Below are 115,343 nucleotides of genomic sequence, written 5' to 3'. Positions count from 1 at the left end.
GTTAATCAGATGGCGTCTAACTTAACCGGTCAGGTGCGTAATATTGCCGAGGTAACTACTGCAGTAGCAAAAGGCGATTTATCACGCCAGATTACGGTAGATACAAAAGGGGAAATCCTGGAGCTTAAAAATACAATTAACACGATGGTGGGGCAGCTGAACTCCTTTGCCTCTGAGGTAACCCGTGTGGCACGTGAGGTAGGAACCGAAGGTAAATTAGGAGGACAGGCACAGGTAGAAGGTGTTGGTGGAACCTGGAAAGATTTAACAGATTCGGTAAATCAGATGGCAGGTAACCTTACTGCTCAGGTACGTAATATTGCTGAGGTAACTACTGCTGTAGCAAAAGGTGATTTATCACGTCAGATTACGGTAGATACCAAAGGAGAAATCTTAGAGCTTAAAAATACCATTAATACGATGGTGGATCAGCTTCGTGACTTTGCTTCTGAGGTTACCAGGGTATCCAGAGAGGTAGGAACCGAAGGAAAACTGGGAGGACAGGCAAATGTACCGGGGGTTGCCGGAACCTGGAAGGATTTGACCGATTCGGTAAACCAGATGGCGGGTAACCTTACCGCTCAGGTACGTAATATTGCCGATGTGGCGATTGCCGTGGCAAACGGGGATATGTCCCGAAAAATTACGGTTGACGTACGTGGAGAGATTCTTCAATTGAAAGAAACTCTAAACACGATGGTGGACCAGTTAAGGGAGTTTGCCTCTGAGGTAACGCGTGTGGCGCGTGAGGTGGGAACAGAAGGGAAACTGGGAGGACAGGCAAATGTACCGGGGGTTGCAGGAACGTGGAAAGATTTGACTGATTCGGTGAATCAGATGGCAGGTAACTTAACGACTCAGGTGCGTAATATTGCGGAGGTAACAATCGCCGTTGCAAATGGGGATATGTCCAAAAAAATTACTGCAGACGTGCGTGGAGAGATTCTTCAATTGAAAGAAACTGTAAATACGATGGTGGATCAGCTTCGTGCTTTCGCATCGGAGGTAACCCGCGTGGCGCGTGAGGTAGGAACTGAGGGGAAACTGGGAGGACAGGCTTTTGTACCAGGAGTTGCCGGGACGTGGAAAGATTTAACGGACTCAGTGAATCAGATGGCATCGAACTTAACCGGTCAGGTGCGAAATATTGCCGATGTAACCAAGGCCGTAGCAAATGGTGACCTTTCGAAACAAATTACCGTTGACGTAAAAGGGGAAATCCTGGACCTGAAAAATACCTTTAATACAATGGTGGAACAGTTGAATTCATTCTCTTCTGAGGTAACGCGTGTGGCGCGTGAGGTAGGAACCGAAGGAAAACTGGGTGGGCAATCAGAAGTAAAAGGTGTTGCAGGAACGTGGAAAGATTTAACAGATTCGGTTAACGTAATGGCATCGAATCTAACAGGTCAGGTTCGTGGAATTGCAAAGGTTGTAACCTCAGTTGCAAAAGGAAACTTAAAACAAAAATTATCGATTGATGCCAAAGGAGAGGTGGCACAATTAACGGACACCATCAACGAAATGATTGATACGCTGGCAACATTTTCTGATCAGGTAACAACCGTAGCGCGTGAGGTAGGAGCAGAAGGAAAATTAGGAGGTCAGGCAAATGTACCTGGAGCTTCCGGAACATGGAAAAATTTAACAGAAAACGTAAATCAGCTGGCGGCAAACTTAACAACCCAAGTGCGTGCGATTTCGGAGGTAGCATCGGCGGTAACGCAAGGGGATTTAACCCGAACGATTGGTGTTGAAGCCAAAGGCGAGGTGGAGGCTTTGAAAGATACCATTAACCAGATGATTTCGAATCTTAAAGCAACCACTTTAAGAAATCAGGAACAGGACTGGCTGAAATCGAACTTAGCCAAGTTTACCCAAATGCTTCAGGGGCAAAAAGAATTGCATTCGGTTACCAAGAAAATCTTATCAGAGCTTGCAACCGTAGTAACCGCACAGCACGGACTCTTCTATATTTTGCAGGAAGATGAAAATTTTGAAGATTCGAAATTGAACCTGATTGCTTCTTATGCTTACATCAAAAGAAAAAAATCTCCTACCCAGTATGCAATGGGTGAAGGGCTTATAGGTCAGGTCGCAGTTGAAAAAGAACGAATCATTTTGAGTAATGTTCCTAAGGATTATATCAAAATTAATTCAGGTCTAGGAGATGCAAAACCCAAAGATGTTATTATTTTGCCGGTATTATTTGAAGGACAATTAAAAGCCGTTATCGAACTGGCTTCGTTGGACACATTTAGCGAAACACACTTAGATTTCCTTGAAGGATTGACAGAGAGTATAGGCATTGTACTGAATACGATCGAATCCAATTCCAGAACAGAGGAATTGCTTGTTCAGTCACAATCATTGGCAAATGAGCTTAAAAGTCAGCAGGAAGTACTGAAAAACACCAACGAAGAGCTGGAAGAAAAAGCCATTTTGTTAGCGAATCAAAAAGAAGAAGTGGAGCTTAAAAACCAGGAAGTTGAGGTTGCCAGAAAGGCTTTGGAAGAAAAAGCCGATCAGCTGACTTTAACCTCTAAATATAAATCGGAATTCTTAGCAAACATGTCACATGAGTTAAGAACACCGCTGAACAGTTTACAGATTTTGGCCAATGAATTAATTGCGAATCGTGACGGTAATTTATCCGAAAAACAAATTCAGTTTGCTAAAACAATTAATTCATGCGGGGATGACCTTATTCAGCTAATTAACGACATTCTGGATCTTTCCAAAATCGAATCCGGATATATTTCTGTCGATTACAACCCGATCAGTTTTGAAGACATCAGCCGATTTGTTGCTTCTACTTTCAACCCGATTTCAGAAGCCAAACATCTTCGATTTGACATTATTATGGATGAAGACCTTCCTGAAGTGATGGAAACCGATTCGCAGCGTTTAAATCAGATTTTAAAGAATTTACTTTCAAATTCATTTAAATTTACTGAAAAAGGAGAAGTAAAGCTTAAAATTTATAAAGCAAACAATAATTGGAAAACTAATAATCTAAGCCTTGAAAATGCAGAATCTGTAGTGGCTTTTGAGATTTCTGATACCGGAATTGGTATTTCAAAAGAAAAACAAAATATCATTTTTGAAGCTTTTCAGCAAGCTGAGGGCTCTACAAGCCGTAAATATGGAGGAACAGGTTTAGGATTGTCGATTAGCCGTGGACTTTCAGATTTATTGGGTGGTAGTATCGAATTGGAAAGTGAAATTAATGTAGGAAGTAAATTTACCTTATTTCTCCCTCTGAAATATGTACATATTGCCGAAGTACAAGATATTGATGTGAATGAAGATAATGATTCAAAAGGAAAAATTAAATCCTTACCATCAGAGAAATTCAACAGGTCTGATATCGAGTTGTTCTTTGTAGATGAAGTAGGAGATGACAGAACGGATATTAAACCCGACGATAAAGTACTGTTGATAGCAGAAGATAATCTGATTTTTGCCAGGATTATGCTGGAACAAGCACATATTAACGGAATTAAGGCTATTGTTACTACAAAAGGAAATGATGTAATTGATTTTATAAATCAGTTTAATCCTCATGCCATCACTATGGACCTTAATATGCCCGATACCAGCGGATGGAAGATTCTGGACCGATTAAAAACAGACTTTAATCTGCGTCACATTCCTGTTTACATTATATCTGGTGAAGATGAGAGAAATAAAGGCCTTAAGCGTGGTGCCAGAAATTTTTTCGTAAAACCGGTTAAGAATGATTCATTGAATTATTTATTTAATGATATTCATGATTTTAAAAATAAAAAGATAAAGAACCTCTTGGTGGTTGATGATAATCAGGCAGAATTAGACAGGATTCTCAAAGCAGTTGACGGGAATGACATTACAATTTTTAGCGCAAAAACTGCCAAAGAAGCAGTGAAACTTATACAGGAAAAGTCATTTGACTGTATTATTCTGGATTTAGTGCTTCCTGATGCAGATGGTCTGGATATTATTACCGATCTTGAGAACAATATTGCAGGACAGGAAACGGCTATTATTATACATTCAGCAGGAGATGTGACTAAGAAACAAAAGGCAAAACTCAACAGATTTGCACATAGTATAATTACAAAAAGTGCAAACTCTTTGGAAGAATTAGTAGATCAGACGGCCTTATTTATGCATCGTGTTCATAAAGAACTCCCTGAGGTTATGCGAGAAACCATAGAGTCGTTTTATTTGAAAGAAGATGTCCTGCCAGGCAAAAAAGTATTGCTGGTTGATGATGATGTTCGTAACCTGTTTGCACTCACTACTGCATTGGAACGTTATGGATTAAACGTTATCAGTGCAGAAAGCGGTCAGGAGGCTATTGATTTGCTTAATGAAGATAAAAACATTGATATTGTTTTGATGGATATTATGATGCCTGAAATGGATGGTTATGAAACAATGAAACGCATTCGAAAAGACGCAAAACATAAAGACCTCACTATTATCGCAGTAACGGCAAAAGCGATGAAAGGAGACAGACAACGCTGTATAGAATCAGGAGCTTCAGATTATATGACCAAGCCTGTAAATGTGGAACAGCTATCTACGCTGATGCGTGTATGGCTTAAATAATTCAAATTGTATTCAATAAAAAACAGAATGGGAGACAACAACGCAATAAAAATTTTAATTGTGGATGACAAAAAGGAAAACCTGCTTTCTTTACAAGTCATCTTAGCTGATCGTGGTTATCAGTTTGTTGAAGCAACATCAGGAAAAGATGCCCTTCGGATTCTGTTGAAAGATCAGGATTTCGCCATTATACTTATGGATGTGCAGATGCCTTTGATGGATGGTTTTGAAACAGCTGAATTAATACGGCAGAGTGACAAGCTCATGCATGTACCAATTATTTTTCTGACCGCCAATATGAATACGAACGAGTATATTTTTAAAGGCTATCAGTCTGGTGCGGTTGATTATATGATTAAGCCACTGGCCCCTGAAATTTTGCAGGCTAAAGTGATGGTTTTTACCGAACTATTTCGAAAAAATCAGGAGCTAAAAAAGAAGGAAGAAGAGACTCATGCTCTTAACGAAATTATTTTAAAGGCCAATGCCCAACTTGCTTCGCAATATGAAGCGATAGAAAAGCATGCAGAGGAACTTAAAAAGAAAAACATGGAGCTTGATGCCTTTACATACATATCAAGTCATGATCTTCAGGAACCACTTAGAAAAATCCAGACTTTTGCAAATCTGATTTTGTCAAACGAATACCCTAATTTATCAGAAGACGGCAAAGCCAAGTTTAACAGGATTCTTTATGCATGTAACAGAATGCGTGAACTTATAAATAGCCTTCTTGCTTTTTCACGAGCCACTCTTGATGACAGAAAGTTTGAAGAAGTAGATCTGGATGTCGTTATTAATGATGTAAAGGCAGCATTACATGAAAATCTTCAGGAAAAAAATGCAGTAATCGTGACTGATTTTAATGAAACTATAAAGGTTATTCCGTTTCAGTTTGTTCAGTTAATGGAAAACCTTGTTCATAATGCAATTAAGTTTGCACAGGCTGAAGTCCCCTTACAAATTACCATAAAAAGCTGTTTTGTAGATGGCTCTGAATTAGATTTTGATTCATCTGCTGAACTTAAGTATTGTCATATCAGTTTTGCAGATAACGGAATAGGATTTGAGCAGGAGCATAACGAAAAAATATTTGGTGTTTTTCAAAAATTGCATAGCCGCGATTTGTATGAGGGAACCGGTATTGGACTGGCCATTGTTAAGAAAATAATTGAAAACCATGGTGGTTTTATAAATGCCACTGGAGAACCCATGAAGGGAGCTACATTCAATATATATATACCTTCTTAATGCATTTCCAAAATGTATCTAAAATAAAACCATTAGTTTTTTTGCTAATGGTTTTTTATAAGTCTAATATTGGAAATTTCGAGGATGGTTAACAGGATCTGTTTCTTCAAGATCCTGATCTATATCATATTCAAGATCGAGAAGGTCTTTATTAGTATTTTCTGTTGTAAAATCATTTATATCCCTGTCATTTTCATCATAATCTTCTTCCAGATCATCGTCTATGTCATTTGAGGCAATATCATCTGATTCATTTTCATAAAAATTATTTACCCCTTCATCTTCATTATTGACAATATCATCATCCTGATTTAGAATTTCTTCATCATCATCATTTCCTTTTTCGTATTCATCTGCATAACTTTGATTAACTAAGTCCTGGTTCGTTATATCCGAAACAGGTTTCATATCATCTTCCGGATGATGAAAATTACGAACATCCCGACCGTAATTCTCTTTGTTTTGTGTTGTCATATTAAAAGATTTAAATTATTATGGCCTTTAAAAGTGTAAAATCAAAAGTACTATCAAAAAAAAATTAAAGGTTATAGAATTTTAATTGTTAATTATATAATTTTTAGTGTTTTAAGTGAATTTCGGCTTCTGATTCAATCTGCTGAGAATGATAATTATATAAGTCGGAATGGGTATTTTGTAAGTTTTATTGTCAGTATTTTAAAATATTTGCTGAGTAACTTTATTTTTTTGAATACCTGCCAATAAAGTTTATAACCATCTATCAAATAAATGACTTATGAATAAAAAAGGACCCATAGTAATTATTGAAAACAAACAGGGAGATCGTAAGTTATTTATAGAAGTCTTTTCTGAATTGAATTATCCAAATCAGATAATCTATTTTAACAACCCGGAAACTGCCTGTAATCATTTATTGCGACATAAAATCAAGCCGTTTCTTTTCTTTTCGGATATTGTTTTGTTGAATGTTATGAATCATAAAGTGGTTGAAAATAACCATGATAATGTAGGGACATTGTTTAATTGTCCTTATCTGTTTTTTACAACATCATTTAATCAGACTTACGTAATTGATCCTTACTCAATACCTATTCAGAGTTATTTTACAAGGCCTTATGATTACCTTGAATTCAAAAAAATGATAAAGACAATAATTGACTACTGGTTAAAATCAAAGTCAGTCATTCAGCATTCTAAAAAAACGACAAAGACCAAATCGTAATTTTACTAAAAAGAAGGGCACCAAAATGGTGCCTTTTGTTATTCAGGTAAGTAAATATGCACAGCAGTTCCCTGATCTACTTTACTAAATACTTTTATAAAACCTTCGTGGTTGGCAACAATTTTCTTTACAAGCGTTAATCCTAAACCACTTCCATGATATTGATCATTGTTGTGTAATCTATAGAAAGGGTCAAATATTTTAGTTGCATATTCCTGATTAAATCCAATACCATTGTCACTTACCGTAATTTTTACATAATTGCTGTCTTTCTTTGCGTCAATTTCAAGTATTTCCTCAGTCAAAGGCTGCGTTGTTTCAATTTTAATTTCCGGTATAATATTTTCTTTGGTGTACTTGATAGCATTAAGAATTAAATTTGTAAAAAGCTGTTGTATCTGATGGGATATAATATTTAATTGTGGAAGAGGTGAAATAGTAATTATGGCTTCCTTTTCTACAATAGAATCTCTGATATCTGCAATTGTTTTTTTCAAAACAATATTTAGATCTGTTTTTTTATATTCTTTCTTTACAAAGGTAATTTTTGAATAATTAATTAGGTCGGCAATTAACTGACTCATGTTGGTAACTGAGAACAGTACTCTTTCGAGATTATGTTTTGCAGTTTCGCTCAAACCTTCTTCATTTTCAAAAATTCTTTTGCAGAACATATGAATCTTTCGGAGTGGTTCTTGTAAATCATGACTTGCTGCAGAAGTAAAAGCTTCAAGCTGCTCGTTATGTTTTTGTAATTCAATATTTTTATTTGTCAGTAATTCATTTGTGGCTACTAAATCTGTAATATCTTCCAGTGCCAGAAGAATTAAGCCTTCAGGAGTTGAGTCAGCTATAAGGCTTGCATTTACTATAATGGTTTTTTTATTGTTATCCGGGCAGGTAAGATCTAATTTTAAGTTGTCTATAGAGAATTCAGCATTAATTTTAATCAATTGTTCCTTAAATTCAGGAATATCCCATTGGCAATTTCCAATTTCAAAAAGACTGTGACCCTCAGTAATTTTATCCCTTGTATTAAAGTAATCGTAAAATGCAGGATTAGCACTTTTAATAATAAAGTCTTTACTTATAACTAATAGCGGCTCACGAATGGTATTAACAATTAATTCGGAATAATTGCGCATGGATATAAGCTGTTTCTGACGATCTATGAGTTCGTCATTAAGGCACACTAATTCTTCATTGTTTGACTGAAGTTCTTCAGTTGTCGTTTCAAGTTCTTCATTCATCGCCTGCAGTTCTTCACCACTGCTCAGTAATTCTTCATGGCTTGTTTGTAATTCTTCAAAAGCAGTTTGTTGCTCTTCTGTAATTCTTTTTATGTTTTCCCTTAACTGTGTCAGTTCCTTCTCGAGTTCATTAATACGTTTTTGCGCAGATTTATCATGCAGTTTTTTATCTGAATCAGGGAGTGGCATCTTATAAAAAAGAACCATAAGGTGTTCATCGTCATTTGGAAGTAAAAATATTTCGAAAGAAATCTGGTAGGGATGTCCGTTAACCTTAATATCGTCTTTCCTGACGTTTTCTTTTTCTTCTTTTATTTTTGAAATAGCATTCTGTAATTCGAATGAAATACCTTCACGTGCCATTTTTAAAATATTAAAATTTGGTTTTCCTGGTGAAGGCGATAAAAATGGACTCGTGTCACCATGAAAATGTACAATGTCAAGGTTTTTATTGATAATGACACTGGCCGGCGTATATTTCGTTAGTAAGATTTCTGAAGTAATTTTTCTGAAATCATCTTCCGGGGATGCTTTCATTTCAGATGTATGCGGTTTTACCTGCAAATTACCAGGAACCGGTTTAAATAACTGCGTCGTATATCTTCCAGGTACAAACTTACGCGCATATATTCTTTCATGTTTTTTTATGCTCTCAAATAAATCCGGAGAGTGGGTTACTGATTCTGATTTTCCCAGAAATAGCATACCTTTTTCTTTTAAGGAATAATGAAAAGTACCTAAAACTTTATTTTGCAGGTAAGGATCAAAATAGATAAGGGTATTGCGGCAGGTAATTAAATCGATTCTTGCAAATGCAGGATCTTTCACAAAATTATGAACAGCAAAAATACACATGTCGCGAATGACTTTATTAATATGGTAATTGCCCTCGCTTTTAGTAAAATAGTTTTGAAGCCTTTCTTCTGAAACGGTCTGAACATCCTGGTAAGAGTATATGCCGGATCTTGCTTTTGTAATACATTTTTCTGATATGTCAGAAGCAAAAATCTGTACCTTAATATCGTTGATGTTGTTTTTTAAAAAATATTCATGAATAAAAATGGCTAGAGAGTACGCTTCTTCTCCTGTAGAGCAACCTGCTACCCAGATTCGTAAGTTGTTATTTGTGATGTTTTTGATTAATGATGGAAAAACGGTTCTGGAAAGATTTTCAAAAGCATCCTCATCTCTGAAAAAATAGGTTACATGAATTAAGAAATCATTAAATAAGAGATCCTGCTCATTTTTACTGTTTCTTAAAAAATTATAGTAATCTTCAATGGTGTTTTTTTCAGCCAGAACCATCCTCCGCGCTATACGGCGTCTTATCGTAGGATGTTTATAATGCCTAAAATCATTACCTGTCCTTGAAAAAATAAGGTTGATGATTTGTAAGATGGTTTCCTCGTCATTTCCCGGGATATGTTCTTCTTCTGTATAACCATAATTTGAAATATAACTGTTTTGTATTTCCATCAATTGTGACGGAATTTTTTCAGGAGCCAGAATATAATCGGCGGCATCAGTATCTATAGGGCTCTGAGGCATTCCTTTGTAAGCTGCCGTTTCAGGATCCTGGACTATTGTAGCACCTCCTAGTTCTTTAATTTTTTTGAATCCTGCGGTACCGTCAAAACCAGTTCCCGAAAGTATAACTCCAATGGCAAAAGTCCTGTATACATCAGCAAGTGATTCAAAAAAAACGTCGATGGTATTATTTCGTCTTTCGTTTCGGGTTCTCTGCTTAAGTCTTAATGCCCCTTCTTCTACTATAAGAAGGTTATTCTCAGGAATAACGTAGATATTATTCGGTAAAAGAGTTATATCGCTAATTATTTCATGTACAGGTATAGGTGAGTATTCTGATAGAATTTCTGTAAGACTGCTGGGATAATCTGGTGATAAGTGCTGAACAATAACATAAGCCATTCCTGAATCTGGCGATATTGCTGAAACTATTTTTTTAAAGGCATCCAATCCTCCTGCAGATGCACCAATACCAACAATTGGAAATTTTTTGGCTGTATATCGGATTTCATCAGTTTCGGTTACTTTCATGGGAAATTTTTTCAACAAAGATAACCAGTGTTTTACTATAAAACTAAAGCTTTTACAGTCAAGTGGGAATTATGTAAGATTTAAGCTTAAAAAATATAAAATTATGATGTAAGTCATAACAGTATGTTAAAATCATGATAGATTCAAACAATATTCTTCAAAATCGTTTTCATGGTTCCAAAATCGTTTGGTTTAATATAATAACCAGCTGCACCCAGATCCTGAAATTTATTTTGAAAATCCGATGGAATTGAGGTAGAAAGTATTATCACGGGTATATCCTTTGTTAGTTCTTTTTTATTCATTTCAACTAACAACTCCATGCCATTCATAACAGGCATATTAATGTCAAGAAAAATAACATCTGGATGTATTTCATTACAGACAAGTTTCTGTAAGGCCTGAACAGGATTATGAATTGCAGTGTAGGAGGCAGTAGCTGATACTTCTTCCAGCGCTTCCAGAAAGAAATCACAGTCATCATAATCATCATCAATCTGCAAAATATTTTTATATCTCATAATTGTTTTGATTGAATTATTTCAAATAATTAATTTAAAATTATTTTTAAAAGTAGATTCAACCGTTAAATTATATAGAAGAGTAGAATTTTTTCATAATAAGAAATTACAGTTTATAAATCTTTAAATAGTTGGAATTACATTAATCGATCAGGATTTTAATCGAATCTTTCTGATGTAAGAGTGCTTCCTTTTGATCTCTTGTATAGTCTTCATCATCACAATGAGGAGAGCAATTACTACTTATAAGGGAGATAAATACAACGATTAAAATAATGGTTAAGTACGATTTTTTCATAAGGTTTTAATTTGACAAGTCAATTAATTCCTATAAAAGTATTCTGCATAATATTTTTAAATTTATATAATTCCGTTATAATGTTATATAATACCCATATATGCAGATGCCTTCACTTTTATTTTCTGGAAAATAACCCTGTAAATGCAAATGATTTACAGGGCGTTTGATAATAAAAGTATTAATGCTAATTTGATTCTAAATAAGTTTTAAAATTTAAAAGATCATCTTTTACCATTTTTTCAAAATAGGGATTAAGAAGTTTTGCGGCGCCTTCGCCTGCAATTCCAAGTGGAGCATGATAAGAGATGGTCACGATTATTTCTGTGCCTTCACCACTAGGTCTGAAAACAACCTTACCTGCGTTCTTAATAGAAGAATCAGGCAGCGAATTCCAGCTTATAAGCCTTTCTTTCTCGTCTTTAACAATTTCAGCTATCCATGATAATTTTCCAATTCCTGCCGGACCTTTAGCTGTCCATTTAGAAGTGGTATAGCTTAATGGTTTAACTGAATCAAGATGATTCATAAACTTAGGTAAGTTTTCAAAATCACGCCAAAAAGCATAAACTTCACTTATGGGCTTATTGATTATACTGTTAATTCTGATATTAACATTTGAAGCTTTATCGTTTTTTAAATGATCAACGGCATCATATATTGGGCAGTAACCCGACAATCCCCTTAACAGCATGGTGCTTCCTGTTCCAATTTGGACTGCACTTTTCTTTTCCTGAGTTAAGCCTTTGTACAATAAGTATGTTCCGCTGGTAATCATTGCAATTCTTTCCAAAGCTGACACATTGGTTTTAAGCTTTGATTTTCTTTGCACCTGTGTAGGTGTAAATGTGGTAGTTTCCATAATTTTATCTTTTTTGTTTTACTTATCTATTTGACTATTTGTAGTTTAATATTAAAAATAAGAAGTATATGAAATTTTGATTTATACTATTTTGCAGATTAATTACAAAATTTACCCTGTTGCCGTATATTCATAATAGCTTCGGCTTTGAGAGACAAAATAAATACAAATGAAAAAACCGCTCTGGAGAGAACGGTTTGGCTTTATTTTAATTGGTTAAAGATCTCTGTCCCGATATAGGTTCCTTTTATTTTTTACACTATCATCTTCATCCAAATCATCATCGTCATCGTCTAAATTATCATTTTCCAGATCATCTTCATCCAGATCGTCTGTTTCATCGTTATCATCAAACAGATCCTCCTCTTCTTCTAATTCGTCTGCATCTGTAAAATTTTCGTCTTCCAGTTCATCAGGATCTATATCGTCCGGATCTCTGTAATCTTCGTCGGGATCTTGTTGATTATAAATATTTTGTTCTTCGTTATTTGTAATCGAATTATCTAATACATTTGATACGGAGTCGTCATCTTTGTATTGTGTCTTGTCTTGAAAATACAGGTCACTTTGATCGTAATTTTCTCTTTCATCTCTACTCATGATAATTAATTTTGAGGTTATAGTACTAAAGTACAGTTACTGGAAATCAAAAGATTACATCACAAGGGTGCTGTGATTACATAATTTACAGAATATTATCTTATTTTAATCGATTGGGAAAGTAAGTGGATAAGCGGCCATAATCAAATAAGAAATTATAATGATGCTCATAACAAAAATAAAGACAGTTAGCATGGTCAATAACATGGTAGAATATAAATATTCACCTTTTTGAAGTAGTGAATGCGTTTGTTTGTATTTCCAATAGGATAACAAAATGGTAATTGCTCCCGTAAATACTAAAGCAATTCCAAGAAATATTGTAAATCCGTTTTTCGGAATTGTTGAATCCTTAAAAAACGAAGCTGGTAATTGATTTACAAACAACGAAAATTTTACAATCACGAAACCAAATACCATAATTCCGATACCCGTGCGGATCCATGACAAAAAAGTTCTCTCATTTGACATATGTTCATTAATCATTTTTTTATTTTGTTTGTCCACAGCACAGATTTAGCTTAGTTATTTTCTTTTATCTCATTTCCTTCAACCCAGTTTAACGCTTCATTAAAAGATGCTTTTTTATAACCGCGGAATTCTCCGGGTGCGATATAGCTAAATTTATTAGTAAATGAAATGGCATTTTCAGAATCGGTTACAATTGCTGCCCTGTTCCATTTTCCCAGGTTTTTAAGACCAATTATAGCGTCTTCCATCCACGCGGCGGTAGTAAAATTTTTAATTTCAGTATCTATTAGAAACAAAAAATTGATTTGATCAATTTGCCTTACCAGTTTTTCAACAGCCGGTTCAATGACAGTTTTGTAATCATTTTTAGTTACTTCGCCTGTAGCTCTGAAAGCGACGATATTATCTGGAGCATCTAATATTTGTATCATTTTAGTTCTAAATTTCAAAATTACGGATTGAGTTTTTTAATTGTAAAATGTTGCATGCCAGGTTTATAGATAAAAAAATATTTCATTATAAAATTATACGACACTTTAAAAATTGATAAAATTAATTTGAGATTGATATATGTTGAAGCTACTCAAATAAGACTAATCTGGTCATGGAATAAAATGTTGTAATCTTATTTAGTGAAAGCTTACAGCATTTTATTAATTTTTACAGACTTGATATGCTGTCAATAATAAGTTTTGCAGTCTTATCAATTGCTTTCAATACAATTTCTTCAGGATTACCCTCAAAAACTTCGCGATGATTTATCTTTTCAGAGGGAGTTATAATATAAAAGAAAATGGTCCCTACTGGCTTTTCTTCTGTTTCACTGCCACCCGGACTAGTTAATCCGGTGATAGCAACTGTTATTTTCGAATTGAATATTTTGGATGCTTGCTGTGCTAATGCCTGGGTGACTTCTGCTGACTCCGGAGTGTATTTTTCAATAATCGTATGGGGAACATTCAGGATTTGTTCTTTAACAAATATATCGTAACACACAAGACCGCCCCTCAAAATTTCTCCTGAATGTGTAGTCATCGCAAATTCTGCGCTCATTCTGCCGGCAGTAGCACTTTCTGCAAAAGCAATATTCCATCCTTTTGATGCTATTGCTTTACTGCACTTCATAACAATATCTGATGGCATATTATTGTTTTTGATTCATAAAATATTTAAACTGTGTTAAGAAGCATTTTTTACCTGTATTCCGTGTTGATAATGGCATTCAAGTATGGATTTCATTTGCTCTGGATTGTGTACGGCATTCACAAATTCATTCCAGGTCTTTTCAGGAATTAATTCTGTCAATGATTGCTTAACTTCTAAAACCTTAGGGGCATTTTCTTTGATCAGGTTATCCCATTCTTCATAGAAATTTAAAATGTCATCCGGATAAACTGTTTTTCTTACAGTTCCCTCATCAATAACATGGAAAGGTTTTTCTACATTCAGATAGCCGTAGTCGTCTGTGAGTTCTTCGCCCGGATAAATATCTCTGACGGCTATTTCAAAATCATACGGTGTACTGAAACAGCTGGGTTTAAAACTATGATTTACAAATTTTCCATTATCCCAACAAAGTACCATGTCACCATTTTTATTTGTAAAAGAATAGATATCCAGACATTTTTTTATGAAAGGATTAAGTTTTATTATTTGATCGCGGGTAAATATCTGGTCCAAATCATCCTGAACCCAGGTGATAGTTCCTTTCGGAATTAATTTTGTAGCCACAACTCCATATCCTTTTTCTTCGCTTATAAAACGTATTTCGGTATCCGGATGTATCATAATCACACTAATTTTAGGCATTCACATTCATATACTTCTCTTCTGAGTCCGCTGCTGGAAAAACGATGATTTCTTTTATTGAAAACAAGTTTGATCTCCATTTTTTCACAATATTCACGACCTGTGAAGTTTTTGTCCCGGTATTCATCACCCAAAATGCGGACATCAATTGGCAAGGCCTGAAGTATGTCCTGAAGGTCCTGTTCAGTAGTATACGGAATTATTTCATCAACAAATTTGCAGCCTTTTAGCTGTATGTATCGCTCGACAACAGATTGTGTAGGCTTATTTTTTTCAGGTCTGTCAATCGTTGGATCGGTTTGTAATCCTACAATTAAATAATCACAGTGTTCTTTAGCTTCTTCAAGCATTCTCACGTGTCCTGCATGTAATAAATCAAATGCACTAAATGTAATTCCGGTTTTTGTTTTCGTTAATTTCATTTTACTTTTTTTAGCACGTTTATTTAAATTTTAGTAAAAAAATAGTTTTTATTTTTAGTAAAAAAAATGATTTTTTATGGAGTTTTCGTTTGTTGACCTACTGTCAATTTCCACAAAAATAAAAGTAAACAGCTATTATTTCTTACAAATCAATTTGTAAGATTTATATAATTTACATGTTTATGGACTAAAAAAAAGTAGAAATTATGTATTGAAATTATTCTGCAGCCTTTTTTAATGATTCTGCCATTGCTTCTGCATCTTTGACATAATTATCTTTATAATATTTAAGAAGTTGTGCTTTTGTTTTTTTAGAATCCTTAGAATGACCTTCCCATATAACGCCAAGCGATGTGTAAGGCGGTACTGTTATTCCAATGGTACAGAAAAAGTTAGCGATATTTCCTGTAATATGCTCAACACCATCTGAATCGCCGGTTACAATTACACCGCCAATTTTGCCGTCTAAAGGAGAATCTTGTCCAGCTAAAATCATATCGTAAACTTCGTCAAGTCGTTCTATACATCTTTGAAGCTCAGAAGAATGATTATTCCACCAGATTGGCGTTGCAAATAATACAATTTCAGCTTCAAGGATTTTATTGTATATATCAGGCCAGTCATCCTTTGTTTCCATATGGATAAAAGTTCCGGGAACAATACTATGATTGGCAAGTTTTATAACTTCGTAATCAATGTTTTGTTTGGCCATATATCCCCCTAAAAATTCAACCAGAGTTTCGGTATTAGAGCGCCCTTTATTTTTTAAGGTAGCCAAAAGTATAATCGCTTTCATCTGTATTTATTTGATATGAATTTTAGACAAATCAGTTTCTGCAGGGCCATTCATTACTGTTCCTTGTGTGTCAAATCTTGAACCGTGACAAGGACAGTCAAACGATTTTTCATCATTATTCCATTGGACAATGCACCCGAGATGCGGACAAACCGCTGAAAAGGTTTTTAAGGAATTATCATAATCACGATATACTGCAATTTTTTTTAATCCCGAAGAAATTATGGCGCCTTCTCCGGCTGGTAAATCTGCTGTGTTTTGTAAATCAGGGCCACTTATCCAATCCAGATATTGTGAAGCCATATTGCCTGCTTCTTTAATAAAATCACCTGTAGTTTTTAACGTAATTCTTGAAGGATCATATAAATCTTGCCATTTATTTTTAACCCCCATAATGCTGTCACAAATAATCATGGCGCCAATTGTGGTATGCGTCATGCCGTTTCCGGAATCACCGGTAATGATATAAATATTTTCGTCGCCGGGGTTTTTTCCCATAAAGCCTAAAGAATCTACAGGCTCCATTACTTGTCCTGACCATCTGTATGTAATATCATTTTCTAACATGGGAAAATAATTTCTGGTCCACGCTTCAAGTCTGTCATAGCGTGCTGATTCAGGAATGCCTTCTTCATCTGCCTGGCCTGTTTTATGATCTTCTCCTCCAGATATCAGTAAGTCGTAACTATCATCAAAACTTTCCAGACGTACATAGTGATAAGGCTGTGAAACCCATTTTGATTTCTGATCTCCAGTATCCCACCAAAGTGAGTAAGGAAGCATTCCTTTAGGAATTTTACCGGCAATTACATACGTTCTGTATGCATGCTGTTTCGTATGCATGGTCACGATATCATTAATCGGAGTGTTTGTTGCAACCACTATATGATCTGCAGAAAAAGTGAAGCCATTTACTTTCGCACCTTTTTTAGTAATCTCTTCTGCATGAGCTTCGGTATAAATGATTCCGCCAAGAGAAACAACAGCATCAGCCAGCCCTTTCAAATATTGTAATATATGAAACTGTGCCTGGTTGCTAAAAGCTACGCAAGATTGATCTTCACAATTTGCCAATGCCGGAATTCCTTTTAATAAAGTGGTTTGCAATCCAGCCCTTTGTGTAGCCTGAAATTCTTTCTCTAAGTTTTCTTCTTTATCAGTTGGATGAAGGAACAAATAACCATTCACTCTTTTAAAAGAACAATCTATATTTAAATCGGTAACGATTTTTTCGATTTCATCTATGGCAGCAGCGTGACTTTCTGCAGCCAGTTTTGCTGCTTCTTTTCCAAAGGTGTTTTCGAGAAAATAATAACGGTCGTCTAGGGAACAGGTTAAATGTGCTGTTGTACGTCCTGTTTCACCACTGCCAATAAAACCGTCTTCAACGATTACAGCTTTTTTACCTGCTCTAAGCAACTTATATGCTGTGGTCAGTCCGGCAATTCCGCCTCCAATAATAAGTACATCGGTATGAATGTCCTGATTTGGCTTATTGCCGGAAATAATTGGAGCAGAATCAATCCAAAATGAAACATTTTCACCTGAAGTTATACTGGAGTTTTTTAATGTATTATCTGAATCCATAAGGTAATTTTTAAGATTAAAAAAATCAAATAATAGCCCTTTCTTGTAAACTATTTAAGAGAATATATCAAAACTAGTGTCTAAGAATATCGGATGCTTACAATTTTATTTTTAAATTTTATAGGATTGCCAGTTGTATATTTATGTAAGAGTTAAGATAAATAATGTAAATGTAAAGGCTTTAATAATAGTTACTTAGGAGTCTTAATTTTAAAAATCATAATATGAAAGCAGCAGTCATACATGGACCAGGATCTATTAAATACGATACAGTAGATGATCCTAAACTAAAAGAAAAAGACGATATTATTTTAAAAGTAACTTCAACTGCGATCTGCGGATCTGATTTACATATCTATTCAGGAGGTTTTCCCCAGCCAAGACCAATGGTACTTGGACATGAATTCATGGGGATAGTTGAAGAAACAGGATCTTCAGTAACCCATCTTAAGAGAGGTGACAGGGTAGTAGTTCCTTTTCCCATTGCGTGCGGAAATTGTTTCTTTTGCGATCATGACGTACCAGGAAATTGCGAACATAGCAACCCTGAAAATTATGGTCCTGAAGGAGGAATATTAACAGAAAAGGGTGGGGCCCTTTTTGGCTATACGGATTTATACGGCGGATACGACGGAGGTCAGGCACAATATGTTCGTGTACCTTATGCTAATTATGGACCAAGAATGGTTCCCGATAATTTAACGGACGAAGAGGTTCTTTTTCTGACAGATATTTTTCCAACCGGATATACAGGAGTTGATTGGGGAGAGGTAAAAGGAGGTGAAACTGTGGCCATCTTTGGATCTGGTCCTGTGGGGCTAATGGCGGCCAAAAGTGCCTGGCTGCGTGGAGCTGCACAAGTAATTATTGTAGATACGTTGCAATACAGACTTGATAAAGCTAAAACAACAACTGGTGCAGCAACCATACTTTGGGAAGATGGCGCCAAAGATGTAGTAGAGCAGATCCGGGCGCTTACTCAGGGACGCGGAGCAGATGTCTGTATTGACGCAGTAGGTTTTGAACCGGACCGAAGTTTTGTGGATCGTGTTAAAGCCACAGTTAATTTCGAAAAAGGATCAACTAAAGTTTTAGAAGCCTGTATGAGCGCCGTAAGAAGAAGCGGTATTGTTTCAGTCCTCGGCGTTTATGGTGTTAATTATGATAATTTCCCGATCGGGCAGTTTTTTGATAAAGGAATCGTCCTTAAAGGAGGGCAGGCACCGGCACATAAGCATATCGATAAACTTTTGGAATATGTAGTGCAGGGAAAAGTAAAATTGGATGATATCATTACACACAGATTGCCTTTATCTGAGATTTCGCACGCCTATGATATTTTTAAAAAGAGAGAAGACGGCTGTGTAAAGGTTGTATTAGATCCATGGCAATAATTATTAAAAATGACAAAATCCTAATTCTAGGATTGTTTAGAATTAGGATTTTATCTTATATAAATATTCAGTTATTTAATATTAAACCCGCTTTCCTTTAGCGCTTCGGTAACTTTAATAATCATTTCTGAAAGATGCTCACTGATAGATAAATCTGTTTTTACCCAATATCTGACATTAATCTGAATTGTATTTCCCGTAACACCAGATACTACTGCCGAGTTAAAATAATCCTTATCAACAATTTCGCTGTCTTTTTTTAATATTTCAGTAATCAAATCCAGTGCTTTTCTGTAATCAGAGCCATATTCAAGTCCAATAGTAAAATCCTGCAGCAAGTAGCCGTCACTATTAAAATTGATAAGTGTATTTTTTATTAAAAGTGCATTTGGGATGTAAATGTTTTTACTGGCGCTCCTTATTTGAGTGTCGCGTAAATTAAGGGCTTCGACTTTGCCTTTTACCCCATTGGTTTCAATAATATCTCCTACAGAAAATGGTCTTTTGAATGCCAGCAGAATGCCGGCCAAAAAATTCTCGCCAATATCCCTCAATGCAAATCCGATTATAAAGGCAGATATACCTGCTCCCGCAAGAATGCTTTGTGCTACACCTGTAAGTCCGATAACACGAAACATAAACAGAAACCCAATAATAATAAGAATGGCCTTTAGAAGGTTTGCAATAAAAGTAGCCAGTAACGGATCATGCATTCTGGTTTTTAAACGTCTGTCTGCAAATCCTTTTACACGCAAGGCTATAAACCATGAAATTAAGACCACAGCAACAGCCAGTAATAATTTAGGGGTAAGGTCAACAATACTGTTATAATATCCTTCGAGATGGTTTATGATATCACTGAAAAATTCTTCCATAAAAGTATTTATTATTAAATGTTTTTTTTGTTGATATTTAAAAGTAATAACTCATCAATGAAATAATTTACACGATAATCTTATTTATTTATATAATTGATCAATGTATAATTATCTATGATTTATCAAAAGTATGTGCTGTGTCAGCCAAAATTTTCCACATTTCAACTTTTTGGCTAAAAGATGTGCCGGCATTCAAACCGCTTGTTGAAGGAAGAATATGATAAGAGATACCTTGTTGAGGAACTGAATGTTTATGATAAAATTTAGCGGCTGATTTACTCTCAAAAAAAACATGTTGAATGTTTGGATATTCTTTGTGGAAGCTTACAAAATCATTTATTGCTTCATTGGTTATTTTAGAATCACTGCTTCCTTCCCTGATACAGGACGCCAGTACATTCCAAAGAGCAATTTTATATTTTTTCAGAAACGTTTTACGATCGTCGTATGAAGCACTGTAGTTCTCGTTAAAAATAGTAAATATGATTTTCCAGAAATGATTTCCTTTATTTCCATAATATTGTTGTTTAGCAATAGACTGATCGCCTGGCATTGTTCCGAGGATTAATATCCTGCTGGAATTATCTGCCAGCGGATGTAAAGCCGTTTTGTACATAAATATCAAATTAAATTATAATGTAGCGAAAAATTAACGCATAAAAAAACCACCTAATTACTTAGATGGTTTTGTTTGGAATTAAATATCTTACAATGCGCTATTTTGCATTTTGTTTATTCTTTCTATTTTTTCAGGAGAATCAAATACTTTTTCGAAAAGCTTACCTTTTTCTTTGGCAAATTTCTCTACGGCTTCTAACTCCTGTATAGTCATTTTAGGACGACCTGCCCAGAAGTTAGTAGATTTTTCTATTTGTTTTTCTACTAAATCTCTTAATTGTTTTGCTCCCATAACGTTACAAATATACTATTTTTTTATTATTTCAATAATCATAGATCTTTTTTTAACTTAAACAAAACAAATTGATAGTCAGAGGTTTTGGCTGCGTTATATTTTTCAATGCTTTTTATTTCAATACTATTACTGAGGGATGTCAGGTCTTTCTCCCTAATAGTTCTTTGGCGTTCTTTTCCTTTTCGGGTAATGGTTTGTTTTTTTTCTAAGAGCTTAATCTGTTCTTCTGTTTTGCCTCCTGAGATTTCCAGATATTGTCTTAAAATAATGATATTCGAAGAAATTTTTTGTTTATACAAGCGGTGTTTATGAAGGGTATTTCCAAAAAACAAAATAGTGTGATCCGGATTAGAAATGAAAAAATGAAGAATACACATAAACACAGTGGCTAAAACTTCATCGTAATCATTATTGTTAATTTCGGCAAGGTCATTAACGGTTATGATACTTTCATGATTTTCCAGATTTCCAAAGCCTACGCTGTACCAATTTAGTTTTTTATTTATAGGCGAAATGGAAACAATTTTGGTTATTTCCTGTATGCCTACACTAATGAACCGAAACTGGTAAACTTCATTAGTAATGCCTTCAAAATTATAATTATACGCTTTATCTAAAAAATCCAACTTAATTTATTTCAATTTATAAGTAAATATAAATATCCATTTTGGTTTATTATCCTAAAATAAGAATTTTATTGTTATTTATGTAGTTTTACGCTGTTCTAATGGATATTGAAGACGTTTTAATAAAAGGAAAAAAACGACAACCAAAAACAAGATAGGATTCAATGTTTTTCCAAAAACAGTTCAGTGAATTGAATTTCTCTAATTAAGATTATCGTTTTCTTTTGTATACGTTTGAATTGAATTTTTAGTTTGATACAAGTTTAAAAATTTGAATAAAAGTACAAAAAAATATCTAATTGTAAGATTTTTATTTTTAAATTATACTAAATATTATGTTTTATACAAAAAAAAGCTATAGTTTATTAGGACTTTCAATTGTAAGTTGTATTTTGAAATGTCTGAAAATTTAATTTTCGTATAAATTTTCAGAATAAATTTCTGTTCTTTGTACTGCTCTAAGCTATCCGGAAAATTAAAGGAAGCTTTACATATTTCAATACAATATTATTTTAGACATTGAGTTAGTTTATTATCATGTTTGCATTATGGACAATAGAAAGTTTATATTAAGTTTAAAAAAAGGCAATGAAGCTGCTTTTAAACAGGCTTATTTAAATTACTACGACAAACTAATAAACATTGCGAAACGATTTAATTTTACTGTTCTTACTTCGCAGGATTTTGTTCAGGAGACATTTTTAAGATTGTATGATAAAAGAACATTACTTAATGAGGATGTATTATTTGATAAACAATTGTTTACAATATGCAAGAATATCATAATTAATCATGTTAACCGCGAAAATAAAATTATCGAACTCAACCCTTCACAATTTCATAATGAACAAGACGATGCTGAGACAGGAATTTTTGAAGAAAGGCAGGAAAAACTGCAGACTTTCATAAATCAGCTTCCTGAGCAGCAACAAAAAATATTTACTTTACATAAACTGGAAAACCTTAGTTATAAGGAGATTGCAGCAATTACAGACCTTTCTGAAAAAACGATTGCCAATCATATTTACCTCGCCAATAAATTTATTCGAAAAAAAGTCGAAAACGATTAGGAACTTTTTCATTCTCGTTTGTTATATATAAAAACGAGAACGAAAATGCATATCGAAGCGTATAAAACGAATGTCAGAACAAAGAAAGATGCAAGCCTGCTTGTAGCACTTTTACAGTTCATTATTTCTGATTGTATTATCAATTTTGATTTCAAAAACCGAGAAAGAATTCTTAGGATTGAAACCAACAGGGACATTCAGGAAATGGTGTACGGTGTTTTTACCAAACAAGGATTTTATTGTAAAAAACTTAACCTATAAAGGTCATGGATAAAGAAAAACTCGACAAGGAATTTGAAAAATTATGGAGCGAAACTCCTCTTTCACATTCAGACAGCGAAAAAAAAGCTTCTTGGAAACAATTTCAATCTAAGACCTTTGGTGCAAAAAAGCCAAAGTTTAAAATTTGGCGTTACGCTGCAGCGGCAGCAGTTATCATTTTTCTCGGTATTGGTATGGGACTTTATTTCAATCGTGGCCCGTTAGAAGATGAGATTTATTTGGCTTCAAATGTAATAAAAAATACTACTTCAAAAGTAAAGATTGTTGTGCTTCCGGATAGTTCGAGGGTAGAACTAAGCCCAAATTCTAAAATTGTGTATGCTAATAATTTCGAAAGCAACAGAAAGATTATAATAGAAGGGGAGGCCTATTTTAAAGTTAAAAAAGATAAAATACATCCGTTTCAGGTTTTTTGCAATGAAACTACAACTACTGTATTGGGTACTTGTTTTACGGTACAGGGAAATGTACATAAAGGAGTAACCGTTGCTCTTTATGAAGGTAGTGTTCAGATGAATGTGAAAGATCAGGATCAAAAATGGATACTTAAACCGGGTGAAGAATTTATTTATGGAAACAATATTGCTAAAGTAACCGAATTTCAAAGGTTTATGGATTTTGAAAACGAAAAACTGAGCGCTGTTACCTATTATATTATGGAAAATTATGGTTACAAAATGACTATTCCTGAAGAATTCGACAATCAGAGAATTACAATACGAATCAATAAAAAAGAAAATTTGAAAACAATTGTGCAATTAATATCAGAAATGTATAACCTAAACTTTGAAATAAATGAAGATTTAAAACAGATTACTTTTCGATAGAAAAGAAAAAGGATGCACTAGCCGCGAAACTAAACATCCTCCTCATAGTCAGGGAAGTATAGAACTATCCCGTATAATAATAAATCAAAAATACAAAATTTCATGAAGCATATAATTTCAGCATGCTTTTTTTTATTCAGTTTGTGTATGTTCTCTCAAAACATATCAGTTACTGTAGATCAAAATATGACATTAAAAGAAGTGTTTAAGCAAATCGAGAATCAAACCGATTTTAAATTTGCTTTTACAGATCAGATTAATACTAATCAAAAATATTTTAATCAAAAAAGCACATATAAAAATATAGAAATAAAAGCCCTTATTAATGAACTGAATAAGAACGCTTCGATTCAGTTTTCTATCGTTGGGAATAATATTTTCGTAAAGCAAAAAACTTCAAAACCCTCTGCAGCCAAAAAAAAAAGCAAGTTAACCGGTCAGGTTCTTGATGAGAATAAAGAGCCTGTTATTGGCGCCAATATTTTTATTAAAGAACTGGAAACAGGCGTTACTACAGATGCAAACGGTATTTTCTCATTAGAATTAAATAAAGGTACTTATACAGTCATTGTTAGTTATGTAGGCTTTAAAAATGGAGAAAAACTAATAACTATTTCTGGTGATGAGAAAATAAACTTTGTTATGGATGCCGACAGCCAACAGCTGGAGCAGGTAATTGTTACCAACTCAAAAGCTGTTGATGTGAGAAATACGCAGATGAGTGTCAATAAGCTTACCATGGAGGAGATTAAAAGAATTCCGGCTGCTATGGGAGAGCCTGATCCCTTAAAATCAATATTGACATTACCGGGAGTTACAAATGCCGGGGAACTTTCTTCGGGTTTTAATGTTCGGGGAGGTGCCGCTGATCAGAATTTGATTCTTTTAGACGGGGCTCCTGTTTATGGTGACTCTCACATGTTTGGTTTTTTCTCTGTTTTTAATGCAGATGTGGTCAACGGGCTGGATTTGTACAAAGGAGGAATCCCTTCTAAATTTGGAGGAAGAGTTTCTTCTGTTCTTGATGTAAGTCAGTTAACAGGTGATTTTGAAAATTACAAAGTAAACGGTGGTGTAGGCTTAATATCAAGCCGTCTATTGGTTCAGGGACCTATAAAAAAAGAAAAAGGATCCTTTCTTTTGGCAGCAAGAAGCTCTTATGCACATTTATTTTTGAAACTGGCTGATAATAATAATTCGGCTATGTTTTATGATATCAATGCTAAACTAAATTATCGCTTGGGTACAAATAATACTCTTGCCTTTACAGGATATTTAGGAAATGATGTTTTTGATATCAATGATCGTTTTGCCAGTACTTACGGCAATATAATGGGGATTTTAAGCTGGAAGCATAATTTTTCGGATAACTTAAATACAAATTTATCTGTTTTCTATAGCGATTATAATTTTAATCTTGGAATTTCAACCGAAAATTTCGAATGGGACAATACCATAAAAAGTTATGGTTTTAAATATAACTGGAATCATACAGTTTCTGAAAAGCTAAAACTCAACTACGGAATTGATGGTCAGTATTATGATTTTAATCCGGGTACTGTACAGCCTACAAGTTCAGATTCAGAGTTCAATTACAAACAACTTGATAAAAAATATGCTTTTGAATCTTCTGTCTATCTTGATTTTGAACATCAAATTACAGAAAAACTCAATCTTCGCTACGGACTTCGTTATAGTATGTTTTACCGCTTAGGAGGTGAGGAAATAAGCACGTACGAAAATGGACAGGCAGTTGTATACAATCCGTTATATAATATTTATGAAGAAGGAACTCCAACTGGAACTATATCGTATGGAAGTGGAGAAACGATAAGTAAGTTTGATAATTTAGAACCACGTGCTGCCTTATCATACGCTTTTAATGATGATACTTCAGTAAAAGCAAGCTACAACAGAATGGCGCAATACATTCATATTTTATCCAATACTCAGTCGCCTTTACCAATGAATATCTGGACACCAAGCGGACCTTTTACCAAGCCACAGCTTCTGGATCAGTACGCTCTTGGGTATTTTAGGAATTTCAAGGATAAAGATTATTCTTTGGAAGGAGAATTATTTTATAAAAACATTCAGAATCGAATCGATTATATAGACGGAGCAGATATATTGGCAAATAACAATATAGAACAAGTTATCCTGAACGGTAAAGCACGATCATATGGTTTAGAATTATTATTTAGAAAAAATACTGGCAATTTTACCGGCTGGGTTTCTTACACGCTGTCAAGAGCTGAACAAAAAACTCCTGGAAGAACACCAGAAGAACCCGGAGTAGCAAACGGTGACTGGTATTTAACCGGATACGATAAGCTCCATAATTTGAATATTGTAGGGAGTTATCTCTATAATCCAAAATGGTCTTTTAATGCCAATTTTTCATTACAATCGGGTCAGCCGGTAACGTATGCAAATAGCTATTACGAATTAGGAGGAATTAATATTCCAAATTTTTCTTTGAGAAATGAAAACAGGCTGCCGCTTTACCATCACTTAGACCTGGCAGCAACTTACACGCCTAAACCGGATAGAAAGAAAGGCTGGCAGAGCTATTGGGTATTTAGCATTTATAATATCTACAACAGACAAAATGCCGCTTCTATGACGTTTGCAACAAATGAGGATACAGGAGCGAATGAGACCAGAAGACTATCTATTTTCGGAATAGTTCCTGGTGTTTCTTATAATTTTAAATTTTAATCAATATGCAAAGGCTAAAAAAATACAATTTTATAAATAAATTACTGATTTTATTAAGTTTGCTTTTTGTGCAGTTTTTTTCATCTTGTGAAGAAACGGTAAACCTTGATTTAGAAACAGGTGAAACAAGACTAGTTGTAGATGCAGAAATTATCTGGCAAAAAGGAACAACCGGTAATGAGCAAACCATAAAAATTAGTAAAACAGCACCTTATTACAACAATACTACGCCAAAAGTTTCGGGAGCTCAGGTAAGAATTGAAAACAGTGATGGTGATGTGTTTACATTTAATGAAACGTCACCGGGCTCTTACGTGTGTACAAATTTTGTTCCTGTCATTAATATGAATTATACACTTTATGTAACGGCTGAAGGGCAAAGTTTTACTGCGGTAGAAAAACTGACATCTGTAACACCAATTGAGAAAGTAGAACAAGCGATTGTTCCTGATTTTGGAGGAGAAGATGTAATCGAACTTACTTTTTATTATAAAGATCCTGCAAACGAGGTCAATTATTATTTGACAGATTATCAAAGTGATTTTCTTTTATTTCCGGAATATGAACTGACAGATGACGATTTGTTTAATGGAAACGAAGTAAGTACACGATTCTCAGACGAAGATAAAATGAAACCCGGAAAAACCGTTCATATTACGCATCGTGGTATTTCAAAAAATTTCTATAATTATATGAACTTAATTTTAGAAATATACGGCGGAAGTCCTTTTTCTGTTCCTCCCGGAAATATCAGAGGCAATATTGTAAATACAACTAACACAAGTGATTTTGCTTTTGGCTATTTCAGGCTTTGTGAAGCAGACAAAGTTGCTTATCTGGTAAAATAAAAAGATTATTTATTAGGTTGATTTGTAATACATCTGTCAAATGTTTTATTGGCAGATGTATGTTTTATAATGAGTTTCATCTTTTGGTTACATCATTTTTCCTTCTTTTACATATTCTTTTTTTATTCCCTGAAGAAGATGGTTCAGGTTAATATTCTCATTTTCTTCTTCCAGTGTTCTCAGGCAGGCATATTGAATAATGTTGACAATATTGGCACCGGTGATGTCATATTTTTTCGAAATTTCGTTAAGGTTCACATCTTCAGCAATTTTAATTCCTTTTGGCAGGTTATTTTTCCACAACTGTAAACGTTCACTATAGGAAGGTACTTCAAACTCAATGATGGATTGAAATCTTCGGGTAAAAGCGGTATCAATATTCGCTTTAAAATTAGAAGCAAGAATAACAAGTCCGGGATGGTTTTCGATACGCTGCAGTAAATAAGAAACTTCCTGATTGGCATATTTATCGTGTGCGTCCCTGACATTTGTTCTTTTTCCGAAAACAGCATCGGCTTCATCAAAAAAGAGAATCCAGTCTTTATCAGCTGCTTTGTCAAAAAGAGAAGAAAGGTTTTTTTCTGTTTCACCTATATATTTCGAAATTATCATAGACAAATCAATTCGGTAAACATCTCTTCGGGTATATTTCCCCAAAAGCGAAGCCGTTAGTGTTTTTCCCGTACCCGGCGCACCATAGAACATAACCCTGAAACCGGGTTTAATAGTAGCTTTCATATCCCATTCATGAAGTAAAATTTCATTGAATTTAAGCCAGGTTTCTATTTCTTTAATCTGATTTAGAGTGTTAGAATTGAGTACTAAATCATTCCAGTCTAGTTGTGTTTCGATCAATTGAGCAGGGAAAACACTGCTCAGCTGCGGTTTCAGGACTTTTCCGGTTAAGAATTTTTCGATGTATTCATCTTCTAAAACCAACTGACCACTTAGTTTGGGTTCTCCGGCAGGAACAATATCCAGTTTTAGGGTTCCTTTTCGATAAAGAAAGGAATGATTGTGTAAATAATTATAAAAAGCAATTCTGTCGTCAAGATCATTTCCGGCAATTAAAAACTGTGCTGTTTCACCCGTAGGTAAAATACCGCGATGGTTCTTCGTTTTGATTCCGCCAAACTCAGGCAGTTCACCGCCATTAGGTAAATATTCCGCAATAATTGAACTTAAAAAATCGGGCTTGACATGAGGAACAAGAGCCAATCCTAATAAAAGAATGTCGGTTTCTGTCAGGTTGTTTTCAATAATAAATTCACTGATAAACCCATTTGAATTGATTGGGATTCCAGCAGGTTTTTCCATTGCATCTTCGACCTGGAAAAGGAGATCAAGTTGAAATACGAATTGATTTTTTAGGTATGTGAATACATTTTCCATTTTTATTTTGATTGAGTTTAAACAGACGATTTTGAGTTATTCTATTTTTTCATTGGTACATTTTGGCATTTTTAATGAATTTGTCTAATTCTGGCCGATCTATAAAATCATAATCAAACAGGTCATTGTTAATAATTTCTCTGACTAGTTTATTGTTGTATGGTTTTATTTTAAATAAAGCGTTGAGAATAGAAGCATTAAAAGCAGGATCATTCTTTTTATAATTTTTTAAAACAGAATTAATAATTTCTTCAATCTGATCTTTAAATTTTGGTTCATTTAGTGCTATTTGCACTAATCCATTAATGATTATTACTTTATCGCCCCACTGATATTCTTTTTTCTTTATAAAAGCTGTTAAAGGCTTTATAATTTCGGCTCCTATTAATTTGATTACCAATGGTAATTCAATGCGATACCAAAATGCTTCCTGATTTTTTTCATTACTTAATGAATTCAAAAGCACCTTTACCGATTCTTTCGCCTGTAATTGTCCTAAAGCCCTCCAGGCATGCATAGCTCCAAACTGCTCAACAGAAGCGCCAGTGGTAATATGACTTAGGTTCGAAGAAGTAATATTATTTGTTAGAATTTTGGTATCTGTTTTTTTTAAATCTAGTTCTTTGATGTAATCCGGCCATTTTTTATCAAAAGATGTTATGCCAAATTCATTTAGTTTTTTTAATAGTATATCGGATCTTTTCATGATTGTTAAATTTTAGCTTGCATTTGGATCAACATAATAATTATTACCAACACGTGTTATTTTTTTAGAAGAGGTTAAATTGTCAAGTTTTATCCTTGTTCCTTCTTGACTTTTGGAGATATCACCTGCCAAAGTTGAGTAACTTGTATAGCTTGTCTGGTTATATGTTATACCATTTACTACAGTTGTGTTAGCATTTGTACTAGCTTTTAAACGTTCCATAATTAACTGGCCAATATCAGTTACTCTGCCAATATCCGGGAAAGTGGGGGCTTGTGCATTGGCACTTCCAAGCGAAGTTTTTGATCCATCATCATTTATTTTGTTAATTGGCCCTGTAATCGATTTAGCAACATAAAACCCAATTGCTTTCTTCACATCATCAGTTGTTGGGTTTGCATTGGCAGAAAGAGCATTAGCTGCAGTTTTATCATTTTCATGATATTGAACTGTCATATCGTATTCAAGTTTATCTGCTTTATTATCACTCGCAATTTTTTCAGGTGATTTCATTTGTTCATTTAAGGTTTTTAAACCAAAAACAATATTAGATGAATTCCATTTTCCAAATATATGATGAGCCACAATGTGTACACCCAAGGCAGTAGACTGAGGATGTTTGACACCTGTTTGTGCTACCCATTGATCAATCAGATTCTGCCCTACAATTATTGCCCTGCTCCCCGTTGCCTGACCCGGACCATCGGCTGGTTCTTTACTTGTTAACGGATTTGCAGTTACTCTAGAAGGTCTTCCGTCTCCATCTGGAGTTGCATTTATAATCGTTGGATCTACAGTTTTCTTAGGGACTTTTTTAACCGCTTTTTGGATATAAGTATAATCCCAGGTTTCTCCTCCATCAGCAACTGATGAAATATCGATTACCGATGAATGATCATTGTTTACTTTATTTTTTATTGTTTGTGCTTCTTCCTGTGTAATTGAACCTTCATCTTTTTCTTTTTCTGATTCAGAATCAATTTCTGCTAAGGCTCCTGCAATCGGACCGGCAGCCTCAGGTTCACCTCTTCCCATAAGCCTATCCAGCATGTTCATTCCCGTATCCACAGCTTTATTAACCAGCCATGTCAGTGCCTCATCAACCATTTGCTGTACAGAAATAATCATTTCGCCAATTCTTGTCCCAATTCCTGTTAATCCAACCTGATTCGCAAGAAATCCTATCACAACCGGCATGGCTTGTCCCATAGTTCTTTCCAGATAATCTGCAGCTGTAGCGACATTGCCTCTCGCTAAATCGGCTACACCATTAACAAACGAATTCACAACTTCGAGCATTTCCCGCAGATATTTGATAAAACTTTGTACTGCATTAAAGAAAGCTATTGCACCGTTTATTACTGCCATAATTCCGGTTGGGTCTAACATACTTAAAAGTCTGGCTGTTATTCGGTTGACAATACGCTCCATGACGAAGTTTTTGACAGCATCGAGAACGGTATTCCATAAATTACTGAGCTGTTCCTGGATTTTATCCCAAATAGCGGCCATACCTCGTTCCTGAACATCTTTGATGAATGTCCAGATACCTTCGAGTGTATTAATCATGCTACGGATTCTGGCCACTCTTGCCGGCCCGATGCGGGGATGTGCTGCCAGTTTTTCCCAGATTTTTTCCATCGAAATATTCAGTACTTCCAATACCCAGGTAATGACACCGCGCAGGGAGAAATCTGTAAGTACCGGAATGTTGGCATCTTTTAGCTCGCTCATCAGCCAGCCGGTTACACCATTGATTAAATGGGTTACAATATTGTCAAAGAACTGTATGAATCCTTGTTTTAGGGCTCTGAGAATATTTTTTAAGAAACCAATCGGGTCTTTCTTGATATCATCAATCGCTTCTAAAGCTCTTGTGATAATATTCCCAATAAGATCGAATGGGAAATTCATAATTTCCAGAATAGCAACGATGACAATTCGAATAATTTCTGCTACAAAAGCAATTAATCGTCCAATAGGTTCTCCGAATTTTTCAATGATTCTCATAAAAGCATCCAATGGATGTATAAGATCATCAATAGTCATAGAATCCCAAATATCAGTAAATAGCTGTATTATTGATTGTGGCGTCATGTTGAGAGTAGCAACTGCAGCTTCAATCTGACCGGCAATTCTTGCTATGGCGCCTGTTTCAACCATTTGGGCATATTGTTCTTCTCCGCCGTCCATGAGACTCATAAATCCTCGTATTAGATTTGGAATCGTACGGGGTACTACTTCCTGGGTAAATGGGTCTTTACCGATAATTACTTTTACCAATGAGTAACCTCTAACAGTTGCGGCTTGTTCAGAAAGCCATGCTAATAACGAGTCTTTAACAAGTTCCAATACTTTTAGTGCTACGCCGGAGGCGAAATCCCAAACCCTCTGCAGAAACCCTCCGGCCTGATCTGCAAGCCCAGAGAGATTATCGGCAATATTGGCCAGATTTGAAGGTTGAATAGCATCCCAGGCAGCAGTTATAAGTCCGCGAAGTTCACCTAATAATGAAGTAAAAGTTCCAACCTGAGTGTCAAGCCAGTCTGCGGTTTTTTGAAGCGTGCCTTTTTCACGCATTTGCTCAAGCTCTGTTTGCTTGTCTATGAGTATTAAGAAATCTTCTAATATTTCGACCGTTGTGGTATTGACTGCTTCATCTCGCAACGGATCGTATTTAATTATTTTTTTGATTAATGACCAGGCTTTATTTTCTGCAAGTATAGGCTCGGCAACACCAATAAGAGCTTCTTTTATCCATGTAATTACCTGATCTACTGTAGCACTTACAAAAGAGGTAATTCTGTTAACTAACTCCTCAAATTTTTCAGTAACCAAATCAATGATGTCTGTGTAAGGAAAAGATACTTTTTTCCAAACATCTTCTACCATATCGAGAATACTGTCGATTGTTAATCCTAGTTCGCCCAGTTTTCCTTCAACCCAGTCGAAAACCTGCTGTAGAATTCCATATTCCTGAAGCTTGTCGAAAATGGCTGTTCCAAACGGAATAAGTCCCATTAATCCTTCGACAAGATTAATTGGAGTTCGTTCTACATCAACCTGGCGTAATGGATCATAACCAATAATAACGGTAAAAAGTGTATAGCCGGGAATGTGGCGTGCCTGATCGATTATCCAGTTCGGAACTAAATCAAGGAACGAACCCTGAATCATTTCGGGAGCAGGGGATATTGGTTCCGGTTTTTTTCTAATGGCTGCTCCCTGCTGAACCGTATGAGTTAATTCGTGGGCAAGTAAATGTTTACCACTCTGCGAATTTGGATTGTATTTTCCTTCGTTAAAATAAATATTGTTTCCGGTTGCAAAAGCCTGGGCTCCCAATTGCTGGTTCATTTTAACAGCATTTGAGTCGTTATGTATGCGTACATTGCTGAAATCAGCTCCAATGCCAGATTCCATTTCAGCTTTTACTTTTCCGGATAAAGGACTGCCGCCGCCTTTACTGCTGTTTAAATTACTTTCTAGATTTGAAGTGTCAGCAGGTGCATCTGTAGCAGAACTCATCTGAAGTTCTTTTTCATCTTCTTTAGCCTGAATTTCCTCTTCTTCTTTGGCTTGAATTTCCTCTTCTTTTTTCTTTTGAATTAATGGTTTTGGAGGAAGGATTTTTTCTTTCGCTTTCGGAATGTCAGTTTTAGCAGTTTCGGTTTTATTTTGAATCGTTTCCGCTTTCTCTACAGCGTTTTTTTTCTGAATATCTTCTTCTTTTTTGGGTGGAACCAAAGATTTTGAAGTATTTGTTTTTTCTTTCGATTTAGAAGCTTCAATCTTTTTTTGCACTGATTCTTCTTTCTCTGTTTTTAACTGGACAACAGGAACTATTTTTTTGTTTTCAGGTTTTTTCTGAGTTTCTTTATCCGGATTGTTTTTTTTCTGGATTTCGTTATTCAGTTTGTTTTGAATTACAGGCGAAGGTTTGAAAAAAGTCCCGACAGTTGCTGCTTGTTTGTTATGGACTACTTTTAGTTTTGGCTGAACAACTGGAGAAATTCCTTCCGGTGCCGTTTTTTTCTGAATTTCGCCATTTTTGCTTTGCGCGTTTGTTTCTGCAATAGCTTTATTCTGGACAACAGTCGAAGGTGTAAAAAAAGGTTCAGGAGCTGTATTTTTTTTATTTGAAACAACTTTATCAGCAACGTGATCGGCTTCTGCTTCAAATTTATCATTTGATTTGCCAATATTGAGTTTTGCCTGTACACCAAAAAAGGAATCCTTTCCTTTGTCACGATGTGCCGAAGAATGAGAAGGATTTGCGTTTATTTTTGAAGAAAAGGCGGGCATTTTTGTTAAGTTGAAATTATATGGGTTTGCGGAATTACACTAATACCAATTCTTTTGAATTCCAGAACAGTTTCTATGTCTTGATTGGTTTCAGAATAAAAAACAAGCCATAGACCATTTTTAAATACAGTCACATTGGTCAGAGACAAAATATGTGGAGTAGTTTTACTTGGATAAACTAAAGCATAATTTTCTTTTGTAGTGTCTATTTTGGTTTTTATATTCTCAATAGATTTATTGGTTTCTTGGTCTATTTTCTGTTTAAATGCAAACAAATCCTTTTCATCAGAAAAAATAATTATCAGAATCTGATCTTTCAAAGAAGTTCTGTTTTTAGAATTGATGTATATTTTTTTTATATCAGGAAAGATAGATAAGACACCTTCAATCCTTATATAATTAGATATTGATGAATCAGCTTTTATTGATAAAGAATTTGATTTATTTTTATAAATAGTATCACATTCCAGAAAGAGAAGGCATATAAAACAGGCAATAAGATTGAATGATGACTTCATGATTTCGGATTTTAAAATCTACCACTTCTCATTTCATTTATGAACGGCTGTAGAGCTGCTGCAGAAGCACGACCGCCTAATCCATTTAGTGATTTGTAATAATCTTCACAAATTGATGCCTGTTGTTCTCTATTGAATTCATTAAAATGTGCATGTTTAAAGGTTCCATCTGTATTTATATAATTGTAACCTTCACCAAAGGCTTGTGCATGTATTGCCTGCGCCATATATACAGAACCAGCATTTTCATATTGTGCAACATGCGATAACTCATGAACCATTGTAGCAGTATCTTCTCCAGGTGCAGCATGAATTATATGAGCTGTTGTTACTGCTCTATAGCCTCCTCCGGAAAAATAACCTGAAATGTAAGCTACAAGAGAGCCTTCATCAACATAAACTAAATCATAAGGAATCATTCCTGCCGGATGAACTTGTAATGAAGCATTTATTTCGACATCGGTTAGTTTTCTCATTCTAAAAATTAAGCCCCATAAAAGCTGTAATATTTCAAAAAGTCCAACTAAATCTATGACATACAGTAAAAGTTTTCCAGCCCACGCCAGTCCGCCCAATACACCATCCCATATCCAGGAAGCAAAACCTTTAATTCCCTGCCACGCCCAAACAGCTAAACCAACGATACCATCCCAGCCCCATTGTGCAAAACCAGAAACACCTCGCCAGACCCAGTCTAGAGTTCCGGTTAGAGCATTCCAAAGCTTTGATAAACTTGGTGCAGAAATAAAATCTACGGCCCAGTCGTAACCTGCAACAACACCATCTAATATCCAGTTTGCAGCTCCGGATATTCCACTTCCGAGCCAGCCAAAAATGCCTTTCACCCCTGACCATAAATGACCTGCCGCTGCACTTAATCCGTCCCATGCCCAGCCTAATACTCCGGTTATTCCATCCCAGCCATGTACAATTATTCTCCACAATCTTGATGGAATATTGGTTATGAATGACCAGACATTATTGCCAAGAAGGCAAAGTTTTTCCCATAAAAAAGTGCCAATTTCTTTAATGATATCCCAAGCTTTACTACAAAACCATTTGATTCCATCCCAAACATAAGATGCAGCACCAGATAACCATTGAAGTGCGCCACTGCCTAACGACTTTATGCCATCCCAAGCTGCCGAAGCTGTATCTCCAAGAAAAGTAGTTGCGGCATCCCAGGCAGAACTTAAGCCACTTGCAACATTAGAAGCCGCATCAGAAACGGCTCCTGTAGCAGCATCCCATCCATCACTTACAGTATCAGTTACACTATCCCAGGCATCTCCAATCCAGCTTCTTTGTATGTGTGGCTGTTGTTTTTTAGGAACATTTGAATTTTGTTGTACGGTATGAGTAAGTTCATGTGCCAGTAAATGTTTTCCCTGAGTACTTTCGGTATCGTATTTGCCGGAGTTAAAATAAATATCGTTTCCATTTGTAAAAGCCTGAGCACTTAAATCCTGGCTCATTTGTACAGCATTGTTATCAGTATGTATACGAACGTTACTAAAATCGGTTCCAAAACCTGATTCCATTTCTTTTTTTATTCCTTTAGAAAGTGGAGAACCACCGCCTTTGCTGCTTTTTAAATTGCTTTCTACTCTGTTGTTGTTTACACTAGATTCATTATTATTTGCCTTTGCCTGAACTGTTTTTTTTTTATCATCTTCTTTGTCAGACTTTTTTTGAATTTTCTTTTTGTCGTCTTCTTTTTCTTTACCTTTTTTTTGTATTTTTTTATCCTCTTCTTTGTCAGCCTTTTTCTGTACTTTTTTATCGTCTTCTTTTTCTTTTCCTTTTTTCTGTACAGGCTTTTCTTGTTCTAAATCATGTTTCTGAACTTTTGATATGTTTTCAGAAGCAGAAATTTTTTGCACGCCAGTTTCTGCTTTGGACTGAAGTAATCCTCCTTTTTTGGACTTATTGACTACCTTATCTGCAACATTATCAGCTTCGACTTCATATTTATCTCCTACAGTTCCTGTTGTTAGTTTTTTCTGAATTTTTGGTCCAAAAAAAGGAGTAGAAGTGTGGTTATCTGGTTTTTTGTTTTCTAAAGTTCTCATGACTATACAATTTTACCATTGGGTATAGATTAATTTTTGAATCCACGGAATTTTAACGATGCTGATATTCCACGGAATTTTTTCTAATAAAAGATCCTGAGTTTTTCGTTCAATAAACAATTTTGGGTTCGGTTCGCTCCAATCTAATTTTCCTTCTCTCTGCAGAAATTCGCTTCTTAAAACAGCCGTAGAGGTATTTTTTAAAGCTGACCAGTGCTGTACAACAGATTCTAACATTTCTTCTATTTGCAGTTTGTGTTCATCATCAATTTTAATTTCTCTTGGTATAGATTGCTGCATCGGAATTCCACATAAAAACTTCTCAAAAAGCATCGAATGTTCATAGTCATTTTCTCTTTTAGTTGCAGCATAATGCAGAATATGGGCCGCTAGTTCTTTGTTTATAAGAGTATTATCATCAGTCATTAAATGACAGCTTTTCAGTAGTTCTTTTAAAAATGGATGCAGAATAATTAATCCAGCATTTTGTACATAACACGATTGTAAATCCTTGTATTGCTCTTTATGAAGCTCTTTTTCAATTATAAATTCTTCTTTTTCGAAATTATATTCAGAGTTTATAATGCTATTTTCTTTCTCAGCAATTAAATAACCTGCTTTTATTTTTAATAGTTCTTCATTAGTAAAATCTACCGGAACAAGCAATTTTATGTTCTCAATAAAACGGTTAAAAGAGATTTCTTTGGATAAAAAAAGAGCTTCTTCCTGATGATAAAATTTGATAAGATGAATTGGTTTTTTTTCAATCCAAAAATCAAAAATGGACTGCCAGAATAAAACTTTAAAACGGTGCGTTTTTTGATTGAGTAAGGGTAATAAACGGTTTGCTGAAATTGGTTTTTGCTGTGTTTCTGATTTAAATAAAGCGAAACTTAAAAGTACAATTTCCTGATTTGAAAACTGATTTATTATTCTCTTTTGAACTTTTTTCTGATGAATTAATTTTCGAAATGAAGCGCTAAAGGTTTTGTTTTGAAGACAATTGGAATTTAATTCTTTAAAAAATACAATTTCTTCTTCTTTTGAAATCCACCAGGGCATATTTCCGTTTTCTATAAAATAAAGCAGTGTTTTTATTTGTTTGTCTTTTGAAGAAATATTCTTCCATTCCACTTCATGTTTTTCTCCACTTTTTGAGGTTTTTTCTGCATTATTTATAATCTTCTGAATTTCTCTTTCGATTAGCTTTTTTATATCATTTTTCGTTTCAGAATTAGAAAAGAAACTATCTTTTTTTTCTGCATTTGAATCAATCGAAATTTCTAATTTTTCTATCTGAATTATTTGATTTTCAATGTTTTTAATACGATTAAAATGTTTTTCAAGTAAAGGGAATATTTCATTTTGCAGAAGCATGGCTAGGTTGTTCCTGATAGAATTAGCCATGACCATTGAGTTGGTGTCTATTTCTAAAAAAACTTTTTGAATGCTATGCGAATTTTGTGTCATTTTTTTTTGAATTTAAAAACTTTTTCTTACATTTGTATAAAGCCGTAAGGTTGTACTGGGAAAAAAGAGGCATCGTAATGCGATGTCAACACCCCATTAAAGCTTGAGAAGCGTACTGTGGTATTGCTCTCAAGCTTTTTTATTTAGGCTCATCCGGTTTTGTTGGATTTTTGTTTGTAATTGGTTTGATTACTTTTTTGTCAACAGGGACTCTGTTTTCTCTTTTTGATTGACGATCTCTTCCTATTTTTATGAAATATCCTTCTGTAGGCTTATAGAAATAAAACTCAGCTATTTTAGCATACGTAGCAAACAGGGTTTCAAATCTTGAAGGATTTACATCTCTTTTAGTATCAATGTGAATCATGAATTTGCTCAATTTACTTTCATTATGAATCTTTTTTCTTAAGTTCATAAACAATACCACGTCATCGTTTGTATTATCGATGTTCTCCAAATAATAATTTTGCATGGTGGTATTAACCCAGTTTCCGCTTGTCCAGTCTCCTCCTATATAAATATTCGTAATGCGGTTGTCTGTTTCTCTGATTTGACCGGCAATCTGTAGTAAATGTCCAGCGACATCCCTAGGATCTCCTTCAGTGTAATTATCATAAATCATCGGAATATTTTCAAAATCACTAAAAACTTTAGGGTATCTAGGATATTCCTGAGTAAGATTGTGTTTTTTTAATAAATTTCTCAGATCTCCCCATTTTTCCCAATCCTCTTTGAAACGACCAAAATTGTCATCGTCTTTATTGATTGGATCATAATTGGCATGTATTTTTTTATAAATATCTGCTTTGTGCGAATTAAAGATGGAACATGTAATTTTGTTTGATGAAAAAGCTTTGCCGTTTTTCACCACCCCATTTTCATTAAAGGTATAAATAGGAGTGCGTATAGAAAGTGTGATGTCCTGAACTTCAAATTCAAACATATCTTTTTCAAGTCGCATTATTCTTAGTTTTTTCTCTTCTTCGATAAAATCAAACAAAAGACCAGTAGGGAATCGGGTGTTAAGTGTTTCCATCACCACATGTAAACGACGAGCCAGAATCTGATCTAGCGGAATGCTTATTGTAACTTTATCAGTGATTAGGTTAACACCATTGATGGAGTATTTTTTTATACTTAACTTGTAATGCGTTGGCATATCAATTCGTTCACTTTGAGTACCTCTCAGACTTCTTGATAGGTTGTTAATATAGCGTAAAGAACTAATCCAGGGATAAGAACATCCTTTAATTGTGCAGCATCCTAATCCGTTGTCAGGGCTTATTTTTCCTTCAATTGAAAAATCGGTTATAAATGTTGTTCCGGATTTTAAAAGCAATATAGTTCCGCCTTTTTTTACACCAGCTTTATGTTCAAACGAATAATTGGTGTTGAACAGGATTTTTAAATCGGCAGCATTTTCGACGACATCCAGAATATAAAAGTCAAAATCAAGTCCGTATTCTATTTTTTTTGAATTCAGAAATGCTTCTACATTTTCGACAGTGTCATTCAGATAACCTTCAATTCGATAAAAATCGTGATCATCTGTACAGAATTCAAGCGGTGCTTTTATATAACTATTGTCGAGTAAATTGGCTGTATGATAACTAAAGTTGCTTTGATGATTGTAAATTTTGCTTTTTTCAAAATCCCAGGCATGTAATAAATTATCGTCGACATTATAATAATATGGGATGGATTTACAGCCTAATTTTCCGGATGATTTTGAGGGAGTAATTTTAATACGATTAGCGGCAGTTACCAGATAATTATCTAATATACTTTTGAGTCTTCTAACCAAAGAGTCAAAATTACTGAATGTTTTATTCTGGTCTAAAATAGATGCTTTGTAAAACTGATGTCTGTAATCTTTAAAACGATTATTATCTTCTACAAATCCTAATAACAAATGTTTCGGGAATGAGTTAATTGGAGGATTGCACTCGGATTTGAGCTGTGTATAAAGGTCTTTTAGTTCTTTATACGTTGCCACAACATCTTTTATCAAATCATATTGGTAATGAATATCTGCAGGGATATTGTTCTGGTCAATATTAAACAGCGTATTGATTCTGGCAGAAACACCTGCAAACTGTGTTTCATAACCAAAAGAAGAGAGAATAGTATTTAGATTGGCCAGTAATTCTGTTTTAAACGAACTATCATTGAAAATAGCAGCAAAAAGCTGTTTAATTTTATTGGTAGTTGAAGTATTATTGAATGTGGGGATTACTTTTCGGACACCCAATTCATCAAGCGAACTGTATTTTTGAAAAACATCATATTTATTGTAAAGAAAATCTCTTTCAGGAGAAGGAGTTTTGCCAATGATAATATTAGCAGTAGCCTGACTTACTACAAGCACTCTCAGGTTAAAAATTTCTTCACCTCCTTTGTTGGAACAATCTGTTTCGTCACATAAAGAAGCATCTTTGGTATAACTTTCAAGATATAATAAAACTACATGGTTTTTCAAATTAACAAAACTAGTCAATGGTAATTCGCCGTTTTCCGGATCAGTTCCGGGTGTTTTTTCAGGCAGTAATTCCCAGATTGGCAATATTGTATTACTGGCATTTTTAAAATGAGCATAATTGCCTTTATCTGTATCAAATATTTTATAGGATTTATAATCAATCTTTTGAAGGTTAATTGAGAACAATTTTTGTTTAATGGCGGTTGCCAGTGCCTGACCGGCATCATCAGGTTTTGTGTTTAATTTTATCAAATCACCGTCTGTTGTAATTCCGGTTCCCTGAGTTATAGTTACCATTGAGTAGCCAACATTTGTTGAAACCTGAAAGCCACAGGCAATTCCTGTACCGGCAAGAAAGACTCTGTTCAATCGATTTTGGTCATCAAAATAATCGATAGTTTCGTTAAGCTGATAGTGGGTTAAAACCTGATCTGCTACGTAACTATGATAATTTCCTGTAATGGTGGTAAGTTTTGCTGCCATGACCTTGTATTTTTATATTGTTCCTAAATTTGTTCTTCCTAATACTATTTTTCCTGAAATATCTTCTTCTTCATCCACACAATTGTACAATGTGCCGGTAGGATAAACAGAGTTTAATTTTGATAGTGACTTGATGAATTCTGGTAAAGCATCTTGTTTGTTTTGTGTTTTATCCAAAAGAAAATTTTTGAAATCCTCTTCAAAATCAAGTAAATCATTGTCTTTTGGCGTTATCTGATCTTTTCGATATCCAATCCAGCAGATTTTTCCCAAAATGTGTGACGGAATTTCCTGCCGAATAACATCTTCGGCAAAATTTCTAAAATCAACATCAGCGAAACGATACGTATATCCGGGTAAAACGACACTGATTTTAAAAGAATATGGATTGGGGATACAACAATCGCCTGAGCAGTCGTCTGCACATATTGGCATGTAATAATCGGCATTTATTATCTCATTAGGATTGGGAACAAGAAGGATGTGTTCTACCAGAAAAATACCTTCATCGCTAAATTCTTCTTTAAAGAAAATGAGTAAATCCAGCATTGCTGCTTTAACCTCTTCTAATGTGAGGTAGAGCTCGTATTGGCGTGCAATGATTCTGTCCGGATTGCTAAGGTCATCCACAAATTCGGGATTGATAATGTGAAACGAATATTTATGTGTATCCGATTCAATTACTTCAAAAGTGTTGATAACAGTGTCTTTAAAGACAATTCCGTTATCACGGTTTTTGAAAAGCGTTTCAAATGCCTGTTCAATTTGTTTTTCGCTTGTTTCGTAAATTTTCAGGATTGAAAAATACATTTCTTTGATTGCACTTAGTTGATTTTCATAATCTTCTGTTGCGGTTAAGATGATTTCATCGGCATTGTTTCTAATTCTCCATCTAAAAAGATTAGGAGACTCGCCCGGACTCGGATCATAAAGCTGTACAAACAAACCGGAGATATCCTTTCTTTTGATTCCTCTTTTGCCTGTTTGCTGGTTTTTATCACCTTTAATACCTAATAGACCAGCAATTCGGTTTTCTAATCCAGTGACATTAAAAGTGTTCCAGAGGTTAGATAAAGGCTGGTTGAAATAATTAAATCCGCTTGCTCTTTTGCTGCTTATAGTATCGTAATTGATTAAAAAAGCAGATTTATTTTTCAGTACTATTTCGTCAGAAGAAGCTCCATAAAGTGATTTCATTAAAAAGGCATACTCTGCAAACCGTTCTGCAAACCGTGCAATCAAATGATCTTTCATCTGATTTTGTCTTTTGATGGAATCATCTAAATGACCAAACAAAAACTCATCTAATTTTTTTTCACCTGACGATAAATAAGCTTCGTTTACTATTTCCTTAAAACCTGTCATATCTGTGATGGTCTGAGTGAAATAAGTGTTCGAAAGCTCACTATTGATGGAAAGTATTTCTTTGATATTACTGAGATGTTTGAAGTAGCTCGCCAGAATCTGATCAAAAAATAACAGATATCCTTTTAATTGTTTTGCTTTTACTTTTCGTTCAGCACTCGCCGATTCTGATAGTCCAATTTCGCCAATACCATAATTTTCAGGGAAATTATTGGTAATACTGCTGTAAAACTCCGTTGCCGTGATTTTGCCGGAAGGCACTTGCAGCTCCCTGTTTTTAGCTGCATTTAGCTGCGAATAAGCAAAGTCTTCCTGAATTTCTTCTAAATATTTTTTTGCTTTTATTTTGTTGACCGTAACCGGTAAAACACCTTTGCTGAAGTTTAGTGTGCTTTTATGGCAAAGACTTGGTTTTTTGTTGGCCGGAATGCAGATATTCCAAACACTTCCTTCTGTTTCTATAGCTTCGCAATTGTTTAAAGAAATGTCTTTTATTACGCTTACACCTTTTATGCTCATGATAATCTGCATGATGTCAGAAAGGCGGACTTCTGTTCTTAATGAAGAATTTTTTAATTCTGCAGTATCTATAAATCCTCTCTCCAGAAAAGGCCCTTCAAAAATTTGATCGCTTGAATAGCCTTTTTCGAACATTTCAGCTAATGAATAATACTTTATACCCGGCGAAAGGTATTTTTCAAGTTCAAAAGTGATTAAAGCATGAATGTATTCTTCGTTTGCTTCGGGTTCAAGTTCAATTAATGCACATACAGCAATAGGCTGAATTTCTACTTCGCTTACTTCTAAAACATCCTCGCAAAGGTTTCTGTTTGCATGAAATTTTTCGATTATTTTAGTTTTCAGTATATCTTTCTTAGCCACACTAATTTCCTTGAAATCAACTAATATGTTATAATATCCTCTAATTTCAGATTCTTTAATAAAAGTATCCGGAGTTCCGACAAAATCTTCTTTTTTGAGTGAAATTTTAGCGTCTTTGCAATTGACGAATAATTTTTTAGATGTTTTTTGAAGCCAGCAATTTTTGATGTCTGGATCAATATCAATTAAAATTTTTCGGTAATCAAGAGCTGTAACAGCCTGCATGGGTAAAATTTCAGAAGCTGTAAAAAACTGTTCCTGAATAGGGTTCGAGTTACTGCTCAATATATCTTCAACAGGCAGATTGATTCTCATACCCAGATCAGTAATGGCATAACAAAGTACTTCCAGAATCGTAATTCCGGGATCGTGTGTGTTGTAGTCAGTCCAAAATTGGCTTCCTAACGATTCGATGTACTCGATTCCTTTTTTTCGAAGGAAGTCAAAACTCATGTCATCATTAGAACTGACATTTTTTGGGATACTGATATGTTGGTTTACAGTTGACATTCTTCTTGAGGTTCTATAGTTTTAACAGTACATTCTTTGACGTTGGTGCTTATTAAATGACTTTTTGCTGAGACTAAAATTGATTTTGGATTGGATGGAAAGGCTGCTTTATCAGACAGAGCCCCGTCTTTTAATAACTTTACATCTTGCAGATAATCTACATAGCCTAATTTTTCTATGTAATTAATGAGTATGCTTAAATGAACAGAAACGCCAAATGAGATGGGGACATTTTTGTCCAGAGCCCATGGTGATAAAAACTTAATAATTGCAGCATTGAGTTCCTGCATGTAGAAATTTTCATCGAAACCCGGTTTGAATTTTACTTTTAAATCAACTGTAACTTCTTCATAATTCGGATTAATTACGTACGTATTGATGTGCATCGAGTTCAGTTGATCAATATGTTTTTTGACTTTGTTGAGTGTAGCAGTACTTACCCGGGGCTGAAAAATATCGAATACGTTTTTGTTTACCGTGTCCGGAATTACAACCAGGGTTACATTGCCCGGTGACTGATAGGAGTCATCGCAGGTATGGTTCAGGCATTTTACTTTGTACAATTCCGGAAAATTTTGCAGTACGATGTGCTCGTAATCCCACATTGTAATTGCCCGGTTTTTGTGTCGGAGCCGTTCACTGATTCTTTTATAATAATCTTCGTTTGATTCTTCAGGTTTATAATCAAAACTATTGTAAGGCTGTGTAACCGATTTTACGTTACTCTGTCTATGCAGCAGTTTTGAAATAGTTCCGGCTTCTAATCCGGTTTTTAAATGGGCTAAATCATTAGCATTATCCTGAAAAGTAGCCAAAACCGCCTGTGAATGAATGCCTTTTATTTTACAGACTACATTGTACTGTTTATGCATTTTGGCTTTAAGCCAGATATAGTTTTTAGGAAGTCTGGTATTGTTTTGAGTAGCTTCTTTTGGTAAACTGAATTTCAGGATTCCCGATTGTAATAAATTGTCGGTCTCATTCAGTAAAATATCAGAATGGTTGAGAATACGCCATTCATTATTGCCCAGTACTGACCACTCTATTTTCTGTTTTCCGGTAAAAGATGCGGCAGTTGGATTTTCGCTTCCTTCTAATACCTGAAAAAGTAATGTGATCTGCTGTAATTCCTGAACATTTTCCAGCCCGATAAACAATTCTCCGCCTTTGCAGTAAGTAGGAAACAAATAGGAGTTTTGATCATCTGTATAATCCAGAACAGATTTCAGATAACTGTGTTCTTCCGAATATCCAAAAGGATGAATATGGAATAATTTCGCCTCATTTTTAGTATAAATAGCTTCTAATGTTTCCGTTCCTGATGTAGAAAATTTAGTTGTTTCGGAAGCCGTATAATGTAGCACAAGACTTTCAGCCAGTGGTGTGTAAGGCTGATTTGGAATTACGACATTATTATCTTCGGTCGTAAGTGCCAAAGCATAAATTTTTGGATATAAACTATGTAGAAACGAGTTAGTCAATGTTAGTTTTAACTGACCGTTTTTCTCTGTGATGTAATTAGAATTGGTTACATTTAATGTCGTTTTAAACGGACTTGCTGAGGTAAATAAAGCGACGGCACTTCCATAATTCTGCCAGATATTATTAGATAAAATAGATGGCTGGTATTGAAAGTAGCTGTTTGTTGTTACGATTCCGCCAGTAGTTACAAAACCATTCGAAGCATTTAAAACGCTGGCTTTGAATTCATTTACGCTAATGGTATTTAATGCAGAAGTTTTGTACGCTTTGTAATGTTCTGTAAAATCAGCCGGAGTGTTTTTCCAGAGTACATCAACATTGACATTTTGCCAGTTTTTAGAAAAAGCTTCATTGTATTTAATGAGGAAATTAGAACCTGTAACAGGCTGGGGAGAAAAAGCGAAAAATGGTTTCGAATCGTTGATACTCCCATTGTCATTTTCTAAAACGGCATTCTTAATATTTTGGACATCAATATTGATGGTGATATTTTCTAATTTGTTTTGCGCTAATAATTTGTAAAAATCATATCCATTCTCCTTTGCAAGATCCAGGCTGAATTTTGCAACAGGAAGATTGGTAGCGAATTCTTCACCATATATTTTAGGATCATAACCTGTAACAGCCTCTGCATTTTCATCTAAAAGAAAAGCAATTTTCATCATTTTTCCACTTGCAGAAGTAGTGTAAGGACTTCCTGATTTTATGGGTAGTGATGATGAAATTTCAGGAACCTGAAACCATTTTTTGGCTGTGGTCAACTGAAGGCTTAAACATTCTGTAATAATAGCCGTTGTTATAGCCGGGATGTTATTCTGAAATGTAAAGCTTATCTGGACAGTACGTTTTCCTTCTGCCAGATACAGAATAGGAGAGGCAATAGCAAACCCCAAATTTGCCTTTGGCAGTTCAGGTAATACAGGAGTTTTTTCGACGTATCCAAAGGGCCACCATTGCGTATTGTTTTTATCAGGAAATGCTTCGCCCAAACCATCATAAGAATTAGCAATCGGGCTAGCTGTTATTTTTTTTGAATCGACGTCATTATAAATGTTTTTCAATGAAGAAATGATTGCTTTATTGGCTATTAATTCATTGTTAGAGTAATAGTTTATGCTTTTGCCCAGGACATCTTTGCCACCATCAAAACCGGTTCTTGTGTCAATTTTTTCCTGAATGGCGTTTTTAGCCAATTCAAAAATAAGATACACCTTATCCGGCGTTGCAGGTAGCTTGTCAATATTTAAAATTTCTTTGTAATAAAAGTCAAGATGGCGTTTTGTTAGGTCGTTGTATCTTTTTTTACTGTTTTCTAACAGCATCAGAAAAGTCAGGAACAAAGTTAAATGTGGCGTAATAGCAAACTCTTTTTTGTTTTCTTCAATTAAATCAGTCAGTTCTTTTTTTACCCGTTCGAGTTTCAATTGATTTTCTATAGATGGTTTTTCTCCATTCCATTTAAAAAAATCAAAAAAAGGCTTCCAGTTTCCTGAAGGGGTTTGTGGATTTGAGGTTTCAAAATAATTTACATACTCAGAGAAATTGTGGGCAAATAAAATCCAGTCTGTCAGTTCAAAATCATTAAGGCGAATGCTTTCAGGTTGTAACGCGTTGATATAGCGCTGCTTTTGGTCGCTGCCATTAGAAGTCAAAACACTCAATATAGTATTGCAATTACTCATCTTTTAACAATTTATAAATTGGTCCCTTCTTGTTGGTAAAATGGATAAACCATATTTATTCTCGAATTGGTAGCACGTACTTTAAAGTCAATGAGTACTAATAGTTCGCCACTCAAATCATCGCCTTTTGTGATGTCAATTTTTTCGACATCAATTCTGGGTTCGTGATACAAAATAGCGGTTCTGATCAGTTCAGAAACAAATGTTTTTAAAGTCCGGTTTAATGGATTAAATAACAATTCGTCCATATTACAGCCGTACTTGGGCTGCATAATGCGTTCGCCTATTTTAGTTGAAAGTAAGATTTCCAGACTGCTTTTAATGTCGTTTTCGTCCGTAAGCATTGTTACAGTTTTGGTACTTTCTTTAAATTCAGGAGGAAAACTCCATCCAATACCTAAAAAGTTTTGTTCTGTTTCCATAACTAACCAATTAAAACCGTTGCGAATCCTGCTACTATTGTACCGCCATGTGAGGTTGAATCTCCCATTCGTGCAGCTGGTTTACCACCGATTAAAACCGTTGCAGACCCTGCAATGATACTATCAGGCGGACCAGAACAGGTAGCCATATCACCTACACATGCTGCAGGCATTCCTCCAATTAAAACGGTTGGTGCTCCAGCAGGTAAAACAGGACCGCCCACATGTGGAACTGTCCCCGTAACCATTGGGCAAACATGCATATCTGAAACTCTGGCGGCTGGTGCTCCCATAACTTTAATTTATTTGTACAATACTTCCTTTTAAGACGGCAGTGGCTCCCGATGACATTTCTACGCCACCGCTTCCTTCTGCCTTGAATTGTGCGCTGGCATTTATGGAAACATTTGTTCCTTCGATTTTTACATCTCCCGTGGCTTTAAATTCAATATTTCCGGCACTTTCCATTTTAATTCCGTTACTGTCGATAGTGATTACATTTGAGTTTTCATCTTCAATTTTTATGATGCCCTGATCTTCATCGAGTGTCACTTTTTTTCCGGCAGGGGTTTCAATTGCGATAGACTTTTTTTCATCGTCAAACAAAACCTTCATTTCGCTTCGGGTTACAATTCCTTTTTGATGATTGTCATCAGAAGCTGTAATGGGAGCCGGTTTTCCGCTGCTGTGAAGCATTCCTAAAACAATGGCGTTGTTTGGATCTTCATTGATAAAACCGATGATGACTTCATCTTCAATTTCGGGTCTGAAAAAAACACCCCTTTTATCTCCTGCATCCGGCGAAGCTACCCGGCACCAAATGCCTTGTTCATCATTATTGATGATTGGAATTTTTACTAAAATGCGGTCTTCGCCGTTTGGATCTTCTTCGAGTTGAGTAACAATTCCAACATGCAGCCCTTTTATAACCGGAATAATTCCGGAGCCGGTTGGTGTATGAATGTCGAATGTTTCAGAAAACCATTCCGGATTTAGTCCAAATTGTGCATCAATTGTCCAGTTTCCTTCGGATAATTCGTGAAAAACACCTGTGATATAGGCATTTCCGTTAAATCGGTCTCCAACGCCTTGGAGTGTGATTATGGTATTGGGTTTTACAGCCGGAATACCCTGAAATTTCACTCTTCCGCGAATTTTAGACAATTGCTGAAACAGTAATTTAGAATCAGCCCAATCCTGAAGTTCTACTTCTGTAATGGTTCCGCCGTGACGTAATTCAAGATTTTCATGATCGATAATTTTAGACAAATCTGAAACAGAAAGATTCCCGTTCAGACTCACAGCCGGATCGCTGGCCTCAATTTCTACCAATTCCTGGTCGGTGTAATTCCAGCTGTACGAAGACACTTTAGCGAATTGATTGCGGGCATCAATCTCGGCATCAAAATCAAGCAAAGTAGAACCGAAAGTAACTGTTTCAACGGGGGATGAACTAACATTAGGTTTGCTGATTGTAATTTTTCCATTTTCAACAAAACAAAGTTTGCCATTAGCCTGTGCTCTTGAAACGATGAAATCCCAATCTGACGTATTGTATTGAACGAGTTCTTTGTGACTGAAATTAGTAGCTTCAACGTCTTTGTCTAATCCGTATGTGTCAATGATTTCTTCAAAAGCTTCACTGTCTTTTACATCATAAAAATACTTGCTCTTTCTCCCGATAGTAAGTTTTACCGCTTCATCCTTGCATTCTATGATCAATAAGGAAGCACTGCTTTTTATTTTAATAGAGTGTTTGATGATGATTCCATTATAAATAGTTTCTTCATCATTGTGATAACCGGCTGTTATTTCGATTTTTTTTCCAGGAATTAATAAATCTTCATTACTCAGTTTAAAATCCCTTTCTGAAGCTTCTCCGTCTACCAGAACAATTTGGGCTAGTGGAATCCTGTTGGCCTCATTTTGTACCACAATGCTTTTTACCTGATAGGTTTTCGATAGTTCTGTCCCATCAATTAAAATTTTATGCGTAACCAAATCGGCACTTTTACTGGTCTGTATGACTCCGCTATTGTTCATTTAGGATTGTTTTTGAAGAGGTGGAAAAAATATTCTCTGACCTGTTTTTAATTTTCTGAAGTTGATAATGTTATTAACCTTGGCTACTTCCAGATAATATTTCGAATCACCGTAGATATGAAAAGACATTAAAGGCAACGTATCGCCTTCTTTAACAGTTCTGTAATGTGTTAAGTCCGGTGATTTATTATTTTCTTTTGCAGCCCTTAAATTATCTTCTACAAATCCCTGAAATTTTGCTTTGGCTACAGCCCTGATTGGGGTTCCGTCTGGTTTAAATAGCTTGAACTCTACATTCATTTCTGTCAGGGAACCTTTAAAAAGCAGTGTTCCCCAGGAAATAATCAGATAATTAGGTTTATGTTCGTCACCATTGTAATCCAGAATGACCTTTTTGAATTTCTCAATGTCATCGATAATTCCATCGTCAGTACTTGCGTATCCGTTAATTACTCCCGATCTGTCAAAAATGAAATCCAGTTCCAGGTTTTCAGGTAATTTTTTATTAAACCTTGGAGAAACGGTACTTGTTCCCGAGGCCTGGGTTTCATCTGTTTCAATTTTATAGTGATAGGTGTATTTTTCAGGATTTATAAGCGTAGAAAATTCACCATCAGCAATCTTATTGTTGAATTCCGGGTCACTATACGCAGCGACTTTTAGTTTTTCTAATTCTCCTGGCATGACTTAGCGCTCTTTTTTACGTTCGATGATTTTCATTACCTGTTCTACACATTCCGCTACAGGATCTTCATCCTTGCTTTTTGCAGTACTTTTAGAAGCAGGCGGTTTTGATCCTTCGTTCACGTTTATTTTAATGTGAAGCTCTTTTATTTCTATAGGCATAACTAACTCTTAATTAGGGTGAAATAATTATAGGTGAGCTCAACGTTTTCAATAACGAGTTTACTTTCTTCGGCATTAAAATCTTCAACCGCCCATTTTACAGGGTAGGCATGAACTACATTCCAGGAAACCAAAGGCTGGTGTTTCTCATTTAGCAGTTTGACAGTCAGGTTTACAGGTTTAAAAGAAAAATTTTCAATAGCATTCCTGCACCAGTCAATCACAACAGAATCAATCAGTATTCCTCTCTTTAAAGTCAGGTTTGGATACTTTGTCTTTACCGGAAGTTTATGCTTGAATCTGTTTTCTCCACCTTCGGCAATTTCTTCAGTTTCGATATCAACAGACAAACCGGAAACCGACTGGAACTGATGATCTTTTTCTTTCGATCCAAGACCTTCAAATTCAACTAAAAAATGAAAACCGACAGGTGGATAATAGTTAGCCATAACTAGTCATTTTGAATAGATAAACCTTCGTGAACCAATTCCATAGATTCGATAGCAACTTCGTTTCCGTCAGCTTTTAAATCAGTTGACTGGATTTTAGTTGGCCAGGCGTTTTTTACTTTCCAGGTAATCACAGGCTCGTGCTCTTCGTTGAGTAATTTGATGGTAATGTCCCTTCTTTCTATGGTATTTAGTTTTACCGTATTCCACCAGTTGTAATATTCATTATCGCTTGCAAAAGTTCCTCTTTTAAGTGTAATGTTAGAGAATTTCTGCATGCCGGGCATTTTAATTTTGCTGTACTCAGGACTTGCTCCCTGACGATATTCTATAACTTCAGTTTCTACATCTAATCCGGAAACTTCTGTAAACCCTATTTTTGTTCCTTTCCAGTCAACTGAGAAATGAAACTTTGGTAGCGGATAACTCATGATCTATATTTTTTTATTGTTGATATTAATTAAGATTCCTGCATTTTGTGAGAGAAACGCAGAATGATAAATTCTGCCGGACGAACTACAGCCATTCCGATTTCGATGATCATTTTACCGTCTAAAATATCTGTAGCCGACATGGTTTGACCCAGTCCGATTCTAACATAAAATGCCTGTTCAGGTTTTGCTCCGGCTAATGCTCCGGCTCTCCATTGCAGAATCAGGAAATTTTCAATCATAGCTCTTACTCTTATCCAGGTATTAGCATCGTTAGTTTCAAATACAAACTGTTCTGTTGCTTTTTTGATGGATTCCTCAGCCATGTTAAAAAATCGGCGAACCGGTACATAACGCCATTCATTGTCATTGCCCGCCAAGGTTCTTGACCCCCAAATCAAGGTTCCTTTACCTACAAAACTTCTAATGGCGTTTATAGATCTACCGCCAACGGTGTCGATATTCAGGTTGTCCTGATCGCCGTTGGTTATTTTTAACGTTGGTTTTATTACATAATTTAATCCCACATTAGCCGGCGCTTTCCAAACTCCCCGGTTAGAATCAACACGGGCGTAAACTCCCGCTACCGAACTGCTTGGAGGAAGTGTAACAGGAAGTGCTGCAATCTCTGCTTTTATGGTATTATAAGATTTATTGTCGAAGCCTTCAATATCGCCAAGATAACGCCCATTCATGGCTCCGTTATTGGTGTCAGTGGCAGAAATGCTGGTAATCTCATTTTTAATGTCTTCAACAAGGTCTGCCAGATTATTTCCTGGAGTAGGCTGATTGAATACATCAAGAGTAATGGCTAAGTTGTCGCTTGGCAATTCAATGATAGAATTGGTTGGCTCAGTAGGAACAGTAAAAGTAAGTAGTTTAGCAATTTCGGCAACGACGCTGTTAACATGCGTACCCAGGGAAGCAGCATTTTTGGCTGCGCGAATTTTTGCCGTTAAATCTTCTAATTTTGCCTGTACGCTTTCAATTTTGTTAGGTCCTTCAAACAAACCTGTAAAAACATTAAGAGCATTTTGAAGAGGGACTTCTACTCCTGCATTCTCTTCCACTGAGGTAATGGCAGAATTAGCGGCATCTTTAACCTTCTCTTTGTCTTCTATTAAAAGTTTTAATTGATTTGTTAGTGTTTTTATGGTATCGGCAAAAGTATTTTTTAAAGCAATGTCAAAATTGGCGGGACCTGTGCCAAGATTAAAACCTGTTGGGTTTGGAGAATCAGTAAACAAAAGGACATTTGCAACACTTCCTGATAATGTGTCATTGACAGATCCTAAATCTCCGCTGTCGCTCACCGTAAGCAGGCCTGAGATTTTTGATCCGATAGTAACGAAAACAGACTGAACCTGACTCGAAGCTGCAACTAAGGCATCTGGTACATTGGTAAGATGACTGATTAAAATATCATCTTCATTGTATCTGTAATCGAGAATAGTTTCAAGATAAGGATAATATACAGCACCATATTTAAGATAATCTTTTTCCTGAGGAAACTTGCCTCTTAGCACTTGTGAATCTGAACCTGCGTCTGTAGCTGTATGTGTGTCAATTATAGTGAAGCGGTCCTGCATATCATGACATTGTGTTAAGGCATTCCCGTATAAGGCATAAAATTCATTTACGTTTAAAGCTTTTGCATCCGGAAAAAGCAACAGAGTTGGTTCGTCTTCACCTCTCAATATATCCAAACCGGGATTCAGATCAATTAAGCTAACAGTATTTGGAGTACCGTTCAGGGCTTCATAAAGATTTACTGAAACAATATAACAAGGGCCACCACCATTTGCAAAATACATCTGAAGAGAATAATACATTAGATATGGTTTTGGAGCACTTGGCTGATTTACCACAATATTTCTGTCGACTACATTATTGGTTACTACATCAGTAACATTTACAGAGATACTGTCTTCAGGATATGCCAGTCCAAAGTACTTTTCATAATCCAGTAAAGAGGTTATTCTTGTAGGAACCAGATGCAAATCGTTGTCAATCTTTTTAGTCGCTTTTTCAGTATATCCAATAAAAGCAGGAATCGCTGTTTCTACCTGGGCAACAGAAGGAGGAAACTTTACGATTTCCTCAATATATACTCCAGGCGTTTTGTAAGTTGTTGCCATAATTGATTGTTTTTTAATTATTTAAATAAATATTTCAGAATAGTAGTCACTGTTGATTTTTATAATGGATTTTATTGATGGATTTGGATACTGGGTGTCCTGTGGCTGCGATGGGGTAAAATCAGCAATCGGGTCAACCTCAACAAAACCGGAGCGGGTTAATGGTTTTACTGCATTGGTTTCAATCTCAGTTCCTGCTTTACGGTTGATATATTTCCAAAATGTTTTTCGATTGTCAAAATGAATTTTAAAATTCGGGCCTATTATTTTACCTGAATTATTCACAATATTTCCGGAACTATTATCGCCCTGAAGATTGAGTGAAATAAGCCCAAACACATCTTGTTTTTCTAACGGATGAAGTGCGGATAGGAAATTTGTAGTGGTTTCTTCGGATACTAAATAGTCATTTGAAATTAGTTTGTTGTCATTTATTTTTGAAAGATATTCAAATGAAACAGGCTCAGTTAAAGGTTTGACATTACTAAACAGGAATATTTGATTCTGAACAAAGTCCAGATTTGTATAATTCCCAAATTGATGATCATTGATTTTGATTAAAAATTTTAAATTCAAATCAGCAGGGATTCTTATAAATGGGTCGGTTTCGTCTGTTTCTTTAACTTTGATATACACCTTAAAACCTTTTTTGGTTTTCTTGAATAACATTTTATAGTTTTTTAGGGCCATATTGGTTTCTAAAGTGGGTATTATAGTTAAGAATGTATCGCTATTGAATTGCTGCAGCATTTTTTCTTTACCAGCGTTAGTCATACTTGTAAAAGTTTCCTCTCCATTATTCAAAAAATAATTATGAAGAAGGGTTACTTCAAATAGCAATCCATATGTAACAGAAAAACTCATAACTCTTCTTTCATTTTAGTTATACCTTTCACTTTACTGATGAGCTGTCCTTCGGATTGTGTAATGTTACGTTCGATTTGGATCATGCTTACTTTATATAATGCTGATGGGAATTGTCTGCCTCCTAATGTTCCCCAGATATAATTTAATTCTTCAAAAGTGGGGGTGTAGAGTTCAACTGTGAATCTAAAGTTGTCTACATTACTCATAGCAATATTGTTTCGGTTATAAATAGTATTGGCTTGCGTAAAAAGTTTTTTTCCCTGAAAAAATTCAATGATTTTTGAAATATCTTTAAGTGAGTTAACATATTTATCTCTATTGGCACTAAAAAGGATGTAAAGATTTAAATTGACAATGCTGTTTTTATAAATTGTTTTAGCATTTTCTATAGTGTGATTCGGGAAGTTTTTTAAAGTAGCTTCTTCATCCAAATTGATTAATGTAAGTGCTACACTATCTTTCAAAGCTGTAGCTATATCTTCATTTTGTGACTCTAAAAAAGCAATATTTTCCGCAACAACAGATTTGTCCAGCCCGATTTCATCGAGATAGCTGTTTACTTGTTCTGAAATTATCTGAATTACTTCAAAAATCATCTTAGATTGGGTTTTATATATGGTATATGCGAATTTTTGCTTTTATAAACCAGGATTTTATATGTAAATTGCTGTCATTTAGCTTGTAATTAATGACAGACATTCCCTAATCATTAAATTATTTTTATTCTCTATAGAAGCTAAATAATTTATGACATGAGTTTAAATATTTGCCAGATTACAGACTTTGACAATTAAATTGTAATGTAGTTGTGGGATTTAAATTGTAGTAGAAATTTTAGCTAAAGATATATAGTTGTAATAATTTTACTTACAAAATTTGCTAAAAATATGTTTCAAGTTATAAAATGAAACATACAAACTTAATATGATACAGTATATTTCAAATATTATATAGAAAATAAATAAGGAATCTGAGAAGCTTAATTTGCATAAAATTCAGCGGAGTATTCGGATTTTAATTATAAAATCATTCGAAACAAATGCTATAAAAATATCTTTCATTAAAATGATGTATCTCAATACCTGGGGAAAGATGATTGAATAAAAAAACTTCCAGGTCATTTGATCTTGGAAGTTTTTTTATTCTGAACATGAAATTATTTTATAAAACTAAAGAATCCTTCTTTCCATTTCGAATATGTTCACGATGAGATATTCCCCACTTAATCATTTCGGTAATTATGGGGCCAAAAGATTTGCAATAATCAGTTGATTCATAAAGTATCGGTACTTCCGCGTCGCGGTCTTCGGTTCTCTTAACCAGATTATTGAGTTCCATATCTTTTAATTCTTTCGAAAGCATACGTGATGTAATTCCTGGGATGCTTTTTTGAATTTCCTTAAACCGTAGATTTCCATTGCAAATCGAATTGATAATTGGCAATTTCCATTTTCCTCCTAAAACATACAAAGTGTCCTGAAGCGCCTGAACTTCCTCTTTCTGATTTCTCAACATTGGTATTAATTTTATACTAAGATATAAAACATTTTTTTTGAGGGATATCTAAATTAGACCAAAGATGCAGGTTTTGTTTTCATCTTATCGAACTAAAACAGGTATACTCAATGATACCTGTAAAAAAGCAATGTCTTTTCAGATTTAAATTTGTCACATTAGTTTAAAACATAAAAAAATGGACAATTTAAAAGATAAAGTTGCAGTAATTACAGGTGGAAATAGCGGAATTGGCTATGCCACTGCAAGACAATTAAAAGAGCAGGGGGCAAAAGTTATTATTACCGGAAGAAGAAAAGAAGCGATAGAAAAAGCGGCTTCAGAATTGGGTGTAACAGCTGTAGTAGCTGATCAGTCCAGAGTTTCTGATATTGAAAATCTGGCTTCAAAAGTAAAAGAAGATTTTAGAGAAGTTGATATTCTTTTTATCAATGCCGGAATCGCTGGTTTAGGTACCATTGAACAGGCTACTGAAACTTTATATGATTATATTATGAATGTCAATTTAAAAGGAGCTTATTTTACTTTAAGCCGTTTTATTCCAATTTTAAAAGACAGTGCCTCTGTAGTATTTCTTTCTTCTAACACTGCCAGTATGAGCGGAGCAGGATCCTCAATATATTCTTCCAGTAAAACGGCTCTTAATGCCGTTATGAAAATTGCAGCTTTGGAATTAGCTCCAAGAAAGATAAGAGTCAATTCGGTTAGTCCGGGGCCTACAGAAACAGAAGTAATGAAAAAAGTAGGTTTAGACGAAGCCACCGTAAAATCGATTATGGATGTGGTGGTCGATAAAATTCCGCTAAAAGAAATGGGAACTGCAGAAGACGTTGCCAAAATGGTATCTTATCTAAGCAGTGAAGCATCGAAATTTATCACCGGAGCCGATTTCATTATGGATGGAGGAATGGTTTTAGCTTAAAAATTTTTGTTTAAGGTTTCAGGTTGAAATAGTTTAACCGCAAAGCCGCTAAGATTGCCACAAAGGTCGTAAAGTTATCATTTCATAGCTTTGCGACCTTTGCCTTTTTATAAAGCGTTATTAGAAAATCCTTTGCGCACTTTGCGGTTGAATTCTTTTGGTTAAGTCGGAAAACATTTCACATTTCACACTGTCCATTTCACTTCTTACTTTGTCCGGTTGAGCTATTTTCTGATTTTAAAAGAAGGATTGCCAAACTACTTTTGACGAAGAAATTAATAAACAAACCAATTTAAATCAAAACAATATGGAAACTAAAAAACAGAAAACATGGGTTATTGTCGCTATTATCATTTTAGGAATCATCGCTTTTTTAATTCCGAATCAGATTGCAGCACAGACAGGCATAAAACGCACCGATTTGCAAAAACACGATCTGAGTGTTACGGGACGTGAAGCGGTTCAGGCACGAATTGATTTTGATGGACATTCGGCTTTTGGGAAACACTTTCATCCGGGTGAAGAGATTATTTATGTATTAGAAGGTTCACTGGAATATGAGGTAGAAGGTCAGGCTCCGGTTACGCTAAAAGCAGGAGAAGTTCTTTTTATTCCGGCCGGAGTGGTTCATTCGGCGAGAAACAATACAAACTTAAAAGCTTCTGAACTGGCGACTTATATTGTAGAGAAAGGCAAACCCATCTTAACGCTGAAAGAATAACGAATATTTCAGATTAATGTCTGTCCGTTTCAGCCTTTACTTCGTCCGTTTGACCTTTTTTCTGATTGTAAACAGTAGAATGTCAGCCTACTTTTGAAGAATAAATTAACTGATAATCAACTAAAAAAAAACAATATTTATGAAAACTTTATTCAACAATGCAAAAATAATTTTAATGGTTCTTTTTATAAATGCTGCCATTGCCCAAACTCCAAAACAAGAAGTCAACAGTTCACTGGGAACTTTAAAACAAATCAATGCAGGAGTATTAAATGTAGGATATACAGAAGCAGGACCTTCAAACGGAGCGCCGGTAATTTTGCTTCATGGCTGGCCTTATGACATTCACAGTTATAATGAAGTCGTTCCGATTTTAGTTTCAAAAGGTTATCATGTTTTTACACCTTATTTAAGAGGATTCGGAACTACAACTTTCCTTTCAAAAGATACTTTCAGAAATGGACAGCAGGCAGCTTTGGCAAGTGACGTTATCGCTTTTATGGATGCGCTTAAAATCGACAAAGCCGTAATTGGCGGTTTCGATTGGGGTGCGAGAACAGCTGTAGTAGTATCGGCACTTTGGCCCGAACGTGTAAAAGGTCTGGTTTCAGTAAGCGGTTATTTGGTAGTAAATCTGGAAGCTAACCTGAAACCATTGCCTCCAAAAGCAGAATTAGGATGGTGGTACCAATATTATTTCGCAACCGAAAGAGGAAAGTTAGGTTACACTCAAAATACGTATGAATTCAATAGACAAATCTGGCAAGTCGCTTCTCCGTTATGGAATTTTGACAAAGCTACTTACGATCAGACGGCTCAGTCATTTAACAATCCGGATCACGTAGCAATCGTAATTCATAACTACAGATGGCGTCAGTCGCTTGAAGCGGGAGAATCAAAATACGATAGTTTGGAGAAACGTCTGGCTTCAAGACAGGCAATTAAAGTTCCGACGATTACAATTGGAAGCGATTTTGACGGCGCTTTCGCGGATGGAAAAGCGTATGCCGATAAATTCACAGGAAAATACGAACACCGAATTCTAAAAGGCATCGGACACGATGTTCCTCAGGAAGACCCAAAGGCATTTGCTCAGGCGATAATCGATGTAGATGGTTTTAGTAAAAAGTAAAAAGTAAAAAGTAACAAGTGAAAGTGAAAAAGGAAATCAATGATAATTCAGCTTTATCATCTAACATCTAACAATTAATAAAATCATGGAAACAAAAATCTTATATACAGGAAAAACACACACTACAGGTGGCCGTAACGGTGCTTCTCAAAGTTCAGATGAACAATTGAATATTAAATTAAGTTCACCAGGAACTTCACGTCCGGGGACAAATCCGGAGCAGTTGTTTGCTGCAGGCTGGTCGGCTTGTTTTATTGGGGCTTTGGGAATAGCGGCTTCAGCTCAGGGAATTAAACTTCCTGTTGATACTTCCGTAGAGGCAGAGGTTGATTTATGTGTAACCGAAGGCGAATATTCTTTGCAGGCACGTTTAAACATCAGTCTTCCGGAATTGGACAATGCAACAGCAAAAGCTTTGGCTGTCCAGGCACATCAGACTTGTCCCTATTCTAAAGCTACAAGAGGAAATATTCACGTGGAGATTAATATTTTGTAAAAAGTAAAAAGTAAAAAGTAAAAAGTGAGATGTCTTAAAATAATTTTTCACATCTCACATTTCACATCTCACATTTCACGCATAATACAGATGAAAAATATACTAACTTTTATAATGCTGTTTCTCTTAACGGGAAATACCATTTACAGCCAAAATATTTCAGATAAAAAAGGTTTTGCACTTTTAGAATTATATACTTCTGAAGGCTGTTCAAGCTGTCCGCCCGCAGATGATCTTATGGGCAAAATTCAAAATGAATATAAAGACAGTAACGTTTATGTTTTGGCTTACCATGTTGATTATTGGGACAAACAAGGCTGGAAAGATATTTTTAGCAATGCTGATTTTACCAAAAGGCAATACGATTATGCTGAATTTATGAAGAAGTCTCCGATTTACACACCTCAGGTAATCATTAATGGAAAAGCAGATTACATAGGTTCTCAGGAAACCAGTGTTCGAAACGGAATTAAATCGGCAGTCTCAAAAACCGTTTTGGCTAATATAAATTTAGAAACAACTCAAAAGGATACGAATCTTTTGGTAAATTACACCGTAGAAGGAACTTCGAAAAACAGCCGTTTGTTTATTGCTGTTGTTCAGAAATCAGCCAAAAGCAACGTAAAAAGAGGAGAGAATGCACATCGTGTTTTGTCGCACTACCAAATTGTTCGTCAGCTACAGTCGGTTGATTTGAATAAAACGAAAAAAGGAACTGCATCGGTTCATCTGCCTAAAAATTTCAATAAACAGGATTTTGAAATTATTGGTTTTATACAGGATATGAATTCGGGTGCTATTTTAGGGGTGAAACGGGCTTAGGGTTTTTTGTTTCACGCAGATTTTGCAGATAAAGCAGATTATTAAAAATCAGCTATAATCTTTTCAAATCTGCGTGAAATATTTTTTTCAAAATAAACCTATCTTTGACAGGGCAGTATTTAAAAACAAATAAAATATGGAAAAAATAAAAGGCTTTCAGGTTTCCCGAAAGTTGATTTTGACAAGTTCTGTTGCACTTGCCGTTCTTGCTTCGATACCCAAATTATTTGATGCTGCTTCGACACCCGGAGATATTATAATCAACTCTTCGATTACGCTGTTGTTTTCTGTTTTTATTTGGTATTATAACATTTACAGTCTGCCTAAATTTTCTTCACAGCGCAATCATACAAGCCTTTTCAACTGGAAACTTTTATTTAGTGTGGTTTTAGGTATCGTTGTAATGGTTATTTTGGTAATTGGACATCAGGAACTTTTTCAAATCTCAAAAATGGATGCTCCAATCATGTTTGAATTGCGGGGCGTTTTGATCAATCTGATTGTGTATATGTTTTTGCATCTGCTTTTTCAGAACTACCAGACACAGCAAATGAGAGTAGAGTTGGAGCGGACACATACTATGAATCTGGGTGCTCAATACGAACTTTTGAAACAGCAGGTAAATCCGCATTTTTTGTTTAACAGTCTGAATACTTTAAAATCGATGGTTGATATTAACGATCCAATGAGTTCTGATTTTATATTGAAACTTTCTGATTTTTATCGCTTTACACTCGAAAGCAGGAAGCTGGATTTGATTCCGCTTCGCGAAGAACTTGAGATTTTGGATTCGTATGTGTATTTGCTGAAAGCCCGTTTTGAAGACGGATTTATTCTGAACAATAACACAGATTCAAAGCAATACGACTCGGCAATCCCGCCTTTTACTTTACAGTTATTGATAGAAAACTGCATCAAACACAATGTGGTTTCTCTCGACAAACCGTTACAGATTAACTTATATACCGAAGATGATTTCCTGGTAATCGAAAACCCAATTCAGTTAAAAAGAGGTGTATTATCTACCGGTGTCGGACTCGATAATATCAATCAGCGTTTTATGCATTTGGTTCATAAGGAAATCGAAATTGAAAAAACAGATACCATTTTTAAAGTAAAAATTCCCCTGATTTATGACTATCATAATAATTGAAGATGAAGTAAAAACGGCCAAAGCACTTGGTCAGCTAATTTTGAGTATCAGACCCGATGCTCAAATTTTGTCGTACATACAAAGCATAGACGGGGCGGTAAGTTATCTGCTGGAAAATGACCAGCCTGACCTTATTTTTATGGATATTCAGCTGGCAGATGGCTTGTGTTTTGAGATTTTTAAAAATGTAGAAGTGTTGTCTCCTGTAATATTTTGTACCGCTTTTGATGATTATGCTATTGAAGCTTTCAAGTCAAACGGAATCGATTATATATTGAAACCTTTCTCCAGGGAAAGTATCGCCGGAGCCATTAAAAAAGCCGCAGAATTAAAGAATTTTTTCCAAAGGAATAAAAAAGCAATGCCTGATTTTGATTATTTATTGACCCGAAATGGTGAAAATAAAGGCAAGAGCAGTTTTCTGGTTTTTAAAAACAATAAATATCAAACGGTTCTAACAGAGAATATTGCTTTGTTTTATATTAAAAATGAAACCCCGACGATTTTGTCTTTTGATAAAACAGAATATCAGATTACCCAATCTTTAGATGAAGTTCATAAACTTTTGTCGCCAACGCAATTCTTCCGAATTAACAGACAGTACTTGGTCAATTTTTCTGCAATACGAGAAGCAGAACATTATTTTTCCCGCAAATTAATCATCAAATTAACTATTCCAACAGAAGAAAAATTATTGGTTGGGAAGGAGAAAGCTACGGCATTTTTAAGCTGGCTTGAAAACAGGTAGTTTTCACTCTCAATTTGTAGTCTCAGTTTGTCATTTCGAGGAACGAGAAATCTCATCCCAATATTCTACAAAGATTGGTGATTTTGATTGTGGAGTTTCTTGTGCGATTTCTCCCTCCGGTCGAAATGACAAAAGTAAGTCAACATAAAAGAAAAAACTAAACTTTCGAAGGCGAAAATCCATACTGTTTTTTAAACGCAAATGAAAAATGCGAAAGATCTTCAAATCCCACTTCGAGGTAAACTTCTGAGGGTGTTTTTCCTTTTTCTTTTATAAGATAATACGCTTGCTGTAATCTTTTTTGTAGCAGCCATCTGCTTGGTGAACTATCAAAAATACGCTGAAAATCACGTTTAAAAGTCGCCAGACTTCTGCCTGTCAGGTATGCAAACCGGTCTAATTGCACATTAAAATGAAAATTCTTTTTCATAAAAGCTTCCAGATCTATTTTCCCGGGTGCTGTAAAATCAAACAAAATATCTTTGAGCTCCGGTTTGCATTGCAATAAAATAGTAATCGCTTCTCTTAATTTTAAAGCCTGTAGTTCCTGATTAATTAGCTGATCTTCATTTATGTACGGAATAAGGGAATCCATAAAACTTTTTAGCAGCGGAACTTCTTTTAGCTGTATTACAGCTTCTTCATCATGGTTTTTAATCAAATTTGTTTTTTGATTGTATTCTATTGAGAAATTCCGCAGTGTTTCCTGATCGAGGTATATTGAAATAGCCTGGAAGCCAATATCAGGATCCGGCTGCTTGATAAACTTAATCAATTGATTTTTTCTGATGAATCTGAAATCTCCGGGTTTGAAGACATATTTTTTGTTGCTGTTATGTAATGTCAGCGTACCTGAAATCTGATAACTCAAAACATGGTCCGCAGAAAATTGCTCGCCTTCCCGGTTTTGTGTGTGATAACAGGAATAGGCAATTGAAGTCGGTTTTTGATTCAGTTTTAAATTACTCATAGTTACAAATTTAGAAAAAAGGCCGTATTAAATTAGCTTAATACGACCTTAATAAAAGAACTGAAATTATTGTTTTTCAGAATTGTTGAACCATTTGTTGGTATCAAGAAAATTTCCCGAATCGTCGTGGTCTGTAGAGAGACTCACGTTCATCCATTGCTCCATTTCCAGTTGACGGGCTACATCAGCATTTTGCAATATTGCGATAGCCTCGCTGCCCAGTACAAGATGCATTGGAGGATTTGGATGAGAAGCTAAATCCACCATCACTTTAGCCGCTTTTTCAGGATCGCCAACAGGAAGAAAACTTCCTCCCTTAAAGAAATCGGTACGTTGTTTTACAACTTCATAACCTTCTATTTCTGCCGCATACGACATAGAATTACCAGCCCAGTCTGTACGGAAACCGCCAGGTTCAACACTGGTCACGAATATTCCCAATCCAGCTACTTCTTTTGCCAGAGCTTCTGTAAATCCGCTTAAGCCAAATTTTGCTGCCTGATACATGGTCAAACCCGCATTCCCAACGCGTCCGCCAACAGAACTAATTTGTAAAATTCGGCCGGAACCCTGTTTACGCATATAAGGCAATACGGCACGGGTAATTTCAATTGGCGCGTATAAATTAGTTTCTAACTGACTGCGAACCTGCTCAGGGGTATAAGCTTCGGCAGCGCCAATGATTCCGAATCCCGCATTGTTTACCAAAACGTCTATTCTTCCAAAATGTTCTGCCGCAGTTTTGACAGCACTATAAACTTGTTCGTAATTCGTAACATCTAATGCTAAAGGAAAAATTTGATCTTTAAAACGTTCAGTCAAATCATTTAACTGATTGATATCGCGGGCAGTTGCTACCACTTTATCGCCGTTTTCTAAAACTGCTTCAGTAAGATTACGACCTAATCCTCTGGAGCTTCCTGTAATAAACCATATTTTATTCATTGTACTTGTATTTAATTGTTCTTTACAAAATTACATTGCAAGGTTACTTTGTTATTTTGCTGAAAAGCTCAATTTTATTTGTTTAAAAGCTCATGTTTGTTTTGCCAAAAGCCAATAATTTTGATTTTAGAATAGCATAAATTACCCATTATGTGTAATTATTAAAAACGTCAGTTCGAGTGTTTTTTGTGCAGAGAAGCGGAATAAAAAATGTATCGAGAACCGTTTTTAATGAGGATTTTTCTGTTCTCGATACAATTTTTCTATCGAAAATTACTCGAACTGACGAAAAATCCTCATCAAAAACTAATTAACCTAACACATTATAAACAGAATCTCACAAAGTCGCGAAGTCGCAAAGAAATTAAACTTAGCGTCTCTGCGACTTTGAGAGATTAAAACGGAAGCTTAGTTTTCTCCTGAAAAACTCGGTGTATAAGTAACGCTATATAATTTTCTGAACATTAAATAAGTAACACTTACCATTGTAAAAGCAATAATAGTATCGGTAGTAGCAGAAAAGCCCAATACAGCCAGTTTTGAAAAGAAAGCAAAGATGATGTCGAAGAAAACGCCCGCAAATACCCATTCTTTCAATCGCAATAATTTATTCGGAATCAATAAGGTAATTACACCGGATACTTTCATTACACCCAGTATATAAATGAAATGCTCCGGATAGCCTAGCTCTTGTGTAATTTTCCAGACAAGTGGATTTGTTGTAAGTTCAAAAAAACCGCTGGCACCAAACCATAAAGAAGTTAAAATAACGCCTGTCCAATAAATAATTTTTGTTGTTTTTGTATTCATGATTTTAAATTTTAAGTTGTTAATACGGGACAAAATTGCATTAAAGGCGATCGGTTTCATATTGATATTTTGGTGAAACGGACAAATTGAAATGCCAAACAGACAATCGATAAGTTCATTTGATTTTATAACTTTACAAAAGACTTTTCAAAACCTAATTGTCCCATTTAAATGGAAGCCAAAATACTTTTACAAGAGCATATTGCGAAAACCGTTTCATTGACAGAAGAAGAATTCGATTATTTTTTTTCACACTTTAAACCAATGTCTTTTAAGAAAGGCCAGACTATTATTGGAGCGGGTGATAAGGTAGATTGCGAATACTTTGTGATTTCAGGCTGTTTGAAGGCTTTTTTTATTAATGATGAAATAAAAATGTATATCCTTCAATTTGCCATGCCAACCTGGTGGACTTCAGATTATACGGCTTTATACAATCAGACACCTGCAACAATCAATGTAGATTGTATTACAGATGCTGAAGTGCTTTGTCTAACCAGCACCGATCGCGAAAAACTCTGTGCCGAATTCCATCAGGTAGAACATTTCTTTCGCTGGAGAACCAACAAAGGCTACATTGCTTCTCAAAAAAGACTTTTATCCTTTATGAACAACAATGTCAAAACACGTTATGAAGAACTTTTGGCATTATATCCTCAATTATACAATCTTGTTCCGAAGCATTTAATTGCAGCTTATTTGGGTGTTTCCAGAGAAACGTTGAGCAGGCTTTACAATTCTTAGTTTTTTTGCCACAGATTGAAGGATTAAAATGATTTTTATAATATTTCACGCAGATTCTGCAGATTAAAGCAGATTTAATAAGATTTTTATTTTTTGTTTATCAATCTGAAATTGCACTAAAGATTCATAAACAATATTTTCAATCTTTGCCGAGCTACTAACGGAAATCACTCGTCCCTCCGGATGACAAAAATGAGAATAAAACTTTGCGTTTCTGTGACTTTGCGAGATTAAAAACAGACTTAATTTATTATCTGCGCACATCTGTTTAAATCTTTTTAAAATCTGCGTGAAACCTTCATAATCCATCTCAAAATCAGAATGTGATCTACATCACGTAATCAATTTTTATAGTCGGCGTTCCTTTGTATTGTACTTTTAAATACAATAAAAATGGAAACAACAAATTTTAGAATCGTAAGCTCAGACAGCAGCGTAGCATGGACCGGCAGAAAAGTGACCGGTGCACATAATGGTACAATTGGTATCAAAGAAGGTAATTTTATCCTGAATGAAGGAAAAGTAAAAGGCGGTACAATTGTTATTGATACAGCATCTATCAAAATTTTGGATATAACAGATCCTGACACAAACACACAATTCGCGGGTCATCTTGCTTCGGATGATTTTTTCTCCATCGAAAAATTCCCAACTGCAGCTTTTGATATTCTTTCTGTAAAAGAAGTATCAGACAGCATTTTTTATCTTGAAGGCAATCTTACCATAAAAGATATTACACATACTACAGGTTTTGAAGCAGCGTTGGAAAATCACGGAAATGCCATTTCACTTACCGGTAAACTGGTTATTGACCGTACGAAATACGATATCAGATTCCGCTCAGGAAACTTCTTTAAAGATTTAGGCGATACGTTAATTTACAATGACTTTGATCTCGATTTTAACATCACTGCCGAAGCATTTTCAGAACAATCTAAAAACTAAAGCCATGCCTTACGTAAAAATCGAATTGACCCGCGAAGGAGTAACCCGCGGGCAAAAACAGGAATTAATCAGTGGGATAACCAATTTGATTACAAATGTATTAAACAAAGACCCGCATTTAACCCATATCGTGATTCAGGAAATTGATTTAGACGATTGGGGCTACGCGGGGGAACAAGTATCCGTATTAAGAGAAAAAGGCATTACAGCCAATAAAAAATAAACATCATGAAAAAACAAACTATAATAGTAACCGGAGCAGCTTCGGGTATCGGAAAAGGAATTGCAAAATACTTTTTAGACAGAGGGGATAATGTGGTAATCAATTCGGTAACAAAAGCTTCATTAGAAAGTGCTTATAATGAATTTGGCGCAGGAGATAATTTAGCAATGTATGCGGGAGATATAAGTGATAAACAAACAGGTAAAGAATTAGTGAGAATTGCAATCGAAAAATTTGGTTCTGTAGATGTACTGGTTAACAATGCCGGAATCTTTGACAGCAAACCATTTCTGGAAGTTGATGAAGCTTATCTGGATAAATTTTTGACCACAAACCTAAAAGGAACTTACTTTACAACTCAGGCTGTTGTTCCTCAAATGCTGGAACAAAAAGGCGGTGTTGTCATTAATATCGGAACCCCTTTGGTAAACCACGGATTGGGCGGATGGCCGGCTTCGGCTCCTGTAGCGAGTAAAGGCGGAATTCATTCGCTGACGATTCAATTAGCAGCCGAATTCGGAAAACAAAATATTCGTTTTAACACTGTTGCTCCGGGAGTAATCAGGACTCCAATGCATGGCGATAAAGTTGATCAGAGTGCCGGTGTCCATTTACTGAACAGAGTAGGGGAAATTGATGACGTTGCCGAAATGGTTTATACAGTAGCAAAAAGCAATTTCATTACCGGTGCCATCATCAATGTTGATGGTGGAAAAGCTGCGGGGCACAATTTAAACTAAAATGAAAAAACTGTTTTATTAACCGCTTTTATGCTTTGGACATTTCAAGGCATAAAAGCTCAAAATACAATCAAAATGGATAACCAAACAGAAGTAGCTGCTATTACAGCGGCAATAGAAAACTATTATTTTAAAGGAATTTACGAAGGAGATGAAAAACTTTTAGGAAGTATTTTTCATCCCGGAACATTACTTTTTGGCGATGTAAAAGGGGAGCCTTATTTCAAAACTATAGATTTATATCTGGAAGGCGTGAAAAACAGACAGAGCCCAAAAGATTCAGGAAAGCCTTTTAAAGGAGAAATTTTGAATATAAAAGTAGTAAACTCAATTGCTGTAGCAGAATTAAATCTAAAAATGTACGATTTTAATTATCGGGATTTTTTATCTTTCCATAAGATTAACGGAAAATGGCTCATTGTCAATAAAATGCTAACGGATTTAAGTGAATAAATTTTAAACGCAAAGTCATGTGGTACAATACAAAAGCAACAGAACTACTTGGAATTCAATATCCAATACTTCAGGGACCATTCGGAGGTAATTTATCATCGGTAGCGTTAACAGCTGCCGTTTCAAATGCCGGAGGACTTGGCGGATACGGAGCTTATACGATGAGTCCGCAGGAAATTTTTGAAACCGACAAACAGATTAAACAGGCGACCAATAAACCTTACAACCTAAATTTATGGGTTTCTGATCATGATATTTCTGAATCGGGTTTAACAGACGAACAATTTAATAAAACCAAAGAATTATTTAAACCTTATTTTGATGAAGCAGGAATTCCGTTACCGGAAAAACCGGCTTCCTTTCAATCCCGATTTGAAAACCAGCTCGAAGTTATTTTGAAAGTAAGACCTAAAGTATTCAGTTTTATGTTTGGTGCACTGCAGGAAGATGTTTTAGAACAATGCCGAAAATTAGGAATTGTCACAGTTGGAGCAGCAACCACTTTAGACGAAGCTGTTTTTTTAGAAAATTCCGGTGTTGATATGATTATTGCTTCCGGTTTTGAAGCAGGGGGTCATCGTCCTTCTTTTTTGGCTTCTGCCGAATCATCGGTTACCGGAACTTTTGTTTTATTACAGTTGATCAGGGAAAAAGTAAAAATTCCGGTGATTGCAGCGGGCGGAATCGCAAATGGGAAAGGTGTTGCAGCGGCACTGGCTCTTGGCGCAAGTGCAGCTCAGATTGGCACAGCATTTTTAGCCGTAGACGAATCTAATGCATTGCCTGTCCACAAGCAGATGTTGTTCTCAGATGCTGCAAAATATACAACTTTGTCCCGTGCCTACACAGGAAGGCTTGGCCGGGGAATAACCAGCAGAATTGCCAAAGAACTCATAGGAAAAGAAGCAGGTATTTTGCCTTTCCCTTTACAGACTACTTTTATGTCTCCATTGCGAAAAGCAGCTTTAGACCAGCAAAAATGGGATATGATTTTATTTTGGGGAGGTCAGATTGCACCCATTTTAAAACATACAAAAGCCAGCGAATTGATGCAGGCATTAATTAGTGAAACAACTGCTTATTTTGAGGATTTGAAAATGAGGTAAATTCATTTTTTAAAACCGTAACATTATTCACTGTTAATATCGAATGAAAGTGTTTATTTTAGATTTTAGACAGTTGAATCAAAAATCGTCATTTATAGTGATATACGGAATGTAATCCTGAATTAACTTTACTTCAATTAAAAACACAAAAAGTTTTAAAAGAAAGGTGATAACAATTAAAGGCGAGATTTTCTTATTATTAGTTCTAAAAATGATGTTGATAGGTCATAATAAAATGTATTTTCTTAACATATGTCAATTTAAATCTGTTTCCCTTTGTTTTTCTTTGTTTTCGAAATGGCGTAATGATATTCTTGCGCTCAAATAGTATCAAATATTTTAAAGCCAATTAATTATGAAAATCCAAACAGCCAGGTTTTTTTTAGTGCTTCAGTTTATCAGTTTATTTCTCATAGCCTCATGTCAGGGAGATGACTCAAATGAAGTAACTCCTGATCCCGAATTAGAAAATGCCCAATTGAAAAGCTTTCCTTTATCTGAAACTTCCCATCTGAATATAAAAATAGTGCATCCTGAGATAGTGAATGGAGAGGAAAAAAAATATGGTGAAATTGAAATTACGATTCCGGCATCGCATCAGAGTCTGATGCTGAGTTTAAAACAATTCGATTTAGATAACAACAAATACAGCATTTCTCCGTCAATTGGCGACCAGCAGGATTTTTCAAAAGGAGCGGTTATCTACACGATATCATCCAATTTTCACGAAGATAAAAGTGTGCATTACAATGTAAAGGTTGTAATTGAAGCAGCCCCTGTAAACACGAATTCGAAAATTACGGGCTTTAGTTTTGAGAAAAGCAAAAATCCTTCTTTAGAATCTACTATAAATGCCGTAAAAATTGTAGAGTACGAAAACTATTCTGAAAATGCGATTTATATACTAGTGCCGGTAGGAACAGATTTTTCTAAATTAACACCAACCATCACTTTTGATGCTGCCAAATTGTACTACAGTTTAGGTCCTGAATTTAAGCCTTACACATCAAATACGATGGTTGTAGATTTTAAATACCCAAAACATTTCTATTTGCAGGCAGAAAATTCAAATGGCAATAAATCTAAAGTTTATAATGTGATAGTAGATGTTAAAGACCCAATCAAGTTTGAACAGCTTCCGGTTATCACGCAAAATGTAAAAGCAGGTGACGGCTCTACGACACAGTATTTTGCTGCAGTTGCCAAATGGACAAACCAGGGAAACCATCCAATCAAAGGAATGGCTGTCGAAAGTTATAAAAACAAAACGTTCCCGTTTGTTTATACCGGTGATGCGAACACTATTACTGCTATTCTTTCAAATCCTGTTGTGGGGATCGATGGCGTTCTTCCGGGAGAAAAGGGGGATGTAAATATAACGGTTAAAAGAATGTCTATTACAGGAAAATATACCACAACAGCTGAATTTGCACCTACTTTTAATTTTAACAATTATACAATACATAACTGGCCAGTTACAGACAGGGTAGAAGGAATTTTTAATACGGCAGAGCTAAAGGTCGAAAGTACGATCTCCGAATAGATAAGGAAGCAAAAATACTTTGATTTGTCCCCACTGCAAAGTGTTTTTAAAATGTGCATCGTTTCAGACTTTGCACATTTTTTTTATTCGCATAAATTCAGAGTGCTTTAAATTAAAACTTTGAATCATCAATTATAGAGTAGCAGATCCTAATAATTTAAAACCTTAGCCATGAAAAAAATGTATGTTATTTTATGCTGTTGTCATTGACGGTTTGCTGTTCTTTGGATTTAACGATCAATGTTAACGGTTCAGATGGAACTTCAAGTTTACCACAAAAAGGTAGTAAATCAACAATTAATGTTGTCCCAAAAGATATCGATTATTCAAAAAAATCACATCATAGGGACATGGACTGGGAAATTTCAGTTGCAGATTGATCTTGCCATACAATTTAAAATAAAAAAAGCTTCAGAGAAATCTGAAGCTTTTTTTCTAGTAAGTAGTCCGTGGGGGAATCGAACCCCCCTTACCAGGATGAAAACCTGGCGTCCTAACCGATAGACGAACGGACCTGCTTTGCTATTGCGGGTGCAAAAGTGCAACAAATTTTAAAATACACCAAATGTTTTTTTAAAGAAAGTGGCAAAATAATACTGTGAATATTCTGCTTAAAAATAATGAGTTGTAAAGAAGTCACTATTTTTTCGATGCATTTGTTTGATTGATAATGGGTTGTTTTATATCGAAAAATGAGTTGACGAAGTTTTTTATCAAATAATGCATTTCAATAAATTTTAAAATTATTTTAGAAATTATTGTTTTTGAAAGAATATGCTTAAATATTTTTCATTGCGTTTCGGACATAAAAACAACAAACACTACTTTTTTAAGTATCTTTTTTACCTTAGAAGCGGAAAAAAATTAATCATCACCTTTCTGAATTATATTCAGTTCCCTATTAAAAGAATTTCTATATTTTTTGATGTATTCAGAAGGTTTCATTCCAAATAATTTTACGAACTGCTGACGGAAATAGCGCTGATCTTCTATACCCACCTGAGGGCCAACCTGCGCAATATTGATATTTTCAGTAAGCATAATGACCGCGGCTCTTCTGATTCTGATAGATCGGATAAAACCATTTACAGTTTGTCCGGAAATTGCTTTAATCTTTTTGTAAAGACTCGAATGGCTCATACCCATTGCAGCAGAGAAACTCTTTAGGTTAAATTCGCTGTTTTCAAGATTGGCTTCGACGATTTCGATACATTTGTCCAGAAATTCCTTGTATTCAAGTGGAACCTTATTTACATTTTCACGAAGGGTTATACTGTCAAGGAAATACTTGCGCAATTGTCCTCTGTTTCTAAGGACAGCATCAACACGGGCCAAAAGTATATTACTGTCAAAAGGTTTGGTTACATAATCGTCAGCTCCTTCAGTGATGCTCTGCAAATGAATATCATTGCTGGTTGTAGCCGTAAGGAGTATCACCGGGATATGACTTGAATCATCATTTTGTTTGATTTCTTTGCATAAGTCCAAACCGTTCATGCCTTCCATAGAAATATCGCTCAGTACAATGTCAGGCATGTGTTTTTGGACCAGTTTCAGTCCTTCAATTCCATTTGCTGCCGAATAAACAATATAATTTTTGGAAAAAAGCTGTACAAGATAATAGTTCATTTCCGGATTGTCTTCCACAATTAACAATACTCTTTTTGTACTTATTAATTCTTCATTTATGTTTTCAGGCTTTGATGGCTGATCATTGTCATTATTTGCGTTTTCAGGCGGCATTCCTTCCAAAAGCTCACCTACAATAGGCGACATTTGCGGATGACTTTCGTTAATATTCATTGCTGTAAAATGGCTTTTTCCTTTTGGAAGTACAATAGTGAACGAAGTACCTTTTCCGACTTTACTTGTACACGTTATTTTGCCATAATGTTTATTCACAAAATACCTGGCAACATAAAGACCAATTCCAAACCCATTACTGCTTTTAGACTGAATCTGTTTGAATTTTTCAAAAATAGTGTCAATATCATTCTCATGAATTCCGCTGCCGGTATCCGATATAATAATAGAAACATCAGCCTCTTTTTCGACTAACTTAATACTTATAGTTCCTTTATTGGGTGTGAACTTGAAAGCATTAGAGATTAAATTAAATAGTGTGATTTCTATTTTTTCATAATCGCCATATATTTCAGTGGGTGTTTTTTCTTCAATAAACTGATAATTTAAGTTTTTAACTGCTGCCATTTGCGTAAAGCTGTCATAGATTTCACGGCAAAGACTATTTAAATTAATCTTGGAAATTTTGAGTTCATCAAGATCTGTTTCTGCTTTTCTGAACAGCAGTAACTGATCTGTGAGGCTCAATAACCTTTTAGCATTTTTATAGGCGAGATTCAGATCAAGATCATCTTCAGGAGTATTTTTTCTGTCAATGGTACTTTTTAGCGGATTTATGATTAAAGACAGCGGAGTGCGCAGTTCATGTGCCATATAGGTAAACATGGAAAACTGTTTTTCAGCATGCTCCTTATCTTTTTTGTGCTCCATACGGGTAAGTTTTATTTCATAGCGAAGTCTTTCCTTGTTTTTATGATAATCTACATAAGCATAAATTGCACCGATTACAGCAATCAGATAAAAGGTATATGCCCACCATGTTCTGTACCATGGCGGAAGGATTTTTACTGTCGCCAGAATTACTTCATTCGTCCAGTTTCCAAAAACATCGGTGGTTTTTACTTTAAAAGTATAAGTTCCTTCTGTTAGTCTGGAATAATTTGCCCTGTTATTTTTTGAGGTATAATTCCAGTCTTTATCCCATCCTTCGAGAAAATAAGCGGTATTGATCTTTTCGGAGTTGACATAATCCAGATAAACAAAATCAAAACTCAATGCCGATTTATCATAAGGAAGCTCGGCTTCGCTTATCATTTCAAGCTTTTTTTCTGTGATATAAGGACTATCCAGTTTTAACGGCTGATTGTTTACCAACAAATCATTTAATAAAAATTTGCCCGTATTTTTTTTGTCTTTGATATTGTCAGGATCAAAAACATTGAATCCGTTTATACCGCCAAAAACAAATTCTCCTGTTGATAGTTTGGTGCTGGAATTCCAACTAAACTGAGTGCCCTGAAGTCCATCAGATATCCCAAAATTTCTAAAAGTATTGTTTTTTGGATTCAGTCTTGAAATCCCGTGATAGGTACTCATCCATAAATTTCCTTTTTTGTCTTCTAAAAGACGAAGTATCGTATTGCTCGAAAGACCGTTTTGTATAGTGTATTTTTTTGAAATACCAGTTTTTCGGTTGTATAAAAGCAGACCGCCTTCTACAGTACCAATCCAAAGATTTTTGTTTTGATCTTCAGTGATGCATCTGACGTTATAATCAGAATGATGGCTTTTTACTATCTTTGTTTTTGGATCTATTTCAAAAAAAGAATTGAATGTTCCGCCCCAGATTTTTCCGTCTTTAGTTTCATGAAGGCAGGTAACATCGCGCAAAGCAGTACTGTAGCAGACAAATTTATTTTGTCTTCTGTCAAATTGATATAATGCTCCGTTATTCGTAACAGCAAGCCACAGCGTTTTTTTAGAATCTAAAAAGAGCAGCCAGGATTCCTGTTCAGCTTTTTTAGTGAATTGATTGTAAATTGAAAAATTCTGAATTGCCTTTGATTTTGGATCAATACGACAGACTCCGCCTTTCCACATAGCCACCCAGATAGCATTATCAGAATCCCTGACGATACTTGTAACAAAATTACTTTGAATTTTTCTGCCGGAAGCTGATGTTGTAGAATACACATCATAAGTATTTTGTTTTCTGTTCCAATATCGCATTCCGGCACCATCAGTACCAATCCAGATATTTTTCTTTTCATCTTCGCAGAAAGAAAGCATGAAGTTTGCGGCAGGATCTTCGTCTTCTTTATTAGTTTGTTGCGACTTGCTTTTAAAATGATTAAAGTCGAGCGGTTTTTTTCCCATCATGCTTACACCCCCACGCAGGGTTCCGAACCACATTTCTCCGTTTTTGCTTTCGAATATATCATAAAGTGACTTACTCTTAAGTAATGAAACAGGACCAGTTGCCTTATATAAAACAGGAGCAGACTGGTTTTTTGTAATAGTATAAAGACCCGTGCCGTCAGTGGCAATCCACAGACGATTCTCTTGTTGAAAAAAATCACGTACAGATGTTTTTTCCGGAAAATAATTTTTAGAATACGTATTCCGGCTCTCATTATATAAGTAAGCACCCTCATCAGAGCCTACCCAGAGTCCTTTATTGGTCAACTTTATACAATTTGCGACTGTGATTTTATTGTTGAGAAGTGTTATTTTATTTGATTCAACATCATATTTGCAAAGACCGGATCCAGTTACAAAAACATAAAATATATTCTTCTTTGTATCATAAGCTATGGATCTGGCTATATAGTTTAATTTTCCATTAAAAGGTATTGCCGTTCCAATTTTATCACCTTCTTTAAAAAGTATGATTGCCTGTTTTGTCGCAACGAGAATAATATTTTGAGAATGTACAGCAATTATTTCGTAAGCAGTAATTTTTAAGGGTTTGGCTTTTTTATCAATTCCAAAATACTTCAATGGAGTAAAACAGGAACGCTCAGCATTAAAAATAACAGGGCCTGCCGTTGTACCTATCCACAAATTATTTTTATTGTCGCCTTCAATACAGCTTATAGCATTTCCCTGAATAGAATTAGGGTCTGTATGGATATGGCGGTAGATCTTAAAGTCATTTCCGTCATATCTGTTAAGCCCGTCAAAAGTTCCAAACCACATATACCCATTTTGATCCTGATATATTGTTGCAACAGAATTATTAGAAAGGCCTGACGAAATATCTAGATGTTTTATTGGGTAATTCTGTCCAAATGTATTTAGAGAAAGTAAAATAACAAGAAGAAAAGACTTTAGCTTATTCATAGATTTTTTTAAAAGCTGTTCTTTCATATACGAAAAATAGAAGAAATGAGATCTGAATCTGGATCAATTTTTTTACATCAATATGGCGAAATCTGCCTATTTTGCGAAAGTAAAGAATTATTATATATTGATAAAAATCGTTGTGTTTTTTAGATTATTTACAAGTTGTGTTTTTATATGTTTTTGTATTGTAAAAGATTAAAAACCGAAGTCTTTTTAGTAAATGTTTAGAAATTATTGATTAAAAAGCGTAACCGCATTGATTATTAATATTTTGTTAAAATAATTGATAGTTCATTTTGTCATTTTTTTAGCACGAAAAACTAATAAGACATGTTTTTTGGGTCTATTCTATGGGTGTTTTTACGAAATTGTCCCCCTTTATAAACGAATTTTTCCCTGTCTTAAGAACTACCTGTGTCCTTAATTTGCAGGGTGAGTTGATAGGCTAAAATTGTTAAATAAATTATGTTTATTTTTCGTTAAAGCACACTAATCACAAACCCAACTCAAACAAAAACAAAATAAAAAAAGTATGAAAAAAATTTACAACAAATTTTTACTTTTATTATTACTTCTTCCTTTTTGTGTTTTCGCTCAGAGCACTGTAAAAGGAGTTGTTCTGGACAAAAGTACCGGACAACCAATACCAGGAGTAAATATAAAGGTATCACAAGGTAATTTAAGCATGAGTACGGATTTTGACGGTAAATTCCAGTTTAGCGGCTTGAAAGAACAAGCTCAAATTACTTTTTCATTTACAGGTTTCATAACTCAGGTTATTACTGTTGGAACCCAAAGAGACATTACTGTAACTCTTGAGGAAGATCCTAATTTACTTGAGGAAGTTGTGGTGCAAGTTGGATACGGTTCTGTAAAAAAGAAAGATGCAACAGGTTCTGTAGTATCACTTTCAACAAAAGATTTCAATAAAGGAAACAACATTACCACAGAAAACCTTCTTAACGGACGTGTAGCAGGTTTATCTATTAATTCTTCTGGTGCTCCGGGTTCCCTGTCAGAAATAAGAATCAGGGGAGGAAGTTCGCTTTTCGCCAGTAACAACCCATTAATCGTTGTTGACGGATTACCACTTGAGGGTTCAACAAATACAGGTTCTGCTTCATTTTTGGCATCTATAAATCCTGCTACTATTGAATCGATGACTGTCTTAAAAGATGCATCAGCCACAGCAATTTATGGATCACGAGCTTCTAATGGTGTTATCATTATTACAACAAAAAAAGGAAGCAATACCTTATCTGTTGATTATAATGCACAATATGCTGCCGGAAAACTTACTAATACAGTAGATGTTTTTAGTGCTGATGAATATCGCAGTCTTATTGCAGACAGAAGGCCTCAGGACTTAGGTAAATTAGGAAACGCAAATACAGACTGGCAAAAAGCCATCTACAGAAATACAGGATCTTTTGATCAGAGTTTAGCTGTTAGAGGAAGTTTATTCGATATTATTCCAACCAGCTTGACTATAGGAAACACCAATCAGGAAGGTTTACGTATAACCAATGAATTTAAAAGAAATACTGTCGGATTAGTAATGAATCCTTCATTTCTTGAAAATACCTTAAAAGTAAAGCTGTCTGCTAATTATGCTTACGAAAAAAACAGATTTACAGATGCTGTAGAAGGAACTGCTATTGGTTTTGACCCTACTCAGCCTATAAGAGTTGAAGGCGCACCATATGATGGTTTTTTTGAATATCTTAATGGTACTGTTGACGGTAACGGAAAACCCCGATTGGATCCAAATGCCGCCAGAAATCCGGTTTCTCAATTACTTAATACAAGGGATATTGCAACCAGTAACCGATTTTTTGGAAACATTGAAGTAGATTATAAACTTTACTTTTTCCCGGATGTAAGAGCAGTTGTAAATGTAGGTTTTGATGAATCTAATGGAGAAAGAAAAAGAAAGGTTAACCCAAATGCAGGTTCGGGCCCAAATATCGACAACATACCTTACGGTGCTAATGAATATACAGATGCTAAAAGACAAAATAAATTATTAGACACTTATTTAGTTTACAATAAAACTTTTGACTCATTAGTATTTGAATTAACAGGAGGTTATTCTTATCAAAGATTTGAAAGTTCAAGATTCGAGACCGGTAATATTTTAGACCCAAATCTACCGTCAACATTCCCTGAGACTACTTTGGATACTGAAACAGTCTTAATAGGATTTTTTGCCAGAACCAACTTAAACTTCAGAGATAAATACTTGTTGACTTTATCTTACAGAAGAGATGGTTCTTCAAGATTTGATAAAGAAAATCGTTGGGGTAATTTCCCTTCTGTAGCTTTTGCATGGAAACTTAAAGAAGATTTCTTTAAAGAAAGCAAAACTTTATCTGACTTAAAATTAAGATTGAGTTATGGTATTACAGGTCAGCAGGATATCCCTGAGCCAAACGGTTACCTTCAAAAATACGAAACAGGAACAGGAAACTCTCAATATTATCTGGGAACTGATCCGGTTACAATCGCACTGCCATACAAACGAACAAATGGTTTGAAATGGGAAGAAACAACTACATACAATGCCGGTATAGATTTTGGATTTTTAGAAAACCGCATTTCGGCAAGTTTAGATATGTATTACAAAGATTCTAAAGATTTATTAGCCAATGTAGCAATCTCAGACGGAAGTAATTTTTCTAACAGGGTATACCAGAATATAGGTAGCTTTACTACTAAAGGAGTGGAACTTACAGTAAATGCAACTGCCATTAAAACTGAAAATTTCTCATGGAATGTTAATTTTAATGCCTCTAAATTTGAAAGAAGAATTAATGAATTAGCTTTTGGTTCCGATATCTTTTTAGGAGACAATATCACAGGAAACGGAAGTACTGCTCAAATTTTCAGAGAGGGATACACTCCATATTCTTTCTACGTATACAAACAATTGTATGATACTGCAGGAAAACCAATCGATGGTGCTTTTGCTGATTTGAACGGTGATAATATCAAGAATGATGCTGATAAATACATTTTTAATAATCCGGATCCGGATGTTATTCTAGGATTTGCATCAAATATGAATTACAAAAAATTCGATTTCTCATTCAATTTAAGAGCAAGTATTGGTAACAATATATTTAATGGAATGGATGCTTCAAGAGCACAATATAACGGTTTGATAAGTAATGGAATTTTAAGTAATATTCCAACTCAGGTAAAAGAAACTAACTTTCAGACAACTTCTAATGTTGTAATGTCTGATATTTATGTGGAAAATGCTTCATATTTAAAAATGGACAATATTTCATTAGGATATACTTTTGATAAAGTCATAAATGAAAAAGTGTCTTTAAGATTATCAACTGGGGTTCAAAACGTTTTTGTAATTACAAAATACAGTGGTTTAGATCCTGAAATTACAAATAACGGTGTTGATAAAACTATTTATCCAAGACAACGCACTTTCTTGTTCGGGGCCAACCTTAAATTTTAATAAAATGAAAAAGTATATAATAACTATTATAGCATTAGCTACCGTTTTTCATTCTTGTACGGATGACATGAATGTTGTTTCTGAAGATGATGACGTACTTTCAGCTGATGTTTTATTTTCTACTCCGCAAGGGTATCAAAAAGCGTTAGTAGGGGTATATGGAAACCTTAGTCTTACAGGAACTCAGGGACCTGTTTTTTCTTCATTAGAAGGTTTAGCTGCCGGAACAAGCCAGTATGTAAGATGTTTACTGAACTTGCAGGAACTGACAACAGATGAAATGATATGGAGTTATGAAAATGACGAAGGAACTGCAGAATTACAAAGAAGTATATGGACAGCTGCAAATCCTGTTATTTTAGGAATGTATAGCCGAACAATGGCTTCTGTAGCTTATGCCAATGATTTTTTGCGTGAAAGTACACCTGAAAAATTAAGAGCAAGAAATATTACAGATGCCGCTGCTGTAGCGGAAATTGAACTTTACAGAAAAGAAGTTCGCGTTTTAAGAGCTTATGCATATTATAATATGATGGATCTCTTTGGAAAAGCGCCTATGTATACAGAAAATGATCCTTTAAATTTTGCAGGACCTGAGTATGACAGAAAACAATTGTTTGATTTTATCGAATCAGAATTAAAAACTGTTTTACCAGATTTAAAACCGGCAAGAACCAATGTATACGGTAGATTAGACCAGTCTATGGCACGTATGATCCTGGCAAAAATATATTTGAATGCTCAGGTATATACACAAACCAACCGATTTGATGATTGTATTACAATGTGTAACGAAATCATTGCAGGTGGATATACGCTTAAACCGAAATATCTGGAAAACTTTATGGCTGATAACCATACCTCTGAAGAAATGATTTTCACTATTCAGTCAGATGGAATTGCAACTCAAAACTGGGGAGGTACAACCTTTTTAATTAATGGTCAAATAGGACTATTAGAAAATAATGGAGGAGACTTTGGAACTAAGGGCTGGGGAGGTGCAATTCGTATCAGAAAACAATTTGTACAAAAATTTGACGGTGCAGAATTCAGCCAGGATGACAGAAATACTATCGGAACAGGTACTGAAAATCAAACAAGAACAATAGATATTGCGGATATTAGTGTGAATTCGCAAGGATATATTTTATCTAAATTCTCTAATAAAACTTCTGCTGGGGTTAATGGAAAACATGGTGAATTTTCGGATACTGATTTTCCATTATTCAGGTTAGCGGATGTTTACCTAATGTACGCAGAAGCTACCTTAAGAGGTGGAAATGGTACCATTGCCCAATCACTTGTTTATGTAAATAACCTGAGAGAAAGAGCCAATAATAACGCTACAACAGCAAACATTACGGCAAGCGAATTAAACCTGCAATTTATAATCGATGAAAGAGCACGCGAGCTGCACTGGGAAGGTCATAGAAGACAGGATTTAATCCGTTTTGGATTATATACGGGAGGAACTTACAACTGGGCATGGAAAGGAAATGCTGCAAGAGGAATTTCAATTGCTTCTTTCAGAAGACTATTTCCAGTTCCTCAGGCAACATTGGGAGCTAATAAAAACTTAACTCAAAATACAGGTTACTAAAAAATCCTTTTTTAAAAATATAAAAGATAAAAAAATGAAAAATATTTATAAAATTTTTATTGCTGTAGCGATACTTGCAGGATTATGGTCTTGTGAAAACGAAGAAAATTTAATGATTTTAAAACCTCAGGAAGCAGCTTTCTCAATCATTACACCAGAAGGTGGTTCTGAAATTATTCTTAATGAAGCTACTCCAGCCAATACTGCCCTTACTGTAACCTGGGAAAAAGTAAGTTACGGAACTCCAACTGTTGTAACTTACATTGTTCAACTTGCAGCACATGATACTGAATTTGCAGCACCTGTTGATGTTACATCTTCAACTTCGACTTATTCTACCATTGATGTTGCGGAACTTAATACAAGAGCTTTGGAACTTGGATTAGCGCCAAATGTTGAAAGCTCGATTGATGTAAGGATTAAAGCGACTGCAGGAGTAGCAAATGCTGAACCTAAATACTCAGATGTTATCACCATTTCAGTAACCCCATACGGAAGTTTAGAAATACCTGTTGAAACTTTGTATTTAGTAGGTGATGCCACTGCAGCAGGCTGGAATCTTAACAACGGTAATATGCCGCTTTTTACAGATCCTAATAATAATACAAAACATTATTATACTGGATATTTTAAAGCACATGCAGACGGGTTTAAATTACTAGGAAAAATTGATTCATGGTTGCCTGCCTATGGTCATGACGGAACCGCAGTGGTAAAAAGAACATCTTTTGAACAAAATGATCCAAGCAGTTTCCCAATTCCTACTGATGGTTATTATACTTTCGAAGTTAATACTCAGGATTTAACATATAAACTTGCTGACTACACTGGATCAACTGCAACTACCTATAGCGAAATTTTTTATTCAGGCAGCACTATTAGCGGAGATGACAATAATTGGAGCGAACATATCGCTTTGACAAAATCAACATTTAATCCTCACATCTGGAAAGCTTCAGGTCAAACCTTAAAAGAAGGAAATATGAAATTCCATACTGATGGATGGGCTAAAGAATGGGGAAATAATGGTGGAAACATATTTGTTAAAGCAGGAAAATATGATATTTGGTTTAACGATTTAGATGGGCGTTATACTTTCATCAAAGTACAATAAATCAATAAAATAAGTATAAGCCTCAAATTCCTATTATTTGAGGCTTATTATTCCTCTTTTTTAAAATTATATTTAAAAAAAAACAAAAAGTTATACGTACTGGGGTGCTATTTTAAAAAGTTAATTTTTAATAACTACTTTACATATGGCGATAAAAAACTTACATATATGAAAAAACATATAAAATTTCTTGGTTTGCTTGTAATAACAGCAATTCAATTTTCTTGCTCAGGCGACGATGACAAAGCTCCAGGTGTTGCTCAGCCACCTGCCGATGATACTTTTATCAGAGCTTCTGATATTTCTTATCTTCCTGAGATGGAGGCTGTTCAAACGAAGTTCTACAATAATGGCAAGGAAGAAGACATGCTTACAACACTTAAAAATGCTGGTTGTAATACAGTGCGAATCCGTTTATGGAAAAAACCTGTGAATGGCCGTTCTGGTCTTGCTGAAGTGAAAGCTCTGGCAGAAAGGTCAAGAAGAGCAGGTCTTAGAGTTTGGTTAACTGTACATTACTCTGATCACTGGGCAGATCCGGGTGTTCAGACAACTCCTGTAGAGTGGAAAGACTTATCTTTTGACGATTTAAAAACTGCCGTTACAACTTACACAGAAACAATCATTAAAGAAATCAATCCTGATATTATTCAGATCGGAAACGAAATCAACAGCGGATTGCTTTGGCCACAAGGACATTTAATAGACAATGAGCAACAATGCATTGCTTTATTGACAGCTGCAAGCCAGGCTGTTCGTGCAAAATCAGCAAATGCAAAAATCATGATTCATTATGCAGGTATAAATGGAGGTGGTACTGATTGGTTTTTCAACAAAATGAAAACTATCGATTATGACTATGTAGGATTATCATATTACCCTATGCATCACGGAAAAGATCTGACTGAAGTAGCCTCTACAATTGATGCCCTTGGAGAAAAATATGGTAAAAAAGTCGTGATTGCAGAAACATCTTATCCTTTTACATTCTTATATAATGATTTTACGAACAACATTATAGGTAATAATACACAAATAATACCTGAATATCCGGCAACTCCTGCAGGACAAAAGGCTTTTGTTCTTGCTGTAAGAGCTTCGGTTGAAGCGTCAGAACATGGACAAGGATTTGCTTACTGGGGTGGAGAATGGGTTGCTTTTAGAGGAAAACAATCTGCATATGGTTCTACTTATGAGAATCAGGCGTTGTATAGTTTTGATAATCAGGCTTTATCAGTAATGCAGGCTTTCGCCAGGTAATAAAGCATGAAAAAGCATTTTAAAATAGTACCTTTTTTGCTTGTCATAACACTTGTATTTACTTCATGTAAAACAAAAATGGCAAGTAAAGAAGGTTCTTTTTCTAAAGGAGCCGATGTGGGCTGGTTACCACAAATGGAAGCAACAGGCTATAAGTTTTATGATGCAGATGGTTCTGAAAAGGATTGTCTGCAATTATTAAAAGACAGAGGAATCAATTCCATTCGTTTGCGCGTTTGGGTAAATCCCAATACTGATAAAGCCAGCGGGCACTGTAGTCCCCAAGAAACAGTTGTCATGGCGGTTCGCGCGCAAAAGATTGGAATGCGTATTATGATCGATTTTCATTACAGCGATTCGTGGGCTGATCCCGGCAAGCAAAATAAACCTGCTGCATGGGCAAAACATTCTTTTCCGGAATTGTTGACCGATGTGTACAATCATACCTATGATGTGCTGAAACTGTTAAAAAAAGCAGGAGTAACTCCGGAGTGGGTTCAGGTTGGAAATGAAATTCCAAGCGGAATGCTTTGGCCGGAAGGACATACAGATAACTTCGCTCAACTGGCGCAATTGCTCAATAAAGGATATGAGGCTACAAAAGCAGTAGATTCAAAAATTAAAGTTATCGTGCATCTGGACGAAGGAAACAAAAACGAAAAATTCAGGTGGTTTTTTGACAAAGCAACAGAACTGAATGTAAAATACGATGTAATTGGTCTTTCATATTATCCGTTTTGGCTAAAAACCGATTATAAGGAAAACATCGCTGATTTGGAAAATAACCTAAAAGATATGGCTTCCCGTTACAATAAAGAAGTAATGGTGGTTGAAGTCGGTGGTGATTATACATTACAACAAAACACCAAAGAACTGCTTGAAGCCACAATAAAAGCCGTGAAAAATGTACCGGATAATAAAGGATTAGGCGTTATTTACTGGGAGCCTCAAGGTGCGAAAAGCTGGAGCCAATATCAGCTAAATGCATGGCAGGAGAACGGAAAACCGTCACCGGCTCTGGATGCTTTCAAAAATTAGAATTTTAAATAAAATTTACTATTAAGATCAAGTTGGTTAAGTTCAGCTTAATTTTCTTGACAATTCTTAACTTCATATCTTAATGGTGAAAAAAATAAACAGAAAATGAAATTAATTTTTAGATCAATCCTATTCTTATTTCTGCTGATTTTTTTGTCAGGAAAAATGATGTCACAGACTGTTGTTTTAAAAGATAACTGGCGTTTTTCTAAGGAAGTAAAAGAAGATGCTTTTGCTGTAGGTTTTGATGCTTCCAAGTGGGATAAAGTCAGTGTGCCTCATGATTGGGCAATTTACGGCCCTTTTGATAAAGAATGGGATAAGCAGGTTTCGGCAATTGAACAAAACGGAGAAAAAATCCCAACTGAAAAAACAGGCCGTACCGGTTCGCTTCCGCATATTGGAACAGGCTGGTATCGAAATACATTTACTATTCCGGAATTTAAAAAAGGAAAAAAAGCACTCCTTGTTTTTGAAGGCGCTATGAGTGAACCTCAGGTTTTTTTAAATGGAAAACAGATAGGAAAATGGGGATATGGCTACAGCTATTTTTCTATTGATATCACCAATGAACTTGTTGTTGGTAAAGAAAATTTATTGGCTGTAAAACTCACAAATATGCCATTTTCTTCAAGATGGTATCCGGGAGCCGGTCTTTACAGAAAAGTTAGTGTTGTTGTAAGTGAGGAAGAACGTTTTGCCCAATGGGGTACTTTTATTACCACTCCGGACATGAAAGACAACAATGCTGTTGTCGATATTAAAGCAGAGTTTCATGGTAGTAACGTATCAATGGAAACCCAAATAAAGGATGCCAACAATAAGGTAATAGCAACACAAAAAAATACTGAAACAAAGGATGGTAAATTCCATCAGACAATTTTAGTTGGCAAACCTAATTTGTGGAGTCCTGAAACGCCTTATTTGTACACAGCGGTAACCAAATTATATGCAGCAGACGGAACTTTAAAAGACGAGCAAAATATAAAATTTGGTATCCGATTTATTAAATATGAACCTCATGTAGGATTCAGTCTTAACGGAAAAATAACCAAATTCAAAGGAGTTTGTCTTCATCATGATTTAGGGCCTCTTGGTGCAGCTATAAACAAAGCGGCACTTAAAAGACAATTGACGATTCTAAAAGATTTAGGATGTAATGCGATTCGCAGTTCTCATAATATGCCTTCTTTTGAACAGCTTGAACTGGCTGACGAAATGGGTTTTATGTTTCTTGCAGAAAGTTTTGATGAATGGGCAAAGCCAAAAGTAGAAAACGGATATCATCGTTTTTTTAGTGAATATGCTGAAAAAGACATAGTAAATCTAGTAAGAGCCACGCGAAATCATCCTTGTATCGTAATGTGGAGTTCAGGAAATGAAGTTCCGGATCAATGGGGAGCTGAAGGCGTAAAACGTGCCAGATGGCTGCAGGATATTTTTCATCGTGAAGACCCAACAAGACCTGTGACTGTTGGTATGGATCAGGTAAAAGCAACTATGGAATCTGGTTTTGGGGCTTTGCTGGATATTCCGGGATTAAATTACAGGGTTCATCTTTATGAAGAAGCGTATAAAACATTTCCACAGGGATTTATATTAGGTTCTGAAACGGCTTCAACAGTAAGTTCAAGAGGTATTTATAAGTTCCCTGTTGTAAAGGAGAAGAATAAACAATACCCTGATTTTCAGAGTTCGTCCTATGATCTTGAAGCTTGTAGCTGGTCCAATGTTCCGGATGAAGATTTTGTATTACAGGATGATAAACCGTGGGTTATTGGAGAATTTGTGTGGACAGGTTTTGATTATTTAGGAGAACCGACGCCTTATGATGAAAAATGGCCGTCAAGAAGTTCTTATTTTGGAATTTCAGATTTAGCAGGACTTCCTAAAGATCGTTTTTATCTGTACAGAAGCAGATGGAATACGAAAGATAAAACCCTTCACATTTTGCCACACTGGAACTGGAAAGGAAGAGAAGGAGAGATCACGCCGGTTTTTGTTTACACGAGTTATGACAGCGCAGAGCTTTTTGTAAACGGAAAAAGCATGGGAGTGCAGAAAAAAAATAATTCAACTCCGCAAAACCGTTATCGATTAATGTGGAATGATGTGAAATATGAGCCAGGAACAGTAAAAGTGGTAGCTTTTGATTCCAATGGAAAAAAAGCTGCCGAAAGTGAGGTTAAAACAGCCGGTGATCCTTATAAAATTGTGCTCAATGCAGATCGTAAAACAATCAAGGCGGATGGAGAGGATATTTCTTTTGTAACTGTTTCGGTAGTAGATAAAAATGGAATTCCATGTCCTGTAGCAGATAATGAACTGCAGTTTAAAGTAACCGGAGCTGCAACCTACAGAGCTGCATGCAATGGTGATGCAACATCTTTAGAGATATTTCATCAGGATCATATGAAGCTTTTTAGCGGTAAATTGGTGGTTTTAGTTAAGACAATCGAAACAGCAGGTGCAATCCAGTTAGAAGTAACAGGTAAGGGGCTTCAGAAAGGGAAAATAAATTTGAAGTCAGAACGCTAATTAATTTTCTGCAAATATTTATTTTACAAAATGAATTAACTTTATTGAATCATACAACAAAGCCTGAGAATTATGTTCTCAGGCTTTTTTTTTTATTGTCTAAAGGAAAATACGTTGCCAGTAGATTCAAAGTAGTTTCATAAATTGTTTTACGTCTCACTTTTGCAAGTAACCAGCACAAGAAACTCATAATTAGAATATCTTTCGGACCGTTTTGTGCTGTCATTATAAAATCTTCTACTGCTTTTTCAAATTTTTGGGTCTGTATGATTTCAGGTTTGATAACATATTGTTCTGCAAACAAAAGATATTGAACCACACGTTCTTCATTTACCGTTAAAAGATATTTTTTATAACGTCTCTTAAAACTTTTTATACGGGATAAAGCCAGTTCTGTGTTGTCTTGTTGAGCGTGCAGAAGGATTTCAATGAGACACTTTTTTATTGTCCAGTCAATTCCCATCTTTTTTTCGTACCAGCTGTCTGTATGGTTTAATTTTGCCATTTCTTTTAGGGCATTACGTCCGGCATTCTGCTGTATATAAAAAACGGTAAGCATAATTCGAAGGTCGTTACTTTCGTTAGGATCTGCTTTTTTGTTTGAAGAAAGGGCTTTTTCTGCAATTTCTATTGCTTTTTGGGCATTACCAAGATAATTTTCATTAAAAGCTAATAATAAAAAATACCTGAGAGAGAATCGCTCATAATACTTTCCGGATTGTTTTTGTAATTCTGCAAACATCAAATTGAGATAACTCAAAGACTCGGTAAACTGACCATTCCTAAAATAGAAATTAGCTATAAAATATAAAATGTAGATATGATAGTACAAATTCCTGTCTGTCAGATCGGTTTTTTTGCTAATGAACCGATAGCTTTTAAGAACAAAAGGCTGTATAAGGGAGAAGTTGTTGTTTATGGAAGCATATTCGTTGGCGATAAATAATATTTGATACAGTGATTTAAAAGTCAGTCCCTGTTTCAAAGAGATTCCATGTGCTTCAATAGTATTTTTTATAAGGGATTGAAAATCGGTTATTCGGCCTTCATGATAAATAGCCGCAAGTTCCCGACGCAAAACAGCATAACCTAAATTGAGATGTTCTTCATGTTCTAACTGCTTTTTGTTTGTTTTAAATTTTTCTATTATTTTTTCGATTGGCTCTGACAGATTGAAATGTGCAAATTGTATCTGAGTCAGATAAATTTCATTAAGAAGACTAAAATGTTCTATATTCAAAGCAATATCTTCGGCCTTTGCCAGACATTTGAAAGCTGTTTTTATAAGTTTATGTTCAAAAAACAACCGGCTTACCACAATAAGGCGAAGTACAGCATTTTCTTGTGAAGTATCATTTTCAAAACTTCGGTTAGCTATGAAATCAATCATGTTGTCATAAAGCCTTTTTCTGAGAGCATGATAAGCATCGATACTTTTTTTATCTTTTAAATTCTTTTTGTTTGATTTTATATCATCAGTTTTTAAAGAATTAAATAATGCTACATTTCCTGTGTCTTTACGCTTATTCTTTTTTGAAAGATACTGTATAAATGCTATTTTTTCAGCTTCATTCATCGTATTTGCTACTTCCTGTAGTGCATTCATAAATATGTTTTTGCTGGGATAAAAGTAATAAAATGTATTTTTATATCATCAGTTTTTTTGATAAATTGATTTTCATAGTTCCTGTTTCATGCTGATATTTGCTTCATAATTATAAAAACATAAAAATTATGGAACCGCTAAAATCAAATGAATCAAACAACAATTCAGAATCAAAAAACGCAAAATTTACTAACGGGTATCCTGTAAAGCCAAGTGCAGCTTTTGTGGGAGCATCCTGGATGACGTTACTTATTGGTATCACTTCCTATTGTATAGGTCTTTATAATTCGGATATGGCTTACAACGAGAAAGGATATTATTTTACAATTCTTCTCTTCGGACTTTTCTCTGTAATATCAGTGCAGAAAAGCGTACGTGACAAACTGGAAGGAATACCCGTAACCGATTTGTATTATAGCCTCAGCTGGTTTAGTACCATTGCAGCTGTAGTATTGCTAATAATAGGTCTTTGGAATGCTGATTTACTACTAAGCGAAAAGGGATTTTTTGGAATGTCTTTTGTATTAGGAATGTTTTCTGCCCTTGCTGTGCAAAAAAACACCCGTGATCTTAAACAATTTGAATCGGCTACTATATAATTTTTAGCGGGGAGCCTCATTACTGTTACAGAAATGTACAGTTTTGGGGTTTTTCTAACTTTTAGTAAAACAAAAAAAGCTCCGGATTTCTCCAGAGCTTTGAAATTTCAAATTATTTATAAACTTCTTTTAATTCCTAATTCAAGCCCGCGTAATTCGGCTAAACCTCTTAAACGACCAATGCCTGAATATCCCGGATTTGTTTTTTTCTTCAGATCATCCAGCATCTGGTGGCCGTGATCAGGTCGCATGGGAATAACTCTGCCTGTTTGTTTTTCTATCTTTACGATAGATTTCACCACTTCGTACATATCCACATCTCCTTCTAAATGGTTAGCCTCATAGAAATTTCCTTCCTCATCGCGTTGTGTGCTTCTTAGGTGGATAAAATTCATTTTTTCACCATTGCGGTCAATCATTCCTGATAAATCATTTTTGGCAATTACACCATAAGATCCTGTACACATACAGAATCCATTTGAAGGAGAATCAATAGCATTTAGCAACTGCACTAAGTCAGCTTCTGTACTTACGACTCTTGGCAATCCTAAAATCGGATAAGGAGGATCGTCTGGGTGGATTGCCATTTTTACGCCCACACTTTCAGCTACCGGTACAATTTCACGAAGGAAATAATATAAATGTTCTTTTAGTTTATTGGCATCAATGCCATCATAATCTTCAAGTACTTTTAGGAAATCCTCTACGGTATAAGATTCTTCTGCACCTGGCAGTCCAGCAATGATGTTTTGCTGTAATTTTATTTTATCAGCATCAGTCAGTTTTTCAAAAGTTGCTTTTGCTTTTGCTTTTTGTGCATCTGTATACGTTTCTTCTGCTCCCGGGCGTTTTAGAATGAATAATTCAAAAGCAGCAAATTCATTGATATCAAAACGCAAAGCTTTAGAACCATCAGGCATTTCGTATGACAAATCGGTTCTGGACCAGTCTAAAACCGGCATGAAATTATAACAGACAATATGAACACCGCAGGCTGCCAGGTTTTTGATACTTTGTTTATAGTTTTCTATGTATTTCAAATAATCACCTGTTTGTTTTTTGATATCTTCATGCACCGGAATACTTTCTACAACTGAAAAAGTCAATCCGGCAGCCTCTACTTCATTTTTCCGTTTCATGATTTCATCAACTTCCCACACCTGTCCATTTTTGATGTGGTGTAAGGCAGTCACAATTCCGGTAGCTCCGGCTTGTCTGGCATCAGCTAATTTTACCGGGTCATTCGGCCCGTACCATCTCCATGTTTGTTCCATAATTATTCTTAATTGTTTTTAAATACTTTTCGCCGCAAAACCTCCATCAACTTTGATAATAGTCCCTGTAACGAATTTGGACATATCACTGCACAAGAAAAGCAATACCCCGTCTAAATCTTCAGGAGCACCAAAGCGTCCCATCGGAGTATGATTAATAATTGCGATTCCTCTTGGGGTTAATTCTCCTTCTGGAGTAAGTAGTAAAGCTCTATTTTGTTCCCCGATAAAAAATCCCGGCGCAATAGCATTTACCCGGATTCCTTCTCCGTATTTAGAAGCCAGTTCTACAGACATCCATTTTGTAAAATTATCAATTGCCGCTTTAGAAGCTGAATACCCAACGACTCTTGTTAAAGGGCGTTCTGCAGATGCCGAAGAAATATTGATAATAATACCGTTTTTTTGCTTTGCAAAGATTTCAGAGAATACTTGTGTAGGCAAAATAGTGCCGATGATATTGAGGTCAAGAACTTTTTGTAAATGATCTTTTTTTAAATCATAAATAGCTTCATCCGGTCCAATAGTAGCGCCAGGCATATTACCGCCGGCAGCATTAATAAGGATATCAAGACGGCCATATTTTTGACTAATAAGATCACGAACTGCTTCCATTTCTTCCTGGTTTAAAACATTACCTTTTACGGCAAATGCTTTTCCACCCTTACTTTTTATGCTGTCAACAGTAATTTGGGCTTTTTCAAGAGTACGTCCTAAAATTACTGTGGTCACCCCATTTTTGGCTAATACTTCTGCCATATTACTTCCTAATACACCAGCACCACCTGTAACAAGTGCTATTTTTCCTTCCAGATTAAATATTGAATTCATTTTATTATTTATTTAGGCTTTCTTGATTACTTTTTTGTTTGATTAGCAAATAGTTTGGAAGCACTTTTTTTGTTAAGTTTTATGTACGAATGCTTTTTTATTAACTCGTGTACGAACACGGTTGCTTGCAAATGTATAAAAAACTTATTTTAAAAAGCATCTTTGATAATTAAAATCAGTAAATTAGAAAATGAATAAAAATTTATAACAGCACTGTAAAATATTTACAGATCACTGTTCGGACTGGCATGAAGGAATCTATGAAAACGCAGAATTACCAGTATCTGACTATTAGTATAAATAAAGAATGTAAACTGAACACCGAAAAAGAAGAACAGAAATAACAATGCTGCATCATTCTGTAAATTGATGGCTATACTTTTAAATTACGTTAAAAAAAACTTATATTTAAATTCTACAAGACGCCACAGAACCTAAATTAGTTAATTATATAATATGATCAATTTCAAAAGAATATATGTATTAGTTCTATTTACTTTTATTTCATATGGATATCCGCAGCAGTTTGTTAAACCTGATAATTCCAAAATCAATTACACAGGCAGGGTAGATGTTAAAGCGGACTCTACTATGTTTTACTGGCCTGGGACTACAGCCGGGATAACCTTTAAAGGATCAGGGGTTTCAGTAAAAATCAAGTCTTTTAAAGAGAAAGCATTTTTTTACGCCATAATAGATAAAGATGATAAAAAGCCTTTTAAGTTTGAAACAGATAATACCCTTAGAACGATAAATATAGCAAAAGATCTTGGTCCGGGTACCCATACACTAGAAATATATAAATTATCAAATTCTACATCAGTTAATGTATTTTATGGATTTGAGCTTTATGGACAAACAAAATTATTGAAGAATGAAGACAATCGCACCAGAAGAATTGAATTCTACGGGAATTCAATTACAGCCGGACATGGAGTAGATGTCCAGGATGGAGGGAGAGATACTGGTGTTCCGGAAGATTTCAATAACTATTATACTTATGCTGCTATAACAGCAAGGCACTATAATGCTAAACCTTTTATTATTGCCCGTAGCGGCATTGGAATTACGGTAAGCTGGTTTCCTGAAATTATGCCTGAAACATACAATCGTACAGCACCGCTAGATTCTTTAAGTAAATGGGATTTTAAAAAGTATACACCGGATATTGTAGTAATTAACCTCTTTCAAAATGATTCCTGGATTGTAAACAGGCCAGAACATGAACAGTTTAAACGAAGATTTGGGACAGAGAAACCATCAGAAACCTTTATAATTCACGCGTATGCAAATTTCGTTCGTTCAATTAGAAGCAAATATCCATCCGCTAGTATAATTTGCGCTTTGGGTAATATGGATGCTACCAGATCTGGTTCAGAATGGCCGGGATATATTCAAAAAGCCGTTGATCAATTATACGATAAAAAAATATATACGTTAGTTTTTCCCTACAAAGAAAGAGGTAACCATCCCAATAGAAAAGAACAGGAAGCAATGTCAAAACAGCTGATTGAATTTATTGATCGTAATATAAAATGGTAAATATTGAACTAACACGTAAAAAAACAAATTAAACATATAAAAAAAGCTTCAGAGAAATCTGAAGCTTTTTCTTAGTAGCCCTGCCCGAACAAATGTCGAACTTTTTTGTAGAAGATTTGGAGCGATTAATATGGTGTTTAGCTTGAGTAATCTAATACTATGAGACATAAAACATTTGATTCTTTATACTCAAGATTTATTGTACCTGAACCGTTGCAGTTGTTTCGAATACTTCGCCAAATTTTTTGAAAGTTTCTCTCGCAGCATCTACTGCTTTTGCAATATCGGATTCTGTTTTTGGTAAAATATTTAATGCTGCAGTAAACGAAGCCCATTTTAATCCGGATTCGGAGCCATAGCCACTAAAAAATGAAAATCCCTTTTCGATACCTTTCTTTTGTAACATTTGTACAATGTATGGTCCGCCCATAATAGAACCTTCAAGCACATATAAAGCTCCCATTGCCTGTATAGCATCTTTTATTTCAGTTGCTGTGGCATTTGGTAATTTGTCGATGCTGCCACCCAGTTCTTCAATATCTGCTTTGATGTAGGATGAATTACGACGTTCATTATAGTCCGTCAATACAGTATTGATGTAAGGTGCTATTGCTTTTTCAACTGTATTAAAATAAGCATAAAAGCATTTTAGCAATTCTACATAATCTTCGTTATTACTGATATTCTTAATACGAAGTACTACTTTTTTCTCCGTTTCCTGATGGCCTTCTTTTGTGGCTTCTTTAATTTGTGTGCTTAACATATTGTTTTTATTTTAATTTGTTTTGTGGTCAGGTATAGATTAGATACGTATAAAAGATTCTTTCTATACTTTATTTTTTAATTTGAACTTAATAAAATCTTCAGCAAAGAAAACCTTAAAACCACTATTTTTTAGATAGTGGTTTTAAGTTGTATTTTATTCTGTTACAGTAAGCTCTGGAGACACCCTTGTTTCGGCTAAATTTTCATCTATAAAAAACAGCCTGTTATATATACCCGCTGGTGTACCAACCGGCACCTTAAAAGTAGCTGTATATGCCGTACGGGAAACAATTTTTATAGGACGACGTGTACCATTAGTACCTATTGAAATAAATAGATTTTTACCTGTATCCAGTTTTGTTCCACGAATACTAAACGTATCGCCTCCTTTTAGTGTAAATTTTGCAGGATGCCATCTTGAAATTTCTACAAGAGTAGGCGCAGTAACTGTAAAATTAAACAAATCTTTTTCCAGAGATTGCCTTAAAACATACTCTCCGTTTTTAACACGGACATCGTATTTTCCTACTGGCATATTAGTAGGCAGGTAAAAATAAATGCCATAACCATTAAAAGGATTAATTCCAGTACCTGTACCCAAATATACAATTTCACAATCGTATTCCTTGGTTTGATCTGATTCCGAAACCAGATAAACTCTGGTTTGCTCTAAATTAAACCATAAATGATCTGTTAAAGTTCCATAACCACCTGAAATGCTTGCCCATCCCCCTAAAGTACCTGTAGTAATTCCAAGTCTAAATGATTTAGGCTGAGGCTGACGGAAATCAACTTGTAGGGTATATTGTTTAGTAGTACCAGCTTCAGAAGTTACCGTATATTTTTCGCCCGTTTTAAATGGGATTTCAACAGTGGCTTTAGGGCTAACTACAGCTTTATCGGCTAATTCAATAGCAGGTGTAATGGTTTCAGGCATCTCATGATAACTTACCCAAAGTACTTTAATAGTATCATTTACTATGGCAGCCTGTATAGGTTCCTGATCCTCAAATGCCTGAATAGTAAAACTTTTGATAACAGCATCACCAGATACATAAGTGGTGTTGTATTCGGTATCGCAGGAAGTCATAAGGGCTAAAGCAGCTACGCAAGCGGTTATACAAGAAAAAAAGGTGTTTTTATATTGATTCTGTTTCATTTTATTTTAATTAAAGAGTTAAGTAATTACAACAGTTTGTAATGTACTTTGATATTGTAAACATTCATTATTAGTGTAATTCGTAATTGTTTTTTAACATATAAGTCATAGTTAGTAAGTCAAAAGTTGAAAGTCATAAAGTCAAAAGGAATACATACTTTATATTTAATATTTAATACTTTCGACCTTTAACTTTACGACTTCTCCCGATAGCTATCGGGGCTTCTTATTTATAACCGAAATAAATTATTTGTTCTAAAAAAAGGAGCAGTCTTTTTTTATTAATTTTGCAGGCTTAAACTAAAGCCTGTTATTTTTTTTAAACTATACGGGCGACGGTTTGTGAAACTTTTATTGCCCGAATTCCAGTTCGGGCATTTTTATATTACAATACTTTGGTATACGTATAACTTACAGTACCAAAAACAGAAGCACCATGTGTAGGTACTATACTTGTTATCTCTACTAAATAAGCATCAGTTATATCACCATTTGTTTTTGTTGGATCAGAATATGCTGTAGCTGCGGTATGAAAGTCATCTCTCCAGATCACTACTTTTTTAGTAATCGTGATAACGCGGGTAGTAGAATTATATGTATAAAAACCTACTGTACCAAAATCTAGTCCATAAGCAGGACCAACAGCACCTACTACATTTTGAGGTATAAAACTGCCACAAGAAGGATCTACACCAATAGTACCTGTATTTAAGTTTTTTACATCAATTCCGGCAGCAATAGTACTCCAGCCATTTGTTGTACATGTAGCATTAGGTGCTACAACACCTACATACCAGCCTGCAGTAGTAGGACGGATACCGCTACCATAGATACCTTCAAACTGTACACTTACTAAACCTATTGTTTTAGCAGTAGGTGTCCAGTCACAGTAGTTTCCGGTAAGTCCTCCTGTAATTCGGTTTACCACTACATTATCAGCTACCGGAGTACAATCAGCTGCTAATAGTTTTGCCGTTTTAGATTGATTGCTTACAGTTGATTCATTGGACAAGGCACTGCTCTGTACCTCCTCGTTTACGGAGTTGTTTTCACATGAAATAAAGAACATTGCGGCCATTAAAGACATTGATAAAATTATTTTTTTCATAATTTAAAATTTATAATTAAATACTATTTATAATGCCGCCCGATAGTTATTATTTTTATCTTTTAGTAAAAGGTTACAGGATAGGTCATTTTTTTTATAACACCATAACTTTCAATTTGTAACCAATATTTTTTTTGTTTATCGGCAACAAATGCATTATGAACCTCCAGATTAGGAATTACGGCTATAAACGTTAAATACATACTGGCACTTGATGTTTCATCCATAGTATAGTTTAATACTTTAGTGCCATTTTCATCCAAAAGGTATAACTTAGTTACAGCTCCGGATGGCAGTATATTGACACCTGTTACAAGTACAGATGATGTACCAATTTTTGAAGTTACGGTTGCAGTTGACAACTCATTTAAAACCATATCTGGGTATTGTATTACTACATTTAGTTTATACTTAGCTGTAGTACCATCTGTCGCTGTAACGGTATATTCAAAAGGTTTATCACTAAATACGGGAACCAGTTCATCAGCTTTAGGAGAAATAGTAGTTCCCTGAGGCAGTTCTATGGCAACTTCCATAAACTCCAGTTGGTAATAAGCTGGTAAATATGCTGTAATGGTTTTAGCTTCATCATTAACAGCACTGTAAATAGCATGTTTTTGTCCAGGATTGGTTATTTTATAACTCAGGATTTTGTTTTTAGTCTGGTCAGTTGTAATCTCTGTAACATCTTCTTCTTTAGTACAGCTCCAGAAGCATAAAACTCCAACTACTAAAAAAGCATTACGTATTAATTTATTTTTCATTTTACTATTTTTATTTAGTGATAAGATTGATGTATACTATTTATACTCTAAAAGAAAGTTATTAACCTTTTAAGATAAAAACCACCAATTTTAAAGGCTTTTAATTCAATTTATTTCTTGATTTCAAATTTTGTACTCCCTTTAGGAACTAGTACATATTCAAATGTAAAATACATTTTAGGTGCTGCTCTTGTAAAATCTTTTCGTTCGAAAATATTTTTATAAACCGATATCATTTTTATTTTGGCATAATCACCTTTGGCTGTTTTTACAATTATGGTACGGGCAGGAATCGTTTTACCAGATGTAAGAGTAAGCGGCTCTCCCAGAGCGTAGGCTATATGTCTGTTTTCATAAACACCGTCTCTTACCATATCGCCATCAAAATCATAAAAGTACCAGCCTATACCTGATCCAAAACTGCCGTTCTCATCAGCCCAGTATATTTCTTTATCAGTTTTAAATACGTTATCGGCAGGTATTTCAGTTACATCAGCAAAAGGTTTTTCAACAATATAAATACCACCAATTGCTGAAGTACCTGTGCCAAAATTCCCAGTATTAGCTCCATTGTTTCCTGACATAAAACTGCTGTATAATCCGCTAAAAGCTAAATCCCATCTGGTTGTTTTTCTATATTCACTTCCTACCTCTTTGTTATCAAGTAAACTGAAATACAAAGTCGTTTTATCTTCATATTCGTTGCCATCTGCAAGGGTGTACCCAAAGTTTTCCATTCTGAGTACTTTATAATAATTGGTTGTTGAGGATGGAGTGTCATCGTCTGGAACCGGCGTTGTATTTGCATCATCACCAGAACAGGATGCTAAAAACAAGATGCTGAAAAAAGACAGCAGCAATGCTTTTGGTATCGCATTCTTTTTAAAATTAATTTTCATATTCATTTATTTAGTATTTAAATTTTTGCTTCCGTCATTTTGGACATAATACCTTAAGGTAAAATAAGGAGCAGGCCAATTGAGATTAGTGACGGTTGGGGGATTGCCCTGATAGGCATTAATTAATTCCAGCTTTGCATATTTTCCGTCTGGGAGATGTATCAAATAAGTTCTGTTTTTAATAGCCATCATTAAATGGGTATCTAAACTGTAGAAAAACCATCCATCTGCACTATCGTTAAAAGCCCATCCAATTTTATTGATTTCACTGGCTGCAAAATCTTCGTCTGATGCAGCAGTATTAACCTCTGCATACGGTCTGTCGATTCTGACAACAGCACTCGAAGCAGTACCACCATAACCCGGATTAAACTGATAACTGCCTTTGTTCACATAAATTTCACTGTTATATGGTCCCGTAAAAGCAATGTCCCAGTCTTTAGTTTTTAAATATTGAGCAGAGTCAGCCGCATTGCGGATCCATATTTGCTTTTTATCACTAAATCGGAAAAGAAAAGTATCAAACCCTCTTTTAGTTTTTCCTTCTGCTTCTTCGCCCATGGAACCATTTGTATCGCCTGCCAAATCCCGAATTACGGTACTTTTACCATCTTCAAGCCCAGCCCAGGCATCGCCTTCTTCGTTATTACTGCAAGAAGTAATTGCCAGCGAAACCAGAAGTACAAATAGTGATTTATAATTATTTTTAATTGTTCTCATTTTTTCATTTACTCTTTTTGTTTATGGTAATTACACCCGGTTATTAATTATTTCTGTTGTTATTCTTTATAAAATCTGTATTTAAGTCCCAGTAACACAACTCGTCCTGGTTGACCCGGCATGAGTCTGTCCGTATAGTCCATAATGTTATCCGCCGTAAGCTGGATACTTAAGCGCTGTTTTATCAGTTTCTTTTCTATTCCTGCATTGACTAAAAAATGTCCATCAACAAAAATGTCATACTGATCCAGAAAACGGTTGTTATTATTATCAACAAAACCATATTTGCCTCGGTAGTTCACTCTAACATTTGCGGTAATATCCCAAGGAGTATAATTGTAGGCCAAACGAAGATTTGCCATGTGACGTGAACGATTTTCTATTCCGAAATAATCTGATAGTTTCGATTTTCTAAATAAACCTGTAGTATTGTCCCGAATAGAGGCATAGGCTCCGGTTCCATTACTGATGCTGTCCATTACAGCTCTGTCTTTGGCTACCAGATATTGATATCCTGCACTAATATCAAATCCCGAAAAGGGTGTTACAGATGCGGACATCTCTAATCCGGTATTGAAGGATTTTGGCAAATTCTGGTAAGTGTAAATATCCCTAACATTCGTTCCTGTAGCCACACGAATGCTATTAATTTGATTCGAAATATTGTGATAAAATCCATTGATATCAACCTTTATATTTTGTGTAGGCGAATAAGTAAAACCGCCATTAAATGAAAGTGATTTTTCTGCCTTTAGATTTTTGTCAAGCTGATTGACTAAATAATCTCTAACTTCACTAATCTGTCCGTTATTTTTCATTTCTTCCAGAGTCGCTCGCAAGACTTCTGTACCAATAACCAGGTAATTAGCAACCGGATTCATAAATATCTGATAGCGCTGGCGGTAATCAGGAGTTTTAAAACCGCTTCCCACGGCCAATTTTAAGGTTAGTTTTGGAATAATATGGTATTGCAATCCCAGACTCGGATTGAACTTTCCGCCGTAGCTGCTATGATGGTCGTATCGAATCCCGCCAACAGCTTCAAACTTATCGCTTATTTTCCAGTCGCCCTGCAAATAGCCAAAACTGCTCCACAATCCGCCCGGGACATTAAAATCCCGATTATCCATCTGTTCTACATTGCCGCCTAATCCTCCGGTAAATTTCAAATTAGCTGTAGCTGAATAAGAAAACTGCTGTTCAAATCGATGCAAAGTCTGGGCAAATTTTTCTGCACTGGCTTGCGAACTGCTTTCTTCCCAAAGAATACTCATATCTGATACATACCTAGTCAAATAATAACGGCTCATACTTCTAAGACCATTATTGAAATTATGATCATAAGTAACCGAAAGATTTATGTCTGTAATATCCTGACTGTCTCCTGCTGAATTTTGATTTTCGTTACTTCCAAAAATTTGTTTCATAAAAGACTGACGAAGTGCATACCTGCCTGAAGCTCCTAAAGTTCCATTTTCCGTAAGACGATATCTTACCCGGCCCTGTAAAGTATAATCGTCGTAGGGTGGGGCAGTAGTACCTCCGGATAAGAAATTAGGATCGGTATTGAAACCATCTGTTCGATAGTAATTTGCCGAAATATTTGCAGAACCGCGTTGATGATGAAAAGGAGTTTCTCCTTCTAATGTTGCATCAACTATATTTAATGAACCATAACGGAAAGAAGCTAATGCCTGTGGCTGAAATGCGCCGTGACGTGTAACAATATTAATCGCTCCGCCCAATGCTTCGCTTCCAAAAAGGCAGGAAGATGCCCCTTTGATAATTTCGATTCGTTCGATATTGCTAACACTAATGCGGGATAAATCAAAATTACCGCTGTTACGTCCCACCATAGGCTGACCATCGATAAGAATCATAACGTAATCGCTACCAAAACCCTGCATCTGAACTCCTACCGCTCTTGCACCGCCGCCAATATCATTCACTACAGCGATACCTGTTTGCTCTTTTAGAATTTCATCAAGTCTGCGACTACCCATTTGTGCAATAGTTTCTTTTGTAATAACTGTAACAGGCATGGCACTACGCTGAATATCAAGTAAATTATCTACTTTCGTTTCCTTACCATAAACAATTACCTGTTGCAATGCATTTTCTTCTTCTTCTAAAGTAATGTTGATTGTGTTGTTTTTAGCAGCTTCAATTAGAACAGTATTTTGGTATGTTTTGAATCCAATGTAAGAAACAGTAATGGAGTATTCTCCGGCAATAATATTCCTGAACAAAAAAACGCCTTTCTTGTCTGTATTTACCTGATGCATATCAGGTTGTAAAACAAGGTTTGCACCAATAACAGGCGAACCGTTTTTATCAAGTATTTTTCCTGAAAGACTACCTCTCATTTCGATTTGGGCGTGTGTTAGAATGGGAAATATTAATAATAAATACAAAAAGTAAATATGCTTTTTTGATGTAAATTTCAATTTTTAATCGTTTTGTTATTTTTATTGATTCTAAACAAGAATTGTTTTGCAATATTAGTCATAAGAGTCGGTTGGAGTCTTGTTCTATCCGTTTTTTCTTTTGTTCAATCTGTTTTAATTTTTGTTCAATCCGTTTTTTATTTAACCAAAACCAGAAAATTTCAGGTAATTAATATTGAGTAAATGTGTTGATTTGTTGTTGTAAATCAATTTATTATGATTGTTTTAATCATGTCGATTAAAGGATTTTAAATTTGTTTTATACTTTTTTTAACAAATGTTTTTATTTGTATTTAGATTAATTAAATAGTTCTTTTGCACTGAAAAGGATGAACGATTTGCCTTTTAATCAGTTAAAAAACTTATAGAATGGAGATGAAAATTAGCAGAAATCAGTTATTTATAAGCTTATTTCTTTTTTGCTCATTACTTGTTTACAGCCAGCCTAAACGCATTATTACATTAGGAGGTGCGATTACCGAGACGGTTGTTGATCTAGGCTTTGAAAAACAAATTGTTGCAGTGGATGTTACCAGTGAATATCCTAATGATATAAAAAAACTTCCTAAAGTGAGTAAGAGCCGTTCAGTATCAGCAGAAGGGTTAATGGCTTTTCGTCCGGATTTGATTATTGCTCCTCATGGCGATGTGCCTTATGGAGTTATTCAATCTTTAAAAGGAGCAGGAATTAAATTTGTAGCCATCAAACAGGAGTACTCTGTTAAAGGAGCATTACAGTTTATTCGTGAAGTAGGTGTAGCACTTGGAGTGAAAGAAAAAGGAAATAAACTCGCCTTGGAAACCGGACAACGAATCAATAAAGCATTGGAAACAGTAAAGTTGAGTAAAAAGAAACCTAAAGTACTTTTTATATATGCTAGAGGAACAGGAACGATGACGGTAGCCGGAAAAGGAAGTAATATGGATGCGATTATTGCACTGGCAGGAGGACGCAATGCCATACAGGAATTTAACCGATATAAAACCTACAGTACAGAAGCACTCGTAAATGCTAATCCTGATGTATTGTTTCTATTCGATTTTGGAATGGAAAGTCTTGGTGGAAGCAGTGGATTGCTTAAAATGCCGGGAGTGGGGTACACCAATGCCGGAAAAAATAAAAGAATAGCTGCTATGGACGGGCCTTTAATGATTAATTTTTCAACGAGGTTAGATCAGGCAATATTGGCATTGCATAAAGAATTTTTAAAAGTTAAATAAATAATGACAAATAAAAAAACACTATATACCTGCTTAACTCTGGGGCTTTTTGTTGTTGTAGTATTCTCATTAGGTTTAGGAGCAATGAAAATTCCCGTTTTAGATGTACTCACTATATTGGCAAATAAAATAGGTCTTATTGACTTTACAGTTAAAGATGATCTGGCAGAAAATGTGCTTCTACATGTACGTCTCCCTAGAATATTGTTGGGGGTATTGGTTGGTGCAGCTTTAGGAATATCAGGTGCAGCGGTACAAGGGATATTTCGCAATCCATTAGCCGAACCGGGATTAATCGGAATTTCAGCAGGAGCATCTTTATTTGCGGTTTTAATCATTGCAATGGAGTCATTTTTGTTTGTTTCTCTAAGTGAATTATTAGGCTTCTACCTGTTGGCATTTGGTGCTTTTGCGGGTGCAGGATTAGCTACCATGTTAGTATATCAATTTTCTAAGACAGAAGGAAAACCGAATGTCGCGACAATGTTACTCGCAGGAATTGCGATAAATGCGTTAGCAGGTGCATTAACAGGATTACTTACCTATACGGCAGATGAACAACAGCTTCGTACTATTACGTTTTGGATGCTTGGCAGTTTAGGCGGTGCCAATTGGGATGTGATTATTGGTATTACACCATTTATTCTAATTCCTGTATTTGTATTGCCCATTTATGGTAAAGGATTGAATTTATTTGCAATTGGTGAACATCAGACGGAGCAAATTGGTATGAATCCCGGAAAAATCAAAAACCGAGTAATAATACTTTCTACGTTAGCCGTTGGAGCCTGTGTATCTGTAACCGGAATTATTGGATTTGTAGGGCTACTGGTACCACATATTATTCGATTAATTGGAGGAGCAGACCATAGATTGGTATTGCCTGCATCTGCACTTTTGGGAGCATTGGTACTTACCGTATCAGATATGCTGGCAAGAGTAGTTGTAGCACCTGTTGAGTTACCTATTGGCGTAATTACCGCGCTGTTAGGAGCACCTGTGTTCCTATACATATTATATAAAGACAAAAAGAAAATATTACAATAATTACAATAAAGAAAATTTATGTTACGAGTAGAATCGATTAGCTATAAAATCAATAACAGACATTTACTAAAAGATATTACTTTCAGTATTCGAAAAGGAGAAATGGTAGCTATATTAGGAGCTAATGGTGCCGGAAAATCTACACTGATGAAGATATTGTGCAGAGAAAAACAACCTTCAGAGGGGCGGGTAGTTTTTGATGCCAAGAATTTAAACGATTATTCGGCAAAAGAACTAGCTGGTAAACGAGCTACTTTGTATCAGCAAAATACCGTAAGTCTGGCATTTACTGTTGAGGAGATTGTATTGATGGGACGTTATGGAAAAGAAACAGCAAATGCTAATTTCGCCAATCAGCTTGCACTGAAAGAAACTATGGAAATTTGCGGTATTAGTCATCTGGCAGATCGGTCCATGTTAACGCTGTCTGGTGGAGAACAGCAACGAGTCCATCTGGCAAGAGTGCTGTCTCAGGTGTGGGATAACAAAGATGCTCTATTGTTATTAGACGAACCTATCTCAAACATGGATATGTTATACCAGCATCAAACTCTGGCAATAGCTAATGCATTGGCCAAAAAGGGTTTTATGGTAGTGTGTGTGCTGCACGAAATTAACCTTGCCGCTCAATATGCCGATCGTGTGATTATGCTCAAAGGAGGCAGAAAATGGTGGGATGGCGCTCCCGAAGAAGTATTTACCAGTCGCAATATATTTACCGCATTTGGTGTTCATACGCAAGTACAAACTGATCCGCGTACTTTAATCACGCAAGTAGCACCAAACGGTTTAAAGTTTGATGCAGCACTATTCAACTCTAACCTGGCAGAAAATTATAACAGACGTTCACTTAAAGAGCGATTTATTTCGTACCGTGACCAACATCCTGGAAAACCTTTATGGCGAATAGCAGAAACTCTGGGGGTAACTGAAGCAGAACTATTATTTTTAGGACTAGATGAAAATGTAATCTTATTGCGTCCTGAAATGGAAGCTATTTTGGAGCGAATAGAAGATTTGGGACTGGTAAAAGGGGTAACTTATAACAAAAATTGCGAAACAGAACGAATTGGCGTCTACAGAAATTTTTCGAAAGAAGAATATACAACGCTTTTTTTAGGAGAAGATATTGACCTTCGAATTTTTGCAGGAAGATGGAAATTTGCTTTGGCTGTAGAAGAAAAAGGAAAAGAAAGTTTACAGTTTTTTGATGCTAATGGAAAAACCGTACATCAAATTTATTTAACAGGTGGAAGTTATAGACAAGTCTATCTTGATTTAGTCAATGAGTTTAAACAAAAAGATCAGTCTGCTCCTGTAATAGAAAAAACAATACGAAAGCACATTCAGGAAAGGCGGGATGCCGAAATTGATATCAGCGATTTCCATCAGGCATGGAACAATATGCAGGATACGCATGAATTCTTTGGTTTAGTAAAACGCTTTGGATTAACACGTATGCAGGCATTACGACTTGCACCACTGAGTAGGGCAAGACAGGTAAGTCTGGAGTCTTTTCGTCGGACTATTTTACATTGTTCGAATACTAAAGTTCCTGTAATGATGTTTACTGCTAACGAAGGCTGTGTGCAAATTAACACCGGGGAATTATCCAATGTCAATACTAATGGCGCATGGTTGACGCTTACTGAATTGTCCGGAGGAGTAACTAAACTGAATGAAGATGCTGTACATAGTGTATGGCATGTTGTGAAACCTACTGCAGACGGAGATGTTAATTCATTGGAATTATACGGTGCAAATGGTGATATGATCGTGCAGTTTTTTGGAGAACGAAAACCGGGTAAAGCAGAATTAGAAAGTTGGAAAAAAGCAGTAGTAAATAATCGGGCTTAAAAAGAGACTAGAGTTTAACCTCGCTTGGAGGTAATCCATAATAGCGTTTAAAAGCATTAGTAAAACTGGCCTGATGTTTAAAACCAACCATTGTACCCACTTCGTACATATTGTTTTTCTTTTCTTCAGTGATTAATCTACGGGCTTCTACCATTCGCAGTCGGGTAACGAAATCATAAATGGTAGTGCCAAAGTATTTCTTGAAACCGGTACGCATTTTAGATTCATTGATCAATGCTGTTCTGGCTAATTCTTTTTGTGTAGGTGGATTTACATATTCTCTTTCTAAAAGCTCACGTACTATTTCTAGTTTTTCGACATCTTCTTCATGTAATACTTCTTTGTCATTTTGAAGATACTGACCAAATTGTTCTAATTGGTACATAATCAGTTCCATAATTCGGGTATCGATAAACATTCTTTTTAGATGTCCTTCCTGTTTACATTCCTTAATACTGTTTATAGAATGACGCATTTCAGGTGTAACATATAAATCGCCTTCTATGAAAGAAGTACTAACTCCTTTTTCCATTTCCCGAATAAAATCTCCATGTAAAGGAGAAGCAGCATCTACTAAATTGAAATAATAATCCTTGGAAAGCACTACAAGAAAATAGATGTATTCTAATTCAGGTTTGATTTCATGTGACTCTTTACCCGAAGGAATATATCTAATATTATGATGGCTGTGTGCATAGCTGCTTGCTTTGGCTGCATTGCCACTTTTCTCCTTGCTAAAAATAAACTGGCAGGCAATCGCATCTCCATCTACTTCGGATTCTATTTTTACGATCTCACTAAAATTCATTTCAGAATGCAATAAAAACATACCATTTGTAGATAACTGATAATTTTTCATATCAATCGGACTATGCTTAATACTTATCTGACGTTCGGATAAACGATGACCCGCCACATATTTTTCCGGAATTTCTTCCAAAAAAAGCCATTCATTATAATTTTCGATTCTTGCCCTTATTAACATTGTTTTTTTACATTACGATAATACTACCCGTTAGTGACAAATGTAATGTTTTATTTATAAATATTCTAAATAAGGAAATTTTTTATTTAAGATAAATACTAGTAGTATTGATTTTTTTAACTAGATTTTTTGGATTGTAAACTTAGTTATTCCTTAGAATATCTACCACAAAAATATCTGTTGAACCCATTGTTCCCGGAATATCAGAAACGAAATGGAGTTTTTTCCTCTGTCTTTACTTACTGATGCTGTCTAATCGAATATTTATCAATTTATCCATTCCCGAGGTTTGTCAATTATGCCAGAAAATAGATGCTATCTAACCTATGTATATCATTATGAAAAAAAACGGGATTGTTTAATTTTAATACTACCTAATTGGTGTAATAATCACCTAATAATCTGCAGACTTTATATGGAAAATTACCACCAATGCATTTAGAAACATACCCCATAATCTTTTTTTATTAAATGCGTGTTTTTTTAAGGATTTGTAAATCAGTGTTTTTAAGTTTTGAGAGTGTTTATTAGTAAAATAATCTCAACTATTTTTGTGTTGAAGTAGAATAAAAAAGTATTTTTGTCAATAATTAATCTAAATAAAAATAGCATTGCGCTTTTTTTGTATCCTTTTAAAATGAATTTAAAAATATCTTTCTTCTTACTTATTTTAGTCTTTTTTCACGCTGGTTCAAATGCACAATCACTTCGCTTAAAAGTTGAAAATAAATCAAAAATACCCATTGCAAATGCCTTAATTTCTTCAAAGAATAAAATTATTGGCACCACAAACAGTGCAGGTGAGGCATCGGTTTTAAGTAGTCAAATTGCTGGCAGTACAGTTTTAATTTCGGCTGAAAAATACCAGCCACTTTCTTATGTTTTCTCAAATTTACAGGAAAAAAATGTTATTAGAATTATTTTAGAAAGCGAGAACGAGCTGCAGGAAGTTGTAGTTACGGCAGGTAGAAAACAAGAAAATATCGCTACAATTCCTTCTTCGGTAACTATTATGAACCAAAAAGAGATACAAGTTCAAAGCAGTATTAATACCAACTTATCTTCAATTTTAGGAAATGTTATCCCAGGATTAGGAACAACAACAAATAAGGCGACTAACTCTGGACAGACTTTGCGTGGTCGGCAAGTTTTAGTTTTGATTGACGGAATTCCACAGTCAACACCTTTGATGAATGGTTCGCGTGATATTCGTGTTGTTGATGCTAATGCAATCGAACGCATCGAAGTCATTAAAGGGGCTACTTCTATTTATGGAAACGGTTCAGGTGGCGGTATCATTAATTATATAACCAAAAAAAGCCCGCGTGTTGACAGTTTTGAAGGAACAACAACAGTAGGTACCACTTTTAATCCGATTCACAGTAAAGAAACTTTCGGTTATCGCGTTTCTCAATTTTTTAATGGAAGAAAAGATAAATTTAGTTACGTTATAGGAGGGGCTTTTGATTATATCGGGCTTCAAAGAGATGCGAAAGGAAGACCATTAGGGCAGACCGATGGTTTATCTAATTCTTCTCAGGTCAATGCCTTTGTAAAATTGGGGTACGATATAGACGAACATACTAATTTTAATGTGGTGTATAATTTTTACAAAAGTACTCAAAACGCTGATTATATCAGCCAGACAGGTGTTTACGGACAAACACCGACAATTGGGGTTCCAGGTAAAGAACCAGGTAAAAATGCAGGAACGCCATTCAATCACAACTTTATGTTTACCTTTTCGAAAAATAATTTATTTAAAACAACACAATTGGATGTGTCAGCTTATTTAAATTCTTTTCAATCTATGAATCGTTATGTAGCAGCAGCAACAGCGTGGTATGGTCCGGGACAAACGATGATTAATTCGCTTAAAAATGGTACACGCATTAATTTAAATACACCATTTACAATAGTTTCAATGCCTTCTGAAATTACGTACGGAATTGATGTATTAAATGATGTTACTTTTCAGGATCTGGTAGATGGACGTGTTTACATCCCTAAGATGGATATGTTAAACATTGCTCCTTATGCACAATTAAAAGTAGATGTTTTAGAAAATTTAATTTTCAAAGGCGGAATTCGTTATGAAAATGCAACAGTTCGCGTTGATGATTATAATACCATCGCTTCGGGACCTGGAAATCAGGGAAGTATTTTTGTTGAAGGAGGTAAAATTCCATATAATGCGACGATGTTTAATGCTGGTCTGCGTTTTAATAAATACGAACTCTTCAATCCGTTTGTAAGTTTTTCTCAGGCATTTGCCATAAACGAATTGGGCAGGATTTTAAGAAGTGCCGAGGAAAGCACTATTGCAAGTTTAGCAACAGATCCAATTATTACCAATAATTATGAAGCTGGTTTGTCCAGTAAATTTTACAATTTTAATATAACGGCAGCTTATTATATCAGTACTTCAAAATTGGGTGCAAATTTAGTTGAAGTTGACGGCCGTCTGGTGGCACAGCGTGAGCCTGAAAAAATTAAAGGGTACGAAATAACATTGGATTACAGATTTTCTGATAAACTGAATCTTGGAGGAAGTTATTCTTATGTAGATGGAAAAGCAGAATTTGATGATGGAAAGACTGTTTACTTGAACGGATCGCGTATTGCTCCTCCAAAAGCAACTGGGTTCATTACTTACAAACCAGCCTCTGATTGGAATCTACAATTATCCTGGGTAAACACAGGATGCCGTGACCGTTTCAAGCCTAATACTAACGGAAGGTATAATAATAGTGAAGGACCTGTTTCGACAGTGAATCTGCTTAATTTTGCAGGAAGCTATGCGTTTAACAAAAATTGGTCAGTGAATTTGGGAGTTGAAAATTTATTAAACAACAGTTATTACACCACTCTAAGTCAATATCGTGCAGTAAATGCAGATTATGTTATGGGGAACGGAATATCGACTAGTTTGAATCTGCGCTATAAATTTTAAAATTTCTAAAGCTGTGGTTATATTTGAAAAACCATTTTTTACGAAAAGAAATACTAATGAATAAAACGCCAAAAAAAAGGCTTATTTCACCTTGTAATGGGGCATTCTTAGACGGCCAGCGTTTATTGATAAAAACCGGTACCTATTGGACAAACGGCTCGACCTACGAAACCGAATATAAAAGCAATACCAAAATCGAATTAAAAATAGAAGGTGCCGTAACGTATTTTATAGTTACTGCTCCTGATGGTTCAAGAAGCTGGTACGGCTCAAAAGGAGGAGGTAGCCTGCAGAACTCGGTTTCTGTCAATTCGTGGTATATTGTTCGTTATGAAGATACTTACGGGAATTTTATTGATTACACCTATCAAACGGTTACTTACAACAGTACAAACCAGCTGTATATTGATACGATTGTTTTTAGTGGGAATACAATAGCAGGAATTGCAGCTCAGGATAAAATTGCTTTTAAGTACGATAATTCGAAACGTGTAGAAAGGGATTATATGAAAGGTGCTGCAGTCTATGCAACTAAAATTTTAAAATTCATAGAGGTATATGCTAACAATTCTCTTTTCAGGAAGTATCAATTAACACATGCTACTGATGATTCAGGATACGAAAGAGTAACAAGTATAAAAGAAATTAATGCTCAAAGTGAAGAATCGAATCCGGTAGTTTTTAACTATAATAGTACACCCACGACAACGACAAGAACAGTAAAGAGTTATAATAATAACTTGAATTTTAGTGAAGCAGAAGCTGCAGGTGATTTTGATGGTGATGGCAGATTAGATTTTGTAGCAGATAATAAGATTTTTACCAAATTATTTTTGGAGAATAGCGGAAATGCAGGTATTTCAATGCCTTCTGGATGGAACAAAAAAATGCTTTTGCAGCAACTACAATAACAAGTAATAAACTAAATCAATTTCAGTCGATTGTTAATCCAAGTAGTGTTAATAATTTATTGAATTTTAACGTATATAACTTGATTAATAATACTACACAATTGAGTTATGTTAAATCTTTTGATACTCAAAAAGACCCTGTTGTGATAAGGCCAGAAACATTAATATATGATGACTATACTCCGCATGCTGGAAATAGCGATTTTTTTAATCCAGTGACCCCTTTTGAAGCAAACTATTACGAGGGTGATTTTAATGGAGATGGAATTAGTGAAGTATTTATCATTCGACCAACAGTAGAATATCATAAAGAAACAACATATTACTATTGGAATAATGAAGAAAGTTATGAAATAAGAGCAGTAATAGACTCGCAAGAAGAAGATGTATATTTAGCAGATTTAAATTCAAATTCTTCTGTAAATCTTGGAAGTAAAGAATTTGTAAAGTTACTAGTTCCATCACAATTAAAACTAGCGACAAGTAGGGGTAGAGGGAATTATGTAGCTGATTTTAATGGAGACGGAAAATCGGATCTCTTAAATATAGATAACTATAATGGGAGTTATATGATTTTTAGTTTTAAACAATTAAATGTTTCACCATGGGTAGAATTGGAAGTTATCGGTTCTGGTACCATAGATAAATATTCAGTCAGAAAACAAACACTTTTCGGTGACTATAATGGAGACGGCAAAACCGATATAATGCTGCCTGATTCTGAAGGTGGATCAGGACAAACTTTATGGCATATTTATTACAGCAACCCAAAACCGGCCGGAGGAGAGTTTTTTGTAAAGGAATCTCACAATATTGTAGAGTACTGGCCCAATACAGGTAGTCATTATGACTCACAAGTCCATATAAGTAATTATTATGCTATGGATATCAACAAAGATGGAAAATCAGATATCGTAAGGGTGTGGAGAAGATATTACAAGCCCAAATGGACAATCAATGACCATAATACCGAATGGTGGGTTAAGGGCTATACAAATAAAATAGGCGATACGACCAGTGCCATTACGTTTCCAATGACGTATGATTCCAAAAATGATAACCTAGTGATGGGACAGCCTTCCGGCTTTTTTTCCGATTCTCCTGATATCCCGATTCCATTGGTTTCCAATTACAGATATAACGGTGCCAATACAGATCTGGTAATTGTACGGGGGCATTATAATAAAATTGAATATTATCAATTCAATAAAGATTTCGATAAAGACAATCGATTAAAAATTGTCACAGAAGCTAATGGGAAAATTACCCAGACGATTGATTATCTGCCAATGGAAGCCTCTAATGGTATGTTAGGAAATAGTAGTACCGATTTTTATTCTTCTGCCGATGCTGTAAATTATCCCAATGTTGAGATCATCAGAAATTCAGGGAGTTATTTGGTTTCTAAACTTACCGCTGCGATTAATGGGGTCTCCAAATACCAGGATTTCAGGTACCGTGGCTATGTTTCGAATTTTAATTACGGCACAGTAGGCTTTACAAGGACTACACGAAGCAGCTGATATTTATCCCCATCTGATACCAAAATATGGACCACCCAGCACAATGATGTCAATCTAAGGGGAGCCAATACCATCACCTGGTCAAGTACCAACGGGACTACAGTTTTGATACAGTACCCTTCTAATTTGTTAAGCACTAAAACGAATGTCTTTTCAACTTATACTGATCCAACATCCAAATTATATAATGTTTTGCTGGATTCGCAGACCACTCTCGATGCATTGTCGGGCGTAAAATCAGAGAGTACTTTTACCTATGATGGCCTAGTGAACTCTGCAAATTACTACGGATTGGAAACCAAAGCAGTTACCAAAAAATACAGCGGCTCAACCGAGCAAGGAAGCACAACAGTGGATACAGAATATGACAGTAATCCATCAGGAGGGGGAAGTTCGTATTATATCGGAAGGCCTAAAAAAATAATTTCGACAACTAAAAATGTTGCATCGAATGACACCCGAACCTCTGAGGAAGTCTATACCTACACAGGAACAAACCTCACCCGTACCGAGAAAAAAGGGCATAATACCTATGCCATCATCGAGGACATGACCTACGATGCAGTAGGGAACCTGCTGACCAAAACGGTCTCTGCCCCGAATGCATTGCCGGCACCGATAGCCAGAATGATTAAAGACGAATATGATGTTACCAAACGTTTTGTTATCAAAAAAACAGATCATCAGAATTTTGTAACCAATTTTGTCTACAACACACTTGGGCTGGTTACACAGTCAACCAGTCCTTTGGGAGTGGTTAGTGATTATACTTTTGATAACTGGGGGAAACTCACCAAAAGCAAAACGACTGGTGCATCTGCCGTGCCATTGGAGACCACCATTACGTACGCCAAATTATCAGATGGAGGGTATACTGTTACAAGCCAGAACACCGTTGGGGACAATGCTAAAAGCATCACCCAATATGATGTATTGGGAAGGGCAGTTGTTACCACAACAAAAGGACTGGCAGTCAATTCGACCATTTCAAGACAAGTGGTTTATGACGGCCTGGGAAGAAAGACAAAAGAAAGCGAGCCTTATTTTTCATCTCCAACCCGATGGGTGGAATATGAGTATGATTATCTGATGCGTCCCACAAAAATCACCCAGCCAACGGGCAGGATCCAGACTCTTTCTTATTCAGGACTGACGACAACAAGCGTTGATGATGGAAAAACGACAACTGCAATAGTAGATGCATTGGGCAATAAGACACAAACAAACGATCCGGGAGGTACAATCACTTTTACATATTATGCCAACGGCCAGCTCAAAGAATCAAACTATGGCGGTCATAAAGTAAATATCACCATCGATGGCTGGGGCAATAAAACCGCCATGACAGATCCTAATGCGGGTACCTATACCTACAGCTATGACGCTTTTGGACAGTTGATTACAGAAACGACCCCAAAAGGGAGCACTACTACAACCTATGATGATTTTGGGAAGGTAACCAAAAGAAAAGTATCAGGAGACGGGGCCGATATCGAGACGGATTATGTTTATAACTCTTTTGCCCAGCTGACCAGCGAGGTCAGCAAAAACAGCATGGGAGGAACCATAGACAGTTTTGGATATACCTATGATGCATTGCACAGGGTTATAACCAACACAGAGACCAATGCCGCCTTTACAAAAACAAAGACCATTACCTATGACAGTTACGGAAGGCCTGCTACGGCAACCAATGCCACGCAGGAACTGACATCGGGGTTGAGCGAATCTGTTACGACAAAAAATGTCTACAATGCCTATAACGGTATGATGGATAAACTGACGGATGGCAATGATGCTGTTTTATGGCAGCTCAATACAGCCAACGAGAAAATGCAGCCGCTGACCATTACCTTAGGGAATGGGGTGGCCATAACAAATGCGTACGATATACACGGCTATTATACATCTCAGACACATGCCAAAAACAGTATTAATATTCTAAATAATACCTATAGTTTTAATGCCATAAAAGCAACATTGAGTAACCGCCAGAATGTGGTATTGGGGACATCAGAAACTTTTACCTATGATGCTTTAGACCGTCTGACACACTGGACAAATCCATTGACAGGTACAGTCGATACCAACACGTATGATGATAGGGGAAGGTCACCAACAACAACAAACTGGGTACAGTGACCTACAACGGCAATTTTAATACCGGGATTTACCAGAAGAAGGAAATAGAACTGACAACAGGGGGTGCTGCCTATTACAACGAGCTGCCGAAACAACTGGTAACCTACAATATGTTCAAAAGCCCTATGTCGATCAACGAAAGCGATAAAGGAAGTACAACATTTACATATAACTCGCATCTGTCAAGGCAGACCATGAAATTTGGCTACCAGATCCCAACTCCCGGAGCAGAGGGAGTATATACCAAAACCAAGAATTACACCGATGACGGTACGGTGGAGATCATCAAAACCCCTACAGAGATTACCATAAGAACCTATGTAGGAGGCGATGCGTATGGAGCGGCTTTATATACAGAAAAGACAAAAACGATTGCTACAGGCGCAATTACAGACAAAAAATATTATCTTCACAGGGATTATCTGGGAAGCATCATTGCAATTTCAGACAACACAGGAGCGGCAGTCGAGAGACGCCAGTTCGATGCGTGGGGCAATCTGGCAAAACTGCAGAAAAACGGTGTTGCCATAACCTTGCCCACAAACGGTACAGGAGCAGCACTGATGATGCTGGATCGCGGTTATACTGGTCATGAACATCTGGCAGAAGTTGGGCTGATACACATGAACGGCCGTTTGTACGATCCTGTCCTGCGTTCTTTCTTAATGCCGGACAACTTTATACAGCAGCCTGAGAATACCCAGAATTACAACAGGTATTCCTATGTACTGAACAATCCGTTGATGTACACGGATCCTAGCGGGGAAGCGTATGAGCTTTTGGCAGCTATAGGTATTGGTGCCGCAATAGCATTTACATCATATACCCTTACAGCCTTATTGGCAGATGTGCCTTTTAGTATCGGCGGTTTGGCAAAAGCTACTTTTATCGGAGCGGCAACTTCGGCAGTGACATTTGGGATTGGTACGGCAGCCAGTACGATTACGAATTTCTATCTCAGGGCTGCAGTTAGTGCTGTGGCACATGGAACGTTTCAAGGTGGTATGACGGCTATTTCAGGAGGTAAGTTCTGGAGCGGTTTTGCTTCCGGGGCATTAAGCAGTATTGCGGCTAGTGCTTGGAGAGGTGGGACAAGTACTACAAGTCAAGTAGATGGTGATTTAACAATATTCAGTGATAAAACAATTACTGGTATTGGATTTGGTGGAGATGCTGGTACAATTGCTTTTGGTACAGTAATCGGTGGAGCTAGTGCAGCTTTAACTGGAGGTAATTTTTGGCAAGGCGCTGCAACTGGGTTAGTTATTAGCGGACTGAATCACGTAATGCATGAGAGTGGAGATAAAAATGGTAATCAGCTTAGTACAAGAAGATATGCTGTAGATAAAAATGGTAACATAGTAAGCGAAAGTTTAAATTACTTCTCTAAAACAAATGATGCTAATTTATATGCTCGTGCAGAATCAGAACCTTTAAGAATGGGTGAATTAACTATTTACAGTCATGGAAATAAAGATGGATTTGTTTACCATTATGAACCTAGCAAATATAGTTTTATAGTTGAAATCTTAAAAGAAGACAGTGTAATGTTTAATAACTTAGCTACTGGTAAGTCGAGCAGTTTAACAATGGTTTTAAAAGCTTGTGAAACTGGTAGTTATAGGATGAATTATTCAAATGTATCACAGAAGTTAACTTCTGACTTCTCAGGATTAACAATATATGCTGCTGCAAGTTTTTGGAGACCAGATGGATCTGTTTTTTCTACTTATAAAGGAGTAAAGTATTATCCTGGATATAATAAATATCAGAATGGTGACCTTGTAGGAAATGTTGCTAATAAATAATTAAAAATGATAGTCATAATGAGAAAAGTAATTTTAATTTGTATTTTAATATTTCTATTGCCTGCATGTTCTAAGGAAAAAGAAGAAGCAACAAAGAGATTGAAAGTAGAAAGAAGAAAAAAAATAATAAAAAATAAAGAATTGGATGACTTTAAAAAATTTAATTATTTTGACTATAATACTGTCATGGAATCTAAATATAAAGTATTGAAGAGTGGGGATAAAATTGCATATTCAAATTTAGTATTGTTTTATTCTTATAATAAATCTAAAAAAAATGAGATTCTTCCTTATTCGCTACTTATGGTAGAAAAACATAAAAAATATGATTATTGTACAAGCGTTTTTGAAAATCTATTAGAGTTTTATACAGATAAGGAAGTCGGATCATATTATAATGGAAATCATAGAAGTCTAACGGGATATCTGAAGAATATAGAATTGCTTGATAAACAACAGAGAGATTATTTGCTCTATTTTTTAAATGTAGGAGCAAATCATAATGCAATAATGAGTGTGTCTTATTTAGAAATAATTAAAAGAAATGGATTTGACGGAGATAAAAATTTAAAAAAGGCTGATAGTTTAGAAAGAGTGTTACATTCTTTAGAAAAAGAAAACAATTTGAGAATCTTTTAGAAAGCTAAATCCTAACTGGTTCTCGTTTGTGACGAGTACCTACTTAAATTAAAAGACAAAACGTAGCGGTTTCAACGCGGTTAAAATGAAGAAGCCACTTTATCATGAACAGCCCCAAAAAGTTAGACACTATTTTGGGGCATTTTTTTATGGAAAAAATCAATGTATTATGAATTTAAACTTCGCTGTGTTCAGGAAGTTCTAAAAAATAATCTTACCCGATCGCGCGGAAATTCTTTCCAACTGGTTCTCGTCTGTGACGAGTACCTACTTAAATTAAAAGACAAAACGTAGCGTTTCCAACGCGGTTAAAACAAAGAAGTAATCCTGATCCCTTCGATATGTAGACAAAGATAGCGCAGATTTGTAATCCTGTGCCAGCAAAGAAAATCAGCAAGGTTAAAACAAAAAAGCTTCAGAGAAATCTGAAGCTTTTTTTTCTTAGTAGCGGGAACAGGACTCGAACCTGTGACCTTCGGGTTATGAGCCCGACGAGCTGCCTACTGCTCTATCCCGCGATGTTTCGGGTGCAAAGATAAGCACTAAATACGGTTATCCAAAGAAATTTCTGAAAATTTTTAATTTTAACATTCAATTTTAAATAAAATGTTAATTTGTAGTGTTTTAAAAAACAAAACTTAATAAAATTATTGAGTTACTTTCTTTTTTCTTTTTCCTAACCAGATAAATAATCCGGTAACAGGTAATGTTACGGCAAAAATACAAACGATAAAAGCAAGTATTTTAGTAGGATAACCATAAATGCTTCCGGTAT

93 protein-coding genes and 2 tRNA genes (2 of these 95 running past the window's edge) are annotated in these 115,343 nt (G+C 35.4%); 41 read left to right on the top strand and 54 right to left on the bottom strand.

Annotated features, from left to right (window positions below):
• A protein-coding gene (locus GXM16_RS06925) for a hybrid sensor histidine kinase/response regulator (protein ID WP_163393667.1) crosses the window boundary here: on the top strand, positions 1 to 4,596 show its 3' portion. It extends 1,761 nt beyond the left edge of the window; only the last 4,596 of its 6,357 coding nucleotides appear in the window; its start codon lies off the left edge, out of view; it ends in the stop codon at positions 4,594 to 4,596.
• A 6-nt stretch (positions 4,597 to 4,602) separates the two neighbouring features.
• The gene (locus GXM16_RS06920) at positions 4,603 to 5,847 is read left to right on the top strand and encodes a sensor histidine kinase (protein WP_163393666.1); all 1,245 of its coding nucleotides are present in this window, start codon (positions 4,603 to 4,605) and stop codon (positions 5,845 to 5,847) included.
• Positions 5,848 to 5,910: 63 nt separating this feature from the next.
• Here the strand turns inward: GXM16_RS06920 and GXM16_RS06915 are convergent, their stop codons facing one another.
• Positions 5,911 to 6,321 carry a hypothetical protein gene (locus GXM16_RS06915; protein ID WP_163393665.1) on the bottom strand — a complete coding sequence of 137 codons (411 nt, stop codon included), beginning with the start codon at positions 6,319 to 6,321 and terminating at the stop codon, positions 5,911 to 5,913.
• Between the two features lie 280 nt (positions 6,322 to 6,601).
• Here GXM16_RS06915 and GXM16_RS06910 point away from each other — a divergent pair, with 280 nt between their 5' ends.
• Entirely contained in the window at positions 6,602 to 7,048 is a 447-nt protein-coding gene (locus GXM16_RS06910) for a response regulator (RefSeq protein WP_163393664.1), read from the top strand.
• A 38-nt stretch (positions 7,049 to 7,086) separates the two neighbouring features.
• On the opposite strand, the gene GXM16_RS06905 is transcribed toward GXM16_RS06910, so the two are convergent.
• From GXM16_RS06905 to GXM16_RS06855, 11 genes are all read right to left on the bottom strand, one after another.
• Positions 7,087 to 10,356 carry a CheR family methyltransferase gene (locus GXM16_RS06905; protein ID WP_163393663.1) on the bottom strand — a complete coding sequence of 1,090 codons (3,270 nt, stop codon included), beginning with the start codon at positions 10,354 to 10,356 and terminating at the stop codon, positions 7,087 to 7,089.
• 143 nt (positions 10,357 to 10,499) lie between these two features.
• Positions 10,500 to 10,877: a response regulator gene (locus GXM16_RS06900; RefSeq protein WP_163393662.1), complete on the bottom strand. Its 378-nt coding sequence runs from the start codon at positions 10,875 to 10,877 to the stop codon at positions 10,500 to 10,502.
• 485 nt (positions 10,878 to 11,362) lie between these two features.
• Positions 11,363 to 12,037 (bottom strand): SRPBCC family protein, encoded by a 675-nt coding sequence (locus tag GXM16_RS06895; protein ID WP_163393661.1) that lies wholly within the window; start codon positions 12,035 to 12,037, stop codon positions 11,363 to 11,365.
• A gap of 216 nt (positions 12,038 to 12,253) precedes the next feature.
• A complete protein-coding gene (locus tag GXM16_RS06890; protein WP_163393660.1) occupies positions 12,254 to 12,637 on the bottom strand; it encodes a hypothetical protein in 384 nt (127 codons plus the stop codon).
• Positions 12,638 to 12,742: 105 nt separating this feature from the next.
• Entirely contained in the window at positions 12,743 to 13,123 is a 381-nt protein-coding gene (locus GXM16_RS06885) for a YidH family protein (protein WP_163393659.1), read from the bottom strand.
• Between the two features lie 35 nt (positions 13,124 to 13,158).
• Positions 13,159 to 13,539, bottom strand: a complete 381-nt coding sequence (locus GXM16_RS06880) for a SpoIIAA family protein (protein ID WP_163393658.1) — start codon at positions 13,537 to 13,539, stop codon at positions 13,159 to 13,161.
• Between the two features lie 229 nt (positions 13,540 to 13,768).
• Positions 13,769 to 14,251, bottom strand: coding sequence for a CinA family protein (locus tag GXM16_RS06875; RefSeq protein ID WP_163393657.1), 483 nt, complete (start codon positions 14,249 to 14,251; stop codon positions 13,769 to 13,771).
• 36 nt (positions 14,252 to 14,287) lie between these two features.
• Positions 14,288 to 14,896 (bottom strand): SET domain-containing protein, encoded by a 609-nt coding sequence (locus GXM16_RS06870; RefSeq protein ID WP_163393656.1) that lies wholly within the window; start codon positions 14,894 to 14,896, stop codon positions 14,288 to 14,290.
• 2 nt (positions 14,897 to 14,898) lie between these two features.
• Positions 14,899 to 15,339, bottom strand: a complete 441-nt coding sequence (locus GXM16_RS06865) for an adenylyltransferase/cytidyltransferase family protein (RefSeq protein ID WP_163393655.1) — start codon at positions 15,337 to 15,339, stop codon at positions 14,899 to 14,901.
• A 217-nt stretch (positions 15,340 to 15,556) separates the two neighbouring features.
• Positions 15,557 to 16,135, bottom strand: a complete 579-nt coding sequence (locus tag GXM16_RS06860) for a flavodoxin family protein (RefSeq protein ID WP_163393654.1) — start codon at positions 16,133 to 16,135, stop codon at positions 15,557 to 15,559.
• A gap of 6 nt (positions 16,136 to 16,141) precedes the next feature.
• Positions 16,142 to 17,722 carry an FAD-dependent oxidoreductase gene (locus tag GXM16_RS06855; protein WP_163393653.1) on the bottom strand — a complete coding sequence of 527 codons (1,581 nt, stop codon included), beginning with the start codon at positions 17,720 to 17,722 and terminating at the stop codon, positions 16,142 to 16,144.
• Between the two features lie 224 nt (positions 17,723 to 17,946).
• Between GXM16_RS06855 and GXM16_RS06850 the strand changes: the two genes are divergently transcribed.
• Positions 17,947 to 19,116 (top strand): zinc-dependent alcohol dehydrogenase, encoded by a 1,170-nt coding sequence (locus GXM16_RS06850; RefSeq protein ID WP_163393652.1) that lies wholly within the window; start codon positions 17,947 to 17,949, stop codon positions 19,114 to 19,116.
• 71 nt (positions 19,117 to 19,187) lie between these two features.
• Here the strand turns inward: GXM16_RS06850 and GXM16_RS06845 are convergent, their stop codons facing one another.
• The 4 genes from GXM16_RS06845 to GXM16_RS06830 all read right to left on the bottom strand — a co-directional run bounded on the left by GXM16_RS06845 (position 19,188) and on the right by GXM16_RS06830 (position 21,533).
• Positions 19,188 to 19,991 carry a mechanosensitive ion channel family protein gene (locus GXM16_RS06845; RefSeq protein WP_163393651.1) on the bottom strand — a complete coding sequence of 268 codons (804 nt, stop codon included), beginning with the start codon at positions 19,989 to 19,991 and terminating at the stop codon, positions 19,188 to 19,190.
• A 115-nt stretch (positions 19,992 to 20,106) separates the two neighbouring features.
• Positions 20,107 to 20,610 (bottom strand): DNA-deoxyinosine glycosylase, encoded by a 504-nt coding sequence (locus tag GXM16_RS06840; protein WP_163393650.1) that lies wholly within the window; start codon positions 20,608 to 20,610, stop codon positions 20,107 to 20,109.
• Between the two features lie 90 nt (positions 20,611 to 20,700).
• Positions 20,701 to 20,904: a hypothetical protein gene (locus tag GXM16_RS06835; protein WP_163393649.1), complete on the bottom strand. Its 204-nt coding sequence runs from the start codon at positions 20,902 to 20,904 to the stop codon at positions 20,701 to 20,703.
• Between the two features lie 38 nt (positions 20,905 to 20,942).
• A complete protein-coding gene (locus GXM16_RS06830) occupies positions 20,943 to 21,533 on the bottom strand; it encodes a DUF6934 family protein (RefSeq protein ID WP_163393648.1) in 591 nt (196 codons plus the stop codon).
• A 548-nt stretch (positions 21,534 to 22,081) separates the two neighbouring features.
• Between GXM16_RS06830 and GXM16_RS06825 the strand changes: the two genes are divergently transcribed.
• The 5 genes from GXM16_RS06825 to GXM16_RS06805 all read left to right on the top strand — a co-directional run bounded on the left by GXM16_RS06825 (position 22,082) and on the right by GXM16_RS06805 (position 27,281).
• Positions 22,082 to 22,603: an RNA polymerase sigma factor gene (locus GXM16_RS06825; RefSeq protein WP_163393647.1), complete on the top strand. Its 522-nt coding sequence runs from the start codon at positions 22,082 to 22,084 to the stop codon at positions 22,601 to 22,603.
• 45 nt (positions 22,604 to 22,648) lie between these two features.
• On the top strand, positions 22,649 to 22,864 hold the full coding sequence (locus tag GXM16_RS06820) for a hypothetical protein (protein WP_163393646.1): 216 nt from the start codon (positions 22,649 to 22,651) through the stop codon (positions 22,862 to 22,864).
• A 5-nt stretch (positions 22,865 to 22,869) separates the two neighbouring features.
• Complete coding sequence (locus tag GXM16_RS06815) at positions 22,870 to 23,712, top strand: FecR family protein (protein WP_163393645.1); 843 nt, start codon at positions 22,870 to 22,872, stop codon at positions 23,710 to 23,712.
• A 102-nt stretch (positions 23,713 to 23,814) separates the two neighbouring features.
• Positions 23,815 to 26,433, top strand: a complete 2,619-nt coding sequence (locus GXM16_RS06810) for a TonB-dependent receptor (RefSeq protein ID WP_163393644.1) — start codon at positions 23,815 to 23,817, stop codon at positions 26,431 to 26,433.
• A gap of 5 nt (positions 26,434 to 26,438) precedes the next feature.
• Positions 26,439 to 27,281 carry a DUF4249 domain-containing protein gene (locus GXM16_RS06805; RefSeq protein WP_163393643.1) on the top strand — a complete coding sequence of 281 codons (843 nt, stop codon included), beginning with the start codon at positions 26,439 to 26,441 and terminating at the stop codon, positions 27,279 to 27,281.
• Positions 27,282 to 27,368: 87 nt separating this feature from the next.
• Here the strand turns inward: GXM16_RS06805 and GXM16_RS06800 are convergent, their stop codons facing one another.
• The 20 genes from GXM16_RS06800 to GXM16_RS06710 form a co-directional block, all read right to left on the bottom strand.
• The gene (locus GXM16_RS06800; RefSeq protein ID WP_163393642.1) at positions 27,369 to 28,673 is read right to left on the bottom strand and encodes an ATP-binding protein; all 1,305 of its coding nucleotides are present in this window, start codon (positions 28,671 to 28,673) and stop codon (positions 27,369 to 27,371) included.
• A 49-nt stretch (positions 28,674 to 28,722) separates the two neighbouring features.
• Positions 28,723 to 29,379 (bottom strand): hypothetical protein, encoded by a 657-nt coding sequence (locus GXM16_RS06795; RefSeq protein ID WP_163393641.1) that lies wholly within the window; start codon positions 29,377 to 29,379, stop codon positions 28,723 to 28,725.
• Positions 29,380 to 29,391: 12 nt separating this feature from the next.
• A complete protein-coding gene (locus tag GXM16_RS06790; RefSeq protein WP_229684208.1) occupies positions 29,392 to 33,684 on the bottom strand; it encodes an eCIS core domain-containing protein in 4,293 nt (1,430 codons plus the stop codon).
• A gap of 5 nt (positions 33,685 to 33,689) precedes the next feature.
• Positions 33,690 to 34,202: a hypothetical protein gene (locus GXM16_RS06785; protein WP_163393640.1), complete on the bottom strand. Its 513-nt coding sequence runs from the start codon at positions 34,200 to 34,202 to the stop codon at positions 33,690 to 33,692.
• A gap of 11 nt (positions 34,203 to 34,213) precedes the next feature.
• Complete coding sequence (locus GXM16_RS06780) at positions 34,214 to 36,274, bottom strand: eCIS core domain-containing protein (protein ID WP_163393639.1); 2,061 nt, start codon at positions 36,272 to 36,274, stop codon at positions 34,214 to 34,216.
• Between the two features lie 12 nt (positions 36,275 to 36,286).
• The gene (locus GXM16_RS06775; protein ID WP_163393638.1) at positions 36,287 to 37,744 is read right to left on the bottom strand and encodes a contractile injection system tape measure protein; all 1,458 of its coding nucleotides are present in this window, start codon (positions 37,742 to 37,744) and stop codon (positions 36,287 to 36,289) included.
• Positions 37,745 to 37,883: 139 nt separating this feature from the next.
• On the bottom strand, positions 37,884 to 40,706 hold the full coding sequence (locus GXM16_RS06770; protein ID WP_163393637.1) for a hypothetical protein: 2,823 nt from the start codon (positions 40,704 to 40,706) through the stop codon (positions 37,884 to 37,886).
• Between the two features lie 12 nt (positions 40,707 to 40,718).
• Positions 40,719 to 43,463, bottom strand: a complete 2,745-nt coding sequence (locus GXM16_RS06765) for a hypothetical protein (protein WP_163393636.1) — start codon at positions 43,461 to 43,463, stop codon at positions 40,719 to 40,721.
• Positions 43,451 to 46,627 (bottom strand): baseplate J/gp47 family protein, encoded by a 3,177-nt coding sequence (locus GXM16_RS06760; protein ID WP_163393635.1) that lies wholly within the window; start codon positions 46,625 to 46,627, stop codon positions 43,451 to 43,453. The genes GXM16_RS06765 and GXM16_RS06760 overlap by 13 nt, the downstream gene beginning before the upstream one ends.
• A gap of 11 nt (positions 46,628 to 46,638) precedes the next feature.
• Positions 46,639 to 47,049, bottom strand: coding sequence for a GPW/gp25 family protein (locus GXM16_RS06755; protein ID WP_163393634.1), 411 nt, complete (start codon positions 47,047 to 47,049; stop codon positions 46,639 to 46,641).
• A gap of 2 nt (positions 47,050 to 47,051) precedes the next feature.
• Positions 47,052 to 47,342 (bottom strand): PAAR domain-containing protein, encoded by a 291-nt coding sequence (locus GXM16_RS06750; protein WP_163393633.1) that lies wholly within the window; start codon positions 47,340 to 47,342, stop codon positions 47,052 to 47,054.
• A 4-nt stretch (positions 47,343 to 47,346) separates the two neighbouring features.
• Positions 47,347 to 49,092, bottom strand: a complete 1,746-nt coding sequence (gene vgrG, locus GXM16_RS06745) for a type VI secretion system tip protein VgrG (RefSeq protein ID WP_163393632.1) — start codon at positions 49,090 to 49,092, stop codon at positions 47,347 to 47,349.
• Positions 49,093 to 49,776: a CIS tube protein gene (locus GXM16_RS06740; protein ID WP_163393631.1), complete on the bottom strand. Its 684-nt coding sequence runs from the start codon at positions 49,774 to 49,776 to the stop codon at positions 49,093 to 49,095.
• A gap of 3 nt (positions 49,777 to 49,779) precedes the next feature.
• On the bottom strand, positions 49,780 to 49,938 hold the full coding sequence (locus GXM16_RS22665) for a DUF5908 family protein (protein WP_165828904.1): 159 nt from the start codon (positions 49,936 to 49,938) through the stop codon (positions 49,780 to 49,782).
• Positions 49,939 to 49,940: 2 nt separating this feature from the next.
• Entirely contained in the window at positions 49,941 to 50,387 is a 447-nt protein-coding gene (locus GXM16_RS06735) for a phage tail protein (protein ID WP_163393630.1), read from the bottom strand.
• Positions 50,388 to 50,389: 2 nt separating this feature from the next.
• Complete coding sequence (locus GXM16_RS06730) at positions 50,390 to 50,818, bottom strand: phage tail protein (RefSeq protein ID WP_163393629.1); 429 nt, start codon at positions 50,816 to 50,818, stop codon at positions 50,390 to 50,392.
• A 29-nt stretch (positions 50,819 to 50,847) separates the two neighbouring features.
• A complete protein-coding gene (locus tag GXM16_RS06725; RefSeq protein WP_163393628.1) occupies positions 50,848 to 52,956 on the bottom strand; it encodes a phage tail sheath C-terminal domain-containing protein in 2,109 nt (702 codons plus the stop codon).
• 21 nt (positions 52,957 to 52,977) lie between these two features.
• On the bottom strand, positions 52,978 to 53,820 hold the full coding sequence (locus GXM16_RS06720) for a hypothetical protein (RefSeq protein ID WP_163393627.1): 843 nt from the start codon (positions 53,818 to 53,820) through the stop codon (positions 52,978 to 52,980).
• Positions 53,817 to 54,419, bottom strand: coding sequence for a Pvc16 family protein (locus GXM16_RS06715; protein ID WP_163393626.1), 603 nt, complete (start codon positions 54,417 to 54,419; stop codon positions 53,817 to 53,819). The genes GXM16_RS06720 and GXM16_RS06715 overlap by 4 nt, the downstream gene beginning before the upstream one ends.
• A gap of 565 nt (positions 54,420 to 54,984) precedes the next feature.
• A complete protein-coding gene (locus GXM16_RS06710) occupies positions 54,985 to 55,338 on the bottom strand; it encodes a winged helix-turn-helix transcriptional regulator (RefSeq protein ID WP_163393625.1) in 354 nt (117 codons plus the stop codon).
• A 178-nt stretch (positions 55,339 to 55,516) separates the two neighbouring features.
• Between GXM16_RS06710 and GXM16_RS06705 the strand changes: the two genes are divergently transcribed.
• The 7 genes from GXM16_RS06705 to GXM16_RS06675 all read left to right on the top strand — a co-directional run bounded on the left by GXM16_RS06705 (position 55,517) and on the right by GXM16_RS06675 (position 61,332).
• On the top strand, positions 55,517 to 56,260 hold the full coding sequence (locus GXM16_RS06705) for an SDR family oxidoreductase (RefSeq protein ID WP_163393624.1): 744 nt from the start codon (positions 55,517 to 55,519) through the stop codon (positions 56,258 to 56,260).
• A 307-nt stretch (positions 56,261 to 56,567) separates the two neighbouring features.
• Positions 56,568 to 56,981: a cupin domain-containing protein gene (locus GXM16_RS06700; protein WP_163393623.1), complete on the top strand. Its 414-nt coding sequence runs from the start codon at positions 56,568 to 56,570 to the stop codon at positions 56,979 to 56,981.
• A gap of 139 nt (positions 56,982 to 57,120) precedes the next feature.
• The gene (locus GXM16_RS06695) at positions 57,121 to 58,113 is read left to right on the top strand and encodes an alpha/beta fold hydrolase (protein ID WP_163393622.1); all 993 of its coding nucleotides are present in this window, start codon (positions 57,121 to 57,123) and stop codon (positions 58,111 to 58,113) included.
• 85 nt (positions 58,114 to 58,198) lie between these two features.
• Positions 58,199 to 58,609 (top strand): organic hydroperoxide resistance protein, encoded by a 411-nt coding sequence (locus GXM16_RS06690; protein ID WP_163393621.1) that lies wholly within the window; start codon positions 58,199 to 58,201, stop codon positions 58,607 to 58,609.
• A gap of 90 nt (positions 58,610 to 58,699) precedes the next feature.
• On the top strand, positions 58,700 to 59,431 hold the full coding sequence (locus GXM16_RS06685) for a DUF1223 domain-containing protein (RefSeq protein ID WP_229684211.1): 732 nt from the start codon (positions 58,700 to 58,702) through the stop codon (positions 59,429 to 59,431).
• Between the two features lie 136 nt (positions 59,432 to 59,567).
• Positions 59,568 to 60,584, top strand: coding sequence for a sensor histidine kinase (locus tag GXM16_RS06680; protein ID WP_163393620.1), 1,017 nt, complete (start codon positions 59,568 to 59,570; stop codon positions 60,582 to 60,584).
• Positions 60,565 to 61,332, top strand: a complete 768-nt coding sequence (locus tag GXM16_RS06675) for a LytR/AlgR family response regulator transcription factor (RefSeq protein ID WP_163393619.1) — start codon at positions 60,565 to 60,567, stop codon at positions 61,330 to 61,332. The genes GXM16_RS06680 and GXM16_RS06675 overlap by 20 nt, the downstream gene beginning before the upstream one ends.
• A gap of 157 nt (positions 61,333 to 61,489) precedes the next feature.
• Here the strand turns inward: GXM16_RS06675 and GXM16_RS06670 are convergent, their stop codons facing one another.
• From GXM16_RS06670 to GXM16_RS06660, 3 genes are all read right to left on the bottom strand, one after another.
• Positions 61,490 to 62,302: a helix-turn-helix domain-containing protein gene (locus GXM16_RS06670; protein WP_163393618.1), complete on the bottom strand. Its 813-nt coding sequence runs from the start codon at positions 62,300 to 62,302 to the stop codon at positions 61,490 to 61,492.
• 66 nt (positions 62,303 to 62,368) lie between these two features.
• Positions 62,369 to 63,247: an oxidoreductase gene (locus GXM16_RS06665; protein WP_163393617.1), complete on the bottom strand. Its 879-nt coding sequence runs from the start codon at positions 63,245 to 63,247 to the stop codon at positions 62,369 to 62,371.
• A 408-nt stretch (positions 63,248 to 63,655) separates the two neighbouring features.
• Complete coding sequence (locus GXM16_RS06660; RefSeq protein WP_163393616.1) at positions 63,656 to 64,057, bottom strand: DoxX family protein; 402 nt, start codon at positions 64,055 to 64,057, stop codon at positions 63,656 to 63,658.
• Positions 64,058 to 64,228: 171 nt separating this feature from the next.
• Between GXM16_RS06660 and GXM16_RS06655 the strand changes: the two genes are divergently transcribed.
• The 8 genes from GXM16_RS06655 (at position 64,229) to GXM16_RS06620 (ending at position 70,191) form a co-directional block, all read left to right on the top strand.
• Positions 64,229 to 64,801 (top strand): Crp/Fnr family transcriptional regulator, encoded by a 573-nt coding sequence (locus GXM16_RS06655; protein ID WP_163393615.1) that lies wholly within the window; start codon positions 64,229 to 64,231, stop codon positions 64,799 to 64,801.
• A 393-nt stretch (positions 64,802 to 65,194) separates the two neighbouring features.
• A complete protein-coding gene (locus tag GXM16_RS06650) occupies positions 65,195 to 65,746 on the top strand; it encodes a YceI family protein (protein ID WP_163393614.1) in 552 nt (183 codons plus the stop codon).
• Positions 65,747 to 65,750: 4 nt separating this feature from the next.
• On the top strand, positions 65,751 to 65,969 hold the full coding sequence (locus GXM16_RS06645; protein ID WP_163393613.1) for a tautomerase family protein: 219 nt from the start codon (positions 65,751 to 65,753) through the stop codon (positions 65,967 to 65,969).
• Between the two features lie 5 nt (positions 65,970 to 65,974).
• Positions 65,975 to 66,709, top strand: a complete 735-nt coding sequence (locus GXM16_RS06640) for an SDR family NAD(P)-dependent oxidoreductase (protein WP_163393612.1) — start codon at positions 65,975 to 65,977, stop codon at positions 66,707 to 66,709.
• Between the two features lie 75 nt (positions 66,710 to 66,784).
• Entirely contained in the window at positions 66,785 to 67,162 is a 378-nt protein-coding gene (locus tag GXM16_RS06635) for a nuclear transport factor 2 family protein (protein ID WP_229684215.1), read from the top strand.
• 17 nt (positions 67,163 to 67,179) lie between these two features.
• On the top strand, positions 67,180 to 68,268 hold the full coding sequence (locus tag GXM16_RS06630; protein ID WP_163393610.1) for an NAD(P)H-dependent flavin oxidoreductase: 1,089 nt from the start codon (positions 67,180 to 67,182) through the stop codon (positions 68,266 to 68,268).
• A 355-nt stretch (positions 68,269 to 68,623) separates the two neighbouring features.
• Entirely contained in the window at positions 68,624 to 69,811 is a 1,188-nt protein-coding gene (locus GXM16_RS06625) for a hypothetical protein (RefSeq protein WP_163393609.1), read from the top strand.
• Between the two features lie 194 nt (positions 69,812 to 70,005).
• Positions 70,006 to 70,191 (top strand): hypothetical protein, encoded by a 186-nt coding sequence (locus GXM16_RS06620; RefSeq protein ID WP_163393608.1) that lies wholly within the window; start codon positions 70,006 to 70,008, stop codon positions 70,189 to 70,191.
• Positions 70,192 to 70,254: 63 nt separating this feature from the next.
• On the opposite strand, the gene GXM16_RS06615 is transcribed toward GXM16_RS06620, so the two are convergent.
• Positions 70,255 to 70,326: transfer RNA gene (locus GXM16_RS06615), tRNA-Glu, on the bottom strand.
• A gap of 349 nt (positions 70,327 to 70,675) precedes the next feature.
• On the bottom strand, positions 70,676 to 74,737 hold the full coding sequence (locus GXM16_RS06610) for a hybrid sensor histidine kinase/response regulator transcription factor (RefSeq protein ID WP_163393607.1): 4,062 nt from the start codon (positions 74,735 to 74,737) through the stop codon (positions 70,676 to 70,678).
• A gap of 535 nt (positions 74,738 to 75,272) precedes the next feature.
• Between GXM16_RS06610 and GXM16_RS06605 the strand changes: the two genes are divergently transcribed.
• From GXM16_RS06605 to GXM16_RS06580, 6 genes are all read left to right on the top strand, one after another.
• Positions 75,273 to 78,218, top strand: a complete 2,946-nt coding sequence (locus GXM16_RS06605; RefSeq protein WP_163393606.1) for a SusC/RagA family TonB-linked outer membrane protein — start codon at positions 75,273 to 75,275, stop codon at positions 78,216 to 78,218.
• A gap of 4 nt (positions 78,219 to 78,222) precedes the next feature.
• Positions 78,223 to 79,818, top strand: a complete 1,596-nt coding sequence (locus GXM16_RS06600) for a RagB/SusD family nutrient uptake outer membrane protein (RefSeq protein WP_163393605.1) — start codon at positions 78,223 to 78,225, stop codon at positions 79,816 to 79,818.
• Positions 79,819 to 79,852: 34 nt separating this feature from the next.
• On the top strand, positions 79,853 to 80,932 hold the full coding sequence (locus GXM16_RS06595) for a SusE domain-containing protein (RefSeq protein ID WP_163393604.1): 1,080 nt from the start codon (positions 79,853 to 79,855) through the stop codon (positions 80,930 to 80,932).
• A 168-nt stretch (positions 80,933 to 81,100) separates the two neighbouring features.
• A complete protein-coding gene (locus tag GXM16_RS06590; protein ID WP_163393603.1) occupies positions 81,101 to 82,192 on the top strand; it encodes a glycoside hydrolase family 53 protein in 1,092 nt (363 codons plus the stop codon).
• A 78-nt stretch (positions 82,193 to 82,270) separates the two neighbouring features.
• On the top strand, positions 82,271 to 83,230 hold the full coding sequence (locus GXM16_RS06585) for a glycoside hydrolase family 53 protein (RefSeq protein WP_229684217.1): 960 nt from the start codon (positions 82,271 to 82,273) through the stop codon (positions 83,228 to 83,230).
• Positions 83,231 to 83,335: 105 nt separating this feature from the next.
• Positions 83,336 to 85,768, top strand: a complete 2,433-nt coding sequence (locus tag GXM16_RS06580) for a DUF4982 domain-containing protein (protein WP_163393601.1) — start codon at positions 83,336 to 83,338, stop codon at positions 85,766 to 85,768.
• Between the two features lie 70 nt (positions 85,769 to 85,838).
• Here the strand turns inward: GXM16_RS06580 and GXM16_RS06575 are convergent, their stop codons facing one another.
• Entirely contained in the window at positions 85,839 to 87,374 is a 1,536-nt protein-coding gene (locus GXM16_RS06575; RefSeq protein WP_163393600.1) for a tetratricopeptide repeat protein, read from the bottom strand.
• A 128-nt stretch (positions 87,375 to 87,502) separates the two neighbouring features.
• Between GXM16_RS06575 and yiaA the strand changes: the two genes are divergently transcribed.
• Positions 87,503 to 87,973, top strand: a complete 471-nt coding sequence (gene yiaA, locus GXM16_RS06570) for an inner membrane protein YiaA (protein WP_163393599.1) — start codon at positions 87,503 to 87,505, stop codon at positions 87,971 to 87,973.
• Between the two features lie 116 nt (positions 87,974 to 88,089).
• Here the strand turns inward: yiaA and uxuA are convergent, their stop codons facing one another.
• Together uxuA and GXM16_RS06560 are read right to left on the bottom strand one after the other, a co-directional pair.
• The gene (uxuA, locus tag GXM16_RS06565; protein ID WP_163393598.1) at positions 88,090 to 89,247 is read right to left on the bottom strand and encodes a mannonate dehydratase; all 1,158 of its coding nucleotides are present in this window, start codon (positions 89,245 to 89,247) and stop codon (positions 88,090 to 88,092) included.
• An 18-nt stretch (positions 89,248 to 89,265) separates the two neighbouring features.
• Positions 89,266 to 90,078, bottom strand: coding sequence for an SDR family oxidoreductase (locus GXM16_RS06560; protein WP_163393597.1), 813 nt, complete (start codon positions 90,076 to 90,078; stop codon positions 89,266 to 89,268).
• A 456-nt stretch (positions 90,079 to 90,534) separates the two neighbouring features.
• Between GXM16_RS06560 and GXM16_RS06555 the strand changes: the two genes are divergently transcribed.
• Positions 90,535 to 91,620 carry an SGNH/GDSL hydrolase family protein gene (locus GXM16_RS06555; RefSeq protein WP_163393596.1) on the top strand — a complete coding sequence of 362 codons (1,086 nt, stop codon included), beginning with the start codon at positions 90,535 to 90,537 and terminating at the stop codon, positions 91,618 to 91,620.
• A 196-nt stretch (positions 91,621 to 91,816) separates the two neighbouring features.
• On the opposite strand, the gene GXM16_RS06550 is transcribed toward GXM16_RS06555, so the two are convergent.
• From GXM16_RS06550 to GXM16_RS06520, 7 genes are all read right to left on the bottom strand, one after another.
• Positions 91,817 to 92,383: a biliverdin-producing heme oxygenase gene (locus GXM16_RS06550; RefSeq protein ID WP_163393595.1), complete on the bottom strand. Its 567-nt coding sequence runs from the start codon at positions 92,381 to 92,383 to the stop codon at positions 91,817 to 91,819.
• Positions 92,384 to 92,539: 156 nt separating this feature from the next.
• Positions 92,540 to 93,544 carry a hypothetical protein gene (locus tag GXM16_RS06545; RefSeq protein WP_163393594.1) on the bottom strand — a complete coding sequence of 335 codons (1,005 nt, stop codon included), beginning with the start codon at positions 93,542 to 93,544 and terminating at the stop codon, positions 92,540 to 92,542.
• A 385-nt stretch (positions 93,545 to 93,929) separates the two neighbouring features.
• On the bottom strand, positions 93,930 to 94,652 hold the full coding sequence (locus GXM16_RS06540) for a hypothetical protein (protein WP_163393593.1): 723 nt from the start codon (positions 94,650 to 94,652) through the stop codon (positions 93,930 to 93,932).
• 62 nt (positions 94,653 to 94,714) lie between these two features.
• Positions 94,715 to 95,416, bottom strand: a complete 702-nt coding sequence (locus GXM16_RS06535) for a DUF5018 domain-containing protein (RefSeq protein WP_163393592.1) — start codon at positions 95,414 to 95,416, stop codon at positions 94,715 to 94,717.
• Positions 95,417 to 95,526: 110 nt separating this feature from the next.
• Positions 95,527 to 96,315, bottom strand: coding sequence for an HmuY family protein (locus tag GXM16_RS06530; protein ID WP_163393591.1), 789 nt, complete (start codon positions 96,313 to 96,315; stop codon positions 95,527 to 95,529).
• Between the two features lie 6 nt (positions 96,316 to 96,321).
• Positions 96,322 to 97,035 carry an HmuY family protein gene (locus GXM16_RS06525; protein WP_163393590.1) on the bottom strand — a complete coding sequence of 238 codons (714 nt, stop codon included), beginning with the start codon at positions 97,033 to 97,035 and terminating at the stop codon, positions 96,322 to 96,324.
• A 59-nt stretch (positions 97,036 to 97,094) separates the two neighbouring features.
• Positions 97,095 to 99,401 carry a TonB-dependent receptor gene (locus GXM16_RS06520; protein ID WP_163393589.1) on the bottom strand — a complete coding sequence of 769 codons (2,307 nt, stop codon included), beginning with the start codon at positions 99,399 to 99,401 and terminating at the stop codon, positions 97,095 to 97,097.
• A gap of 450 nt (positions 99,402 to 99,851) precedes the next feature.
• Here GXM16_RS06520 and GXM16_RS06515 point away from each other — a divergent pair, with 450 nt between their 5' ends.
• The 3 genes from GXM16_RS06515 to GXM16_RS06505 are packed head-to-tail and all read left to right on the top strand — an operon-like array spanning position 99,852 to position 103,607.
• Positions 99,852 to 100,703 (top strand): heme/hemin ABC transporter substrate-binding protein, encoded by an 852-nt coding sequence (locus GXM16_RS06515; RefSeq protein WP_208797373.1) that lies wholly within the window; start codon positions 99,852 to 99,854, stop codon positions 100,701 to 100,703.
• A gap of 3 nt (positions 100,704 to 100,706) precedes the next feature.
• Positions 100,707 to 101,750: a FecCD family ABC transporter permease gene (locus tag GXM16_RS06510; protein WP_163393588.1), complete on the top strand. Its 1,044-nt coding sequence runs from the start codon at positions 100,707 to 100,709 to the stop codon at positions 101,748 to 101,750.
• Between the two features lie 18 nt (positions 101,751 to 101,768).
• On the top strand, positions 101,769 to 103,607 hold the full coding sequence (locus GXM16_RS06505; protein WP_163393587.1) for a heme ABC transporter ATP-binding protein: 1,839 nt from the start codon (positions 101,769 to 101,771) through the stop codon (positions 103,605 to 103,607).
• 7 nt (positions 103,608 to 103,614) lie between these two features.
• Here GXM16_RS06505 and GXM16_RS06500 read toward each other — a convergent pair whose 3' ends face one another.
• Positions 103,615 to 104,592: a helix-turn-helix transcriptional regulator gene (locus GXM16_RS06500; RefSeq protein WP_163393586.1), complete on the bottom strand. Its 978-nt coding sequence runs from the start codon at positions 104,590 to 104,592 to the stop codon at positions 103,615 to 103,617.
• Positions 104,593 to 105,229: 637 nt separating this feature from the next.
• Here GXM16_RS06500 and GXM16_RS06495 point away from each other — a divergent pair.
• From GXM16_RS06495 to GXM16_RS06470, 6 genes are all read left to right on the top strand, one after another.
• Positions 105,230 to 107,545 (top strand): TonB-dependent receptor, encoded by a 2,316-nt coding sequence (locus tag GXM16_RS06495; protein ID WP_163393585.1) that lies wholly within the window; start codon positions 105,230 to 105,232, stop codon positions 107,543 to 107,545.
• Between the two features lie 56 nt (positions 107,546 to 107,601).
• A complete protein-coding gene (locus tag GXM16_RS06490) occupies positions 107,602 to 108,456 on the top strand; it encodes a hypothetical protein (protein ID WP_163393584.1) in 855 nt (284 codons plus the stop codon).
• Positions 108,420 to 109,979, top strand: coding sequence for an FG-GAP repeat domain-containing protein (locus GXM16_RS06485; RefSeq protein WP_163393583.1), 1,560 nt, complete (start codon positions 108,420 to 108,422; stop codon positions 109,977 to 109,979). The genes GXM16_RS06490 and GXM16_RS06485 overlap by 37 nt, the downstream gene beginning before the upstream one ends.
• Positions 109,980 to 110,084: 105 nt before the next feature.
• Complete coding sequence (locus GXM16_RS06480) at positions 110,085 to 112,121, top strand: RHS repeat domain-containing protein (RefSeq protein ID WP_163393582.1); 2,037 nt, start codon at positions 110,085 to 110,087, stop codon at positions 112,119 to 112,121.
• Positions 112,118 to 113,929, top strand: a complete 1,812-nt coding sequence (locus GXM16_RS06475) for an RHS repeat-associated core domain-containing protein (protein WP_163393581.1) — start codon at positions 112,118 to 112,120, stop codon at positions 113,927 to 113,929. The genes GXM16_RS06480 and GXM16_RS06475 overlap by 4 nt, the downstream gene beginning before the upstream one ends.
• A gap of 18 nt (positions 113,930 to 113,947) precedes the next feature.
• A complete protein-coding gene (locus tag GXM16_RS06470) occupies positions 113,948 to 114,568 on the top strand; it encodes a hypothetical protein (RefSeq protein WP_163393580.1) in 621 nt (206 codons plus the stop codon).
• Between the two features lie 445 nt (positions 114,569 to 115,013).
• Here the strand turns inward: GXM16_RS06470 and GXM16_RS06465 are convergent.
• Both GXM16_RS06465 and GXM16_RS06460 read right to left on the bottom strand, forming a co-directional pair.
• Positions 115,014 to 115,086: transfer RNA gene (locus GXM16_RS06465), tRNA-Met, on the bottom strand.
• Positions 115,087 to 115,215: 129 nt separating this feature from the next.
• Positions 115,216 to 115,343, bottom strand: the end of a protein-coding gene (locus GXM16_RS06460) for a PepSY-associated TM helix domain-containing protein (protein ID WP_163393579.1). The gene runs 988 nt beyond the window's last position; the window shows 128 of its 1,116 coding nt (coding positions 989–1,116); its start codon lies beyond the right edge, outside the window — the gene reads right to left on this strand; its stop codon occupies positions 115,216 to 115,218.

It is taken from the genome of Flavobacterium limi (assembly GCF_010645075.1).
Lineage (GTDB): Bacteria > Bacteroidota > Bacteroidia > Flavobacteriales > Flavobacteriaceae > Flavobacterium > Flavobacterium limi.
Note: the sequence above shows the minus strand (reverse complement) of the source record. Positions and strands in the feature narration are given on the sequence as shown.

Excerpts from the sequence above, each read along its gene's own strand:
- GXM16_RS06915 (WP_163393665.1), bottom strand. The coding sequence starts at position 6,321 with ATGACAACACAAAACAAAGAGAATTACGGTCGGGATGTTCGTAATTTT.
- GXM16_RS06910 (WP_163393664.1), top strand. The coding sequence starts at position 6,602 with ATGAATAAAAAAGGACCCATAGTAATTATTGAAAACAAACAGGGAGAT.
- GXM16_RS06905 (WP_163393663.1), bottom strand. The coding sequence starts at position 10,356 with ATGAAAGTAACCGAAACTGATGAAATCCGATATACAGCCAAAAAATTT.
- GXM16_RS06900 (WP_163393662.1), bottom strand. The coding sequence starts at position 10,877 with ATGAGATATAAAAATATTTTGCAGATTGATGATGATTATGATGACTGT.
- GXM16_RS06895 (WP_163393661.1), bottom strand. The coding sequence starts at position 12,037 with ATGGAAACTACCACATTTACACCTACACAGGTGCAAAGAAAATCAAAG.
- GXM16_RS06890 (WP_163393660.1), bottom strand. The coding sequence starts at position 12,637 with ATGAGTAGAGATGAAAGAGAAAATTACGATCAAAGTGACCTGTATTTT.
- GXM16_RS06885 (WP_163393659.1), bottom strand. The coding sequence starts at position 13,123 with ATGATTAATGAACATATGTCAAATGAGAGAACTTTTTTGTCATGGATC.
- GXM16_RS06880 (WP_163393658.1), bottom strand. The coding sequence starts at position 13,539 with ATGATACAAATATTAGATGCTCCAGATAATATCGTCGCTTTCAGAGCT.
- GXM16_RS06875 (WP_163393657.1), bottom strand. The coding sequence starts at position 14,251 with ATGCCATCAGATATTGTTATGAAGTGCAGTAAAGCAATAGCATCAAAA.
- GXM16_RS06870 (WP_163393656.1), bottom strand. The coding sequence starts at position 14,896 with ATGATACATCCGGATACCGAAATACGTTTTATAAGCGAAGAAAAAGGA.
- GXM16_RS06865 (WP_163393655.1), bottom strand. The coding sequence starts at position 15,339 with ATGAAATTAACGAAAACAAAAACCGGAATTACATTTAGTGCATTTGAT.
- GXM16_RS06860 (WP_163393654.1), bottom strand. The coding sequence starts at position 16,135 with ATGAAAGCGATTATACTTTTGGCTACCTTAAAAAATAAAGGGCGCTCT.
- GXM16_RS06855 (WP_163393653.1), bottom strand. The coding sequence starts at position 17,722 with ATGGATTCAGATAATACATTAAAAAACTCCAGTATAACTTCAGGTGAA.
- GXM16_RS06850 (WP_163393652.1), top strand. The coding sequence starts at position 17,947 with ATGAAAGCAGCAGTCATACATGGACCAGGATCTATTAAATACGATACA.
- GXM16_RS06845 (WP_163393651.1), bottom strand. The coding sequence starts at position 19,991 with ATGGAAGAATTTTTCAGTGATATCATAAACCATCTCGAAGGATATTAT.
- GXM16_RS06840 (WP_163393650.1), bottom strand. The coding sequence starts at position 20,610 with ATGTACAAAACGGCTTTACATCCGCTGGCAGATAATTCCAGCAGGATA.
- GXM16_RS06835 (WP_163393649.1), bottom strand. The coding sequence starts at position 20,904 with ATGGGAGCAAAACAATTAAGAGATTTAGTAGAAAAACAAATAGAAAAA.
- GXM16_RS06825 (WP_163393647.1), top strand. The coding sequence starts at position 22,082 with ATGGACAATAGAAAGTTTATATTAAGTTTAAAAAAAGGCAATGAAGCT.
- GXM16_RS06820 (WP_163393646.1), top strand. The coding sequence starts at position 22,649 with ATGCATATCGAAGCGTATAAAACGAATGTCAGAACAAAGAAAGATGCA.
- GXM16_RS06815 (WP_163393645.1), top strand. The coding sequence starts at position 22,870 with ATGGATAAAGAAAAACTCGACAAGGAATTTGAAAAATTATGGAGCGAA.
- GXM16_RS06810 (WP_163393644.1), top strand. The coding sequence starts at position 23,815 with ATGAAGCATATAATTTCAGCATGCTTTTTTTTATTCAGTTTGTGTATG.
- GXM16_RS06805 (WP_163393643.1), top strand. The coding sequence starts at position 26,439 with ATGCAAAGGCTAAAAAAATACAATTTTATAAATAAATTACTGATTTTA.
- GXM16_RS06800 (WP_163393642.1), bottom strand. The coding sequence starts at position 28,673 with ATGGAAAATGTATTCACATACCTAAAAAATCAATTCGTATTTCAACTT.
- GXM16_RS06795 (WP_163393641.1), bottom strand. The coding sequence starts at position 29,379 with ATGAAAAGATCCGATATACTATTAAAAAAACTAAATGAATTTGGCATA.
- GXM16_RS06790 (WP_229684208.1), bottom strand. The coding sequence starts at position 33,684 with ATGCCCGCCTTTTCTTCAAAAATAAACGCAAATCCTTCTCATTCTTCG.
- GXM16_RS06785 (WP_163393640.1), bottom strand. The coding sequence starts at position 34,202 with ATGAAGTCATCATTCAATCTTATTGCCTGTTTTATATGCCTTCTCTTT.
- GXM16_RS06780 (WP_163393639.1), bottom strand. The coding sequence starts at position 36,274 with ATGAGAACTTTAGAAAACAAAAAACCAGATAACCACACTTCTACTCCT.
- GXM16_RS06775 (WP_163393638.1), bottom strand. The coding sequence starts at position 37,744 with ATGACACAAAATTCGCATAGCATTCAAAAAGTTTTTTTAGAAATAGAC.
- GXM16_RS06770 (WP_163393637.1), bottom strand. The coding sequence starts at position 40,706 with ATGGCAGCAAAACTTACCACCATTACAGGAAATTATCATAGTTACGTA.
- GXM16_RS06765 (WP_163393636.1), bottom strand. The coding sequence starts at position 43,463 with ATGTCAACTGTAAACCAACATATCAGTATCCCAAAAAATGTCAGTTCT.
- GXM16_RS06760 (WP_163393635.1), bottom strand. The coding sequence starts at position 46,627 with ATGAGTAATTGCAATACTATATTGAGTGTTTTGACTTCTAATGGCAGC.
- GXM16_RS06755 (WP_163393634.1), bottom strand. The coding sequence starts at position 47,049 with ATGGAAACAGAACAAAACTTTTTAGGTATTGGATGGAGTTTTCCTCCT.
- GXM16_RS06750 (WP_163393633.1), bottom strand. The coding sequence starts at position 47,342 with ATGGGAGCACCAGCCGCCAGAGTTTCAGATATGCATGTTTGCCCAATG.
- vgrG (WP_163393632.1), bottom strand. The coding sequence starts at position 49,092 with ATGAACAATAGCGGAGTCATACAGACCAGTAAAAGTGCCGATTTGGTT.
- GXM16_RS06740 (WP_163393631.1), bottom strand. The coding sequence starts at position 49,776 with ATGCCAGGAGAATTAGAAAAACTAAAAGTCGCTGCGTATAGTGACCCG.
- GXM16_RS22665 (WP_165828904.1), bottom strand. The coding sequence starts at position 49,938 with ATGCCTATAGAAATAAAAGAGCTTCACATTAAAATAAACGTGAACGAA.
- GXM16_RS06735 (WP_163393630.1), bottom strand. The coding sequence starts at position 50,387 with ATGGCTAACTATTATCCACCTGTCGGTTTTCATTTTTTAGTTGAATTT.
- GXM16_RS06730 (WP_163393629.1), bottom strand. The coding sequence starts at position 50,818 with ATGAGTTATCCGCTACCAAAGTTTCATTTCTCAGTTGACTGGAAAGGA.
- GXM16_RS06725 (WP_163393628.1), bottom strand. The coding sequence starts at position 52,956 with ATGGCAACAACTTACAAAACGCCTGGAGTATATATTGAGGAAATCGTA.
- GXM16_RS06720 (WP_163393627.1), bottom strand. The coding sequence starts at position 53,820 with ATGAGTTTTTCTGTTACATATGGATTGCTATTTGAAGTAACCCTTCTT.
- GXM16_RS06715 (WP_163393626.1), bottom strand. The coding sequence starts at position 54,419 with ATGATTTTTGAAGTAATTCAGATAATTTCAGAACAAGTAAACAGCTAT.
- GXM16_RS06710 (WP_163393625.1), bottom strand. The coding sequence starts at position 55,338 with ATGTTGAGAAATCAGAAAGAGGAAGTTCAGGCGCTTCAGGACACTTTG.
- GXM16_RS06705 (WP_163393624.1), top strand. The coding sequence starts at position 55,517 with ATGGACAATTTAAAAGATAAAGTTGCAGTAATTACAGGTGGAAATAGC.
- GXM16_RS06700 (WP_163393623.1), top strand. The coding sequence starts at position 56,568 with ATGGAAACTAAAAAACAGAAAACATGGGTTATTGTCGCTATTATCATT.
- GXM16_RS06695 (WP_163393622.1), top strand. The coding sequence starts at position 57,121 with ATGAAAACTTTATTCAACAATGCAAAAATAATTTTAATGGTTCTTTTT.
- GXM16_RS06690 (WP_163393621.1), top strand. The coding sequence starts at position 58,199 with ATGGAAACAAAAATCTTATATACAGGAAAAACACACACTACAGGTGGC.
- GXM16_RS06685 (WP_229684211.1), top strand. The coding sequence starts at position 58,700 with ATGAAAAATATACTAACTTTTATAATGCTGTTTCTCTTAACGGGAAAT.
- GXM16_RS06680 (WP_163393620.1), top strand. The coding sequence starts at position 59,568 with ATGGAAAAAATAAAAGGCTTTCAGGTTTCCCGAAAGTTGATTTTGACA.
- GXM16_RS06675 (WP_163393619.1), top strand. The coding sequence starts at position 60,565 with ATGACTATCATAATAATTGAAGATGAAGTAAAAACGGCCAAAGCACTT.
- GXM16_RS06670 (WP_163393618.1), bottom strand. The coding sequence starts at position 62,302 with ATGAGTAATTTAAAACTGAATCAAAAACCGACTTCAATTGCCTATTCC.
- GXM16_RS06665 (WP_163393617.1), bottom strand. The coding sequence starts at position 63,247 with ATGAATAAAATATGGTTTATTACAGGAAGCTCCAGAGGATTAGGTCGT.
- GXM16_RS06660 (WP_163393616.1), bottom strand. The coding sequence starts at position 64,057 with ATGAATACAAAAACAACAAAAATTATTTATTGGACAGGCGTTATTTTA.
- GXM16_RS06655 (WP_163393615.1), top strand. The coding sequence starts at position 64,229 with ATGGAAGCCAAAATACTTTTACAAGAGCATATTGCGAAAACCGTTTCA.
- GXM16_RS06650 (WP_163393614.1), top strand. The coding sequence starts at position 65,195 with ATGGAAACAACAAATTTTAGAATCGTAAGCTCAGACAGCAGCGTAGCA.
- GXM16_RS06645 (WP_163393613.1), top strand. The coding sequence starts at position 65,751 with ATGCCTTACGTAAAAATCGAATTGACCCGCGAAGGAGTAACCCGCGGG.
- GXM16_RS06640 (WP_163393612.1), top strand. The coding sequence starts at position 65,975 with ATGAAAAAACAAACTATAATAGTAACCGGAGCAGCTTCGGGTATCGGA.
- GXM16_RS06635 (WP_229684215.1), top strand. The coding sequence starts at position 66,785 with ATGGATAACCAAACAGAAGTAGCTGCTATTACAGCGGCAATAGAAAAC.
- GXM16_RS06630 (WP_163393610.1), top strand. The coding sequence starts at position 67,180 with ATGTGGTACAATACAAAAGCAACAGAACTACTTGGAATTCAATATCCA.
- GXM16_RS06625 (WP_163393609.1), top strand. The coding sequence starts at position 68,624 with ATGAAAATCCAAACAGCCAGGTTTTTTTTAGTGCTTCAGTTTATCAGT.
- GXM16_RS06620 (WP_163393608.1), top strand. The coding sequence starts at position 70,006 with ATGCTGTTGTCATTGACGGTTTGCTGTTCTTTGGATTTAACGATCAAT.
- GXM16_RS06610 (WP_163393607.1), bottom strand. The coding sequence starts at position 74,737 with ATGAATAAGCTAAAGTCTTTTCTTCTTGTTATTTTACTTTCTCTAAAT.
- GXM16_RS06605 (WP_163393606.1), top strand. The coding sequence starts at position 75,273 with ATGAAAAAAATTTACAACAAATTTTTACTTTTATTATTACTTCTTCCT.
- GXM16_RS06600 (WP_163393605.1), top strand. The coding sequence starts at position 78,223 with ATGAAAAAGTATATAATAACTATTATAGCATTAGCTACCGTTTTTCAT.
- GXM16_RS06595 (WP_163393604.1), top strand. The coding sequence starts at position 79,853 with ATGAAAAATATTTATAAAATTTTTATTGCTGTAGCGATACTTGCAGGA.
- GXM16_RS06590 (WP_163393603.1), top strand. The coding sequence starts at position 81,101 with ATGAAAAAACATATAAAATTTCTTGGTTTGCTTGTAATAACAGCAATT.
- GXM16_RS06585 (WP_229684217.1), top strand. The coding sequence starts at position 82,271 with ATGGCAAGTAAAGAAGGTTCTTTTTCTAAAGGAGCCGATGTGGGCTGG.
- GXM16_RS06580 (WP_163393601.1), top strand. The coding sequence starts at position 83,336 with ATGAAATTAATTTTTAGATCAATCCTATTCTTATTTCTGCTGATTTTT.
- GXM16_RS06575 (WP_163393600.1), bottom strand. The coding sequence starts at position 87,374 with ATGAATGCACTACAGGAAGTAGCAAATACGATGAATGAAGCTGAAAAA.
- yiaA (WP_163393599.1), top strand. The coding sequence starts at position 87,503 with ATGGAACCGCTAAAATCAAATGAATCAAACAACAATTCAGAATCAAAA.
- uxuA (WP_163393598.1), bottom strand. The coding sequence starts at position 89,247 with ATGGAACAAACATGGAGATGGTACGGGCCGAATGACCCGGTAAAATTA.
- GXM16_RS06560 (WP_163393597.1), bottom strand. The coding sequence starts at position 90,078 with ATGAATTCAATATTTAATCTGGAAGGAAAAATAGCACTTGTTACAGGT.
- GXM16_RS06555 (WP_163393596.1), top strand. The coding sequence starts at position 90,535 with ATGATCAATTTCAAAAGAATATATGTATTAGTTCTATTTACTTTTATT.
- GXM16_RS06550 (WP_163393595.1), bottom strand. The coding sequence starts at position 92,383 with ATGTTAAGCACACAAATTAAAGAAGCCACAAAAGAAGGCCATCAGGAA.
- GXM16_RS06545 (WP_163393594.1), bottom strand. The coding sequence starts at position 93,544 with ATGAAACAGAATCAATATAAAAACACCTTTTTTTCTTGTATAACCGCT.
- GXM16_RS06540 (WP_163393593.1), bottom strand. The coding sequence starts at position 94,652 with ATGAAAAAAATAATTTTATCAATGTCTTTAATGGCCGCAATGTTCTTT.
- GXM16_RS06535 (WP_163393592.1), bottom strand. The coding sequence starts at position 95,416 with ATGAAAAATAAATTAATACGTAATGCTTTTTTAGTAGTTGGAGTTTTA.
- GXM16_RS06530 (WP_163393591.1), bottom strand. The coding sequence starts at position 96,315 with ATGAAAATTAATTTTAAAAAGAATGCGATACCAAAAGCATTGCTGCTG.
- GXM16_RS06525 (WP_163393590.1), bottom strand. The coding sequence starts at position 97,035 with ATGAGAACAATTAAAAATAATTATAAATCACTATTTGTACTTCTGGTT.
- GXM16_RS06520 (WP_163393589.1), bottom strand. The coding sequence starts at position 99,401 with ATGAGAGGTAGTCTTTCAGGAAAAATACTTGATAAAAACGGTTCGCCT.
- GXM16_RS06515 (WP_208797373.1), top strand. The coding sequence starts at position 99,852 with ATGGAGATGAAAATTAGCAGAAATCAGTTATTTATAAGCTTATTTCTT.
- GXM16_RS06510 (WP_163393588.1), top strand. The coding sequence starts at position 100,707 with ATGACAAATAAAAAAACACTATATACCTGCTTAACTCTGGGGCTTTTT.
- GXM16_RS06505 (WP_163393587.1), top strand. The coding sequence starts at position 101,769 with ATGTTACGAGTAGAATCGATTAGCTATAAAATCAATAACAGACATTTA.
- GXM16_RS06500 (WP_163393586.1), bottom strand. The coding sequence starts at position 104,592 with ATGTTAATAAGGGCAAGAATCGAAAATTATAATGAATGGCTTTTTTTG.
- GXM16_RS06495 (WP_163393585.1), top strand. The coding sequence starts at position 105,230 with ATGAATTTAAAAATATCTTTCTTCTTACTTATTTTAGTCTTTTTTCAC.
- GXM16_RS06490 (WP_163393584.1), top strand. The coding sequence starts at position 107,602 with ATGAATAAAACGCCAAAAAAAAGGCTTATTTCACCTTGTAATGGGGCA.
- GXM16_RS06485 (WP_163393583.1), top strand. The coding sequence starts at position 108,420 with ATGGAACAAAAAAATGCTTTTGCAGCAACTACAATAACAAGTAATAAA.
- GXM16_RS06470 (WP_163393580.1), top strand. The coding sequence starts at position 113,948 with ATGAGAAAAGTAATTTTAATTTGTATTTTAATATTTCTATTGCCTGCA.